The 115,343-nt window shown below is 67.7% G+C and carries 100 protein-coding genes, 2 tRNA genes, 1 pseudogene and 1 riboswitch (2 of these 104 running past the window's edge); of the genes and pseudogenes, 50 read left to right on the plus strand and 53 right to left on the minus strand.

Annotated elements, in window-relative coordinates; translation table 11 throughout:
* The 3 genes from NEF64_RS17385 to NEF64_RS17395 form a co-directional block, all read right to left on the minus strand.
* A protein-coding gene (locus tag NEF64_RS17385; RefSeq protein ID WP_252574359.1) for a Y-family DNA polymerase crosses the window boundary here: on the minus strand, positions 1-372 show its 5' portion. Its footprint begins 897 nt before the window's first position; 372 of the gene's 1,269 nt are visible here — the first part of the coding sequence; its start codon is at positions 370-372; the stop codon falls past the left edge of the window.
* Positions 369-794, minus strand: coding sequence for a LexA family protein (locus NEF64_RS17390; protein WP_252574360.1), 426 nt, complete (start codon positions 792-794; stop codon positions 369-371). The genes NEF64_RS17385 and NEF64_RS17390 overlap by 4 nt, the downstream gene beginning before the upstream one ends.
* Positions 795-1,170: 376 nt before the next feature.
* Positions 1,171-1,246 (minus strand) — tRNA-Thr (locus NEF64_RS17395).
* A gap of 143 nt (positions 1,247-1,389) precedes the next feature.
* On the opposite strand from NEF64_RS17395, the pseudogene NEF64_RS17400 reads away from it, so the two are divergent.
* From NEF64_RS17400 to NEF64_RS17440, 9 genes and pseudogenes are all read left to right on the plus strand, one after another.
* Positions 1,390-2,202, plus strand: a pseudogene (locus tag NEF64_RS17400) (PAS domain-containing protein); the annotation flags it as partial.
* A 286-nt stretch (positions 2,203-2,488) separates the two neighbouring features.
* Positions 2,489-7,153 carry an NAD-glutamate dehydrogenase domain-containing protein gene (locus NEF64_RS17405; protein WP_056408962.1) on the plus strand — a complete coding sequence of 1,555 codons (4,665 nt, stop codon included), beginning with the start codon at positions 2,489-2,491 and terminating at the stop codon, positions 7,151-7,153.
* A gap of 153 nt (positions 7,154-7,306) precedes the next feature.
* Entirely contained in the window at positions 7,307-8,311 is a 1,005-nt protein-coding gene (gene cobS, locus NEF64_RS17410) for a cobaltochelatase subunit CobS (RefSeq protein WP_031393922.1), read from the plus strand.
* A 4-nt stretch (positions 8,312-8,315) separates the two neighbouring features.
* A complete protein-coding gene (cobT, locus tag NEF64_RS17415) occupies positions 8,316-10,139 on the plus strand; it encodes a cobaltochelatase subunit CobT (protein WP_031393923.1) in 1,824 nt (607 codons plus the stop codon).
* 22 nt (positions 10,140-10,161) lie between these two features.
* Positions 10,162-10,404 (plus strand): ribbon-helix-helix domain-containing protein, encoded by a 243-nt coding sequence (locus NEF64_RS17420; protein ID WP_056408960.1) that lies wholly within the window; start codon positions 10,162-10,164, stop codon positions 10,402-10,404.
* Positions 10,405-10,478: 74 nt separating this feature from the next.
* Positions 10,479-12,986, plus strand: coding sequence for a TonB-dependent receptor (locus NEF64_RS17425; protein ID WP_056408957.1), 2,508 nt, complete (start codon positions 10,479-10,481; stop codon positions 12,984-12,986).
* Between the two features lie 8 nt (positions 12,987-12,994).
* Complete coding sequence (locus NEF64_RS17430; protein WP_056408955.1) at positions 12,995-13,741, plus strand: tetratricopeptide repeat protein; 747 nt, start codon at positions 12,995-12,997, stop codon at positions 13,739-13,741.
* The gene (locus NEF64_RS17435) at positions 13,735-14,418 is read left to right on the plus strand and encodes a Fe2+-dependent dioxygenase (RefSeq protein WP_056408953.1); all 684 of its coding nucleotides are present in this window, start codon (positions 13,735-13,737) and stop codon (positions 14,416-14,418) included. The genes NEF64_RS17430 and NEF64_RS17435 overlap by 7 nt, the downstream gene beginning before the upstream one ends.
* Entirely contained in the window at positions 14,411-14,998 is a 588-nt protein-coding gene (locus tag NEF64_RS17440) for a DUF922 domain-containing protein (protein ID WP_056408951.1), read from the plus strand. Before NEF64_RS17435 ends, NEF64_RS17440 begins: the two co-directional genes overlap by 8 nt.
* A 4-nt stretch (positions 14,999-15,002) precedes the next feature.
* Here NEF64_RS17440 and NEF64_RS17445 read toward each other — a convergent pair whose 3' ends face one another.
* A complete protein-coding gene (locus tag NEF64_RS17445; protein ID WP_081877806.1) occupies positions 15,003-15,527 on the minus strand; it encodes a J domain-containing protein in 525 nt (174 codons plus the stop codon).
* 122 nt (positions 15,528-15,649) lie between these two features.
* On the opposite strand from NEF64_RS17445, the gene NEF64_RS17450 reads away from it, so the two are divergent.
* The 21 genes from NEF64_RS17450 (at position 15,650) to NEF64_RS17550 (ending at position 36,747) form a co-directional block, all read left to right on the plus strand.
* Positions 15,650-15,937 (plus strand): BolA family protein, encoded by a 288-nt coding sequence (locus NEF64_RS17450; protein WP_031396501.1) that lies wholly within the window; start codon positions 15,650-15,652, stop codon positions 15,935-15,937.
* Positions 15,937-16,644: a glutathione S-transferase gene (locus NEF64_RS17455; protein ID WP_031396500.1), complete on the plus strand. Its 708-nt coding sequence runs from the start codon at positions 15,937-15,939 to the stop codon at positions 16,642-16,644. The genes NEF64_RS17450 and NEF64_RS17455 overlap by 1 nt, the downstream gene beginning before the upstream one ends.
* Positions 16,641-17,087, plus strand: coding sequence for an NUDIX hydrolase (locus NEF64_RS17460; RefSeq protein WP_056408949.1), 447 nt, complete (start codon positions 16,641-16,643; stop codon positions 17,085-17,087). Before NEF64_RS17455 ends, NEF64_RS17460 begins: the two co-directional genes overlap by 4 nt.
* On the plus strand, positions 17,077-17,976 hold the full coding sequence (locus tag NEF64_RS17465) for a pirin family protein (protein ID WP_037530851.1): 900 nt from the start codon (positions 17,077-17,079) through the stop codon (positions 17,974-17,976). The genes NEF64_RS17460 and NEF64_RS17465 overlap by 11 nt, the downstream gene beginning before the upstream one ends.
* Positions 17,977-18,123: 147 nt before the next feature.
* Positions 18,124-18,999, plus strand: coding sequence for an alpha/beta fold hydrolase (locus tag NEF64_RS17470; RefSeq protein ID WP_056408948.1), 876 nt, complete (start codon positions 18,124-18,126; stop codon positions 18,997-18,999).
* Between the two features lie 152 nt (positions 19,000-19,151).
* Positions 19,152-19,631, plus strand: a complete 480-nt coding sequence (locus NEF64_RS17475; protein WP_037530847.1) for an RcnB family protein — start codon at positions 19,152-19,154, stop codon at positions 19,629-19,631.
* Positions 19,632-19,729: 98 nt separating this feature from the next.
* Complete coding sequence (gene hisG, locus NEF64_RS17480) at positions 19,730-20,395, plus strand: ATP phosphoribosyltransferase (protein ID WP_037530845.1); 666 nt, start codon at positions 19,730-19,732, stop codon at positions 20,393-20,395.
* Positions 20,392-21,687 (plus strand): histidinol dehydrogenase, encoded by a 1,296-nt coding sequence (hisD, locus tag NEF64_RS17485; RefSeq protein WP_056408946.1) that lies wholly within the window; start codon positions 20,392-20,394, stop codon positions 21,685-21,687. Before hisG ends, hisD begins: the two co-directional genes overlap by 4 nt.
* A 215-nt stretch (positions 21,688-21,902) precedes the next feature.
* Positions 21,903-22,358, plus strand: a complete 456-nt coding sequence (nusB, locus tag NEF64_RS17490; protein ID WP_056408944.1) for a transcription antitermination factor NusB — start codon at positions 21,903-21,905, stop codon at positions 22,356-22,358.
* A 108-nt stretch (positions 22,359-22,466) separates the two neighbouring features.
* Positions 22,467-23,360 carry a thiamine-phosphate kinase gene (gene thiL / locus NEF64_RS17495; RefSeq protein ID WP_056408942.1) on the plus strand — a complete coding sequence of 298 codons (894 nt, stop codon included), beginning with the start codon at positions 22,467-22,469 and terminating at the stop codon, positions 23,358-23,360.
* Between the two features lie 91 nt (positions 23,361-23,451).
* Positions 23,452-25,608 carry a sodium-translocating pyrophosphatase gene (locus NEF64_RS17500; RefSeq protein ID WP_031394171.1) on the plus strand — a complete coding sequence of 719 codons (2,157 nt, stop codon included), beginning with the start codon at positions 23,452-23,454 and terminating at the stop codon, positions 25,606-25,608.
* A 176-nt stretch (positions 25,609-25,784) separates the two neighbouring features.
* Positions 25,785-27,257: a DNA methyltransferase gene (locus NEF64_RS17505; protein ID WP_107045078.1), complete on the plus strand. Its 1,473-nt coding sequence runs from the start codon at positions 25,785-25,787 to the stop codon at positions 27,255-27,257.
* A gap of 156 nt (positions 27,258-27,413) precedes the next feature.
* A complete protein-coding gene (gene infA, locus NEF64_RS17510) occupies positions 27,414-27,632 on the plus strand; it encodes a translation initiation factor IF-1 (RefSeq protein WP_031441079.1) in 219 nt (72 codons plus the stop codon).
* Between the two features lie 45 nt (positions 27,633-27,677).
* Entirely contained in the window at positions 27,678-28,247 is a 570-nt protein-coding gene (locus tag NEF64_RS17515; protein WP_056408940.1) for a Maf family protein, read from the plus strand.
* Positions 28,240-29,196 (plus strand): ribonuclease, encoded by a 957-nt coding sequence (locus NEF64_RS17520; protein ID WP_056408938.1) that lies wholly within the window; start codon positions 28,240-28,242, stop codon positions 29,194-29,196. The genes NEF64_RS17515 and NEF64_RS17520 overlap by 8 nt, the downstream gene beginning before the upstream one ends.
* Positions 29,196-29,369, plus strand: a complete 174-nt coding sequence (locus NEF64_RS17525; RefSeq protein WP_081877796.1) for a DNA gyrase inhibitor YacG — start codon at positions 29,196-29,198, stop codon at positions 29,367-29,369. Before NEF64_RS17520 ends, NEF64_RS17525 begins: the two co-directional genes overlap by 1 nt.
* Positions 29,370-29,422: 53 nt before the next feature.
* Positions 29,423-29,498: transfer RNA gene (locus tag NEF64_RS17530), tRNA-Phe, on the plus strand.
* A gap of 334 nt (positions 29,499-29,832) precedes the next feature.
* Positions 29,833-30,165, plus strand: coding sequence for a hypothetical protein (locus NEF64_RS17535; RefSeq protein WP_056408936.1), 333 nt, complete (start codon positions 29,833-29,835; stop codon positions 30,163-30,165).
* A gap of 23 nt (positions 30,166-30,188) precedes the next feature.
* Positions 30,189-32,132: a sialate O-acetylesterase gene (locus NEF64_RS17540; protein ID WP_056408934.1), complete on the plus strand. Its 1,944-nt coding sequence runs from the start codon at positions 30,189-30,191 to the stop codon at positions 32,130-32,132.
* 41 nt (positions 32,133-32,173) lie between these two features.
* Positions 32,174-34,846, plus strand: a complete 2,673-nt coding sequence (locus NEF64_RS17545) for a glycoside hydrolase family 3 C-terminal domain-containing protein (RefSeq protein ID WP_156360479.1) — start codon at positions 32,174-32,176, stop codon at positions 34,844-34,846.
* Positions 34,843-36,747, plus strand: coding sequence for an NPCBM/NEW2 domain-containing protein (locus NEF64_RS17550; protein ID WP_031395082.1), 1,905 nt, complete (start codon positions 34,843-34,845; stop codon positions 36,745-36,747). Before NEF64_RS17545 ends, NEF64_RS17550 begins: the two co-directional genes overlap by 4 nt.
* A gap of 18 nt (positions 36,748-36,765) precedes the next feature.
* Here NEF64_RS17550 and NEF64_RS17555 read toward each other — a convergent pair whose 3' ends face one another.
* The 5 genes from NEF64_RS17555 to NEF64_RS17575 form a co-directional block, all read right to left on the minus strand.
* On the minus strand, positions 36,766-38,331 hold the full coding sequence (locus NEF64_RS17555) for a glycoside hydrolase family 43 protein (RefSeq protein ID WP_056408932.1): 1,566 nt from the start codon (positions 38,329-38,331) through the stop codon (positions 36,766-36,768).
* Entirely contained in the window at positions 38,328-39,395 is a 1,068-nt protein-coding gene (locus tag NEF64_RS17560) for an alpha/beta hydrolase (protein ID WP_031440985.1), read from the minus strand. Before NEF64_RS17560 ends, NEF64_RS17555 begins: the two co-directional genes overlap by 4 nt.
* A gap of 51 nt (positions 39,396-39,446) precedes the next feature.
* Complete coding sequence (locus NEF64_RS17565) at positions 39,447-41,078, minus strand: alpha-N-arabinofuranosidase (protein ID WP_414711860.1); 1,632 nt, start codon at positions 41,076-41,078, stop codon at positions 39,447-39,449.
* Positions 41,079-41,182: 104 nt separating this feature from the next.
* The gene (locus tag NEF64_RS17570) at positions 41,183-42,622 is read right to left on the minus strand and encodes a family 43 glycosylhydrolase (protein WP_056408930.1); all 1,440 of its coding nucleotides are present in this window, start codon (positions 42,620-42,622) and stop codon (positions 41,183-41,185) included.
* Positions 42,623-42,665: 43 nt separating this feature from the next.
* Complete coding sequence (locus NEF64_RS17575; RefSeq protein ID WP_200912209.1) at positions 42,666-43,445, minus strand: acetylxylan esterase; 780 nt, start codon at positions 43,443-43,445, stop codon at positions 42,666-42,668.
* A 226-nt stretch (positions 43,446-43,671) separates the two neighbouring features.
* Here NEF64_RS17575 and NEF64_RS17580 point away from each other — a divergent pair, with 226 nt between their 5' ends.
* Positions 43,672-46,278: a glycoside hydrolase family 9 protein gene (locus NEF64_RS17580; protein ID WP_082447036.1), complete on the plus strand. Its 2,607-nt coding sequence runs from the start codon at positions 43,672-43,674 to the stop codon at positions 46,276-46,278.
* Positions 46,279-46,297: 19 nt separating this feature from the next.
* Here NEF64_RS17580 and NEF64_RS17585 read toward each other — a convergent pair whose 3' ends face one another.
* The 5 genes from NEF64_RS17585 to NEF64_RS17605 all read right to left on the minus strand — a co-directional run bounded on the left by NEF64_RS17585 (position 46,298) and on the right by NEF64_RS17605 (position 50,557).
* A complete protein-coding gene (locus tag NEF64_RS17585) occupies positions 46,298-47,365 on the minus strand; it encodes a 5-(carboxyamino)imidazole ribonucleotide synthase (protein ID WP_056408928.1) in 1,068 nt (355 codons plus the stop codon).
* Between the two features lie 11 nt (positions 47,366-47,376).
* Entirely contained in the window at positions 47,377-47,832 is a 456-nt protein-coding gene (purE, locus tag NEF64_RS17590) for a 5-(carboxyamino)imidazole ribonucleotide mutase (RefSeq protein ID WP_056408927.1), read from the minus strand.
* Between the two features lie 178 nt (positions 47,833-48,010).
* On the minus strand, positions 48,011-48,697 hold the full coding sequence (gpmA, locus tag NEF64_RS17595) for a 2,3-diphosphoglycerate-dependent phosphoglycerate mutase (RefSeq protein ID WP_056408925.1): 687 nt from the start codon (positions 48,695-48,697) through the stop codon (positions 48,011-48,013).
* Positions 48,698-48,788: 91 nt separating this feature from the next.
* Positions 48,789-49,946: a M14 family metallopeptidase gene (locus NEF64_RS17600; protein ID WP_235516498.1), complete on the minus strand. Its 1,158-nt coding sequence runs from the start codon at positions 49,944-49,946 to the stop codon at positions 48,789-48,791.
* On the minus strand, positions 49,943-50,557 hold the full coding sequence (locus NEF64_RS17605) for a hypothetical protein (protein WP_031395071.1): 615 nt from the start codon (positions 50,555-50,557) through the stop codon (positions 49,943-49,945). The genes NEF64_RS17600 and NEF64_RS17605 overlap by 4 nt, the downstream gene beginning before the upstream one ends.
* Positions 50,558-50,714: 157 nt before the next feature.
* On the opposite strand from NEF64_RS17605, the gene ykgO reads away from it, so the two are divergent.
* The 3 genes from ykgO (at position 50,715) to NEF64_RS17620 (ending at position 52,463) form a co-directional block, all read left to right on the plus strand.
* Positions 50,715-50,840 carry a type B 50S ribosomal protein L36 gene (gene ykgO, locus NEF64_RS17610; protein ID WP_003046794.1) on the plus strand — a complete coding sequence of 42 codons (126 nt, stop codon included), beginning with the start codon at positions 50,715-50,717 and terminating at the stop codon, positions 50,838-50,840.
* 4 nt (positions 50,841-50,844) lie between these two features.
* Positions 50,845-51,480 carry an HAD family hydrolase gene (locus NEF64_RS17615; RefSeq protein WP_031395070.1) on the plus strand — a complete coding sequence of 212 codons (636 nt, stop codon included), beginning with the start codon at positions 50,845-50,847 and terminating at the stop codon, positions 51,478-51,480.
* Positions 51,481-51,767: 287 nt separating this feature from the next.
* Positions 51,768-52,463: a murein L,D-transpeptidase catalytic domain family protein gene (locus NEF64_RS17620; RefSeq protein ID WP_031439528.1), complete on the plus strand. Its 696-nt coding sequence runs from the start codon at positions 51,768-51,770 to the stop codon at positions 52,461-52,463.
* On the opposite strand, the gene NEF64_RS17625 is transcribed toward NEF64_RS17620, so the two are convergent.
* From NEF64_RS17625 to NEF64_RS17650, 6 genes are all read right to left on the minus strand, one after another.
* Entirely contained in the window at positions 52,460-53,542 is a 1,083-nt protein-coding gene (locus NEF64_RS17625; RefSeq protein WP_252574361.1) for a glycosyltransferase family 2 protein, read from the minus strand. The two genes, NEF64_RS17620 and NEF64_RS17625, sit on opposite strands and share 4 nt — an antisense overlap.
* Before the next feature lie 97 nt (positions 53,543-53,639).
* A complete protein-coding gene (locus NEF64_RS17630) occupies positions 53,640-55,460 on the minus strand; it encodes a DUF885 domain-containing protein (RefSeq protein WP_056408920.1) in 1,821 nt (606 codons plus the stop codon).
* 80 nt (positions 55,461-55,540) lie between these two features.
* Positions 55,541-55,840 carry a hypothetical protein gene (locus tag NEF64_RS17635; RefSeq protein ID WP_031439525.1) on the minus strand — a complete coding sequence of 100 codons (300 nt, stop codon included), beginning with the start codon at positions 55,838-55,840 and terminating at the stop codon, positions 55,541-55,543.
* A 17-nt stretch (positions 55,841-55,857) separates the two neighbouring features.
* Entirely contained in the window at positions 55,858-58,707 is a 2,850-nt protein-coding gene (locus NEF64_RS17640) for a M16 family metallopeptidase (protein ID WP_056408918.1), read from the minus strand.
* Positions 58,708-58,865: 158 nt separating this feature from the next.
* Positions 58,866-59,981, minus strand: coding sequence for an extracellular catalytic domain type 1 short-chain-length polyhydroxyalkanoate depolymerase (locus NEF64_RS17645; RefSeq protein WP_252574362.1), 1,116 nt, complete (start codon positions 59,979-59,981; stop codon positions 58,866-58,868).
* A 113-nt stretch (positions 59,982-60,094) separates the two neighbouring features.
* Positions 60,095-60,943, minus strand: a complete 849-nt coding sequence (locus NEF64_RS17650) for a shikimate 5-dehydrogenase (RefSeq protein WP_056409242.1) — start codon at positions 60,941-60,943, stop codon at positions 60,095-60,097.
* A gap of 83 nt (positions 60,944-61,026) precedes the next feature.
* Between NEF64_RS17650 and NEF64_RS17655 the strand changes: the two genes are divergently transcribed.
* A complete protein-coding gene (locus NEF64_RS17655; RefSeq protein ID WP_056408914.1) occupies positions 61,027-62,427 on the plus strand; it encodes a UdgX family uracil-DNA binding protein in 1,401 nt (466 codons plus the stop codon).
* Positions 62,428-62,480: 53 nt separating this feature from the next.
* A complete protein-coding gene (locus NEF64_RS17660; RefSeq protein ID WP_031395680.1) occupies positions 62,481-63,113 on the plus strand; it encodes a DedA family protein in 633 nt (210 codons plus the stop codon).
* On the opposite strand, the gene NEF64_RS17665 is transcribed toward NEF64_RS17660, so the two are convergent.
* The 10 genes from NEF64_RS17665 to NEF64_RS17710 form a co-directional block, all read right to left on the minus strand.
* Positions 63,104-63,796: a DJ-1/PfpI family protein gene (locus tag NEF64_RS17665; RefSeq protein ID WP_056408912.1), complete on the minus strand. Its 693-nt coding sequence runs from the start codon at positions 63,794-63,796 to the stop codon at positions 63,104-63,106. The two genes, NEF64_RS17660 and NEF64_RS17665, sit on opposite strands and share 10 nt — an antisense overlap.
* A gap of 18 nt (positions 63,797-63,814) precedes the next feature.
* Positions 63,815-63,892, minus strand: a riboswitch (ZMP/ZTP riboswitch).
* 77 nt (positions 63,893-63,969) lie between these two features.
* The gene (locus NEF64_RS17670; RefSeq protein WP_056408911.1) at positions 63,970-64,437 is read right to left on the minus strand and encodes a hypothetical protein; all 468 of its coding nucleotides are present in this window, start codon (positions 64,435-64,437) and stop codon (positions 63,970-63,972) included.
* Between the two features lie 113 nt (positions 64,438-64,550).
* Positions 64,551-65,123, minus strand: coding sequence for a demethoxyubiquinone hydroxylase family protein (locus NEF64_RS17675; protein ID WP_042466726.1), 573 nt, complete (start codon positions 65,121-65,123; stop codon positions 64,551-64,553).
* On the minus strand, positions 65,120-65,602 hold the full coding sequence (locus NEF64_RS17680; protein ID WP_031395676.1) for a disulfide bond formation protein B: 483 nt from the start codon (positions 65,600-65,602) through the stop codon (positions 65,120-65,122). Before NEF64_RS17680 ends, NEF64_RS17675 begins: the two co-directional genes overlap by 4 nt.
* A 20-nt stretch (positions 65,603-65,622) precedes the next feature.
* Positions 65,623-66,957, minus strand: a complete 1,335-nt coding sequence (locus NEF64_RS17685) for a S41 family peptidase (RefSeq protein WP_031439957.1) — start codon at positions 66,955-66,957, stop codon at positions 65,623-65,625.
* Between the two features lie 112 nt (positions 66,958-67,069).
* Complete coding sequence (locus tag NEF64_RS17690; protein ID WP_235516496.1) at positions 67,070-68,257, minus strand: murein hydrolase activator EnvC family protein; 1,188 nt, start codon at positions 68,255-68,257, stop codon at positions 67,070-67,072.
* A gap of 2 nt (positions 68,258-68,259) precedes the next feature.
* Entirely contained in the window at positions 68,260-68,682 is a 423-nt protein-coding gene (locus tag NEF64_RS17695) for a 23S rRNA (pseudouridine(1915)-N(3))-methyltransferase RlmH (RefSeq protein ID WP_031395979.1), read from the minus strand.
* A 16-nt stretch (positions 68,683-68,698) separates the two neighbouring features.
* Entirely contained in the window at positions 68,699-69,112 is a 414-nt protein-coding gene (gene rsfS / locus NEF64_RS17700) for a ribosome silencing factor (RefSeq protein WP_031395980.1), read from the minus strand.
* 13 nt (positions 69,113-69,125) lie between these two features.
* Complete coding sequence (locus NEF64_RS17705; protein ID WP_056408909.1) at positions 69,126-69,728, minus strand: nicotinate-nucleotide adenylyltransferase; 603 nt, start codon at positions 69,726-69,728, stop codon at positions 69,126-69,128.
* Between the two features lie 33 nt (positions 69,729-69,761).
* Positions 69,762-71,036, minus strand: a complete 1,275-nt coding sequence (locus NEF64_RS17710) for a glutamate-5-semialdehyde dehydrogenase (RefSeq protein WP_252574364.1) — start codon at positions 71,034-71,036, stop codon at positions 69,762-69,764.
* 74 nt (positions 71,037-71,110) lie between these two features.
* Here NEF64_RS17710 and NEF64_RS17715 point away from each other — a divergent pair, with 74 nt between their 5' ends.
* On the plus strand, positions 71,111-72,184 hold the full coding sequence (locus NEF64_RS17715; RefSeq protein WP_234387259.1) for a DUF3667 domain-containing protein: 1,074 nt from the start codon (positions 71,111-71,113) through the stop codon (positions 72,182-72,184).
* Positions 72,185-72,249: 65 nt separating this feature from the next.
* Here the strand turns inward: NEF64_RS17715 and NEF64_RS17720 are convergent, their stop codons facing one another.
* The 8 genes from NEF64_RS17720 to NEF64_RS17755 all read right to left on the minus strand — a co-directional run bounded on the left by NEF64_RS17720 (position 72,250) and on the right by NEF64_RS17755 (position 82,316).
* A complete protein-coding gene (locus tag NEF64_RS17720) occupies positions 72,250-72,627 on the minus strand; it encodes a hypothetical protein (RefSeq protein ID WP_234387258.1) in 378 nt (125 codons plus the stop codon).
* Positions 72,628-72,691: 64 nt separating this feature from the next.
* Positions 72,692-74,671 carry an ATP-dependent zinc metalloprotease FtsH gene (gene ftsH, locus NEF64_RS17725; RefSeq protein WP_031396187.1) on the minus strand — a complete coding sequence of 660 codons (1,980 nt, stop codon included), beginning with the start codon at positions 74,669-74,671 and terminating at the stop codon, positions 72,692-72,694.
* Positions 74,672-74,775: 104 nt separating this feature from the next.
* A complete protein-coding gene (tilS, locus tag NEF64_RS17730) occupies positions 74,776-75,795 on the minus strand; it encodes a tRNA lysidine(34) synthetase TilS (RefSeq protein ID WP_056408903.1) in 1,020 nt (339 codons plus the stop codon).
* Positions 75,796-75,826: 31 nt separating this feature from the next.
* Entirely contained in the window at positions 75,827-76,744 is a 918-nt protein-coding gene (locus tag NEF64_RS17735; protein WP_031440315.1) for a tol-pal system YbgF family protein, read from the minus strand.
* Positions 76,745-76,812: 68 nt separating this feature from the next.
* Positions 76,813-77,682 carry a helix-turn-helix domain-containing protein gene (locus NEF64_RS17740; RefSeq protein ID WP_252574366.1) on the minus strand — a complete coding sequence of 290 codons (870 nt, stop codon included), beginning with the start codon at positions 77,680-77,682 and terminating at the stop codon, positions 76,813-76,815.
* 102 nt (positions 77,683-77,784) lie between these two features.
* Positions 77,785-80,058 (minus strand): phosphoenolpyruvate--protein phosphotransferase, encoded by a 2,274-nt coding sequence (ptsP, locus tag NEF64_RS17745; protein ID WP_031396191.1) that lies wholly within the window; start codon positions 80,056-80,058, stop codon positions 77,785-77,787.
* 94 nt (positions 80,059-80,152) lie between these two features.
* Positions 80,153-81,178, minus strand: coding sequence for a Holliday junction branch migration DNA helicase RuvB (gene ruvB, locus NEF64_RS17750; RefSeq protein WP_031440317.1), 1,026 nt, complete (start codon positions 81,176-81,178; stop codon positions 80,153-80,155).
* 76 nt (positions 81,179-81,254) lie between these two features.
* The gene (locus tag NEF64_RS17755) at positions 81,255-82,316 is read right to left on the minus strand and encodes an SDR family oxidoreductase (protein ID WP_056409239.1); all 1,062 of its coding nucleotides are present in this window, start codon (positions 82,314-82,316) and stop codon (positions 81,255-81,257) included.
* Positions 82,317-82,433: 117 nt separating this feature from the next.
* Here NEF64_RS17755 and NEF64_RS17760 point away from each other — a divergent pair, with 117 nt between their 5' ends.
* Positions 82,434-82,853: a winged helix-turn-helix transcriptional regulator gene (locus NEF64_RS17760; protein WP_056408901.1), complete on the plus strand. Its 420-nt coding sequence runs from the start codon at positions 82,434-82,436 to the stop codon at positions 82,851-82,853.
* Between the two features lie 2 nt (positions 82,854-82,855).
* Here the strand turns inward: NEF64_RS17760 and ruvA are convergent, their stop codons facing one another.
* From ruvA to NEF64_RS17780, 4 genes are all read right to left on the minus strand, one after another.
* On the minus strand, positions 82,856-83,455 hold the full coding sequence (gene ruvA, locus NEF64_RS17765) for a Holliday junction branch migration protein RuvA (RefSeq protein WP_031440320.1): 600 nt from the start codon (positions 83,453-83,455) through the stop codon (positions 82,856-82,858).
* The gene (gene ruvC / locus NEF64_RS17770) at positions 83,452-83,958 is read right to left on the minus strand and encodes a crossover junction endodeoxyribonuclease RuvC (RefSeq protein WP_031395213.1); all 507 of its coding nucleotides are present in this window, start codon (positions 83,956-83,958) and stop codon (positions 83,452-83,454) included. The genes ruvA and ruvC overlap by 4 nt, the downstream gene beginning before the upstream one ends.
* A gap of 206 nt (positions 83,959-84,164) precedes the next feature.
* Complete coding sequence (locus NEF64_RS17775) at positions 84,165-84,908, minus strand: YebC/PmpR family DNA-binding transcriptional regulator (protein ID WP_031395214.1); 744 nt, start codon at positions 84,906-84,908, stop codon at positions 84,165-84,167.
* A 28-nt stretch (positions 84,909-84,936) separates the two neighbouring features.
* Positions 84,937-85,479 carry a DUF1003 domain-containing protein gene (locus tag NEF64_RS17780; RefSeq protein ID WP_056408897.1) on the minus strand — a complete coding sequence of 181 codons (543 nt, stop codon included), beginning with the start codon at positions 85,477-85,479 and terminating at the stop codon, positions 84,937-84,939.
* Positions 85,480-85,592: 113 nt separating this feature from the next.
* Between NEF64_RS17780 and NEF64_RS17785 the strand changes: the two genes are divergently transcribed.
* A complete protein-coding gene (locus NEF64_RS17785) occupies positions 85,593-87,056 on the plus strand; it encodes a helicase HerA domain-containing protein (RefSeq protein WP_056408895.1) in 1,464 nt (487 codons plus the stop codon).
* Here NEF64_RS17785 and NEF64_RS17790 read toward each other — a convergent pair whose 3' ends face one another.
* The 3 genes from NEF64_RS17790 to NEF64_RS17800 form a co-directional block, all read right to left on the minus strand.
* Positions 87,057-87,341, minus strand: a complete 285-nt coding sequence (locus NEF64_RS17790; protein WP_056408893.1) for a DUF1294 domain-containing protein — start codon at positions 87,339-87,341, stop codon at positions 87,057-87,059.
* Positions 87,342-87,430: 89 nt separating this feature from the next.
* Positions 87,431-87,673, minus strand: a complete 243-nt coding sequence (locus tag NEF64_RS17795; RefSeq protein WP_197975315.1) for a DUF2312 domain-containing protein — start codon at positions 87,671-87,673, stop codon at positions 87,431-87,433.
* 160 nt (positions 87,674-87,833) lie between these two features.
* Positions 87,834-88,142, minus strand: coding sequence for a DUF1244 domain-containing protein (locus NEF64_RS17800; RefSeq protein WP_031440324.1), 309 nt, complete (start codon positions 88,140-88,142; stop codon positions 87,834-87,836).
* A gap of 80 nt (positions 88,143-88,222) precedes the next feature.
* Here NEF64_RS17800 and pyk point away from each other — a divergent pair, with 80 nt between their 5' ends.
* The 4 genes from pyk to NEF64_RS17820 all read left to right on the plus strand — a co-directional run bounded on the left by pyk (position 88,223) and on the right by NEF64_RS17820 (position 92,542).
* The gene (pyk, locus tag NEF64_RS17805; protein ID WP_056408891.1) at positions 88,223-89,686 is read left to right on the plus strand and encodes a pyruvate kinase; all 1,464 of its coding nucleotides are present in this window, start codon (positions 88,223-88,225) and stop codon (positions 89,684-89,686) included.
* A 74-nt stretch (positions 89,687-89,760) separates the two neighbouring features.
* Positions 89,761-91,815 (plus strand): carbon starvation CstA family protein, encoded by a 2,055-nt coding sequence (locus NEF64_RS17810; protein ID WP_043157585.1) that lies wholly within the window; start codon positions 89,761-89,763, stop codon positions 91,813-91,815.
* Entirely contained in the window at positions 91,812-92,009 is a 198-nt protein-coding gene (locus NEF64_RS17815) for a YbdD/YjiX family protein (protein ID WP_031395223.1), read from the plus strand. Before NEF64_RS17810 ends, NEF64_RS17815 begins: the two co-directional genes overlap by 4 nt.
* Complete coding sequence (locus NEF64_RS17820; RefSeq protein WP_056408889.1) at positions 92,000-92,542, plus strand: biliverdin-producing heme oxygenase; 543 nt, start codon at positions 92,000-92,002, stop codon at positions 92,540-92,542. The genes NEF64_RS17815 and NEF64_RS17820 overlap by 10 nt, the downstream gene beginning before the upstream one ends.
* 3 nt (positions 92,543-92,545) lie before the next feature.
* On the opposite strand, the gene NEF64_RS17825 is transcribed toward NEF64_RS17820, so the two are convergent.
* The 3 genes from NEF64_RS17825 to NEF64_RS17835 form a co-directional block, all read right to left on the minus strand.
* A complete protein-coding gene (locus tag NEF64_RS17825) occupies positions 92,546-94,672 on the minus strand; it encodes a histidine kinase dimerization/phosphoacceptor domain -containing protein (protein WP_252574368.1) in 2,127 nt (708 codons plus the stop codon).
* A gap of 71 nt (positions 94,673-94,743) precedes the next feature.
* Positions 94,744-95,736, minus strand: coding sequence for a bile acid:sodium symporter family protein (locus NEF64_RS17830; protein ID WP_414711864.1), 993 nt, complete (start codon positions 95,734-95,736; stop codon positions 94,744-94,746).
* Entirely contained in the window at positions 95,736-96,746 is a 1,011-nt protein-coding gene (locus tag NEF64_RS17835) for an adenosine deaminase (protein ID WP_056409237.1), read from the minus strand. The genes NEF64_RS17830 and NEF64_RS17835 overlap by 1 nt, the downstream gene beginning before the upstream one ends.
* A gap of 149 nt (positions 96,747-96,895) precedes the next feature.
* Here NEF64_RS17835 and NEF64_RS17840 point away from each other — a divergent pair, with 149 nt between their 5' ends.
* A complete protein-coding gene (locus tag NEF64_RS17840; RefSeq protein ID WP_031395057.1) occupies positions 96,896-97,831 on the plus strand; it encodes a DUF808 domain-containing protein in 936 nt (311 codons plus the stop codon).
* Between the two features lie 112 nt (positions 97,832-97,943).
* Here the strand turns inward: NEF64_RS17840 and NEF64_RS17845 are convergent, their stop codons facing one another.
* On the minus strand, positions 97,944-100,010 hold the full coding sequence (locus NEF64_RS17845; protein ID WP_056409235.1) for a S9 family peptidase: 2,067 nt from the start codon (positions 100,008-100,010) through the stop codon (positions 97,944-97,946).
* Between the two features lie 57 nt (positions 100,011-100,067).
* On the opposite strand from NEF64_RS17845, the gene NEF64_RS17850 reads away from it, so the two are divergent.
* Entirely contained in the window at positions 100,068-100,568 is a 501-nt protein-coding gene (locus tag NEF64_RS17850; protein ID WP_056409233.1) for a DNA-deoxyinosine glycosylase, read from the plus strand.
* Here NEF64_RS17850 and NEF64_RS17855 read toward each other — a convergent pair.
* Entirely contained in the window at positions 100,565-101,725 is a 1,161-nt protein-coding gene (locus NEF64_RS17855) for an alpha-hydroxy-acid oxidizing protein (RefSeq protein ID WP_056408884.1), read from the minus strand. The two genes, NEF64_RS17850 and NEF64_RS17855, sit on opposite strands and share 4 nt — an antisense overlap.
* Positions 101,726-101,777: 52 nt before the next feature.
* Positions 101,778-103,316, minus strand: a complete 1,539-nt coding sequence (locus tag NEF64_RS17860; protein ID WP_056408882.1) for a cryptochrome/photolyase family protein — start codon at positions 103,314-103,316, stop codon at positions 101,778-101,780.
* Positions 103,317-103,336: 20 nt separating this feature from the next.
* Here NEF64_RS17860 and queF point away from each other — a divergent pair, with 20 nt between their 5' ends.
* The 3 genes from queF (at position 103,337) to NEF64_RS17875 (ending at position 107,554) form a co-directional block, all read left to right on the plus strand.
* A complete protein-coding gene (gene queF, locus NEF64_RS17865) occupies positions 103,337-103,795 on the plus strand; it encodes a preQ(1) synthase (protein ID WP_037527914.1) in 459 nt (152 codons plus the stop codon).
* A 152-nt stretch (positions 103,796-103,947) separates the two neighbouring features.
* The gene (locus NEF64_RS17870; RefSeq protein WP_056408880.1) at positions 103,948-106,218 is read left to right on the plus strand and encodes a glycosyltransferase family 4 protein; all 2,271 of its coding nucleotides are present in this window, start codon (positions 103,948-103,950) and stop codon (positions 106,216-106,218) included.
* A 52-nt stretch (positions 106,219-106,270) separates the two neighbouring features.
* Positions 106,271-107,554 carry a glycoside hydrolase family 130 protein gene (locus tag NEF64_RS17875; protein ID WP_031440075.1) on the plus strand — a complete coding sequence of 428 codons (1,284 nt, stop codon included), beginning with the start codon at positions 106,271-106,273 and terminating at the stop codon, positions 107,552-107,554.
* A gap of 204 nt (positions 107,555-107,758) precedes the next feature.
* On the opposite strand, the gene NEF64_RS17880 is transcribed toward NEF64_RS17875, so the two are convergent.
* Complete coding sequence (locus NEF64_RS17880) at positions 107,759-109,732, minus strand: OPT family oligopeptide transporter (RefSeq protein WP_252574370.1); 1,974 nt, start codon at positions 109,730-109,732, stop codon at positions 107,759-107,761.
* Positions 109,733-109,869: 137 nt separating this feature from the next.
* Positions 109,870-111,111: an N-acetylmuramoyl-L-alanine amidase family protein gene (locus NEF64_RS17885; protein WP_056408876.1), complete on the minus strand. Its 1,242-nt coding sequence runs from the start codon at positions 111,109-111,111 to the stop codon at positions 109,870-109,872.
* A 567-nt stretch (positions 111,112-111,678) separates the two neighbouring features.
* Here NEF64_RS17885 and NEF64_RS17890 point away from each other — a divergent pair.
* A complete protein-coding gene (locus NEF64_RS17890) occupies positions 111,679-114,627 on the plus strand; it encodes an Rne/Rng family ribonuclease (protein WP_056408874.1) in 2,949 nt (982 codons plus the stop codon).
* A gap of 191 nt (positions 114,628-114,818) precedes the next feature.
* A protein-coding gene (locus NEF64_RS17895) for a M48 family metalloprotease (protein WP_031394473.1) crosses the window boundary here: on the plus strand, positions 114,819-115,343 show its start. It continues 831 nt past the right edge of the window; the window shows 525 of its 1,356 coding nt (coding positions 1-525); it begins with the start codon at positions 114,819-114,821; its stop codon lies off the right edge, out of view.

The raw sequence follows: 115,343 nt of genomic DNA on the forward strand, positions 1-115,343 counted from the left end.
CGCATGCGCGTGGTCGACGAGGTCCCTGCCCTCGAAGCCTGCAAGATCCAGAAAGGTCTCGTCGATCGAATAGATCTCGAAGTCACGCGCGAAGGGTTCACAGGCGGCGATGACGCGGCGCTGCATGTCACCATACAGCGTGTAGTTCGAGGAGAGGACGCGGATACCGTGCCGGCGGACGACATCGCGCAAATGGTGGATCGGATCGCCCATCTTGATGCCGAGCGCCTTTGCTTCGGCCGAGCGGGCAATCGCGCACCCGTCATTGTTCGACAGGACGATGACCGGCACCCCAACGAGGCTGCTATCAAACGCCCGTTCGCAGCTGACGTAGTAGTTGTTGCAGTCGATCAGCGCGATGGGCGCGCTCATGGCACCTTGCGCGCCACGCCGACGACGACGCCCCAGATCTCGACATATTCGTCGACAAGGATGTGCGGGAAGCCCTCAGCCTCGGGCACGAGCCAGTGCCGCCCATCCATATGCCGAAGCCGTTTCAACGTCCGCTCGCCGTGCACCAAGGCGACGACGATCGCACCGGCTTTGGGTTGCTTTGCGCGATTGACGACTATCAGGTCACCGTCGTTGATGCCAGCGCCCGCCATCGATCGCCCTTCGACCCGCATGATGTAGCTCGCAGCGGGGTGCTCGACGAGCCAGGCACCGAGATCGATCGGCTCCTCCATGTCATCCTGCGCCGGTGACGGGAATCCGGCCGGCGTGTGACACAGGAAGAACGGGACCTCGCGCGGCACTAACGCGAACGGTATTTCGTGGAGCCTCAAGATGCTCATGGGACGATTCCTTTTCCGGCCAGCCCTTTAGAGCGCAAGAACAGAAAGTGAACAACGATTCGTGTGACGACGCTGTCGTAGGGCAAGCGCGCAAGCCGAAAGCGGGCGTTTGCGAAGGCATCGAAAAGGTAGGCGTCCGGCCCGACGTGTGTTGTGGCGCGGCACTGCTGCGCGAGGCAGTCGGCTCACGGGGGTGGCCGCGTTGCGAATCATACGATGCCGGGGGGACGTGAAAGGACAGCCGTCCAACCTGGCGGCGGCGGACTAGTCGACCGGAACGTGGGCTTGCGATACCACCGCGATACCAAACCGCAGATCTCTCGAAGCTTTAGGCGACAAGTCGCCAATAAAGTTCAAGCATTTCACTGATTTAAGGTGGTGCCGCTTACAGGACTCGAACCTGTGACCCCCGCATTACGAATGCGATGCTCTACCAGCTGAGCTAAAGCGGCCCGACGACGGATATCTCCGGTCGAGGGGGCGGCGCTTAACAGGGGAAATTTGCCGTGACAAGCGCTAACCCACATTTACGTGCCGTTTACCAAGCAGCGTGCACAAGCAGCCGTAAGTGAACGGGGAAGTTTTCGGTATGGGCATGCGACGCGAGCCGGACGGCGAATACGGCGAGATCGACGAGGCCGGGACGGGGCTTCCCGGCGGGGCGACCGACGCGGGCGTCAACGACGTGATGTTCGATCTGGGCGGGGACGAACGCCGGATGCATGTCCGCGCCTATAATCACTGGGTGTCGCTGCTGAGGGGACGCCCCTATCCGACGATTGCGGACCTCGATCCGGGCTCGATCGCCGATTTCGGACCGCACAGCGTGCTGCTCGACTTCCGCACCGATCCGGGCACGGGTGCGGATCGGGATGCCGCGGCGGTGATGACGATCGATGATCCGCGAATCGCCTATCTCGGCGCCAAGCTGCGTGAGGAATGCGGGCTGGTCGGGCCGATCACGTCGATCGCCGACGTGCCGAGCCGGTCGCTGCTGTCGCGGCTGACCGACCATTATCTGCAGATCATCGCGAATCGCGCGCCGATCGGGTTCGAGGCCGAATTCGTCAACAGCCGCGGGCGAACGACGCTGTACCGCGGCATCCTCATGCCGTTCTCGTCGAGCGACGAGGGCATCGATTTCCTGTACGGCGTGATCAACTGGAAGGAACTCGCCGACGACCGGATGCAGGCGACGCTCGCCGCCGAGCTCGAGGCGGCGGTTCGTGCGGCACCGGTGCCCGCGTCCGGGCTCACCGCCTATGCCCGCCACGCGCCGACGATGCCGGGTCTTGGTACGTCGCTGGCGTCGACCGGGCACGCGCCCGCCACCTCGCCGGGCGCGCCGATCTGGGCCGACGGGCCGAGCGCTGAATTCGCCGACCCCATAGCGGCGACCGGCCCGACCGATGGCCCGGCACCCGACACGCTCGCGCATGTCGTGCTCCGGACCGATGCGGAGCCCGGCGCGATCGTCCTGCTCGTCGCCCGCGCGGGGGTGGATGGCGGGCTCGACATCATCGGCACGATCACCGACGACGCGGCCCTCACCGCGCAGGCGATGGCCGCGATCGGGTAGGCGAAAACCGTGTTCGCGCCGCGCCGACGCACATCCGAATGCTGCACCGCAACAGCGGTGTTCGCACCTGCCACAAGCCTTGAGGTCGTATCCTACCCGGCGCATAGGCGCGGTCATGGCTGATCTTTCCACGACGCTGACCGACGCGCTCGCCGCCCGGTTGACCGAACGCGCGCTTCCGGGCGAACTCAAGGACTTCGGCACGACGGAGGCGGCGCACGCCGCGGCTTTCGTCGTCGCCACGGCGCTTCGCCGCGACGATGGCGCGCCCGCCATCGCGCTCGAACCGATCAGCGCCGATGACACGCGCCGCCGCATGCGGCTGGCGATCGTCAACGACGACATGCCATTCCTGGTCGATTCGATTTCCGCGGCGATCGCCGCGCAGGACATCGCGATCGATCGCATCATCCATCCGGTCGTTCACACGACGCGCAGCCCGGACGGCGTGCTCCAGGCGATCGGCGACACCGGCCCCGCCGAATCGATGATCTATCTCGAGATGGAGCGCGCCGACGCCCGCGATCGGCGCGGGCTGATCGAGGAACTGACCGGCGTGCTCGCCGATGTGCGCGCGGCGGTGAAGGACTGGCGCGCGATGCAGGGCGCGATGGCGACCGATATCGCGCTGCTTCACAGCGACGGCCCCGATGCAGAAGGCGCGGCGCTGCTGCGCTGGTTCCTCGACGGGCATCTGACGTTGCTCGGGCATCAGGTCTGGCACCGCGACGGCAGCGGCGGCGCCGCGCTCGGCATCGCGCGCAATCCGCATGCCGTGCCGATCCTGGCGGAGGCCTCGCGCGCACTCGCGATCCAGTGGTTCGAGGCGGGCAATCTCGCACCGCTGCTGCTGAAGTCGAACCTGATCTCGACCGTCCACCGCGCCGTCCCGCTCGATCTGGTCGTGGTCCCGGTGATCGAGGGCGAGACGATCGCGGGGCTGTCGATCTACAGCGGTCTGTGGACCAGCGCGGCGCTGGCGACGATGCCGCGCGACGTGCCGATCCTGCGCACGCGACTTGCCGCGATGAAGGCGAAGTTCGGCTTCGATCCCCGCGGCCATGCGGGCAAGGCGCTGACCCACGCATTCACCGCCCTGCCCCATGATCTCGTCATCGCGTTCGCGCCCGACGCGCTCGAGGAACTCGCGCTGACCGCGATGAGCCTGGCCGACCGACCGCGTCCCGCGCTGGTTCTTGTCGCATCGCCGCTCGGCCGCCATCTGTTCGGCTTCGTCTGGCTGCCGCGCGACGACGTCACGACCGGCCGCCGCACCGCGATCGGCGAGATGCTCGCCGAGGCCGCGAATGCCACCGTGCTGAACTGGTCGATCGCGCTCGAGGACGGCGAGACCGCGATGCTGCGCTACACGCTCGACCTGCGCGGCGAAGGCCGCGTACCCGACGTCGCGCCGCTCGCGCTCAGGCTGCAGCGGATGGTCCGCGGCTGGGTGTCCGACGTCGAGGCCGCGCTGGTCGAGACATTGCCGTCGCCGCGCGCCGCCCGCCTCGCGCTGCGCTGGGCCGCCGCCTTCCCGCAAAACTACCGCAACCTCAGCAGCCCGGCCGAAGCCGCCGAGGACATCCAGCGGCTCGCCGCGCTCGACGGGTCGGGCTCGCGCGGCGTGCGCCTGATCTCCAGCGCGCCCGGCGAAGACCGCCAGCTCAAGATCTACAAGCTGGGCGGCGCGCTGCCGCTGTCCGATGCCGTGCCGGTGCTCGAGAATTTCGGCTTCCGCGTGATCGGCGAATTGCCGACCCGGCTGCAGGAGGACAGCGATCCCTTCGTGCACGACTTCGTGCTCGAGGCGAACGATGCGGTCGCGCAGGCCGACGCCGCGACGCTCGAGCGCGCGATCGCCGCGGTGCTCGAAGGCGCGGCCGAGAACGATGCGTTCAACCGGCTGATCGTCGAGGTCGGCATGAGCCCGCAGGCGGTCGTGCTGTTCCGCGCCTGGTTCCGCTATCTGCGCCAGGCGGGACTGCCCTACGGCCTGACGACGGTGGTCGACGCGCTGCGCCGCGCGCCGAGAGTCGCGACCGCGCTGATCGCGCGCTTCGCCGCCGCGCATGATCCGGCCGATGCCGGGCATCCCGCCGACGCCGATGCGACGATCGAAGCGGGACTCGATGCTGTGACCGCGATCGACGACGACCGCATCCTGCGCGCCTATCATAGCCTGGTCGGCGCGACGCTGCGCACCAACGCCTTCACGCCCGCCGCGGCCGAGGCGCTTGCGTTCAAGCTCGACAGCCACCTGATCCCCGGCCTCCCCGCGCCCGTGCCATGGCGCGAGATCTGGGTGTACAGCCCGCGGATCGAGGGCATCCATCTGCGCGCCGGCCCGGTCGCGCGCGGCGGGCTGCGCTGGTCCGACCGGCGCGACGACTTCCGCACCGAGATTCTCGGGCTGATGAAGGCGCAGCGCGTCAAGAACGCGGTGATCGTGCCGACCGGCGCAAAGGGCGGCTTCTATCCCAAACAGCTTCCCGCCCCGTCGAACCGCGACGCGTGGCTGGCGGAAGGGACCGAGAGCTACCGCATCTTCATCCGCACTTTGCTGTCGATCACCGACAACATCGTCGAGGGCAAGGTCGTCCATCCGAAGGGTGTCGCGATCCTCGACGGCGAGGATCCCTATTTCGTCGTCGCCGCGGACAAGGGCACCGCGACGTTCAGCGACGTCGCCAACGCGCTCGCGCTCGAGCGTGACTTCTGGCTGGGCGACGCGTTCGCGAGCGGCGGCTCGGTCGGCTATGACCACAAGGCGATGGGCATCACTGCCAAGGGCGCCTGGGTCTCGGTCCAGCGTCACTTCGCCGAGCGCGGCATCGACGTGCAGAACGATCCGATCACCGTCGTCGGCTGCGGCGACATGTCGGGCGACGTGTTCGGCAACGGCATGCTGCTGTCGAAGTCGCTCAAGATCGTCGCGGCGTTCGACCATCGCCACATCTTCATCGATCCGAACCCCGATCCCGCCGCAAGCTGGGACGAGCGCGCGCGCATGTTCGCGCTCCCCCGGTCGAGCTGGGCGGATTACGACACCGCGCTGATCTCCGAAGGCGGCGGCGTCTATCCGCGCACCGCCAAGGTCATCCGTCTCTCGCCCCAGGCGCAGGCCGTGCTCGGCATCGCGGTCGACGAGATCGAACCCGGCGCGCTGATCTCCGCGATCCTGAAGGCGCCCGCCGACCTGCTCTGGTTCGGCGGCATCGGCACCTATGTGAAGGCGGCATCCGAGAACAACGTCCAGGTCGGCGATCCTGCCAACGACCGGCTGCGCATCAATGCCGAGGATCTGCGCGTCACCGCGATCGGCGAAGGTGCCAATCTCGGTGTCACGCAGGCCGCCCGCATCGCGTTTTCCGAGCGCGGCGGGCGGATCAACACCGACTTCATCGACAATTCGGCGGGCGTCGACTGCTCGGATAACGAGGTCAACATCAAGATCGCGCTCAACCGCGAGATGATCGAGGGGCGTCTGGGCTATGAGGACCGCAACGCGCTGCTCGCCAGCATGACCGACGACGTCGCGCATCTCGTGCTCGAGGACAACCGGCTCCAGACGCTCGCATTGTCGATCGCCGAGGGCGCGGGCGCGCTGGCGGGCCCCGGCGGCCTTGGCGGCGCGACCGGCGGCGGCGGCGGGCCGGGCTCGATGCCGAGCTATGTCCGCGTCATCGAGATCTTCGAGGGCAGCGGACGGCTCGATCGCGCGGTCGAGGGGCTGGCCGCCAATGACGACCTGCTCCGCCGCGGGCTCGACGGCCATGGCCTGACGCGTCCGGAACTCGCGGTGCTGCTCGCCACCGCAAAGCTCGCGCTGCAGGATTCGATCGAGCATGCCGGGCTCGGCGACGACCCCGCGCTGAAACCCGATCTTCACGCCGCCTTCCCGGCCGCGATGCGCGAGCATTTCGCGCAGGCGATCGACGACCACCGGCTGCGCGGCCAGATCGTCGCGACCAAGCTCGCCAACCGCATCGTCAACCGGCTCGGCGTGCTCCACCCGTTCGAGCTGGCCGAGGAGGAAGGCGCGGCGATGGGCGATATCGCGGCGATGTTCGTCGTCGCCGAACGGCTGTTCGACCTGCCCTCGCTCTGGGCGGACATCGAATCACGACCGATGCCCGAGGCCGCACGCATCGCGCTGTTCGACGAGGTGGCGGTCGCCACGCGCTCGCAGATCGCGGATCTGCTGCGCGTGTCCGCCCCCGGCACGATGCCCGGTGCCGTGCTCGCGCGGCTCGCCAAGGGGATCACGCATCTCGATGGCCAGACCAAGGCGCTGCTGCTCGAGGAGGCGAGCGCGCAGAGCGACCGCATCGCCGCGCAGCTCGAAACCGCGGGTGCCCCGCACGACCTCGCGATCAAGGTGGTCCGGCTGTTCGAGCTCGACGGTGCGGTCGGGCTCGCCGATCTCGGCGAGCGCCTCGCGCTCGACGAGGCGGTGCTGACCCGCGCCTTCACGCATCTCGGACAGGCGCTCGGGCTCGACTGGGCACAGGCCAATGCCGCGCGGATCACGCCGTCGGATCCCTGGGAACGGCTGCTCATCGCCGGACTGGCGCGCGATTTCCAGCAGTTGCGGCTGGAGTTCCTCGCACGGTGCGGAGCCAGGGATCCGCAGGGCGCGGTCGACACGTGGCTGGCGAGCAATGCCACCCGCGTCGCGCAGTTCAAGGCGGTGATCGACCGCGCACGCCACGCCGCCGTCCCGAACGCCGCGATGCTCGCGCAGATCGCCAGCCAGGCGCGCGTCCTGCTCGGCCGATAGGCGCAAACCGAAGCCCTGCCCCGCCACATTCCCGGCGGGGCGGGAACCCATCGCGCGTCCGGCGGTTCGATGATGTCTTCCCGACAATCGCGTACGTCGCGGTTGAGTATTCACCCGCGCTTGGCCTAGAGCTACCGGGAACACGAGGCCAGCATGACCGATATCCCCAATACCCAACCCGACAGCCGCGAGACGACGATTCTCGACGCCCCCGACCGCATGGTGAAGGTGCGCGAGATGTTCGGGATCGATTCCGACATGGAGGTGCCCGCCTTCTCCGAGGCGGACGAGCGCGTCCCCGATCTCGACCCCGCCTATGTCTTCGACGCGGACACCACGCTCGCGGTCCTCGCGGGCTTTGCGCATAATCGCCGCGTGATGGTCCAGGGCTATCACGGCACCGGCAAGTCGACGCATATCGAACAGGTCGCGGCGCGCCTGAAATGGCCGTGCATCCGGATCAACCTCGATGCGCATATCAGCCGCATCGACCTGATCGGCCGCGACGCGATCGTCCTGAAGGACGGTCAGCAGATCACCGAGTTCCGCGAGGGCCTGCTCCCCTGGGCGCTGCAGACCCCGACCGCGCTCGTGTTCGACGAATATGACGCAGGGCGTCCCGACGTGATGTTCGTGATCCAGCGCGTGCTCGAGACCGAGGGCAAGCTGACGCTGCTCGACCAGAACCGCGTGATCCGCCCGAACCCCTGGTTCCGCCTGTTCGCGACCGCCAACACGGTCGGCCTCGGCGACACCAGCGGGCTGTATCACGGCACGCAGCAGATCAACCAGGGTCAGATGGACCGCTGGAACATCGTCGTCACGCTCAACTACCTCCCCGCCAAGGTCGAGGCGCAGATCGTGCTCGCCAAGTCGGGCGAATATGACAAGCCCGATGGCAAGAAGGTCGTCGAGAACATGGTCCGCGTCGCCGACATGACCCGCAAGGGCTTCGTCAACGGCGACATCTCGACCGTGATGAGCCCGCGTACCGTGATCACCTGGGCGCAGAACGCGCTGATCTTCGGCGACGTCGGCTTCGCGTTCCGCCTGTCGTTCCTCAACAAGTGCGACGAGGCAGAACGGTCGCTGGTCGCGGAATATTACCAGCGCGTGTTCGGCAAGGACCTGCCCGAGAGCGTGATGGGCAAGGCCTGAGGCCTTGGCGAACGAAACGCCCCTCGACCGGTTCAAGGCGGTTCTCGCCGGCACCGCGCGCGCGATCGCGGAGGAGCCCGAGGTCGAGCTCGCCTTCACCGCGGACGCGCCGGCGCAGTCGGGCAAGCACATCAAGGTGCCGATGCCCGCGCGCGCGCTGCCCCCCGAACAGGTCGCGGAAGCGCGCGGGTTCGCTGACGGCTTCGCGCTTCAGCTGAAGCATCACGACATTGCGCTGCATAACCGTGCCGCGCCGGTCGAGGCGGTCGCGCGTGCGGTGTTCGACGCGGTCGAGACCGCGCGCGTCGAGGCGCTGGGGTCGCGCGGCTATGCCGGGATCAGCGACAACCTCGCCATGGCGCTCGACGTCCGGCTGCGCGCCGACCCGATCACGCGCGCGCGCAACCGCGACGAGGTGCCGTTGTCGACCGCGCTCGGGCTGATGGTGCGCGAGCGGCTCACCGGGCAGGAATCGCCCGCGGTTGCTGCACCCGGTCTCGCGCTGGTGCGTGAGTGGATCGAGCAGAAGACCGATCTCGACGCGCTGGCCTATGCGATCGACGACCAGAAGACGTTCCAGGGCCTGGCGCGCAAGATGCTCGCCGAGCTCGAGCTCGTCCAGGCGGACCAGGTCCCCGAGGAGAGCGAAGAGGGCGGCTCCGAGGATGAGGGCACCGACGAGCAGCAGCAGGACGAGGGCGACGAAGGCGACGACCAGGGCGAGGACGGCCAGGGCGAAGTCGAGGCGCGCGGCGAACAGTCCGAGCAGCAGAACGAGGAAAGCGACGGCCAAGAGCAGAGCGACGAGTCGATGGACGACATCGACGGCGAGCCCGGCGATGACGGCGAGGAGGGCATGCAGCCCGTCCGTCCCAACCGGCCGATGGCGGACATGGGCACCGCGTTCGACTACAAGCCGTGGACGACGCAGTTCGACGAGGTGATCGCCGCGACCGAGCTGTGCGATGCCGAGGAACTGGCACGACTGCGCGGCTATCTCGACCAGCAGCTCGTCCATCTGCAATCCGCGGTCTCGAAACTCGCCAACCGCCTGCAACGCCGGCTGATGGCGCAGCAGTCGCGGTCCTGGGATTTCGATCAGGAGGAAGGTATCCTCGACGCGGCGCGCCTCGCCCGCGTGATCGTCAACCCCACGCTGTCGCTCAGCTACAAGGCCGAGCGCGAGACCGATTTCCGCGACACCGTCGTCACTTTGCTGATCGACAATTCGGGGTCGATGCGCGGACGCCCGATCTCGATCGCGGCGATCAGCGCGGACATCCTCGCGCGCACGCTCGAACGCTGCGGCGTGAAGACCGAGATCCTCGGCTTCACCACGCGCGCCTGGAAGGGCGGCCAGTCGCGCGAGACCTGGCTCGCGGCGGGTCGCCCGCCCCAGCCCGGCCGTCTCAACGACATCCGCCACATCGTCTACAAGCGTGCCGACGAACCGTGGCGGCGCGCCCGCAACTCGCTCGGGCTGATGATGCGCGAGGGGTTGCTGAAGGAGAATATCGACGGCGAGGCGCTGATGTGGGCGCATGCCCGGCTCGTCGCACGGCCCGAGGAACGCCGCATCCTGATGGTGATCAGCGACGGCGCGCCGGTCGATGATTCGACGCTCAGCGTGAATTCGGGATCCTATCTCGAACGCCATCTGCGTCAGGTGATCGGCTGGATCGAGACCAGGTCGCCGGTCGAGCTCGTCGCGATCGGCATCGGCCACGACGTGACGCGCTATTATGCACGCGCGGTCACGATCATGGACGTCGAACAGCTCGGCGGGACGATCATCGAACAGCTCGCATCGCTCTTCGACACCGAGTGACGGCCATTCGGCCACCGCGCGCGTGATCGCCCCCCCGCGCGGCGGGTTTGCAGGCCCCGTGAAGCGGTCGATCACGATAGCCGGTCACCAGACGTCGATCAGCCTCGAACCGATCTTCTGGCAGGCGCTGGAGCGCGAGGCGGTCCGGCTCGGCCTGCCGCTGTCCGCGCTGGTAGCCGAGATCGACGCGCTGCGCATCGTCGCGGACGCACCCCCGAACCTCGCCAGCGCCTTGCGGAGCTGGTTGTTCGACGAGTCGACTTGAGAACCAGTCGCATTAGCATTGACAGTGCGAACGACTCTCAATAGCGATACTCCAAGAGCAAAAGGGGTTTCACTATGTCGACTGTTTCGCCGCGGGGCGTCGCGCCGCGTCCTGCCACGATGCCCGCCTTCCTGGCCCTGTCCTGCATCGGTGCCTTCACGACCGCGCCGGCGCTCGCCGCCGATGCCGACCGGACGACGGCGACGCCCAAGGCCACCCCGATGGATACGGCCGACGTGCAGCACCGTGACGAGATCCTGGTCAACGGCCACCGCGAACGCGATGCCGGCCCGAAACAGGTCGCGCCGCTGGTCGATACCCCGCGCTCGATCATCGTCCTGCCCAAGGAGGTGATCGAACAGACCGGATCGAACAGCCTTGCGGATGCGCTGCGCACCGTGCCCGGCATCACCTTCGGCGCCGCGGAGGGCGGCAATCCGATCGGCGACCGCCCCTTCATCCGCGGGTTCGACAGCCAGGGCAGCATCTTCGTCGACGGTGTCCGCGACCTCGCCTCGCAGACGCGTGAGGTGTTCGCGGTCGAATCGGTCCAGATCGTCCGCGGGTCCGATTCGACGCTCGGCGGCCGCGGCTCGGCGGGCGGCACGATCAACATCCTGTCGCGCCTGCCCGTGCTCGACACGTTCGGATCGCTCAGCGGCAGCTATGGCGAGGCGGACTATAAGCGGGTCACCGGCGACCTGAACCTCAAGATCTCCGACACCGCGGCGTTCCGGGTCCAGGGCATGTGGCACGACCAGGATGTCGCGGGTCGCGATGCGATCTGGCAGAAGCGCTGGGGCGTGGCGCCCTCCGTCGCGATCGGGCTCGGCACGCCGACCCGGCTGACCGCGAGCTTCTATCACATGGAAAGCAGCGAACTGCCCGACAGCGGCATCCCCTATCTCTACACGATCAACAATCACCCCGGCACCGGCAGCGTCACGACACGGCCCGCGCTCGGTACCGTGACGACCGCGGGCGGGCAGACCGGCTTTGTCTCCCGGAAAAACTTCTACGGGCTGGCCGCGCGCGACTTCCGCGACGCCGACACCAACCAGGCGACGATCCGCGTCGAGCATGATTTCGGCGGCATCACGCTGCGCAACACCGCACGCTACACGCACAGCACGCAAAGCTTCATCTTCACCCTCCCCGACGACAGCCAGGGCAATGTCTATGGCACCACCGCGACCAATACGGGCGCTAACGTGACCAATGGCGGCTATGTCTGGACGCGCGGCAACACGCGCTACGGCTATAGCGAGAGCATCGTCGACCAGACCGACCTGTACGGCAAATTCAATACCGGCGGTATCGAGCACAGCTTCTCGCTCGGCACCGAGCTTTCGTGGGAAAAGACGCGGCGCGGCACGTTCGTGTCGGCCAACGGCTCGACGATCTCGCCACGCTGCAACACGGCGACGATCGCGCGCTCCTATTGCGTCAGCCTGTTCAATCCGGATCCCTATGCGCCCTGGGTCAATTACGCGAGCGACACGTCGACGACGCAGACCCCGATCGCACGGGGCGCGCTGTCCACGGAAACGCAGAACGACGCGAATACCAAGGCGGTCTACGCGTTCGATTCGATCACGCTGATCCCGGCGCTGATCCTCAACCTCGGCGCGCGCTACGACCGGTTCGAATCGACGATCACGCTGCCGGGCGCAACGCAGACGAAGCTCACGCGCGTCGACAACCTCTTCAACTGGCAGGCAGGGCTCGTCTTCAAGCCGACCCCCGAGACCAGCCTCTATGCGAGCTACGCGACCGCCGCGACGCCGCCCAACAGCCTGCTCGGCGAAGGCCGCGAGGATAACGCGATCACCGCCGCAGTGCTCGGGCTGTTGAAGCCGCAAAAGACCAAGTCGTACGAGGTCGGCGCCAAGGCCAGCCTGTTCGGCGAGAAGCTCCAGCTCGGCGCGGCGGTGTTCCAGACGGAGATTTCCAACGCGCGCGTGCTCGACGACACGAACACCGCATCGTTCATCGGCGAGACACGGATCCGCGGGTTCGAGTTCAACGTCAGCGGGACGATCCTGCCCGGCTGGACGGTGTTCGGCGGGTTCACGCATCTCGACCCGAAGATCATCGACGGCGGCTTCACGACGCTGACCGCCCCCGCGATCACGACGACCGCGAACGGGGTGACGACCGTCGTCCAGCCTGCGCGGACCACCGGCGTCGTGTCGGTCAACACCGGCAAGCAGGTGCCGCAGACTGCGAAGAACAGCTTCACCGCGACGACCAGTGTCGACGTGACGAAGCGGCTGCAGATCGGCGGCACCGCGCTGTACATGGACGAACAGATCGGCGGCTATGCGGACAATCGCAGCGCGCGACAGACTGCGGCGGGCGTCGTCACCGTAACCCCCGCGACCAAGGTCCTCACCCGCAGCACGCCCGGTTACTGGCGGTTCGATGCACGGGCCAGCTACAAGCTGACCGACATGATCGACCTCAGCGTCAACGCGCAGAACCTGACCAACAAGACCTATTTCTCGCAGACCTATGCCAGCCACTATGCCACGCTCGCTGCGGGCCGTACGGTGTTCGGCACGGTCAACCTGCGGTTCTGAGGGCCAGAGTGACGGCGCTAGACACACTTTCGCCCGACGCCATCGCCGCGCGCCTCTCCGGTAGTCCGGAAGAGCGCGCGGCGTTCGTGCGCGAGGCGGCAGACGCCGGCGTGGCGGAGGCACAGGCGGTCTACGGGCAGATGCTGCTCGACGGGACCGGCGTCGCGGCCGATCCGGCTGCTGCCCTGGCCTGGTTCATCAGGGCGGCGGCGCAGCATCACGTGATGGCGCTCAACATGGTCGGGCGCTGCTACGATCTCGGCTGGGGCACGCCGGTCGACAAGGCGCGCGCGGCCGAATGCTACCGGGTCGCGGCTGCGCGCGGGCTCGACTGGGCGATGTACAATTACGCGACGCTGCTGGCGCTGGGCGACGGCGTGCCCGAGGACAGGCCGGCCGCGCTCGCCCTGCTGGAGAAGGTTGCCGCGATGAACACAGGGCTTGCAAGCGCGAAGGCGATCAACTTCGTCGGCAGCTTCGCCGAGGATGGCTGGGCCTGCCCCCGCGACCTCGCGCGTGCCGCGGCCTGCTATGCGAGTGCGGCAGAGGGCGGCGATTTCCGCGGCTGTTTCAACCATGCGCGGATGCTCGGTGCGGCGGGCGAGATCGACGCCGCGCTCGGCTGGCTCGAACAGGCCGGCGCGCGGGGCAACGCCGCGTTCGTGACGAAGGCGCAGGCGTTTCTCGCGGCCAGCGACATCGCGGCGTTCCGCACGCGCGGCGTCGCGGCGTTGCGGGAGGGCGCACAGTGCTGATCGCGATTCCGGACGTGCTCGATTCCGCCGGCGTCGCGCGGGTCCGTACGCTGATCGACGCGGCCGAGTGGGTCGACGGCAACGCGACCTCGGGCACGCAAAGCGCGCTCGCCAAGCGCAACGAGCAATTGCCCGAGGAGTCCGCCGCGGCGAGGGACGCCGGCGGCATGATCCTCGACGCGCTGGGGCAGTCGGCGCTGTTCATCGCCGCCGCGCTGCCGCTGAAGGTCTTCCCGCCGCTGTTCAACCGCTATGCCGGCGGGCAGGATTTCGGGCTGCACGTCGACACCGCGATCCGTATCCGCCGCGGCAGCGATTTCCGGATCCGCAGCGACCTGTCGGCAACGCTCTTTCTCGAAGACCCCGCCGACTATGACGGCGGCGAACTGGTGATCGAGGATCAGTTCGGCCCGCAATCGGTCAAGCTGCCCGCCGGGCACATGGTGGTCTATCCCGCCTCCAGCCTGCACCGGGTGACGCCGGTGACGCGCGGCGTGCGGACCGCCTCGTTCTTCTGGCTGCAGTCGATGGTCCGCGACGACGGCGCGCGCCGCATCCTGTTCGATCTCGATCAGGGCGTACAGGCGGTCGCCGCGGCGCAAGGGATGGCCGACCCGGCGACGATCCGACTGACCGGCGTCTATCACAATCTGCTCCGTCGCTGGGCCGATGCGTGACCACGCCCTGCCGATCCGGCCCCTCGTCGCGCTGCTCGCGATCGCGGGGCTCACCAGCCAGTCGAGCGCGCAGGCTAACGCCGCGTTTGCCGGAATACCGGACGTGACGATCGACTATTACCCGGTCGATGGCGGCGATGCGATGGCGGTCCGCCGGGCGATCGACGCCGCCCGACCGACCGATGCGCATGACGGCCGCCGGGTCGATGCGCTGAGCAGCTGGGACCTGCGCTGGTCCTGGCCGCGAACCAGACACGGCGGCTGCGATCTTGCGGCGACGACGATCCGATACAAGGCAACGGTGCGCATGCCGCAACTCGCCGCGACCGCCCGGCTGACCGCCGCGGAGCGCGCGGATTGGGACCGCTACGTCGCGGCGCTCGCCCGGCACGAGGCGGGGCATGTCCGCTACACCTACCGCCACCGCGGCGATATCCTGGCCGCGATCCGGCGGGCAACCTGCCGGACCGCGGACGCTGCCGCACGGGCAGCACTGGCCGGGCTCGACGCCTATCATGTCGCCTATGACCGCGAGACGGCGCATGGCACCAAGGAGGGGGCAAGCTTCCCCGCCTCCTGACCCGTCAGGCGAACGCCGCGGCACCCTTCAGATGCTGATAGGCGGCGATGACCTTCTGCAGCTCCGATTCATGCGCCCGGTCCCCGCCGTTGCGATCGGGATGATAGCGCCGCACCAGTTCGCTATAGCGTTTGCGCAACGCGGTGCGGTCGGTGTCCGTCCCCAGCCCCAGCACGCGCAGCGACCGCCGCTCGCCATCGGACAGCACGCGACCATCCTTGCGCGCAGCCGCCATCCGCTCGCCGAACCGCGCGCCGATCGCGTCGATTGGGTCAGCAAAGTCTGCCCATTTGGGCGGCGTGTCGCCGCCGCCATGCGCAAAGGCCCGCGTCTCGCGTTCCCATCCCGCCATCGGCCGCTGCGCATGGTGGATCTCGTCCGCGGTCATCCCGTCGAAATAATTATAGCCTGCGTTGAACGCGCGGACATGCTCGAGGCAGAACCAGCGGAACTGCGGCGGCCCGCCATCGCTCGGCCCCTCGAGCGGCGGCGCGCGGAATTCGCCGGGTTCGGCACAGCCCGGCCACATGCACACACGCCCGCTGCCCTCCACGCGCCCGTGGAAACGGGGGCTGGGCCGGTCCTTGCGCTCTTTTCTCGCGTCTTGCGTCACCGGCTCCCCGTCTATCCAAAACGGGCTATATAGGTCGGATGACAGACCTCGCCACCGGCTCCGTACAGGACCAGATCACCGCGCGCCTCACCGCCGCGCTCGCCCCGACCCATCTGACCGTCGTCAACGAGAGCGCGCTGCATGCCGGACATATGGGGGACGACGGCACCGGCGAGACGCATTTTCGTGTCGAGGTGGAAGCACCGGCGTTCCAAGGGCTTAACCGCGTCGCCCGGCAGCGCCTCGTGAACCACGCGCTCGCCGAACTGCTCAGCACACAGATCCACGCGCTCGCGATAAAGGCGCGTGCGCCCGGAGAGGCATGATGGCCTATACGCTCTGGTACTGGCCCGGCCTTCAGGGCCGCGGCGAATTCGTCCGGCTTGCGCTCGAAGGCGGCGAGATTCCCTATACGGATGCGGCGCACGATCGCGGTGCCGAGGCGCTGATGGCCGATCTGAACGACCGCACCGGCCGCACGCCCTTCGCGCCGCCCTATCTCGAACTCAATGGTCTGGTGATCGCACAGGTCGCCAACATCCTGATGTATCTGGGCGAACGCCACGACCTCGCGCCGTCGAACATGGCCGATCGGCTGTGGCTCAACCAGCTCCAGCTGACGTTCGCCGATCTCGTCGCGGAGGTGCACAACGTCCACCACCCGGTCGCGATGATGGACTATTACGCCGACCAGAAGCCCGAGGCCGCGCGCGCCGCGAAGCAGTTCCGCGAGGAGCGGCTCCCCAAATTCCTCGGTCACTTCGACGATGCGGCACAGGCCAATCCGGGCGAATGGCTGATCGACCACCGCTGGACCTATGCCGACACCTCGCTGTTCCAGATCGTCGAGGGGCTGCGCTACATGTTCCCGCAGCGGATGCGCACGCTCGAACCCGATTATCCCAACCTGACCCGCATCCGCGACCAGGTCGCCGAGATCCCCGCGATCAGGGCCTATCTGAACAGCGACCGGCGGATCGCGTTCAACACCGACGGCATCTTCCGCCACTATCCCGAACTCGACGCCGCGTGAGAACCCCGCGCCCCGCCGCGCGCATCCTGCTCGTCGACGCGCAGGACCGCGTGCTGATGTTCCGCTTCACCCCCGACGATCGCCCGCCGCTCTGGTGCACGCCGGGCGGTGCGGTCGATCCGGGAGAAAGCTACGCCGCCGCCGCCCGTCGCGAGCTTTGGGAAGAGGTCGGGCTCGACATGGATTGCGGCCCCGAGGTCGCGCGCCGCGTCGTCGACTTCCGCACCTTCGAGGGCGTCGAGGTGACCGCCGACGAACGCTATTTCCGCGTCGACGTCGATACGTGCGACGTGGCGGCGGGCGGGCTCACCGATCAGGAGCGCAAGCTGCTCGTCGGTCACCGCTGGTTTTCCCGAAACGACATCGCGGGGCATGACGAAGTCCTCTATCCAGCGGACCTCGTCGAACTCCTCGACGCCACGGAGACACGCCATGCTGGATGATTTCGTCCTCCAGACCATCCTGCCCTCGACGCATGATCTGGGCGGCTTCAAGGTCCACCGCACCTTGCCGAACAAGGACCGGACGATGGTCGGCCCGTTCCTGTTCTTCGACCAGATGGGCCCCGCGCATCTCGAGGTCGGTACGGGCATCGACGTGCGCCCGCATCCGCACATTAACCTGTCGACCGTCACCTATCTGTTCGACGGCGCGATCGACCACCGCGACTCGCTCGGCACGAAGGCACGGATCGAGCCCGGCGCGGTCAATCTGATGACCGCGGGTCACGGCATCGTCCATTCCGAACGCTCGCCCGGTGACGAGCGCGCCGGCGGGCCGAACCTGTCGGGTATCCAGACCTGGCTGGCGCTGCCCGAGGCGGTCGAGGAGATCGATCCCGCGTTCGAACACGTCACCAAGGCGCAGCTGCCGGTGATCGAGGCGCATGGCGCGCGCTCGCGGATCATCATGGGGAGTCTCTGGGGCCAGAGCGCGCCGACCACGACCTATTCGGGCACGATCTACGCCGACATCGCGCTCGACCCGGGTGCGAGCGTGCCGATCGACGCGGCGGCGGAGGAGCGCGCGGTCTATCTCGCCATGGGCGAGGCGACGCTGGAGGGCGTGCCGCTCGAGCCGCAGGTGCTCTACGTCCTGCGCCCCGGCATCGCGGCGACGCTGCGATCGGCGAGCGGCGGGCGGGCGATGCTGTGCGGCGGCGATGCGTTCACGACGCCGCGCCACGTCTGGTGGAACTTCGTCAGCTCGAACCGCGACCGGATCGAACAGGCGAAACGCGACTGGAATGCGGGCAATTTCCCGCAGGTCCCGGGCGATGAGAAGGAACGGATCGAGATACCCGCGATACCCAAGACGGTCAGCTACCCCTGACCCTCAGGTAAATCCTCCCCCGCCAGGGGGAGGATCGCAAAATGGATCCGGCCCTTGTCCCGCCCTGCGCGGTACCGCACACTCCCCCTATCGGTGCAGACCATATCGACCCCCGGCCAGATCCGGGGCACCACGCGGGAGAGAGACATGACCGAGCTGCAGAGCCTCCGACTTTCCACCGGCGTCGACCTCGACGTCGCGATCAGCGGCGATCCGGCGCATCCGCCCGTCATCCTCCTCCACGGCTTTCCCGAATCGCACCGCACCTGGCGCCACATCGCCCCCGACCTCGCGCGCGACCATTATGTCATCGCCCCCGACCAGCGCGGCTATGCGCGCTCGTCGAAGCCCGAGGGCGTCGCCAATTACACCCCCGACAAGATCGTCGCCGACCTGCTCGCGCTCGCCGATCAGCTCAAGATCGACCGCTTCACGCTGGTCGGGCATGACTGGGGCGGCGCGGTCGCCTGGATGGCCGCGCTCCAGCATCCCGACCGGATCGAACGGCTGGTGATCGTCAACGCGCCCCACCCGCTCGTCTTCCAGCGGACGATCTTCGACGACCCCGAACAGCGCAAGGCGAGCCAGTATATCCGCCGGTTCCGCGACACGAGTATCGACCAGGGCCTCACCGGCACGGGCCTCGAGAAATTCCTCGGCTCGACCTTCGCGCATCACGTGACGCAGGCGATCGCGGGCAAGGACAAGGCCGCCTATCTCGACGAATGGTCGCAGCCCGGCGCGATGACCGCGATGCTCAACTGGTACCGCGCCAGCGCGATCGTCGTCCCCGCGATGGACGAGACCCCGCCCCGCCCCGCCTTTCTCGACGCGCCCTTCCCGCCGATGAAGATGCCGGTGCTGGTGATCTGGGGCATGCGCGACACCGCGCTGCTGCCAAGCCAGCTCGACCTCGCCGACTATGTCCCCGAGCTGACGATCGAGAAGGTCGATGCGGGCCATTTCGTCCCCTGGGAAAAACCCGACGCGGTGATCGCCGCGATGCGCCGCTGGGGGATCTGACCGCCCACTCCTCGTCATCCTGACGAAAGTGGTGGAAGGCGTAGATGCCACCTGTCTGAATCCTGACCACCGCATTCTGAAACCGTTCAGCGGCCGGGGAGCAAATCTCCTGTCATGCCGTTTGATACGGCGACGAAGACAGGAGAGCAGTCATGCGTAAGTTGATCCTCGCGGCCGTAGCCGCCGCCACCTTGGTTCCCACGTTCGCCACCGCGCAGAGCTATGGCGAAGTCCGCCGCAGCGACCGTGAAGTGCGTCAGAGCCAGCGCGAACTTCAGCAGGCGCGCCGTTTCGGCGACCGCGGCGACGTCCGCGATGCCCGCCGCGAGTTGCGCGAAGACCGTCAGGAGCGCCGCGAGGACTGGCGCGACTATCGCCGCAGCCACGCCAACGTCTATCGTCGTCCGGCCTATGTCGGCCCGCGCGGCTATCGTTATCGCCCGATCAACGTCGGCCACCGGTTCGCGCCGCAATATTATGGCCGCAACTACTGGATCAACGACTACCAGACCTATCGCCTGCCCCGCCCAGGCTTCGGCTATCAGCGCTGGGTCCGCTATGGCCGCGACGTCGTCCTGGTCGACACGCGCAACGGTCGCGTCGCACAGGTCAACAACGGCTTCTTCTACTAAGGCGCCACGACGGCCCGGGAGCGATCCCGGGCCGTATTGTTGTGGCGATCGGGGCGATCCGGTTGCACCCTCCCCAGCCCGATCGTAAAGCCCGGCGCGTGCCAGACTCCCAGATCATCATCGCCGTCCCGAAGGGACGTATCCTAGCCGAGGCTTTGCCGCTGCTCGCCCGCGCCGGCATCCATCCCGAAGCGGCGTTTTCGGACGAGGACAGCCGCGCGCTCCGCTTCGCGACCAACGACCCCGACATCTCGCTGATCCGCGTCCGCGCGTTCGATGTCGCGACCTTCGTCGCGCACGGCGCGGCGCAGCTCGGCATCGTCGGCTCGGACGTGATCGCCGAATTCGGCTATTCCGAACTCTATGCCCCGGTCGATCTCGGCATCGGCCATTGTCGCCTGTCGGTCGCCGAGCCGACCGCAATGGCGGCCAAGGACGATCCGCGCGGGTGGAGCCATGTCCGCGTCGCGACCAAATATCCGCACGTCACCGCCGCGCATTTCGCCGCCCGCGGCGTCCAGGCCGAATGCGTGAAGCTGAACGGCGCGATGGAGCTCGCCCCGACGCTCGGCCTCGCGCCGCGCATCGTCGACCTCGTCTCGTCGGGCCGCACGCTCAAGGAAAACGGCCTGGTCGAGGTCGAGCGGATCATGGACGTCACCAGCCGCCTGGTCGTCAACCGCGCCGCGATGAAGACGCGCGCACGCGTGGTGCCGCTGGTCGAGGCGTTCCGCCGTGCCGTCGAGCAGGAGCAGGCCGCATGATCCGCCTTTCCACCACCGACGCCGACTTCGCCGACCGCTTCACGGCGCTCGTCGAGGACCGCCGCGAATCGGACGCCGGCGTCACGCAGGACGTCGCCGCGATCATCGCGTCCGTCCGCCGCGACGGCGAGACCGCGCTGCGCGACCTGACGCAGAAGCACGACCGCCACGACCTCGAGACGACCGGCTGGCAGATCGACGCCGCCGACTGCAAGGCCGCGTTCGACGCGCTCGAGCCCGAGCTGCGCACCGCGCTCGAACTCGCCGCGACGCGGATCCGCGCCTATCACGAGAAACAGCGCCCGACCGACAGCGACTCGGTCGACTCGGCGGGTGTCCGGCTCGGCGCACGCTGGCTGCCGGTCGACGCTGCGGGCATCTACGTCCCCGGGGGCCGCGCCGCCTATCCCTCGTCGCTGCTGATGAACGCGATCCCCGCCAAGGTGGCAGGCGTCGGTCGTCTCGCGATGGTCACGCCGACCCCCGACGGCCAGATCAACCCGCTCGTCCTCGCCGCCGCGCATCTCGCGGGCGTCGACGAGGTCTGGCGTGTCGGTGGTGCGCAGGCCGTCGCCGCGCTCGCTTACGGCGCCGGCCGGATCGCGCCCGTCGACGTCATCACCGGCCCCGGCAACGCGTGGGTCGCCGAGGCCAAGCGCCAGGTTTACGGCGTCGTCGGCATCGACATGGTCGCAGGGCCCTCCGAAATCGTCGTCGTCGCGGATGCGCTCAACGACCCCGAATGGACCGCCGCCGACCTGCTCAGCCAGGCCGAGCACGACACCACGACGCAGTCGATCCTGTTCACCGACGACGCGGCGTTCGCCGACAAGGTCGCCGACGCGGTCGACCGCCAGCTCAGCGCGCTCGCCACCGAGGCGGTCGCGCGCGTCGCCTGGGATGCGAACGGCGCGATCATCGTCGTCGACACGCTGGCGGACGCGATCCCGCTGGTCGACCGGCTCGCCGCCGAGCACCTCCAGCTCGCCATCCCCGACCCGCAGGGCTTTTTCGACCACGTCCGCCACGCAGGCTCGGTGTTCCTCGGCCGCTACACCCCCGAGGCGATCGGCGATTACGTCGCCGGCCCGAACCACGTCCTGCCCACCGGCCGCCGCGCGCGATTCGCATCCGGCTTGTCGGTGCTCGACTTCATGAAGCGCACCAGCTTCCTCGCGCTCGACGAAGCCGCCTTGCGTGAACTCGGCCCCGCGACCGTCGCACTCGCCAACGCCGAGGGTTTGCCGGCCCACGCAAAATCGGTGGCGTTGCGGCTTCGCCTCAACCACTGATTTTTGTTCGCGCGGAGGCGCGGAGGCGCGGAGATGTTGTACGCGGCGCAGCCGCCCCGATCCTCACCAGCGGGTTATTGGAGGGCCGCTGCGCGGTAAGGTCGACACCTCCGCGCCTCCGCGCCTCCGCGCGAACCAATCTTCTTCACTCCCCCCACGCGTAAGAAACGCGAAGGGCTGACACGCAAGCCCCCCGCGCGTACAGGCAACCGCTTATGTCCAGAACCGCTCCCCGCACCAAGGCACGCGCCGCCGCGCGACTCGCCGCCGTCCAGGCGACCTACCAGCATGAGATGGAGGGTACCGCGATGCCCGTCCTGCTCAATGAATTCCATCAGCACCGGCTCGGCGCGACGATCGAAGACGTCGAATATGCCGAGGCGGACGTCGATTTCTTCGACGACCTCGTGACTGGCGCGAATGCCCGCAGCGGCGAGATCGACCTGCTGATCGAGGGCAAGCTCGCCAAGGGCTGGACGCTCGCCCGCCTCGACAAGCCGATGAAGGCGATCATCCGCGTCGGCACCTACGAGCTGCTGGCGCGCAGGGACGTGCCGGTCGCCGCGGTGATCAGCGAATATGTCGACGTCGCGCACGCCTTTTACGACAAGCGCGAATCGGGCTTCGTCAACGGCCTGCTCGACGGCATCGCGAAAGAGGTCCGGGCGTAATCTATCGTCATCCTGGGCTTGACCCAGGACCCAGAGTAACAGGACGGAGCGTTCGTTACTCTGGGTCCTGACTTTCGTCAGGATGACGCTGCTGTATTGGCGGAGGACATGACCGAAGCCGAGTTCATCGCCGCGCTGCGCCGCCTCCCGCTCCACCCCGCGGCGCGCGGCCTGAACGACGACACCGCGCTGCTCGATGCGGGGCCCCTCGTCGTCACCACCGACACGCTGGTCGAGGGCCTGCATTTCCTCCCCACCGACCCCGCGCAGGATGTCGCGTGGAAGCTCGTCGCGACCAACCTCTCCGATCTCGCCGCCAAGGGCGCGGTCCCCGAGGGCATCCTGCTCAATTACCCCCTCGGCGACGACGCATGGGACCGCGCGTTCCTCGAAGGCCTCGCCGACATCCTTACGGCCCATGACACGCGGCTGATCGGCGGCGACACGGTCACCCTCCCCCGAGGTGCGCCCCGCATCCTCACCGTCACCGCCTTCGGCAGCGACGCCGCCGCCCCCACCCGCGCCGGCGCGAAGGCGGGCGATGCGCTCTACGTCACCGGCACGATCGGCGACGCGGGCGCTGGCCTCGCCATCGCGCGCGGCAAGGATGGCCCCCCCGAACTGCTCGCCGCATACCGGCGCCCGCAGCCCCGCCTCGCCGACGGCCGCATCCTCGCGCCACACGTCCATGCGATGATGGACGTGTCCGACGGCCTCCTGATCGACGCCGGGCGAATGGCGCGTGCGAGCGGGCTCGCGGTGGCGATCGACCTCGCCAGCATTCCGCTGTCGCCCGCCTATCGCGCCTTTTCGGGCGATCGGATCGCGGCGGCGACCGCAGGCGACGATTATCAACTGCTGTTCGCCGCACCGAAAGACTTCGTGACCCACGCCACCCGGATCGGCAGTTTCGCGCCCGGCGCCGGACTGGCGCTCCACAACTCGGGCGAGCCGGTCGCGCTGCCCGCCAGCCTTGGCTACGAACACCGCCCCTCCGCATAACTTGCGCAATGTTCCCGCACTGATAGGCTCGACCAATCGGGACTCGGCAAAGCCGAGACCGGGGAGGAACTGAAAAAAGGGATAGTGCCGTATGACGACCGTCTATCTGGCCATGATCTGCGGCGTCATCGCCGTCCTATATGGCTTCGTCACCAGTCGGCAGGTGCTCGCCGCATCCCCCGGCAACGCGAAGATGCAGGACATCGCCGCCGCCATCCAGGAGGGCGCAAAGGCCTATCTCGGCCGCCAGTACACGACCATCGCGATCGTCGGCGTCATCGTCGCCGTCATCCTGCTCGCCACGCTCGGTGTCATCTCGACGATCGGCTTCGTCATCGGCGCGGTGCTGTCGGGCGTTGCGGGCTATGTCGGCATGAACATCTCGGTCCGCGCGAACGTCCGCACCGCAGAGGCCGCACGCACCTCGCTCCAGGCCGGGCTGACCATGGCGTTCCGCTCTGGCGCGGTCACCGGCATGCTCGTCGCAGGGCTCGGGCTGCTCGCGATCAGCGCCTTCTTCTGGTACCTGACCGGTCCCGCGGGTCACGCGCCCAACGACCGGATCATCGTCGAGGCACTGACCGCGCTCGCCTTCGGGGCCTCGCTGATCTCGATCTTCGCGCGGCTCGGCGGCGGCATCTTCACCAAGGCAGCCGACGTCGGCGCGGATCTGGTCGGCAAGGTCGAAGCGGGCATTCCCGAGGACGACCCCCGCAACCCCGCGGTCATCGCCGATAATGTCGGCGACAATGTCGGCGATTGCGCCGGCATGGCCGCCGACCTGTTCGAGACGTACGTCGTCACCCTGGGCGTCACGATGATCTCGATCGCGCTGCTGATCCAGGCGAGCGGCGCCGAGCTGATGCGTCTGATGACGCTCCCGCTGCTGGTCGGCGGCGTGTGCATCGTCACCTCGATCATCGGCACCTACATGGTCCGGCTCGGCGGCGGCAGCATCATGGGCGCGCTCTACAAGGGCTTCTTCACCTCGACGATCCTGTCGATTCCCGCCATCTACCTCGCCACGCAGTACGTGCTCGGCGACCTCCACCGCGTGATCGGCGGCGCGGGCTATCTCGATCCCGCGACCGACGACCTGACCACCCGGGCCGCGCCCTCGCTGACGCAGAGCTTCACCGGCATGGACCTGTTCTGGTCGATGATGATCGGGCTGGTCGTCACCGGGCTGATCGTGTGGATCACCGAATATTATACCGGCACCAACCACCGCCCGGTCCAGTCGATCGCCAAGGCATCCGAGACCGGCCACGGCACCAACGTCATCCAGGGCCTTGCGATCAGCCTCGAATCGACCGCGCTGCCCACCCTTGTCATCGTCGTCGCGGTGATCGTCGCCTACCAGCTCGCCGGGATCATCGGCATCGCCTTTGCCGCCACCGCGATGCTCGCCCAGGCGGGCATGGTCGTCGCGCTCGACGCGTACGGCCCGGTCACCGACAATGCCGGCGGGATCGCCGAGATGGCGGGCCTGCCCGACGACGTCCGACAAAAGACCGATGCGCTCGACGCGGTCGGCAACACCACCAAGGCGGTGACCAAGGGCTATGCGATCGGCTCGGCCGGGCTCGCCGCGCTCGTCCTGTTCGGCGCCTATACCACTGACCTCGCAACCTATTTCCCGCAGGTCACGGTCGATTTCAGCCTCAGCAATCCGTATGTCATCGTCGGGCTGCTGCTCGGCGCGCTGCTCCCCTATCTGTTCGGCGCGTTCGGGATGACCGCGGTCGGTCGCGCGGCGGGCGCGGTCGTCGAGGAGGTCCGCGCGCAGTTCCGCGACAATCCCGGCATCATGCTCGGCACCAGCCGCCCCAATTATGCGCGCACCGTCGATCTCGTGACGAAGGCGGCGATCCGCGAGATGATCGTGCCCTCGCTGCTGCCGGTGCTGTCGCCGATCGCGGTCTATTTCATCATCACCGCGGTCGCCGGCCAGGCCTCGGGCTTCGCCGCGCTCGGCGCGATGCTGCTCGGCGTGATCGTCTCGGGGCTGTTCGTCGCGATCTCGATGACGAGCGGCGGCGGCGCCTGGGACAATGCCAAGAAATATATCGAGGACGGCAATCACGGCGGCAAGGGATCCGAGGCGCACAAGGCCGCGGTGACCGGCGACACCGTCGGCGATCCCTACAAGGACACCGCGGGCCCCGCGGTGAACCCGATGATCAAGATCACCAACATCGTCGCGCTGCTGCTGCTCGCCGCGCTGGCCGGCGGCGGGGTGGGCTGACTCGACGATCCTCCCCCGCAAGGGGGAGGTGGCAGGCGCAGCCTGACGGAGGGGGCGGCAGGCGTTGCCCCCTCCGTAACATTCCCCCGCCGATACCGCCGTAACGGACCCGATAGACCGTCCCGCGGATGCATCTGGCTTGGACGGACCGGCTTGCGCCCCCGCATCCTGCCCCGATGCGCAACCGCCCCGAAAACCACCTCTTCTATGGCGACAATCTCGCCGTCCTCCGCAAGGAGATCGCCGACGAGAGCGTCGACCTGATCTATCTCGACCCGCCGTTCAATTCGAACGCGACCTACGGCATCCTGTTCAAGGAACCCGACGGCCGCGCCTCGAACGCGCAGATCGAGGCGTTCGAGGACAGCTGGCACTGGAATGACAGCGCCGAGGAGGCCTTCGACCAGGTCGCGCGCAGCGGCAACACCAAGGCGTTCGACCTGCTCAACGCGATGCGCGGGTTTCTCGGCGACAACGACATGATGGCGTATCTGGCGATGATGGCGGTCCGGCTGCTCGAACTGCACCGCGTCCTGAAACCGACCGGCAGCCTCTATCTCCACTGCGACCCGACCGCGAGCCACTATCTGAAACTTCTCGACGCGACGTTCGGCAAACGGCAGTTTCAGAACGAGATCATCTGGAGCTATCGGCGCTGGCCGACGGTCTCCCACCGCTTTCAACGGATGCACGACTGCCTGCTGTTCTACAGTAAGACCGAAACGGGCAATCTGTTCAACGTTCTGACGATGCCCCCGTCGGCGAGTTCGATCAAACGTTGGCGCGGGGCGATGCAGAAAGTGACCTTCGCTCCCGACGGAACCCGCAATCCCACGCAGGAAAGCGGCACGTCGCCAGGCGTCGCGATGAACGACGTATGGGACATTCCTATCATCGCCCCGGTGTCGCGGGAGCGTCTCGGCTATCCGACCCAGAAGCCGGTGGCCCTGCTCGAACGCATCATCGGCGCGTCGTCGAACGAAGGCGACGTGGTGCTCGATCCGTTCTGTGGCTGCGGCACGGCGGTCCATGCCGCGCAGAAAATGGGCCGGCAATGGATCGGGATCGACATCACGCATCTCGCCATTTCGCTGATCGAAAAACGCATGAAGGACGCGTTTCCCCGCGTCACCTTCACGATCGAAGGCACCCCCAAGGACCTCGCCTCCGCACGCGATCTGGCGCTGCGCGACAAATACCAGTTTCAGTGGTGGGCGGTGTCGCTGGTCGATGCGCTCCCTTTTGGCGGCCGCAAGAAGGGCGCGGATGGCGGGATCGACGGGCTCATCTATTTCAACGATCACGATGTCGCTGCGGGGAAGATGGTCACGCACCGTGCGATCGTCTCGGTCAAGGGTGGGCTCAATCCCGATGTGACGATGGTCGAGACGCTCGCCGCGACGATCGCGCGCGAAAAGGCGCCGATCGGCGTGCTGATCATGAACGCCAGGCCCACGCGCGAGATGGAGCGCCGCGCCGCTGCGGTCGGCATCTATCGCGCGGGCGTCGACGAGACGTTCCCGCGACTTCAGATCCTGACGCTCGCCGACCTGTTCCAGGGCAAGCGGCCGCGGATCCCCAATGTCGACCGCGCCGCCTTCCGCCGCGCCGCGCGCGAAGCCACGGGCACACAGCCCGGGCTGCTGTGACGCGCCCTTGTTTCGGACGCGGCGAGCACCGACATCCAGGTCTGACGGGCGCGTATGGGCATAAGGGCCATGCGCGCCTTTCGGGCGTGCTTTCCTTTTTCGCGAACCTGCGGTAAGGGCGCTCGTCCCGAAATTCCCCCAATTCAGAGATTATATTTGGCCAAGGAAGAACTGCTCGAGATGCGCGGCCGCGTGGTGGAACTCCTCCCCAACGCGATGTTCCGGGTACAGCTCGAAAACGACCACGAGATTCTCGGTCACACCGCCGGCAAGATGCGCAAGAACCGCATCCGCGTGCTGGTCGGCGACGAGGTGCTGTGTGAGCTCACCCCGTATGATCTGACCAAGGGTCGCATCACCTACCGCTTCAAATAAGCGCTGGCCGCGGGTCGTCCGCGGTCGTGCAGCAAGATCGAGGCAATTGTGCTCGTCCTAGCCTCCTCCTCGCCCCGCCGCCGCGACCTGCTGGCGCGGCTCGGCGTCGTGCCGTCGCGCGTGGCGTCCCCCGATATCGACGAAAGCCCGCACCGGGCCGAAGTGCCGCGCGCTTATGCGCTGCGTCTCGCGGTCGAGAAGGCATGCGCGGTCGATCGCGTCGCGGGTGAGATCGTCATCGCCGGCGATACCACCATCGCGCTCGGCCGCCGCATCCTGCCGCCCGCCGATACGGCTGACATCCAGCGCGACCTGCTCGGCAAATTGTCCGGGCGACGTCATCGCTGCCTGTCCGCGGTTTGCGTGATCGACGCCGCCGGCACCGTCCGCACCCGCCTCGCCGACACGATCGTCGCGTTCAAGCCGCTGTCGAGCGACGAGATTGACGACTACATCGCGTGCGGCGAAGGGCTGGGCAAGGCGGGCGGCTATGCGATCCAGGGCCGCGCGGAGGCGTTCGTGCGCTTTCTCTCGGGCAGCCATTCGGGGGTTGTGGGGCTCCCGCTCTTCGAAACCCGCGCGCTGCTGAAGACCGCCGGCCTCGCGCTTGCCTGAACCCGGTCCCGTCTGGCTCTACGAAGCCGGCATCGGCGAAGACCGCGCCGCGCTGGTCGAGAATGACCAGATCGTCGAGGCACTGATCGAGCGCGACGACGTGGCGCTGCGCGTCGGCCATGTCGCACGCGCACGTCTCGTCGAGGCGCTGGGCGGCGGGCGCGGCCGCGTTGTGCTCGACGGCGGCGAGGCGCTGGTCAGCCATCTGCCGCCCGGCATCACGCAGGGCGCCAGCCTGACCGTCGAGATCGTCCGCGAGGCCCTGCCCGAGGCCGGCCGCGCCAAGCTCGCCAAGGCGAACGCCACCGATCGTCCGCCCTGCGCCGCGCCGACGCTGTACGACCGTCTCGTCGCAACCGGCCTGCCGATCCACGCCCCGCGCGCGCACGAGCCCGACGCGCTGGAGGCCGCGGGCTGGTCCGAACTGCTCGACGAGGCGATGAGCGGCGAGATCGTCTTCCCGCTCGGTGCGCTTCGGCTGTCCCCGACGCCTGCGATGACGCTGTTCGATGTCGACGGCGCCCCCCCGCTCGACCCGCTGGCGGTCGCCGCCGCGCACGCCATCGCGCGCGCGATCCGCCGCCACGGGATCGGCGGCTCGATCGGCGTCGACTTCCCCACCATCGCCGGCAAGGCGCAGCGCAACGCCGTCGCCGCCGCGATCGACGCGACGCTGCCGCCCCCGTTCGAGCGCACCGCGGTCAACGGCTTCGGCTTCCTGCAGATCATCCGCCCGCGCGCCCGCGCCTCGATCCCCGAGATCCTCCGCGCCGATCCCGTCGGCGCCGCCGCCCGCGCCGCGTTGCGCACGCTCGAGCGCACCCCGCCGACCGCCCCGCGGCGCCATGCGCTGCCCGCCGCGGTCCATGCCCGCCTCATGGCGCACCCCGACTGGCTGGCGACGCTCGCCCGTCGTACGGGCGTCGTCCACGATCTGGAGAGCCGCTGATGCCCGCCGTGAAATGCCCGATCTGCGGCCAGCCCGCGGTCCCCGACTACGCCCCCTTTTGCTCGAGCCGGCACCGCGACCGCGACCTGTTGCAATGGCTCGGCGAAGGCTATCGCATCCCCGGCCGCGCAATATCGCAAACGGGGCTAGACAGCGGTGAAGAGCCCGACTAAACGCGCCCTTCCGATCGCACGATCGGCCCTTCATCCGATCCCGATCGGACGATGCCCGGATAGCTCAGTTGGTAGAGCATGCGACTGAAAATCGCAGTGTCGGCGGTTCGACCCCGTCTCCGGGCACCATTTTTCCTCTGATATTGCAACGCCGAACCGTATGTTGCGGCAGGCGCCCACGCGCGTTCAGCCGCCGCATCATGCCGTTCATGGTCCAGCCTCGCCCGGGCGGCCATTCAGCCCATAGGCTTGTCAATCATGCTCCAGATCGCATGGCGCTCCGGCATTTGTGAGCCGTTTTGACTTCACTCGGACAAATACTTGCAAAGCCCGACATCCGGGCTAGTGTGAGCGCTATCGCAGATGCTAAATTGCACATCTCCTTCTGAAGTCGGAGACATGCAATTCGGTCGCCCATGCCTCACGCACGATGAGGCAATGCGACCCATGAGGGGAGGCAAGGATGGGCTCGACGACGTCTGCTGCTTCCACCGTTGCGGCCCGAAACCCGACGCTCGCCCGCCGTGGCCCTGCAATCGCGCACGTGATCAGCGTTGCCGCGCTGACCTGCGCGCTGCCCGCCTTCGCGCAAGACATTGCCATTCAGAGCAACACGCTACCCCTGCCCGCAATAGACGGGGCGGGTAACGACATAGTCGTCAGCCTCTGCGCACGCACGGCGGTGATGCCCGGCTCGATCGAAAACGACGCCCCGACACACCGTCTGGTGGCCAGCCCGCCTCACCACCGCGATCGTATCCACCGTTTCGTTCGCTCCGGGCTCCAGCCCGTCTGACCTGCCAGAGGATCCATCGAATCATGCAACGCCTGCCCGTGCGTCTCGCCTTCGCCGTCCTTCTCGCCAGCAGCGCGTCCGCCGCGCTGGCCGCCCCGCGCCTCGACGGCGTGCTGACCGATCACGCGGTGATCCAGCGGGGTCAGCCGATCGCGCTGTCCGGCGACGCCGCGGCGGGGGAGACGGTGATGATTACGCTCGCGGGGCGTTCGGTCACGGCAAAGGCGGACCGGGCCGGCCGCTTCGCCGCGGAGCTGCCCGCGCTCGACGCCGGCGGTCCCTATGATCTGACGATCGCGGCGCAGAGCGGTGCGGCGGTGCTGCACGATGTGTTGATCGGCGATGTCTATCTCTGCTCCGGCCAGAGCAACATGGAACTGGCGGTCAGCGAGGCGCAGGACCTGATCCCCGACGCGCATGCACCCGTCGACCCCAGCCTGCGCCTGCTGACCATCCCGAAGCGCGCCGCCGCGACGCCCGTCGCGCGGCTCGACGATGCGGTGCGCTGGACCGTCGCCGGCCCGACGAGCCAGCCCGCCTTCTCCGCGGCCTGCTTCTATATGGCGCAGGCGCTCCGGCGGAGCGCGGCCGTACCGATCGGCGCGATCCATTCGAGCTGGGGCGGGTCGCGGATCAGCGCGTGGATGAGCGATCCCGCGCTGCGGCAGGCGGGGCTCGGCGACCAGGCGGATCTGCTGGCGCTCTATGCGCGCGATTTCGCGGCGGCGAACCGGCGTGCGATGACGCTGTGGGAGACATGGTGGCGGACCGGATCGGGCGACGCCGTCGGCCGCGAGCCGTGGCGGCCCGGCGCAGCGCTCGACTGGCAGGCGGTGCCCGCGATGACCAATTTCGAGACCTGGGGCATCGCCGACCTCGCCAGCTACAACGGCATGCTGTGGTATCAGCGCAGCGTCGAGATCACCGCCGAACAGGCGCGCGGTCCCGCCACGCTCGTGCTGGGGACGATCGACGATGCCGACCGGACCTGGGTGAACGGAGTCGGTGTCGGTGGCAGCAGCCTCGCCGCACAATCGCGCGTCTATGCGCTGCCCGTCGGCACGCTGAAGGCCGGGCGCAACGTCATCACCGTCAACGACGACGACGTCTATGCCTATGGCGGGATGACCGGTCCTGCGGACACGATGCGGATCACCTTCGGGGACGGGAGCAGCGTGCCGCTCGGCGACGGCTGGCGCTATGCGAAGGCACAGCGGATCGCGGGTTCCGCCCCCCGGGTGCCGTGGGACGACATCAACGGCGCCGGGACGCTCTACAATGCGATGATCGCGCCGCTCGGTCGGACGCGCGTCGCCGGGATCGCCTGGTATCAGGGCGAGTCCGACACCGGCATACCGGGCTATGATCAGCGTCTCACCGCGCTGATCGCCGACTGGCGCACGCGTCTCGGCAGCCCGCAGGCCGGCTTCGCCATCGCCCAGCTCGCTGGCTACGGCGCACCGTCCTTTGCGCCAGGCGAGAGCGGCTGGGCCACCGTGCGCGATGCACAACGTCGCGTCGCCGCCGCGGATCGCCACGCCGGCGTCGCGGTCACGCTCGACATCGGCGATGCGCTCGACATCCATCCGGGTGAAAAACATGCGGTGGGGCAACGCCTTGCCCAGGTCATGCGGGCGACGGTCTATGGCGAACGGATCGCACCCTCGGGCCCGGCCCTCGCCCGTGCGCAGCGTGCCGCCGGTGGTGGCGTCGCGCTCGACTTTTCCGGCGTGACCGGCGCGCTGCACGCAAAGAGCGCACGCGAGGCGATCGGGTTCGAGCTGTGCGGTGCCGCCGCCGCAAGCTGTCGCTACGCATCCGGCACGGTCGTCGGCTCGCAGGTGACGCTGCCCGGCGACGGCCAGCCCGTCACGCGGGTCCGCTATGCCTGGTCGGACGCGCCCGCGATCAACCTGGTCGACGATGCGGGGCTGCCCGTTGGCCCGTTCGAAACACCGATATCGTGATGCGACCGCTGCGGCATCCTGCGACCATGGGGAATACGATGATGCGCACGACTATGATGCCCACCCGGCGCGCGGCGATCGGCCCGTCGCTTGCGCTTGCAATCGCGCTCGTCGCGGCCCCGGTCGCTGCGCAGACCAGCCCGACCGCGCCCGACCAGGCCACGGTCATGGCAACCGCGCTCGTCGCGCAGCTGCGCGCGGACGAGAAGCTGCCGCAACTGCTCAACGTCGCGCCCGCAATCCCGCGGCTCGACATTCCGGCCTATAACTGGTGGACGGAATCGCTCCACGGCGCGCTGGGGCCGATCGCGACGACCAATTTTCCCGAGCCGATCGGTCTGGCCGCCAGCTTCGATGCGCCGCTCGTCCAGGCGGTGGCAGGCGCAATCAGCACCGAGGTCCGCGGGCTCCACACGCTGGCGCGCGAAACCGGGCGGGTCGGGCATATCGGCACCGGGCTCGACAGCTGGTCCCCCAACATCAACATCTTCCGCGATCCGCGCTGGGGGCGCGGCCAGGAAACCTATGGCGAGGATCCAGTCCTGACCGCCGCGATGGGCGTCGCCTTCGTCCGTGGCCTGCAGGGCCCCGATCCCGAGCGCCCGCACGTCATCGCCACGCCGAAGCATTTCGCCGTCCACAGCGGGCCGGAAGCCACGCGACACCAAGCCAATGTCTATGTCTCCGCGCACGACCTTGAGGATACGTTCCTGCCGGCGTTCCGCGCGGCAATCGTCGACGGACAGGCGGGGTCGGTCATGTGCGCCTATAACCGCATCGATGGCCAGCCCGCCTGTGCCAGTGACCCGCTGCTCAAGACGCATCTGCGCGGCGCCTGGGGGTTTTCGGGCTATGTCGTGTCCGATTGCGACGCGGTGAAGGACATTGCCGACAACCACAAATATGCCCCTGACGGCGCGGCCGCGGTCGCCGCGGCGCTGCGCGCGGGTGTCGACAATGAATGCAGCGGCGATACGCTGAGCGACACGGCGGGGCTCGACGCCCGCTATCGCACCGCGTTGCAGCACGACCTCGTCACCCAGGCCGATATCGATCGCAGCCTCGTCCGCCTGTTCGCGGCGCGCTACCGCACTGGCGATCTGCCCGGTCTGGCCGGCGCGCCCGCGGCGGTACCGGTCGACGCGGTCGGAGCCGCCGAACATCGCCGGCTCGCGCTGACTGCAGCCGAACGGTCGATGGTATTGCTGAAGAATGACGGCGTCCTGCCGCTGCGCGCCGGGACGAAGGTCGCGGTGATCGGGCCGCTGGGCGACGCGACACGCGTGTTGCGCGGCAATTACGCATCGCCCTTGTCGGGACCGCCGGTCTCGATCCTCGAAGGTCTGCGCACGACGCTCGGCGCCGAGCGGATCACGCTGGTCCCGTTCGGCGAATCAGTCACCGACGGCGACCGCGTTCCGACCACCGCGCTGCAGACCCCCGACGGCAAGCCGGGCGTGCTCGCGCGCTATTACAACCCGGTCACTCCGCTGCCGATCGCTTTTGCCCCCGGCACGCGCGACGCGATCGTCGCGGCGGTGCGCTATCGGGACACCCCCGTCGTGACCCGGATCGAACCCGATGTCGGCGACCGTCAGCTCGCGCTGGCCGGGGTCGCCGAAGTGCACCGTACAATCCGGACCGGATTCCTCATCCCCCCCGAAACCGGCAGCTATCGCCTCGGCCTGTCGGGCGCGGGCGGCGTGCTGGAAGTCGACGGGGTGGTCGTGTCGGACCGTCGCAAGGCCCGCTGGAACGATCTGCCCGGAATGAAGACGCTCACGCTCACCGCCGGGCGACGCTACCGCATCGAGATCGACGGCGGTGGCGGCGATCTCGTCTGGAAACGCGTATCGGACGATCCGACCGCCGCGCTGAAACGCGCCGCTGCGGCCGCCGACATCGTCGTCGCGGTCGTCGGCCTCACATCCGATCTCGAAGCCGAGGAAACCGGCGTCAGCGTTCCGGGCTTTGCCGGCGGCGACAAGACCACGCTCGACCTTCCCGCCGACCAGATCGCGATGCTCGAACAGGCACGCGCCGCGGGCAAGCCGATCGTGCTGGTCGCGATGAACGGCAGCCCGATCAATCTCGCCTGGGCCAGGGATCATGCCGCCGCCATCCTCGAGGCCTGGTATCCGGGCGAACAGGGCGGGCTCGCCGCGGCGAATATCCTGACCGGCCGGACCAATCCGTCGGGCCGGCTGCCGCTGACCTTCTACCGCAGCGTCGCGGATCTGCCGCCGTTCGGCGACTATGCGATGGCCGGACGTACCTATCGCTATTTCACCGGCACGCCGGTCTATCCGTTCGGGGCGGGGCTCAGCTACACGCGCTTCGCCTATGACGCGATCCGGGTCGAACCTGCGCCGGGCGGCGCGGAGACCGGCATCCGTGTCACCGCGCGGCTCCGCAATATCGGCAAGCGCGCAGGCGCCGAAGTCGCGCAGCTCTACCTCGATTTCCCCGACCGGCCCGGCACGCCGCGGATCGCACTGCGCGGATTTCGCCGCGTCGACCTCAACCCCGGAGAAGCCCGCATGCTCAGCTTCGACCTGTCGCCGCGCGACCTGAGTTCGGTCGCGCTCGACGGCACGCGATCAGTCGCTGCCGGCACGTACCGCGTGACGCTGGGGTCGGGCCAGCCCGGCACCGGCGTTCCGGGCGCGACGACAAGCTTCACCACGCGCGCCTCCGCGGCGTTGCCACTATGATCGCCCGCTCGGCCCTGCTGCTCGGCACCGCGCTCGCATTCGCCGGTGCCCCCGCCTCGCCCGCCTACGCCGCCCCGCGCGATCCGCTTGCGGCGACCGGCCGGTGGAGCGCGAACGCGGATGGCCACGCCCCCGTCCCGCCGATGGGCTGGAATTCGTGGAACGCGTTCAACAGCGATGTCGACGAGGAGAAGGTGCTCGCCTCCGCGCAGGCGCTGGTCGACACGAAGCTGGCAACACTCGGCTATCGCTACGTCAATATCGACGATGGCTGGTGGCTGAAGCGCCGCCAGCCCGACGGGCGGATGATCATCCGCACCAGCCATTTCCCGTCTGCGGCGACCGGCGCCGACACCAGCTTCCGCCCGCTCACCGACCGGCTCCACGCGATGGGGCTGAAGGCCGGGATCTATTCGGACATCGGCCGCAACAGCTGCGGCCAGATCTACACCCCGGATTTCAAGAACCAGCCCGAAGGCAGCGTCGCCGAACGCGAAGTCGGGCTCTACGGCCATGTCGATCAGGACATGAAGACCTATTTCCGCGACTGGAATTTCGATTTCATCAAGGTCGATGCCTGCGGTATCCGGGGGCTGCCCGCGGACGCGCCGCGCGTGCGATCGGGCATGTATCGCGCGCTGCCGCCGCTGGTCGACATGCAGTCGCTTGGTCAGTCCGACGTCGCGGGTATCCGCCGTCTCTACGAAGATGTCGGGGCGGCGATCCGCGCCGAGGCGGCGGGACGGCCCTATGTCTATTCGCTGTGTCTCTGGGGCGCGGGCGACGTGCGCGCCTGGGGCAAGGACGTCGGCAACACCTCGCGCACCAGCGACGACATCCAGCCGCTCTGGCCGCGCATGCTGACCAACATGGACACCGTGACGCACCGTGCGCTCTATGCGCATCCCGGGTCGTGGAACGACGCCGACATGCTGTTCGTCGGGTCGGGCGATTTCGATCGCAGCCATCTCGTCGAGGCGCGGGCGCATTTCACGCTCTGGGCGATGCTGACCTCGCCGCTGATCATCGGCTATGACCTGCGCAAGCTGACGCCCGATCTGCTCGCGATCTTCGGCAATGCCGACATCGTCGCGCTGAACCAGGACCCGGCCGGCAACCAGGCGGTGCTCGCCTATGACTCGGACGAGGTGCAGATCCTCGTCAAGACGCTGGCCGACGGCAGCAAGGGCGTCGCGGTCGTCAACCGGACCGCGCAGCCCGCCAAGGCAACGCTGACCGCCGAGCATCTCAAGCTGCGCCCCGATACCGATGTCCGGTTGCGCGACCTGTGGAGCAAGGCGGACAGCAGCTTCCGCAAGGATATGGCCCTGTCGCTGGCCCCGCACGAGACGCGCGTGTTCCGCGCCGCGGGCATACGGCGCCTTGCCGACGGGCTCTATCTTTCCGAGCAGACCGGACGCGTCAATCCGGCGGTCGACGGGGTGGCGTCGCCCCAGGCCGATCCAACCATCCACCATTCGATCACCCCCTGGATCGGCACGCACGGGCCTGGCGAGCATCCGCAATATGGCGGCTGGGGCGGGGCCGAGGCGGACCGGGCCCCCTATGGCAAGCTGCTGCGGATCGCCGGGACGGACTTCGACACGGGGCTCGGCGTGCTCGGCCAGTCGCGTCTCGAGGTGCGCAACGCCGGGTTCACGCGCTTCGCAACGAAGGTCGGCGTCAACGATTCTGGCACCCCCAAGGCAGGCACGATCACGTTCGAGGTCTGGGGCGACGGGCGCCTGCTCGCGACCTCCCCGGCGATGGCGTTCGGCATGGCCGCCGCGCCGCTGCGCGCGGACATCAAGGGCGTGCGGATCGTCGAACTCGTCGCCCGCGGCAGCACCTCGACCGCGACGCAGCCCGTCGCCTGGGCGGAGGCGGCGCTGCTGCGATAGGCTGCGACCGGCCTTCGCCTATCGTGGCGCGCCGCCCGACGGTGTCAGTCGCGAAAGGCGGAAGCTGTCGATGTCGATCCAGCCCTCGCTGCGGGCGGGCGCGTAGCAGAACAGCGCGAACTGCTCACCTTGGAACGTGCCCGTCTGCCATGCGAAGGCGAGCGGGAAGTCACCGCCGAGCCCGGTCCAGCGAACACCGTCCGCGCTATAGGCGACCCGGCCCCGGCTCGTCGTGAAATCCATGTCGGTGCGCAGCCACAGTGTATTACCCTGCGGCAGGTCGGTGGTGGCACGCGTTTCGGTCTGCGCGCCCTCGACCCGGTCGGTCGTCACTTCCATCGCGACCCGTGCCCGGCGGTTCGCGTCGCGCGTCACGGTCAGGTTCGCGCTGATCTGTCCCAGCGTGCCGAAACCGCAGCGATCGCCGGGCGCCAGATGGCCGATATCCAGCTTCACCTCGCCGCGGCTCGCGGGCCCCTGCCCCTTTTGCGTCAGCGTGTTGCGCGCGGACCAGAAGCGTTCCGCCACGGTCGGGCGCAATCGCAGCCAGCCGGGGCGTGCGGCAAGCGACCAGCGGTCCGGGTCGGGATTATGGTTCCACTGCCATTGCAGCCCGAGCCGCCGCCCGCCGAAATCGTCCGACGTCGCGGGCTCGGCAAAGCGATGGCCCGCGATCGGCTTGGCCGCCTGACGCGGCACGCGGCCTGGCACGGCGGGCGTCCCCCAGATCGGCCAGTCGTCGCGCCAGAAGACCGGGCTGATATTGGTCATCCGCCCGATCGCGCCGCTATCCTCCATCACGAACCCGAACCAGCGCCCGTCCGGCAGATCGACCAGCGCACCCTGATGCCCACCGGTCGTGTCGTCGATCTGGTCGCGGGTTTCCCACGGCCCGAACAGGCTGTGCGACCGCGATACGGAGAGCGCGAGCCGGGGCGGCAGCGCGTTGAACAGATAGTAATAATCGCCACGCCGCAGCAGCTTCGACCCTTCGGCCCCCTTGATATAATGGATCTTGCGTGATGCCGTGACGTGCGCGAGCGCACGGTCTAGCGTCAGTAGCGTGATCGTCCCGTCGGCGGTGCTCGCGGTGGCGAGATAGGCGCGGCCGTCGGGCTCGATGAACAGGCCGGGATCGAACGCCTGGCGATCGAGCTCATGGTAGCGCCACGGGCCGCGCACGTCGCTGGCATACCAGATTCGCGTATTCTGCCCGACCGGCGTGTTCGCCAGATAATAGGTGCCCGCGTGATAGCGCAGGCTCGAGGCATAGAGCCCCTTGCGATAGGCATTGCCGCCGACCAGGTCATATTGCGGCCGACCCTCGAGACGCGCCACCAGATGCGACGTGATCGTCCAGTTCACCAGGTCGCGACTGTGCAGGATCGTAATCCCCGGCGTGTTCGCAAAGGTCGTCGACGCGAAATAATAGTCGCGGCCGACGCGGATGATGTCGGGATCCGGATAGTCCGCATAGAGCACCGGGTTGCGGTAGCTGCCATCGCCCTGATCCGATCGCCAGACCTGCGCCGAGGCCGCGGTCGCGAAGAGCAGGGCTGCGGCGATTGCCGATCCCGCCTTCATTTGCCGAACGCCAGCGCGCGCGCGAAGAACGGCATCATCTGGTCCTGCACGCGTCCCGCGACGCCACTGGTATGATCGCCCGGATAGAGGGCGAAGCGGTTGGCGATGCCGTAGCGGTCGAGCGCCTCGTGGAATTTGACCGCGTCGTCCTTCAATCCGTCGCGGTCGCCCACGTCGATCCCGATCGCGGCATAGCGGCGCAGGTCGCCGGCATATTGGTCGAGCATGGCGAGCGGGGCGTTGGCGGCCCAGCGCGCGGTCACGTCGGGCTGGGGCTGGCCGTCCTTGACCGGCAGGTCGAGATAGAGCGGCGGGGCCTTGGGATTGGGCGACCAGGCGGCGGCGGTCGCGAGTTGCGCCCGTACGCCCCAGGGCAGCGTCGCGCCGTCCGCAGGCGACTTCAGCGCCCGGATCGTGGCCTCGATCGCCGCATCGGGGGTGCCCAGCGCGCGCGTCGACAGGCAGCAGGGGCTCATCATGTAAAGCGCGCCGAAAATATCGGCATGCTTCATCCCGATCCGTGCGGTGCCATAGCCGCCCATCGAATGCCCCGCGAGGCCGCGACTGCGCCGATCCGCGATCGTCCGGTAATGTGCGTCGACATAGGCCACCAGGTCGTGCGCGACGAAGCGCTCGAAATCGCCCACCGTCACTGACCGCGAATAGAAGGAGCCGTTGTGCACCGTCTTGCTGTCGGGCAGCACGACGATCATTTCGCGGACGCCCCTGGCGAACGCCCCCTCGATGGTCTGCGGCACATGGATCTCGCCGATCCATTGCTCCACGCCGATCGAATAGCCGTGCAGCGCATAGACCACGGGATAGCGTTTGCCCGGACTGGTCCGGTAGCCGGGCGGGAGGATGACGATGACCGCGCGGTCGGGACTATTCCCCTCCAGATTGCCGGTGATGGCGGGGGAATGGACGGTGATGCGCTCGACCGTGACGGCCTTCGCGCCTGCCACGACCGCGGGCGCCGGGGTCTTCACCTGCGCGCCCGTACTCCCGATCGATGCCAGCCCCAGCGCCGCACCCAACAGCCACGTTCCACCACGACTCCGCATCGCATCCCCCATCCATCGTCACTGCCGAACACGTCATGCCCGGCCGGCCGGTCAGCGCAGATCGAGCACCAGCACCGACTTTGCCGGGACGGTCACGCTGAGCGTCCCGCCCGCGATCCGGGCATCGGCAAAGGGCTGCGGGGTCACCGCATCCGGCGAATCGAAGCTGTTATGCGCGTCCATCGTCGGACCGGTGACGATCCGGCCGCTCGCCTGGGTCGCCTGCAACCCCGTCATCGCGACCGAGACCGGCATCGCCCGATTGGGGTCGAGGTTGACCAGCGCGACATGCACTTGCCCCGCCGCGTCACGCACCGCGGACGCGCTGACCGCGGGCACCGCCACCTCGTCCTTGTGATACCAAGGCGAGGTCAGCGTGATTGGCAACGACGTCGCGCCCTGCCACGGCTTGTACAGGTCGAACACCCAATAGGTCGGCGTCTTCACCATCCTGGCGCCGTCGGTCAGCAGCATCGCCTGCAGCACGTTCACCATCTGCGCGATCGCCGCCATCTTCACCCGGTCGGCATGGCGCGCGAAGATGTTGATGTTAAGCCCCGCGACGACCGCATCGCGCACCGAATTCTGTTGCTCGAGAAAGCCCGGATTGCTGCCCGGCGTCGGGTCATACCATGTCCCCCATTCGTCGACCGCGAGCATCACGCGCTTGGCGGGATCATATTTGTCCATGATCGCCGAATGCTTGGTGATGAACTCCTCCATCTGCAGCGTGTGCGCCATGGTGCTTGCCCATTCGCGCTCGGCAAAGCCCAGCGCTGGCCCCTTGTCGGCCCAGTTCTTGTCGCGCGGACGCGTGTAATAATGCAGCGCGAGCCCGTCGATATTCTTGCCGGCGATGCGCATCATCGCCTCGGTCCATTCATAGTTGGAATCGCTCGGGCCGCTCGCGATCTTGAGCATCGGGCCGTTGGCGGACTTGGCGAACTGGGCATAGCGGTTGGTCAGATCGGCGGCATATTCCGCACGCATGTTGCCGCCGCAGCCCCATAGTTCGTTGCCGATGCCGAGATACTGGATCTTCCACGGCGCGGCGTGACCGTTGCGCTCGCGCTCCTTGGCCAGCACCGTGGTACCCTGCGGCGCGGTCATGTATTCGACCCATTGCGCGGTCTCGGCAGGCGGCGCGCTGCCGACATTGGCCGAGACATAGGTGCTGCCGCCCAGCCGGTCCATCAGCCCGAAATATTCGTGCGTGCCGAAGCTGTTATCCTCGTTGACGCCGCCCCAGTTGGTATTGACCTTGGTCGGCCGCGCCTTGGTCGCGCCGATCCCGTCACGCCAGTGATATTCGTCGGCAAAACAGCCACCGGGCCAGCGCACCATCGGCACGTTGATCGCCTTCATCGCCGCGAGCACGTCGCGCCGATAGCCGCCGTCATTGGGAATTCGCGAGTTCTTGCCGACCCAGATGCCGCCATAGATGCCATGACCGAGATGCTCGGCAAACTGCCCGAACACGTCGCGGTGGATCTGTGGGCCGGGCTTGTCGGCCTGCAATGTCGCACTGGCCGTCTCCGCCGACAGGGTCTGCGCTGCGGCGCCGCCGGAGAGCGCCGTGCCGGCAAGGATCAGCGGCGCGAGCAGCGACGCGGCGGTGATGCGTCCCACGCGACGAGGGCGGATGGCGCACGACCGTGCGAGGCGAGGACTGATCCGGTTCATGCTCTCCCTTTCGGCCCCTTGGCGAGGCCCCGTCTTTTGAAGTTAATAGTAGGAGTAGTCGACTCTACGCATCCGTCAACTCCGCTCGGCGACCGACGGCCGTGTCAGGGGCGCTTGAACGTCCACCGTCCCGCCGGGCTTGCCGGATCGAATGCCGCAAGCGTCGGCGTGCTCGCACCGATCGCGACCAGCGCCAGATCGCGCTCGTCGCCCGGCACGGCTTTCGGTTTGATCCGGTAACTGCCGTCGGTGAGCTGATCGATCTGCCATATGGGCTCGGCGCCTGCGGTGGCGGCGGTGATCGTCTCGACCTCCCCGTTCGGGGTGGCGGCGAGCATGCGCGACGTGCCTGCGATCGCGATCCGGTAATAGGGGGCGCCGAAATAGCCCCCCGCCGCGGGCACCGGCGTAATCGTCCACAACTGATGCGGCCGCACCAGATAGTCCGCCAGATCCACCCGGATCCGCCCGCGTGGCCAGTCGGCAGCATCCTGTGCCAGCGTCTGGTCGGGGATCGGCCCGACCGGATCGGTCGCGGCGGCCATGAAACTGCGGCGGACGTCGAACGGAATGCGGACGATATCGGTCGCCAGACTCAGGGCATAGCCGCTGCGCTCGGAGGCGATCTCATAGGTGCCTGGCGCCACCGTCTCGCCCACGACCGGCCAGCCGTCCGTCCACCGCAGGGGTTCGATCGCAAGGACGCTCCGACCGCTGCGATCCATGTCGGCTTCATAATGCAGCGACAGTTTCTCGACCCCGCCGGCGAGCGCGATCCGTCCGAAATGCCCCGGTCCGATGCGGCGGCCGCGCGCGCTGACGACCATCTTGCCGCCGCCCCGCAACAGCGGGATCCCCATATGATCGACATACGGGCCAAGCGGGCTGCGGGAGCGGCCTACGCGGATATGATAGGTCGAATTGGGCCCGTCGCAGCACGTGCCATGCGTGCCCAGCAGATAATAATAGCCGTCGCGATACAGCATCGCGGTGGCCTCCATGTCGATCGCCACGTCGACGGGCACGTTGCCCGCCATGCGCAGTCCCGTCTTCGGGTCGAGTTCGATCATCCGGATCGGGCCGAAATAGGTGCCGTAGGTCAGCCACAGCCGGCCCTTGGCGTAGAGAAACGCAGGATCGATCGCATCCGCGGTCTCGACCCCGTCGCTCGACGCGACGACGCCGATGTCGTGGAACTTGAAGCGCGGCGATGCGGGATCGAGCGACAGCGTCCACATCATCTTGACCTGGCTGGCGTGGCCGCCCCCCATGCCCCCGCCGCCGACCGCATAGGCGACGTAATAGCGGTCGCCGATCTGGATGACGTCGGGCGCCACCCCGCCGCCCGGCCGCTCGGGGCCGCCACGCCAGGTCCAGCCGTCGTCGGACACCAGCCCGCCGCCGCGGGTGCCGAACGTGTAATATTTCCCGTCCGACAGCGTGACGGTCGAGGGATCGTGAATGAAGGGTTCGCCCGCCAGTTGCGCGGCGGCGGGCGCTGCGCCCGCAAACCCCAGGCACACCGCGATCAGTCCACACCGCATCCGGGTCCCTCCCTGTTGCCGATCCGCGGTAGCGCGACGGGGGCTATCGAACATGGGTCGTCAGATCGGTGATCGGACGGCCGGCTTCGTCGACGAAGCGGACGCAGAAGCTGCTCAGCCCGGGGCCGTTGATCACCGCGCCGCGGATGACGTTGCGTCCCTTGCGCAGCGTCAGGCGATCCGACAGCACGTCGTCCATCACCATGCGACGGTCGTTGAACAGCCCGACCGCCTCGGTGCCGTTCAGCCACCAGATCGATGCCGCATTCGAACCGACCGCCAGGCGGACGTCGCGCTGCTCGCGGGGGCTGTCGACGATCGTCACCGCCCAGAATATCACGCCATAGGTCGGCGCCCCCAGTGCCTTGGCGAAGTCGAACAGCTTGACGTCGAACCCCTTTGAACCAAGTGCATGCCAGCGCAGTGGAGCGGCGGCCTTTTCGACCTGCCCGTCCCTCGGGATTGCGGCCGGCGACCCTGGCAAAGATGCGGTCAAGGCCTGCCGGACATAGGTGGCGGTAAAGCCGGTGTTCGTGCGATTGGGTTTCGCGATCGGTTCGAGCAATAACCAGCGGCGCAGAAAGCCGTCGCGGTCGGGCGTCGTCGCCGCGTTCGACACCGCCGTGAAATATGGCGCCAGCGCGGGTGGTATCGGTCTGGCCGCAGTCTGGGGATCCGCCACGGCGGTGATTGCGTTCGAACCCGGCGTCGCCAAGGGCTCCGCCGCCGTGCCGGGCGACAGGCCTGCCAGCAACGGCACGCATGCCCAGTGCACAAGCGATCCCCGCGATGCGCGACTTCGATCGGTGATGAGCCCCGTCATCTCTCTCCCTCCGCCACGGCATCGGGTCGATCCACCGGCGCCTTCGCCCGATGCCTGCCCTGCTCGTAAGGCGGGAACGTAAGTCGATACCGCTATCATGTCCAGCCGCGTATCGGCTGGCTTTCCAAGGCCTGATGACATGGTAGCGCCGTCGAAAGTTAGCGCTATAGTCTGAGTAAGAATGACCGGTCAGCGACCGGCGACATTGGGACGTGGGAGAGGGTATATGACGGGAACAGCTTGGTTTTGCCTGCTGGGGACACTGGTTTCGACCGCAACGCCCGACGTGGCGCGTGCACTAGCACGCGACGCCGCAGCCCCACAGGATGCCACCGCACGACCACGCATAGCCGCTGCCCGCACAGGTCGGGCCGCGCGCCCGGATCCGGCCGCACCGACGCTTGGCGAGGCGGGCTATTACGAGGCGCCGGCCGTCAACGTGCTGGTCTTCTCGAACTGGTATGACGGGCTGTTCGCCGATTCGAAGATCAGCGGCGTCGAGATCATCCAGCAGGGCGAACGGATCGCAACCAATGGCGATGTGCGCCTGTCCGCCACGCCGGGGCAATGGGATGCAACCGCCCGTTTTGTCGACCGGCAGGTCGATCGCGCTGCCGGCACCGTCACCGTCACGCTCGAATATCCCGATTATAACTGGCGATACCGGATCCGCTCCTCGACCAAGGGCGCGGCCGTCGCGCTGGCGGTGATCCTCGACGCGCCGGTCCCCGCAGCGCTCGCGGGCAAGGCGGGATTCAACCTCGAATTCCTCCCCGCCGCCTATTTCCACCACGGCTATATCGCCGACGATCGCAGCGGCGTCTTCCCGCTGCACCCCGCCGACACGATGACCGCGACGCCACAGCGCAATGCGGCGAGCGGTCGCGCCGAGGGGCCTGGCGCAGAGCCGAACGCCATCGCGCAGGGCACCCGCTTCGTCCTCGCGCCGGAGGATCCCGCCCGCCGCGTGACGATCCGGTCGAGCGCGCCGGTGCAGCTGTTCGACGGTCGTACTCAGGCGCAGAATGGCTGGTTCGTGCTCCGCTCGCTCCTCCCCGCCGGGCGGACCGGCACCGTGCTCGAATGGGAGGTCCAGCCGAACAGCGTCCCGGGCTGGCTACGCGCGCCCGTGATCGCGCATTCGCAGCTCGGCTATGCCCCCGGCGCACGCAAGGTCGCGACGATCGAGCTCGATCGCAACGATCGCACGACGGCACCGGCGCGCCTGCTGCGGGTCGGCGCCGATGGCAGCACGACCACGGTCAAGACCGCACCGGCGACCCGCTGGGGCGACTATCTGCGCTACAGCTACCGGCAGCTCGATTTCAGCGACGTCCGCCAGCCCGGGCTCTACATGCTCGAATATGGCGCGACGCGCACCGCGCCGTTCCGCATCGCCGACGACGTCTATGCAGGCGCATGGCATCCGACCCTCGACGTCTACTTCCCCGTCGCGATGGATCACATGTACGTGAACGAGGGCTATCGCGTGTGGCATGGCGACGCGCATCGTGACGATGCGCGCCAGGCGCCGCTGAACCACGAGCATATCGACCTGTACGCGCAGGGGCCGACCACCGATACGAAGTACAAGCCGGGGGAGCACATCCCCGGTCTCGCGGTCGGCGGCTGGTTCGACGCGGGCGATTTCGACATCCGTACCCAGTCGCAATATCAGGTCGTCCGGTCGCTGGTCGACACCTGGGAACGGTGGCGCCCGACGCGCGACACGACCGCGGTCGACTGGACCCGCCGCCGGACCGAGATCCACGTCCCCGACGGCACGCCCGATCTGCTCCAGCAGATCCGCCATGGCACGCTCCAGCTGGTTGCCCAGTTCGATGCGGTCGGCCATGCGATCCACGGCATCGTCGAGCCCGACGTCGCGCAATATACGCATCTCGGCGACGCATCGACCAAGACCGACGGGCTGATCCATGATCCGGCGCTGAAGCTCGGCGAGGAACGCGGTGGCCGCAGCGGGACGCCCGACGATCGCTGGGCCTTCACGACCAAGGCGTCGGCGCTCAACTATGGCTCGATCGCCGCGCTTGCCGCCGCATCGCGCTCTCTTGGCGAAGCCGATCCGACGCTGGCCAAGACGGCGCTGGGAATCGCGACGCGCATCTGGGCGGAGGAGCAGACGCATGCCCCCGACCTGTACCAGCATGGCAACACCACCGGTGGCCCGCTCGACTCGGAGCGGTTTGCCGCCGCTGTCGAGTTGCTGCGCACGACCCGCGACCCGCGCTATGCCACCGCGGTCCAGACGCTATGGCCGGCGATGGAGCGGCGCTTCGCGTTCAACCTGCGCGACGCCGTCGCCGCGATCCCGCTCATGCCGCAAAGCTATCGCGAGGGCATGATCCCCGCGGTCCGCGCCTATGCGGCGGCGACGGTCAAGGCGGCCGCGGCAAACCCGTTCGGCGTGCCGATCACGACGGGCGGTTGGGCCGGAAGCGGCACGGTGATCGCGGGTGCGCTAAACGCCTATGCGCTGCACAAGGCGTTTCCCGAGATCATGCCCGCCGATCCGGTGTTCCGCGGTGCGGAGTTCCTGCTGGGGCATCACCCCGGTTCGGACATCTCGTTCGTGTCGGGCGTCGGGACACGATCCAAGGAGGTCGCCTACGGCAACAACCGCGCTGACTTCTCGTTCATCGCCGGCGGCGTGGTACCGGGCGTCCTGATCGTGAAGCCCGATTTCCCCGAAAATCACGAGGACTGGCCGTTCTTCTGGGGCGAGAATGAATATGTCATCCCCGAAGGCGCGATGTGGATCGAACTGGCGCACGCAATGCAGGATCTTGCGGGCAAGCCCCCGGCGAAGTGACGCGCAGCGGGTGCCGCGCCTAGCGCCGCACCCGCGTGACGTGACCCATCTTGCGGCCGGGCCGCGCCGTCCCCTTGCCGTAGAGGTGGAGATGCGCGCCCGGTTCGGCGAGCAGATCCCGCCAGCGATCCACGTCGCTGCCGATCAGGTTCTCCATCGTCGCCTCGCGCCCGGTCAGCGTCGGCGCGCCGAGCGGCAGGCCGCAGATCGCGCGGATATGGTTCTCGAACTGCGAGCATTCGGCGCCCTCGATCGTCCAGTGCCCCGAATTATGCACGCGCGGCGCCATCTCGTTGAACACCGGGCCGTCCGCGCCGACGAAGAATTCGCACGCCAGCACGCCGACATAGTCGAGCTCGGTCGCGATCCGCTCGGCGAGCGCCGCCGCCTCGTCCGTCTGCGCCAGCACGGCGGCGGGCGCGGGCACGGTAGAGTACCGCAGGATCGCATCGCGGTGGAGGTTGAGCGGCGGCGCGTAGCGGACGATGCTGCCATCCAGCCCGCGCGCGATCAAGATCGAGAATTCATGCTCGAACGGCACGAACGCCTCGAGCACCGCGGGGCCGCCGATTGCATCCCAGGCGTCCTGCGCACCCTCGGGCGCGTCAATCTTCACCTGCCCCTTGCCGTCATAGCCGAACCGCGCCGTCTTGAGCACCGCGGGCGTTCCGACCCGCGCCAGCCCCTCATGCAGGCTCGCGAGACTGTCGACCGCCGCCCATTTCGCGGGCCGTCCGCCAACGCTCTCGACGAAGCGCTTCTCACCGATCCGCTCCTGCGCCACGCGCAAGGCGCGCGGGCTCGGATGCACGGGCACGCGGTCGGCGAGCCATTCGACCGGCTCGACCGCGATATTCTCGAATTCATAGGTCACCACGTCGCAGGCGTCGGCGAAATCGGCGAGCACGATCCGGTTGTGATAATCGGCGCGCGTCATCGTCGAGGCGGACTGCGCGGCGACGCTTTCCTGGTCGGGGGCGAGCACATGCGTGTGATAGCCGAGCTGCGCCGCGGCGGTGGCAAGCATCCGGCCGAGCTGACCTCCGCCAAGGATGCCGATGGTCGATCCGGGGGGAAGCGGCGTCATGTCGGCGTCTTTCAGGCTGGGTCGGTGGCGACGGAGTCGGTCTGCGCGGCGCGCCAGGCTTTCAGCCGCTCGGCCAACGCGTCGTCGGCGGTCGCGAGGATCGCCGCGGCGAGCAGCCCCGCGTTGATCGCACCCGGCTTGCCGATCGCCAGCGTGCCGACCGGGATGCCGCCGGGCATCTGGACGATCGACAGCAGGCTATCCATGCCCTTCAGCGCCTTGGATTCGACCGGCACGCCGAGCACCGGCAGGTGCGTCATCGAGGCCGCCATGCCGGGCAGATGCGCCGCGCCGCCCGCGCCCGCGATCACGACCTTCAGGCCCCGATCGGCGGCGGTGGTCGCATAGTCGTAAAGCCGCTGCGGCGTACGATGCGCGGACACGACCCTGGTCTCGTACGCGACACCGAGCGCATCGAGCGTCTCGGCGGTGTGGCGCATCGTCTCCCAGTCGGAGGTGCTGCCCATGATGATGCCGACTAATGCCACGGTGGCCCCCAGATCCAAGGAGCGCCGTGCCTAGCGATGGGCACGGGCTAGGGCAACTCCCCGTCATCCTGGGCTAGACCCAGGATCCAGAGCCACGAGCACGCGGCCCTTTGGGCTCTGGATCCTGACTTTCGTCAGGATGACGGCTTTGCGTGCCTCAGCGCTCGCTCAGATAATAACGATCGGTCGCGTTCAGGTCCGCGTCCAGTTCGTACACGATCGGCTGGCCGGTCGGGATCTCGAGGCTCGTGATCTCGTCGTCCGGGATGTTGGACAGGTGCTTGACCAGCGCACGCAGCGAATTGCCGTGTGCCGAGATCAGCACGCGCTGCCCATCCTTCAGCGCCGGCGCGATCCGCGCGTCCCAATAGGGCAGCACGCGATCGATCGTGTCCTTCAGGCTTTCGGCCTTCGGAATAGTGATGCCGTCATACCGCCGGTCCTTCGACAGGTCGAACTCGCTGCCATCCTCGAGCGGGGGCGGCGGCACGTCGAAGCTGCGGCGCCAGATATGCACCTGCGCGTCGCCGTGCTTGGCCGCGGTCTCGGCCTTGTCGAGCCCGGTGAGCCCGCCATAATGCCGCTCGTTCAGCCGCCAGTCCTTCTCGACCGGCAGCCACAGCCGCCCCATCGCCTCGAGCGCGATGTTCAGCGTCTTGATCGCGCGCGTCTGCAGGCTGACGAAGGTCTGGTCGAAATCGAGCCCCTTGGCCGCCATCAGCTCGCCGGCGGCCTTGGCCTCGGCCTCGCCCTTGGCGGTCATGTCGACGTCCCACCAGCCGGTGAAACGGTTTTCGAGGTTCCAGCTGGACTGGCCGTGGCGGATCAGGACGAGTTTGGGCATGCGGGCTCCTGCAATGGCGAGGGACGAAATGGAAATGCGGCGATCGCCCCCTAACCGTCATACTGATGAAAGTCAGGCTGACGGTTAGGGATCAGATCGCGTCGATTACATCCGCGAGCGTCTCGAGCATGGCATGCGCAAGCTGCTTCGACCGCTCCGGCGACCAGCCATATTCGGCATCGGGATTCGCGTCGTGATCCTTGAACGGCATCTCGAGCGTCATCGACACCGCGCCGAAGCGCTCGGCAAGCTGGTTGGTCGACATCGACAGGTTGGCGGTGCCGGGCGCGGATTTGGGATAGCCCTTCTCGGTCTGGAAATCGGGCGTATGCGCCGCGAGACGGCGGCCATAATCGTAGAATTTCTCGCCATGCGCATCGGTCCAGGACGGAATGCCCTCATAGCCCGCAATGAAGTTTGCCGGGATCGCCTCGTCGCCATGAATGTCCATCGCGAGGTCGACGCCGGTCACGTCCATCGCGTTGCGAACGCACAAGACTTCGGGGCTCTTTTCCGCGCTCGGCGTCGCCCATTCGCGGTTGAGGTTCACCCCCGCTGCATTGGTGCGCAGATGCCCGCGGTACGTGCCGTCGGGGTTCATGTTCGGCACGACGTGGAACGTCGCCTTTTCCAGCAGCGTCGCGGTCACCGGGTCGGCCGAATCGGTCAGCCGCTCCAGCGCGCCTTCCATCCACCATTCGGTCATCGATTCGCCGGGATGCTGGCGGCCATAGATCCAGACCTGCTTGGGCCCGGTGCCGATCGTGAAGGCATCGATCGCCTGCCCGTCGAGCGACTGGCCAAGCTCGCGGTGCGTGACGCCCGGCAGCAGGGCGGTCCGCGCGACCAGCGCCGCATGCATCTCCATCGTGTACGGCGCGAAATAGGCGAACCAGGCGAGGTCGGTATCGGCGGTGAAATCGAATTCGAGCACGCCATCGGCGTAGCGCGTTTCGATCATCCGCCACGCCTGCCGATCGGTGCTCGCCCGCGCCTTGTAACCGGGCCAGCCGAACGGATAGGCCGAACTACCGGCATTCAGGATCCGGTAGGTCAGCGTCCGGCCCGCCGCCCCCGCCACGCGGAAGGAGAACCACTGGAAATAGTCGGAGTCGCGGTCCTTGACGATTTCCAGGTCGATCCGGTCGCCATCGACCCGCACGAGGCGGATATTGCCGCCATCGAAGGCGGCGTTGATGGCAAGAGGCGTGGCGGCGGCGGCGGCGGCGGTCATCGGGCGATCGTTCATTTCACCTGGATAGTGCGACCGGACTCGCCGGGGAACCCCGCGAACAGCGCGCTGGCGAGCTTTTCGGCCTGGATCTGGCTCGTCGCATCGGGCTTCCTCGCGTCGGCGAAGGTCTGCGCGCGCCCCTCCCAGACCGGCGACTGGTCGAGCGACCGCTTGATCGTCACCGCCATTTCGGTGACCAGGATCGCGTCGCGGCCGCCCCCACCAATCGGGAAGCCGACCCCGCCGCCAAGCCCCACACCGCCGCCGCCCCGGCCGCCGCTGAAGCCACCGCCGCCGATCCCGACGCTGAACGGCGACCGCTTGGGCGGCCCTGCCTGCGTGGTGCGCGTAAAGGCGACGGTCGCGATCAGCATCGGCTTGGCACCCGGCGCGGGCGGGTTGTACCCGACCTTGATCAGCTGGCCCTGCACGGCGGCGGCATAGCTCTTGAACTCGAGGCTCGCAGGCGCGCCCGCGGTCAACGGCTGGACCGCGATCGTGCCGCGGTCGAGTGGCTCGCCGAGGTGATAGCGCAAGACCTCGGTCGGCGGCAGCGACGGACCGGTCGCGCAGGCTGTGAGGGATGCGCCCGCCAGCGCGAGAACCATGATCGAACGAACCGCCATCGGGACTTCCTTAGAATGTTGCGCTACAGTAACGCTTGGACCAGCCGGGAGGGTTCCCGGCCGGAACGAGTGCGTCTGTTGCTTGACTTGGACACACCCCGCCATTAGGCGATCCCGTCTTTCCGCACACCTAGATTTGAAAAGAAGCGAATCGATCATGAAGATCCGCAATTCCCTGAAGTCGCTCAAGGATCGTCACCGCGATAACCGCGTGATCCGTCGTCGTGGCCGTACCTACGTCATCAACAAGACCAACCGTCGCTTCAAGGCACGCCAGGGCTAAACCCCTGAAGACCAGCGTCATTTTTGACGTCGGTCGTGTCCTGTACGATTGGGATCCCCGGATCCTGTACGAGCGCCTGATCGATGACGATCGGGCGCTCGACGCGTTCCTGCGCGATGTCGTCACGATCGACTGGCATTTCCAGCATGATGCTGGCCGCGACTTCGCCGACACCTCGGCGGAGCTGGCCGCGTTGCATCCGCAGCATGCCGACCTGATCGCCGTCTGGGGCCCGCGCTTCAACGAGAGTATCGGCCCGGCGATTTCGGGGATGCACGAACTCGTCCGCGATCTCGACGCAGCCGACGTACCGCTGTTCGCGATCACGAATTTCAGCCACGAATTCTGGCCGCCGTTTCGCGCGCGCGAATCGGCGATGTTCGACCGCTTCCGCGACATCGTCGTGTCGGGCGACGAGAAGATCGTGAAGCCCGACCCCGCCATCTATCGGCTCGCGCTCGATCGATTCGGTGTGCGTGCGGACGAGACGGTGTTCGTCGACGACAATTCGGCCAATATCGCCGCCGCACGCGCGCTCGGGATCGAATCGGTGCTCTTTACCGATGCCGCCAGCTTCCGCTCGCGACTCGTCGAACTCGGCCTGCCAATTGCCGCTACGGGCGAAACGCCCCCGCGCTGAACCGTGCGCGCACGACGATGCGCGCCCGTACTTCCCATAGAAGCGCCCGAAGACCGCGCATCGGATGTGCCACGTCAGGACCGATCGTGTCGCCTGATATGGCAACCCGCTCCGACGCCGCTGGCCAGCCGGAGAGTCACCTCGCCTCGCACACGCCTACGACGAACCGCCTCCTTCCCGGGGCGGACAGAAGGAACATCACGACAACTGGTGGAAATGGTTGAGGAATGTTCATCATTTCTACGCTATAGAGAGGGTCACGGGATTGGGGTTTTTCGGGAATTTCGATGTACGATGAACAGGGCGCACGGCGAGATCGTCGTGCCATTCTAAAGAACGGTCTTGTATTGGCCGGTGCACTTGCAGTTCCGAGTGCGGTATCTGCAACGCAACGTCTTACGGCACGCGATTTGAAGCCGATGACTCAGCCACCATTGCCGCGTTCGCCGGCGATGCCGATTTCGTCGTCGCGCGTCGTGCGCCCTGAATTGCTGCGCCAGGCGATGGCCGCGCTGGGTCGCAACGGCAGCCGGATCCCGCATCATGACCGGATCGCGATCGCCGACTTCACCGCCTCGTCGTCGCAGCCGCGGTTCCACTTCGTCGACCTTGCCAGCGGCCGCAGCACGTCGCTGCTCGTGTCGCACGGCAGCGGTTCGGACCCGGCGCATACCGGCTATCTCGAGCGTTTCTCGAACGCGTTCGGCTCGAATGCGTCGTCGGAAGGCGCCTTCGTGACCGACGATTATTATGTCGGCAAACATGGTCGGTCGCAGCGGCTGATCGGGCTCGATCGCACCAACAACAACGCACTCGGTCGGGCGATCGTCGTCCATTCGGCCTGGTATGCGAACAAGGACATGATCGCGTCGCACGGCATGCTCGGCCGCAGCCAGGGCTGCTTCGCGGTCGGCGAGAAGGATCTCGATCAGGTGTTTGCACGCCTGGGTCAGGGCCGGATGATCTTCGCCGCGAAGGTCTAAGGCGCGCGCGCCGGTTGGCGAATCGCGCGGCGTACGCCGCCGATCGCCCCGGACCATAACAGCGCGGGCAGCCCGGCATAGCCAAGCCCGAGATGCGCCGGCCGTGCGGCAAGAAGGTCGGCGACCCCCAAAGTCCCCGCGCGCAGGCCGGCCCGCCCGACACCGCGCCAGCGCCGCGCGGTTTCCCACCGGATCAGCCGGCGATCAGCCCCGGAACAGCGATGCCGCGCGAGAAACTCGGCCTGGATCGCCCCCAATGCGGAGCCTAGCGCCGTCAACGCCGCGAGATCAGGCACCGGGCGCCGTGCCAGGATGTGCGCCACGATCAGCGCTGCGATCCGGTCCACCTGTTCGCCGAACAGATCCGCATGCCGCTCGGCCAGAATCGCCGCGGCCACGGTCTCCATCCGCTCGGTAAACCGTTTCGAGACCCCGCCCGCGTGCACGCGGTACACCATCAGCGGCTCGTCGAGGCGTGCGATCGCGCCAAACCGGCGGATCCGCTGATACAGGTCGAAATCCTCCGCATAGAGCCGCTCGGGCCGCATGAACGGATCGAGCCGCCGCGCCGCGTCGGCCCGGATCATGACCGATGACCAGATCAGCGGGTTCTCGATTCCTGTCAGCCAGTCGATGAGCATGGGCGTGGTGATCGCGGCATGGTCGGAAGGCCTGATGTCGCCGTCGATCAGCAGGTCCGCCGCCGTCCCGAGCAGCACGGTCGCAGGGTTCGCCTCCAGATACGCGACCTGGCGGGCGAAGCGGTCGGGGCGACAGAGATCATCGGCATCAAGCGCGGCGATATAGCGGCCTCGCGCTGCAGCGACCCCGGCGTTGCGCGCCAGCACGGGGCCGCCATTGACCGGCATCGCCACCAGCCTGACGCGCGGATCGGACCAGCCCGCAACGCAGGCGCGGGTCGCGTCGGTCGAGCAGTCGTCGACGACGATCACCTCGAAATCGGTGAAAGACTGCGCGGCGAGGCTGTCGAGCGTGGCGGGCAACAAGGCTGCGCCATTATACACCGGCATGACGACGCTGATGACCGGATCGGGCCTGGGGCGGACGGCACGCGTCATCGAGGGGGAGCACTCGGCATCCCCCTCCCCTTGCACGGTCAGGCTTTAACGGGCGATTACGTAGAGTTACGCGGCCCCCGCTCAGCGCGCCCTTCGCTCAGCCCTTCGCGATCCAGGCATCGCCGATCTCGCGCAGCATATCGAGCGGCACGCGACCATAAGCGAGCACCGCCGCATGATAGGCCTTGAGGTCGAACGCATTGCCCATCTTCGCCTTGGCGCGCTCGCGGATATCGACGAACACCGAATGGCCAAGCTTGTAGCTCGCCGCCTGCCCGGGATTGACGCAATAGCGCTCGACCTCGCGCGTCGCGAAGCCCTCCGCCTCGCCTTCCGCGTCGATGAAATGGCGGATCGCCTGTTCGCGGGTCCAGCGCAGATGATGGATGCCGGTATCGACGACGCAGCGGTTCGCGCGGAACAGCTGGAACTTCAGATAGCCAAGCCGCCCGAGCGGATCGTCGTCATACATACCGATCTCGTCCGCGAGCTGTTCGGCATAGAGCGCCCACCCCTCGCCATAGCCCGAAAAGCTCGTCATCTTGCGGATCAGCGGCAGCCGCGTGTTCGACAGCGCAAGCCCGCTCTCCATCTGATGCCCCGGCAGTCCCTCATGATAGACCGTCGTCGCGAGGCAGAATTTGGGCCAGTCGGCGCTGTCCTTCAGGTTGAAATAGACCAGCCCCGGCCGCGAGCCGTCGATCGCCGGTGGCTGTGCGAACGCCGCGGCGGCACCGGCCTCGGTCTGCGCAGGCACGCGCCGCACCTCGAACCCGTAAGGCGGCATCCGCTCGAACACGCTGGGCAATTTCGCGCGGATCGCCGTAAGCCGGTCGTTGCAATAGGCGATCGCCTCGCGCTTGCCCGCATCGGTGTTCGGATAGAGCTGGTCGGGATTCTTGTAGAGCGCGGCCATCCGCGCGCCGATGCTGCCCTTGCTGTACCCCTGTTTGCGCAACAGCGTATCGAGCTGCGCCGACAGCATCTTCGCCTGGTCGAGCCCGAACCTGTGCACCTCGTCGGGCGACAAATTGGTCGTCGTCGTTGCGTGCAATGCGGCGGGATAGAAGGCGGCACCCTCCTTCAGCTTCCACACGCCCGCATCGTGAGTCGCGGTCCGGCGGAGGTCGCGGGTCGCGGCAATCTGCCGGTCGAGCGCGGGCAGCACCGCCGCGTCATAGATTCGCGCGGCATCGCGGCCATAGCTTTCGCCCAGCCCCTTGGCCGCCGCGCGCCGGACGAGACTCTGCACGACCAGCGCCTCGCTCGCGGGCTGGCGCGTCTTGCTCATCTGGTCGAGCGCGAGGTCGAGGATGAAGTCGGGGGCGACAACGCCGACGCCCGCGTCATGCCGCATGCGCGCGGTGTTCGCGTCGATCTGTCCGGCAAACGCCTGGAGCCGTTGCAGATAGGCGTCGGCATCGCCCTTCGTCTCGATCCGGTGCTTGGTGTCGAGGAAATCGGGCACCGACTGATACGCACCCGACAGCTGCGACACGACATAGGGGCTGGGGCCATAGGACGTGCCACCGAAATCGAACGCCTGCACCGCCGCCGCCGACCGCCGCGTATAGACCACGCAGTCGAGGTCGATCCGCTCCGCCGGCGACAGCCCGGCGCGGTCGATCGCTGCAAGCTGCGCCAGCTCGGCCCTGGTCTGTGCCTTCGCCGCGGCGATCCCCGCCGCCGACGGATCCGACAGCTTCGCGCGCAGATCGGCATTGGCGCCGGTGTCGAGCCCGAGCGAGGTCGCACTCTCGGGACTGCGCCGCAACTGCGCCTGGACGAGCTGGTCGAACAGTCGCGACAGCCACGTCGCGGGCGTGTCGGCCGCCTGCGCGAGCGCCGGCAACAGCGATGCCGCGCCGCCCAGCATCGTGCCCGCAAGCACCGCACGGCGATGGATCTTCAAACTCATCCCACTCTCCGAAATGCAAACGGCCCGCCTTCCACCGGGAAGACGGGCCGTTTTTCGTCACGTCATGATGCCAGAGGCGATCAAGCGGTGCGCGTTCCCGACAGCGGGAAGCTGCCAAAGGCGCCCGCACCGACGGTGCCGGTCATCGTGTCGCCATCGACGGTCGCCTTGCAGTCGAGCGTCATCGGCATCGGCACGGTCATCGCCTGCTTCCAGCTCAGCGTGTCGCCATCGACCTCGCCAGTCACATCCATGCCGCCCATCGCACCCGACACCGCGCCCGAAAAGCTGGTGTCCGCGCTGTTCACGGTCAGCGTCATCTTCTGATCGCCCAGTGGCGACTTCACGACGCAATCCCAGCTGCCATCGACATTTGCCATGCTATTCTCTCCTTCGATTACTTGGCCTTGGCCGCAAGCGGCGTCACCGGAACCACCGGCAGCCCCGCGACCGAAGCCGCGCTCACGACCTCGACCGGCAACCCCAGGCTGTCAAGCTGCGGCTTGACCGTCTTGGCATCGCCGACGACTACCCAGGTGAATTTCTTCACGTCGATCACGCCCGCGATTGCGGTGTTCAGCTGCGGCAGGGTCAGCGCGCCGTAGCGTCGCGTGATCGTCGCGTAATAATCGTCGGGGCGCTTCAACAAATCATTCTGCTGCATCGCGCCGAGCACCGCGCCCGACGTCTCGAAGCTGCCGGGCAGCGCGCGAATCCCGCCGTCGATCGCCAGCCCGAATTCGGTCTTCGTCATCGGCTTGGTCGTCACGAACTGCGTCACGTCCTGCTGCAGCGCGGTGATCGACGGGCCGGTCTTGTCCGCCTGCACCCCGGCCGAAATGCCATAGGGCGCATCGAACGCGGCCGTCTGGAACCGCCCGCCTGCGCCATAGGACCAGTGCTTCTCCTCGCGCAGGTCCATGTTGATCCGGCTGAGGAAGCTACCGCCCAGCGCATCGTTCGCGGTGTTGAACACGAGCATGTCGTCGCTGCCCTTCAACCCGGTCCGCTGGCCCGCGAGAATCAACGACTGCGGGCTGTTGGGCCGGTCGACCAGCACGATCTTCGGTGTCAGCGGCGTACGCGTCGTCGGGAAGCTCTTGACCCCCGCCGGCCCCTGCGCCGTCCAGTCGCCGAAGCCGCGGTCGAGCACCGCCCTGACCTCGGCGAGCGGGCGGTCGCTGACGACGAAGATCTTCGCCTTGTCGGGGCGCAGCCACGCCTGCTGGAACGCGATCAGGTCGGCGCGCGTCAACGCGGCGACCGCCTTCGGATCACCGCCACCCTGCGCCTTGCCGTAAGGGGTATCGCCGTTGATCAGCTTGCCGATCACGCGGTTGCCCAGCCCTTGAGGGCTGGTCAGTTCCTGCTGGATGCCGGCCAGCTGCTGGTTGCGGACCCGGCCGACCTCCTCGTCCGCAAAGGCCGGATTGCGTGCGATATCCGCGAACAGCGCGACCGCGGGCGTCAGGTTCGCGCTCGGCACGCTCATCGACAGCGTCGTCCGGTCGAGCGAGGTGCCCGTCCCGATCGACGCGCCCAGCCGCTCGCGCGCCTCGGCCAGCGCGATCCCGTCGAGCGTCCGCGTCCCCTCGTCCATCACGCTCAGCGTCAGCTGCTGCGTGCCGAGCTTGTCCGCGACATCGGCGGCATAGCCCGCGTCGAAGCTCAGCACCGCCTGCGTGATCGGCACCGCGTCGCGACGCGCATAGACGAGCTCGATCCCGTTCGACAGCCGCGCGCGCTCGACCGCGGGGAAAGCAAGCCCGGTCAGCGTGCCGACCGCGGGGATACCGCCGGCGCGCGTGCCCTTGACCGGCGTCTCGGCCGCGGGCTTCACCGCGACCGCAGGCGGTACGACCGCCTCTTCATATTTGTCGCGCTCGCCGTCGACCACGGTCAGCGTATAGGCGGGGCGCGTCAGCCAGCGCGTCGCGGCGGCCTTGACGCTCGCCGGCGTTTGCGCCGCGATCGCCGCCAGCTCCTTCTTGTAGTGGCCCGGGTCGTTCGCATAGAGCGCGCCGCCCGCCAGCGCGACCGCCTTGCCGCCGAACCCGCCGACCGATTCATAGCCGCGGATACGGCCCGCAACCGCCTGTGTCTGGACGCGCTGGATCTCGTCCGCGGTCGGTCCGGTCTTCAGGAAGTCGGCAAGGATCTCGTCGAGCCGCTTCGACACGACCGCGGGATCGACGCCCGGCCGCACGATCGCGCGGATCGTGAACATGCCGATCTGCGCCATGTCGCTATAGCCGGCCGACACGTTGACCGCGAGTTTCTCCTTGCGGACCAGCGCATTGTCTAGCCGCGACGAGGCGAGCCCGCCCAAGACCGTACCACCGACGTCGAGCGCCGCGGCATCGGGATCAAGCATCCCCGGTACCGCCCAGTTCTTGGTGATCATCACCGCGGCGACGCGGTCCTTCATCACCTCGTTCACCGGCGCGGCGAGCGTGGGCACGGTAACGGTCGGCAGGACCGACTTGGGGCCCGTCTTGATATCGCCGAAATATTTCTCGACCAGCGGCCGCGCGGTCGCGGCATCGACGTCGCCCGCGAGCACCAGCACCGCATTGTTGGGCCCGTAATGCGAGCGGAACCAGTCCTTCACATCGGCAAGGCTGGCGCGGTCGAGATCCGCCATCGACCCGATCGGGGTGTGGCCATAGGGCGTGTCCGCGGGGAAGAGCCCGCCGAACAGCTTGTACTGGACGAGGCCGTATGGCTGGTTGTCGCCCTGGCGCTTCTCGTTCTGGACGACGCCGCGCTGCTCGTCGAGCACGCCCTGCGTGATCGCGCCGGTCAGATGCCCCATCCGGTCGCTCTCGAGGAACAGCGCGCGCTCGAGCGCGGCGGCGGGAACGGTCTCGAAATAATTGGTCCGGTCGAACGAGGTCGTGCCGTTGAAGTCGGTCGCCCCGACCTCCTTCAGCGGCGCGAAGAAATCGCCCGGCGCATTCTCGCTGCCGTTGAACATCAGATGCTCGAAAAGATGCGCAAAGCCCGTGCGGCCCTGCGGCTCGTGCTTCGACCCGACATCATACCAGACCGACACCGCCACGACCGGCGCCTTGCGATCGGTGTGCACGATTACGCGCAACCCGTTCTTCAGCGTGAACTGCTGATAGGGAATATCGACCGAGGTGACGAGCGTGGCGACCGGCGCCGGCTTTGCGACCTGCGCGCCAACCGGCGCGACAAGCGCGGCGGTGGCGACGCCAGCTAGGGCCAAGAGCTTCAACGACATGGATTTTTCCCCGGAATACGACGACTGTTATACCAAGGTATAACAGTGGATTGCCGCCCCGCAAGCTGCCGCCTTCGCGGTTGGCGCGGATCTCGATCGATCCTTGGCGCCACGACCTGCGCCGGCCGCCCGCACCATCGCCGGATCCGCTCCCGTGGCTAGCGCAGCAGCCCCGCAGCGCGGAGCGCACCGTTGATCATGTCGCCGACCTGCGATCGGCCCGGACTGTGACTCCATGGATGCGGACGGGGCGATGCGGGCTTCGGCTTCGCGCGGGTTGCCGCCGCGCGCGCCGATGGGCGCTCGATCAGCCCGAAGAACGCGGCGCTGTGCAACGTCGACGAGATCCCCGCCTCCAGCATGTGCGGACCCGGCTGGCCGAGACCGTCGGCGCCCGTCGTGGCCAGCGGTGTGCCGTGACCCAGCCCGCGGATCCGATACTCCTCGACCGCGGCACGGCCCTGTGCGTCACGCCAGAGGCGATGGGCATGGCCTTCGACCTGTTCGACCTCGTCGGGTGCGTAGGCGAGCCCGTGCACGCCGCGCCACTGTGCGACGATCGCATCGGCATTGGCGGGCACCACGGTCGCATCGACATCGCCGTGCCAGACCGAGACGCGCGGCACGCGTCCGCCGGCCGGCGCCGCGCCGTCGACCAGTGCGGCCAGCGCGGAATCGGCGGGCAGGCCCCGCCCGCGCATCCGGTCGAACGCCTGCGACATCGAAGTCGCGGTGCCATAGGGAAGACCTGCGATGATCGCCCCGGCAGCGAACAGCTCGGGATAGGTGGCGAGCATCACGCCAGCCATCGCGCCGCCGGCCGACAATCCCGTCACATAGATGCGGTCGGGATCGATCGCGACGTCACGAACCATCGTGGCGATCATCGACCGGATCGACTGCGCCTCACCGCCACCGCGGCGAATGTCCTCGGCGTCGAACCAGTTGAAGCACAGATTGCCGTTATTCGCGCGCTGCTGCTCGGGATAGAGCACGGCGAACCCGTGCCGGTCGGCAAGATCGGACCAGCCTGCCCCCCGGTCATACCCCGTGGCGGTTTGCGTGCAGCCATGGAGAACGACGATCAGCGGCATCCGCCGGTCGGACGTCGCGTCGGGGACATAGGTCAACGCGCGCAACGCGCCGGGATTCGCGCCGAATGATTCGAGCGGGCGCAGGCGCGAGTCCTCGCCCTCCGGCTGCTCGGCGAAGCGCGCCGCCGCGGCGCGTTGCGCCTGCGCCAGTTGCGCGAGTGTTTCCGAAAGCCTGGCCATCGATCGTCCCGTCATGCGCGCCCGACGCCTTGACGCCCGGCCCCGTGAATGGTGCAGTGCAGCATATCTCGTGCCGCCCCTGCCCGATCACAAGGGTAAATCGCCGCCGGAGCTCAGCCGTGCGCCCGCGCGAAGGCGGCGGCGTCGGCGACCTGCGCGTCGGTCGGGCGGACGCCGGTGTAGAGCACGAACTGCTCGAGCGCCTGAAGGATCGCGACCTCGGTGCCGGTGATGCAGCGTTTCCCCGCCGCTGCTGCGGCGCGCAGGAACGGCGTTTCCGGGGGATATTGCACGACGTCGAACGCAATGGCGCTTGTCGTGATCATCGCCGGCGGAAAGGCGAGCGCATCCGCATCGGTACCGGTCATCCCCATCGGCGTGACGTTGATCAGCAGGTCCGCCTGCTCTTCGGTGTGAAGATCCGCGGCCCATGCGAAGCCATAGAGATCGGCGAGCGCACGCCCGGCGGGTTCGTTGCGCGCGACGATCACGCCGTCGCGAAAGCCCGTGTCGCGCAACGCCGCGGCGACCGCCTTCGCCATCCCGCCCGACCCGCGCAGCACGAACCGCGTTGCCGGGTCGATATCCGCGATCAGCGCGGCGACCGCGGCATAATCCGTGTTGTGCCCGGTCAGCACGCCATCGTCGTTCACGATCGTGTTGACGCTGTCGATCGCCGCAGCCGAGGGCGCGAGTCCATCGAGCAGCGCGATCACCGCCTCCTTGAACGGCATCGAGATCGCGCAGCCGCGGATGTCGAGCGCCCGGATACCGCGTACCGCGCCCTCCAGGTCGCGGGTCGAGAACGCCTTGTAGACATAGTCGAGCCCGGTCAGCGCATAGAGCCGATTATGGAACCGGGTCCCGAAATTGCCCGGTCGCGCGGACAAGGACATGCACAGGCGTGTATCGCGCCCGATCAGCGGACGAGCGGGTTCCGGGGCTGAGGTCTGTTGGGTCATCACCATAAAATAGGACGGCGATCCGCCGGGGTCGAGATACAAGCGCGGCGGAACAAGCGCCGCTACCCGGCGTAGAACCGGCGATGCGCGTCGCAACCCTTGCCGAACCGGACGATTTCGATGGCTGGCGCGATGCAGCGCGCGGCCTGATGGCCGGTGACGTGCCACCCGACGATGTCGTGTGGCAGGTCGGCAGTGCCCCCGCCGACCTGTTCGGGACGGTGCCACCGGATCCTCCTGCAGCATCCGCGCCGCGGGCTGCCTCCGCGACCGTCTCGGTCCCGCGCGCGTTCCTTGATCTTGCCCGCAGCGTCATCCTCGGCAGCGATCCGGAGCGGTTCGCGTTGCTCTACACGCTGCTCCACCGCCTGCGCCGCGAACCCAAGCTGATCGAGGATCGGGCCGATCCTCTCGTGCGACGGCTTGACCGGATTGCGAAGGACGTCCGCCGCGACATCCACAAGATGCGCGCGTTCCTGCGCTTCCGCGAGGTCGAGGAGGAGGGCGAAACCCGGTTCGTCGCCTGGTTCGAACCCGATCACCACATCGTCCGCGCCAACGCCGCCTTCTTCGTCAATCGCTTCGCGAGCATGCGCTGGTCGATCCTGACCCCCGAGGTCGCGATCCACTGGGACGGGACGATGCTCAGCGAAGGGCCAGGCGCCAAGAAAACCGACGCACCCGAGGGCGATCCGACCGAAGAGGTCTGGAAGACCTATTACGCCAGCACCTTCAACCCCGCGCGCGTCAAGATCGGCGCGATGTTGAAGGAAATGCCCCGCAAATATTGGAAGAACATGCCCGAAACCGATCTCGTCCCCGGCATGATCGCCACCGCACAGGCGCGCGAGAGCGGCATGATCGAGCGCGCCCGCGACGTCGTCGGTGGCAACAGCATGATCGCCTGGGAGGCGCTGCGTGACGAGGCCGCGGGCTGTACCCGCTGCCCGCTCTACAAGCCCGCGACCCAGACCGTGTTCGGCGAGGGGCCGATCGACGCGCCGCTGATGTTCGTCGGCGAACAGCCGGGCGACCAGGAGGATCTTGCCGGGCGGCCGTTCGTCGGCCCCGCCGGTCAGATGTTCGACCGCGCGATGGCGGAGGCGGGACTCGACCGCAGCCGCGCCTATGTCACCAACGCGGTCAAGCACTTCAAGTTCGAACAGCGCGGCAAGCGGCGCATCCACGCCAAGCCCGGCGCCGGGGAGATCGAGGCCTGCCGGTGGTGGATCGAGCAAGAGCAGATGCTCGTCGCGCCCAAGGTGACGGTCGCGCTCGGCGCCACCGCAGCGCGATCACTGTTCGGCAAGGTGATGACGATCGGCAAGGAACGCGGCCGCGCGCTGCAGCTTCCCGGCGGCGGCGAGGCATGGATCACCGTCCATCCCAGTTACCTGCTGCGCCTGCCGGACAAGGTTCAGGCCGACGAGGAATATGCGCGATTCGTCGAGGATCTGCGGATGGCCGGCGCGCGGCTGGCCTAGGCGAACCGATTGGCCCTTCCCTTCGCGCGCCGCATCGCGCAAATCCCCGCGCCATGTTCGAAAAGATTCTGGCCGTGCTGGCCACCTTCACGATCTGGGTGATCTCGTCCGGCGGCTATGTCGGAATCGCGATCCTCATGGCGATCGAAAGCGCGTGTATTCCGCTTCCATCCGAGATCATCATGCCGTTCGCCGGCTATCTGGTGTCGACCGGCCGGTTCGACCTGTACCTCGCCGCCACCGCGGGCGCGATCGGGTGCAATCTCGGCTCGATCGTCGCCTATGAGGTCGGCAAGCGTGGCGGTCGACCGATGGCCGAGCGCTGGGGTCGCTATGTCCTGATCGGCCCGGGCGAGCTCGATGCAGCAGACCGGTTCTTCGCGCGCTGGGGCAGCATGGCGGTGCTGATCGGGCGCCTGCTCCCCGTCATCCGCTCGTTCATCGCCTTTCCGGCGGGTGTCGCGCGGATGAAGCTCGTGCCCTTCCACCTCTACACCTTCATCGGCTCCTGGCCGTGGTGCTTCGGGCTTGCATGGGTCGGCATGAAGCTCGGCGACAAATGGGACAGCGACCCGCGCGTGAAGGCCGCCTTCCACAGCGCGGACCTGCTGATCGGCATCGTCCTGATCGCGCTGGTCGGCTTCTATATCTGGCACCGTGTCCGCGGGCTGAAGCGTCACCCGTAACCACGACGCCGGGCAAGCGCGCGCAGGTCTTCGTCACGCGTCGGTGCCAACGCCTGCACACGGCGCTGGTACGCGGCGACGATCTCCGGACCGGCCTGTGCGGGTGAGCCGCTGTCAAACGGTGGCTGGGGATCATATTCGAGCGCCAATTGCACCATGCGTGCATGCGCCTCGCCGCGGATCAGCGCGATCAGCGTCAGCGCAAAGTCGATGCCCGCCGTCACACCGCCGCCGGTGACTCGGTTCCGATCGACCACGGTGCGCGCGTCGACGGGGATCGCACCGAAGAGCGGCAACATGTCACGCTGAGCCCAGTGGCACCCCGCGCGGTACCCGTCGAGCAATCCCGCGGCACCGAGGATCAACGAGCCGGTGCAGACACTGGTGACCCATGTCGCGCCTGCCCCGACGGCCCCCACCCATGCCATCGCTTCGTCGTCGGCGATGACGTCGTTGAGTCCGAAGCCTCCCGGGACGCAAAGGATGTCCGCGTACGGCACCTCGGCAAAGATCGCGGTCGGAAGGATCGAAAACCCGGCGTCGGTTGGCACCGGATCGCGCGTCTTCCAGACAAGATCGACCTGCGCCTCGCCAAGCCGCGACAGGATCTGGGCAGGACCGGTGAGGTCGAGCTGGGTGACGTTGGGAAACAGCAGGAAGGCGATACGAAGAGGGTCGCGCATGGCACAGGCTCCGTCCAGAGGGGCTGCCCAGGCGCGCGGCGGAACCGTCCGCGCTTCCCCGTGGTGATCCACTCGGCGCCAGTCACGCGGACGCGCCGACGCTATGCGGTTGTCTTTGACGACGCAACAGCATCGACGGGTTCGCGCCCTGCACGCAAACCGGTCGCGGCAGCCTAGGGGAGGACGGGCACCTCGGCTGCACGCTCCTTGTTTTCCCGGCGCGCTTCGCGAACGCGCTGGCCGAAGCATCCGGTTGCGCCGCCAGGGCCGACGGTCGAGCAGCTGCCGATGCTGTTCGCACCGACACCGGTGCCAAGCGTGCCCTGCGCCTTGGCCGCCCAACTCTCATTTTCGGGCGTCACGGCGAATTCGCGCAACTCCTTGGGGACGCGATATTGCTCCTGCGCGCTGCGACGCACGCAGATGACGATTTCCTCGCCCTGTGCATTGGTCGGACAGCGCTCGTTGCCGAACAGCGTGAGCACGCCGTTGACCGGCGCGCTGCGCGACACCTCACCCGGCGCGGACGCTGGCTTGGCTGCGGGGGCACCGGGCTTGGCCGGGATGGCCGCACCCGACGTCACCGTCTGCGCCGCCACCGGACCGGCGACCAGCAAGGCCGCCGCCATCATCATCCTCATACGCACCACTCCCATAATCCGTATCTGTTGGCCGACAGGATCGGCGATCGTCGGTGGCCCTAGGCTGAACGCCGCAACGCCACGCGTTTCAGTCCCAACGGCCGGCGCCGCGGTCAGATCCGTTTCGCGGTCGCGATCGCGACCTTGCAGCCCAGCCGGATCAGCGCGCTCATCACCGGATAGCCGGGGGTTTCCTCCGCCCCGGCAGCGATCGCGGTCGCCTTGTGCTCCAGCTCCTCGGCCTGGAAATCGAGGATCGCCGCGCTCAGTTCGGGATCGCTGTCGCCCAGTGCGACGAGCTGTTCGGCATAATGCTTGTCGATCTCGGTCTCGACCGCCGCGGTGCAGGCCATCGCGGCACGCGGGCTGATCGCGGCAGTGACCGCGCCAAGCGCGAAACCCGCGACCTTCCAGATCGGCTGCAGCACAGTCGGCCGCACACGCCGCTCAACAATCATCCGGTCGAAGAACGCGCGGTGACGCTCCTCCTGCTGCGCCATGTGATGGATCAGGCGCGACGACGGGTGCCGGTCGCCCAGCACCGCGAGCTGCCCCGCATAGATGCGGATCGCGCCATATTCGCCGGCCTGGTCGACGCGGACCATCGCCTCGCTCGGGTGCTTGCGATCGCCCGGCTTCCAGCCGGTGCCGCGCGGGACGGTCGGGATCGGGGTCGCGGTGGTCATCGTGTCTTCCTCATCAGCACGAAGATGGTGATCGCGCCGCCCAGGGAAAAGATCGCGTTGAACCCGGCGAGCGAAATCCCCGCCAGCGACCACTGCGCCGAATCACAGCGCACCATCGGCGCGTTCATGATCGCGGCGAGCCGTTCGGCCGGCGTCGTGCCCGCCATCGACACCGTCGTGGTGCAGGCGGTGATGCCGTTCCACCAGTGATATTCGACCCCGGCATGGAACAGCCCGATCGCGCCGCTGATCCCGATCAGCAATGCCGCGACGAGCACCAGCGAGGCGCGCAGCGAGCGCTGCGGCACCACGAACGTCGCCGCCGCGAGCAACACCGCCGAATAATGCGGCCAGCGCTGCCAGTGGCACATCTCGCACGGATAAAGCCCGCCCAGATATTGCGACCCGAGCGCCCCCAGCAACAGCAGCAGCGGCAGCACGAGCGCGATCGACCGGGCGATCTCCTCGTTCTTGGTCATCCCCAGCCCGCGGCGTACGCTCACTTGACGGGTGCCTTGGTCGCGGCGGCGACCTGCGCGGCGCCGCCGAGCCGGGCGACCGTCTTCAGCGCATAATAAAGCTGGAAGTCCTCGACCCCCTGCTTCTTCAGCGCCTCGGGCGTCGCCGAGAAGCGCGGATCGTCCTTGGTATCTTCCTCGAGCACGGCATTGTCGGCCTTCACCTCGTTGATCAGGTGACGACGCAGGTCGGCCTCGCGGAACACCGGGCGCGCCTTGTGATCGGGATCGCTGATCTGCGGCACGCGGATATCGGGTTCGATCCCGCCCTCCTGGACCGACCGGCCCGACGGCGTGAAGTAGCGCGCGGTCGTCAGGCGCAACGCGGTCTCGGGGCCGAGCTGGAGCACGGTCTGGACCGAGCCCTTTCCGAAGGTGCGTTCGCCCATGATCAGCGCGCGGTGGTGATCCTGCAGCGCACCGGCGACGATCTCGGAGGCCGAAGCGGTCCCCGGATCGGTCAGCACGACAACCGGCAGGCCATGCGCGTCGTCGCCGGGCTTGGCGTAGTAGCGCTCGATATCCGTCTTCTCGCGGCCGCGCTGCGACACGATCTCGCCGTGATCGAGGAACGCGTCGCTGACCGCGATCGCCTGGGTCAGCAGCCCCCCGCCATTCTGACGCAGATCGACGACATAGCCGAGCGGACGGTGCCCCAGCGACTTGTCGATCGCCATGATCGCCGCGCGCGTGTCCGCGCCGGTATTCTCGCTGAAGGTGTTGATGTTGATATAACCGACATCGCCGCGGACTTCCCATTTCACCGGCTTCTGAACGATGATCTCGCGCAGCATCGACACGTCGAGCGGCTTGTCGCGGCCCGGCCGGACGAGCCCCAGCGTGATCTTGCTGCCGGGCTTGCCGCGCATCTGCGCGACCGCCTCGTCGAGCGAATCGCCGTAGATCAGCTTGCCGTTGATATGCGTAATGTAATCGCCCGACTTGACGCCCGCGCGCGCGGCGGGCGAGTCTTCCTGCGGGGTGACGACCTTGATCGCGCCGTCCTCCATCTGCACCGTCAGGCCGAGGCCGCCATAATTGCCCTCGGTCATGATCCGCAAATTCTCGTAATCCAGCGCATCGACATAGCTCGAATGCGGGTCGAGGCTTGCGAGCATGCCCTGGATCGCGCCCTTGATCAGCGTCTTGTCATCGACCTTGTCGACATATTCCGCCTTCACGCGGTTGAAGACGTCGAGAAACTGGTCGAACTCGCGATACGTGTCGGTATCGACCGCCGCCATCGCCGAGGTGGCCAGCGGCACGAGGGTCAGCGCGCCGAGGATGGCGGTAGCGGTAAGGATCGGACGTGGCATCTAAGGTCCTGAAACCGGGGGAAGGCACAGCGTAGCGGTATAGTGCGCGCGGAGCAAAGCCGCGACGGTCTTCGCGGTCTGGCGAATGGACGCTGGACCGGTTCGTCGTTGATTAGCCGATCAACGCGGCCGCGTCGACGGGTCGCCCGCGCCGCCGAAGCTCGACCGTGATCAGCGGATCCTCGCCCCCCGGCGCGGTCCCGATCCGCGATCCGGCGGCGACCCGCGCGCCCGGTCTCACCCCGGTTTCGGCAAGCCCGGTCAACAGCGTCGTCCAGCCATCGCCATGATCGAGGATCACGATCCGGCCGTAGCCGCGAAACGCCCGCGCGTAACGGACGATGCCCGCCGCCGGCGCGACCACGCGCGCGTCCGGCGCGACTGCGAAGGTCAGGCCGCGCGATCGCACGCCCACATCGGACACCGCGTCGAAGCCCGTGACGAGCCGGCCGCGTACGGGCAGGCGATAGGCACCGCGGACACGGGCGGCGGGAATGCTGCCGGGGGCAAGCGGGCGCGGCACCGGCCCCGCCAGCGCCGCCAAGTCGAGCGCGGTAGCCTCCGCGCTACCCGACTCGGCGAGGCTGTCGACCAGGTCGCGCGCGCGCTCGCCCAGCGCGATCGCGCGATCGGATTCGCCGATCGCGCCGCGCCCCAGTGCCTGGCTGCGACGGCGATGCGTCGCTTCGAGTTTGGCGAGCGCGACGCGTTGTGCCTCGAGCCGGATCCGTCCGTCGCGCAGCGCGCGTGCCGCCTGCGCTGCGCCCGTCTGCAGGCGCCGGGTCCGCTGGAGCGCGGTGCGCACAGCGTCGGCCCGCAGCCGGACCGCAGGCAGGGCGGTGCCCAGAACCGCACGGACATGGACGAGATCGTCGACCGATCCGGGCTGCGCGACCGCGACGATCGTCGGCCGCCGCGCGAGCGATTGCAGCGCCGCCAGCAACCGCGCGATCGGGGACTGGACGACGCCCAGGGCCGCGCGCTGTTCGGTGAGCAGCTGTTCGAGGATCGCGAGGCGGATTCGCGCGGCGGCGATATCGGCGCGGGTCGCGTCGATCCTTGCGGCCATCGCGCGCGCTTCGGCCTTGGCGCGCTCGGCGGCGTCGCGCTCCTGCGACGCGGCGGCGGCCAGACGTTCGGCACGTATCGCCGCGATCCGCGCGCCGCGTCTTGCCTCGATCAGTCGCTGCTGCGGTGTCGCTGCCGCACTCGCGCGCGGGGTGGCGGCAAGACCAAGCGCGACTGCCGCGAACAGCAACAGCACCGCCGATGACAGGCGCGATGACGCGGTGATCCGCACGATCAGCCTTCGCGGTGATACGGGTGGTTGGCCAGGATGCTCGTCGCACGGAAGAGCTGTTCGGCGAGCATCGCCCGCGCGAGCAGATGCGGCCAGGTCGCGCGGCCGAAGGAGACCAGCAGGTCGGCCTCGTCGCGCGCGGCGTCGTCGAAGCCGTCGGCCGCACCGATCATGAACCGGGCCTCGCGCACGCCGTCGTCACGCCACCGCTCGAGCACGCGCGCGAACGCCATCGACGACAGCACGTCGCCCTTTTCATCGAGCAGGATCCGCCGGGTCTGGTCGCCGACCGGGGGAATCCGCCCGCCCGTGTCGGGAAGCTCGGATACCTTGGTCGGCCATGCGATCCGCTTCAGATAGCGATCGACGAGTTCGGCTTCGGGCGATCGCCCGATCCGGCCGCGGGCGACGATATGCAGCAGCATCGCCCGCGCACCCGGATCAGTCTTGGTCGGACAGGTCGGCGAACGGAGCAGTCGGCGGCGTCGGCGCATCGCCGAACGCCCACATCCGCTCGAGATTGTAGAAGCTGCGGACTTCGGGGCGGAACAGGTGGACGATGATGTCCGTGGCGTCGATCAGGACCCAGTCCGCGGTCGGCAGCCCCTCGATCTTCACCGGACGCTTGAACTCGGCCTTGATACGCTCGGCCAGCTTCTGTGCCATCGAGGCGACCTGGCGGGTCGAACGGCCGCTGGCGATCACCATGTAATCGGCGATGCTCGTCTTGCCCGCGAGCGGGATCGAGATGGTCTCGACCGCCTGGTCGTCGTCGAGCGACGCGAGGATCAGGCGATGCAGCGCCTCAACCTCTTCGGGGTCGGTCGCGCGAGGGGCAGTAGGGGAAGTGGCCAAGTCAGCTCCTGGGTCAGGTTACCGGCCCGGCAACATGCTGGAACCAGTCGGGATTTTCGGCGCGCAGGCCGGTTGCGGAGGTCGGGTCGGGTCGGAAGCGCAACAGCACAAGGGCCGGCAATCTCCACGTCGTCCAGCTCTTCGCATGGTCTGTGCGCCGTTGGAAGCGCCGCAGCCAACCCATCGCGGGGGCCGCGAGGGCGCGCCCGTCATATCCCGGCCGAGCGATTACCGCAATCGGAACCTCGCGGGCGATCGCGCGCCAGTTCTTCCACCGGTGGAAGTCGGCGAGATTGTCCGCACCCATCAGCCAGATGAAGCGGATCTTCGGATGACGCCGCCTGAGCTTGCGGATCGTGTCGAGCGTGTAGCGGGTGTGGAGCCGGGTCTCGATATCGGTGGCGCGGATCGGGGCGCGCCGCGCCATTTGTCGCGCCGAGGCGAGCCGCGCCGCCAGCGGCGCCATGTCGCGCGCCGCCTCCTTGAGCGGATTGCCCGGCGAGACGAGCCACCACGCCTCGTCGAGCGCGAGCGCCTCGATCGCCGACAGCGTGATCGCGCGGTGCCCCCGATGCGCCGGGTTGAACGAACCGCCGAGAATACCGACGCGGGTCATGGCGTCACGCGCGACGCCGATCGGCCCGACACCTCACCCGCGCACCTGCCCCGTGCCGCGCCCGATCCACTTGTAGGTCGTCAGCCCCTCCAGTGCGACGGGCCCGCGCGCGTGGAGCCGCCCGGTGGCGATGCCGATCTCCGCGCCCAGCCCGAATTCGCCGCCATCGGCAAACTGGGTCGAGGCGTTCCACAGCACGATCGCGCTGTCGACCTGCGCGAGAAACCGCTCGGCGACGTCCGCATCGGCCGCGACGATCGCATCGGTATGGTGCGACCCGTGCCGCGCGATATGCGCGACCGCGCCGTCCAGCCCGTCGACGATCGCGACCGAGGCGATTGCATCGAGATATTCGGTATCCCAGTCCGCCGCGTCCGCCGCCGCGATTTCGGGCACCAGCGCGATCGCAGCCGCATCGCCCCGCACGACACAGCCTGTATCGGCCAGATGGCGGATCAACGACGCCGCGCCATCATAGCCGCGGTCGATCAGCAGCGTCTCCATCGCGCCGCAAATGCCGGTCCGGCGCATCTTCGCATCGACCACCACCGCCGCCGCCATCGCGGGATCGGCGGATGCATCGACATAGACATGATTGATCCCGTCGAGATGCGCGAGCACCGGCACGCGCGCCTCGGCCTGGACGCGCGCGACCAGGCTCTTGCCGCCGCGCGGGATGATCAGGTCGATCGCGCCGTCCGCCGTGAGCATCGCCCCCACCGCCGCGCGGTCGGTGGTCGGGACCAGCTGCACCGCGTCTGCGGGGACCCCGCCCACGGCGAGGCCCTCGATCAACGCGGCGTGAATCGCGCGATTGCTTGCGACGGCTTCCGATCCGCCGCGCAGGATCGCGGCATTGCCTGCCATCACGCACAACGCGGCAGCGTCAGCGGTCACGTTGGGCCGGCTTTCATAGATGATCCCGATCACGCCGATCGGTACGCGGACCCGGCTGAGGACGAGGCCATTGGGACGCGCGCGCGAATCCATGATCTGGCCGACCGGATCGGCCAGCGCGGCGACCGCGGCGACGCCGTCCGCCATCGCCGCGATCCGCCCGGGATCGAGCCGCAACCGATCGAGCAGCGCCCCCGACAACCCCGCGGCGGCCGCGCGCGCCATATCCTCGCGGTTCGCCGCCTCGATCGTCGCCGCCGCGTCGCGTAGTGCCGCCGCCGCAGACACCAGGCCTGCGGCCTTGCGCGGAGTCGGCAGCGCCGCGAGAACGCCTGATGCGACACGCGCGCGCGCGCCCATGTCGGCGATCAGGGTTTCAGGGTGCGTCTCGGCGTCGGGAAGGTCGGTCATGCCATCCGACTATCACGCCAAACCGACTCGCGCCAACGCCCGGGCTGCGTTACGCTTGCGTTATGAACGGGGACATGGGGGCAACGGCGGACATCGCCACGGGGGCATTGGTCGGACGCGCGTTCGAACCATGTGCTGGCGAATCGACCGCAATCGGCAGGACGCATGCAACGGGCGCGCTCTGTCTCAATTGCGGCACCGCGCTGATCGGCGCGCACTGCCATGCCTGTGGTCAGGCCGCGCATGTCCACCGGTCGCTCGGCGCGATCGGGCATGAGATTGCGCATGGCGTGTTCCATTTCGAGGGCAAGATCTGGCGCACGCTGCCGCTGCTCGTCCTGCATCCCGGCACACTCACCCGGCGCTACGTCAACGGCGAGCGCGCGCGGTTCGTCTCGCCGCTCGCGCTGTTCCTGTTCACCGTCTTCCTGATGTTCGCGACGATCGGTGTGGTCGGTGGCGAGATAACCGAGCAGATCGCCGCCCCCACGACGCGCGACCGCGCCGAACTCGCACGCGGGCTGGACGAGGCCCGTGGCGACCTTGCCCGCATCGAGCGGGACCGCGCGATCGCGGTGCGCACAGGTCAGTCGACCGCCGATCTCGATACGCAGGCACTCGTCCTGCGCGGCAGCATCCGCGCGCTGACGAGCGCAAGCGGCACGGCCAGACGCGACACGGACGACTTCACCTTCACCGACGTGAAGAAGACCGGCTGGCCACTGCTCGACCGCGGCATCGCCAAGGCGAACGCGAATCCCGGGCTGATGATCTACAAGCTCCAGTCGAGCGCGTATAAATATAGCTGGGGGCTGATCCCGCTGTCGGTGCCGTTCATGGCGCTGCTGTTCCTGTGGCGCCGCAAGCACCATCTCTACGACCACGCGATCTTCGTGACCTATTCGCTGGCGTTCATGATGCTGCTGGTGATCGCGCTGATGCTCGGCGGCATGGCGGGGCTGGCAAGCGGGTGGATCGTCATGGCGGCGTTGCTCGTCCCGCCGGCCCACATGTTCGCGCAGCTTCGCGGCGCCTATACGCTCGGCAAGGTTTCTGCGGGCTGGCGTACCATCGCGCTGCTCACCTTCGCGTTCACCGTGCTGATCGCGTTCGTCGTGCTGATCCTGCTGCGCGGTCTGACGGAGTAGACCTGGCCGCCAGCGGTTGCTCGGCTTCGCCTCGATGAGCCCCTCCCCGCGTCCGGCTCACTCGCTCACCGACACGGGTATAAGTTTGCCAGCACGCGCGCATAGCCGTCCTTCAACGGCCGCTTCTGATAACTCGCCGGCAAATCCGACAGGCCGTCGAGCATGTCCATGATTCCCACCGACTCGCCCTCGGGGACGCAGGCGATCGGCGGCTTGCCTGCCGCCGCACGTGCCGCCCCCTCGGCCTTCAACTGCGTCGTCGCGGCCTTCGCCTCCGCCTTCAGTGCCGGGAAGTCGGGCGACATCAATGCCATTGGCCCCTGGTCGCGGAGCGCATTGGCGCGGGCGAGAAACGTCCCCACGGTCATCGCCGCGGACGCGGGCACCGCCATCCCACCCACGAGTATCGCCGCGATCACGGCCTTGGGAAGCACATACGACATGGGCGGCCTTTCCGAAGAAAAGACCGCCCATGGAGGCATTTAGCTGACTAGCCGCTGAACCGGATCAGGCGCCTAGCGGGGTCGGCGTTCCGAACGGCCCATTGGGTCGCCGGGTCTTGGGGATCGACGTCCCCGCCTTTGGTACGAGGCTAGCCTTCGCACCCGGATCCGGCCGGTCGAGATCTTCGCCCGCGATCAGCTGCTTGATCTCGTCACCCGTCAGCGTCTCATATTCGAGCAGCGCGCCCGCAACCGTGTGGAGCTGGTCGACATGATCGCTCAGCACCTGCTTGGCGCGGTCGAGACCGCCTTCGACGATCCGCTTGATCTCGTCGTCGATCAGCTGCGCGGTCTGGTTCGACATGCGCGACGGACGGCTCGACGAGTAACCGAGGAACGATTCACCCTCGGGCTCGCCATATTCGAGCGGCCCGACCTTGTCCGACATGCCCCAGCGCGTGACCATGTCGCGCGCCAAACCCGTGGCGTACTGGATGTCGCCGCTCGCGCCCGACGAGACCTTGTCGTAGCCGAAGATGACTTCCTCGGCGACGCGGCCGCCCATCGATACCGCAAGGTTCGCATACATCTTGTCGCGGTGATAGCTGTAGCTGTCACGCTCGGGCAGACGCATGACCATGCCCAGCGCACGACCGCGCGGAATGATCGTCGCCTTGTGGATCGGATCCGACGCGGCCTCGTGCATCGCGACGACGGCATGGCCGGCCTCGTGATAGGCGGTCATCCGCTTCTCGTCGTCGGTCATGACCATGGAGCGACGCTCAGCGCCCATCATGACCTTGTCCTTGGCCTCCTCGAACTCGGCCATCGCCACCAGGCGCTTGCCCTTGCGCGCCGCATGCAGCGCCGCCTCGTTGACGAGGTTGGCGAGATCCGCGCCCGAGAAGCCCGGCGTACCGCGCGCAATGACGCGGGCATCGACGTCCGGTGCCAGCGGCACCTTCTTCATGTGCACTTCGAGGATCTTGATCCGGCCCTCGATATCCGGGCGGGGCACGACGACCTGACGATCGAAGCGGCCCGGACGCAGCAGTGCGGGATCGAGCACATCGGGACGGTTGGTCGCGGCGATGATGATGATGCCTTCGTTCGCCTCGAAGCCGTCCATCTCGACCAACAACTGGTTCAGCGTCTGCTCGCGCTCGTCATTGCCGTTACCGAGACCGGCGCCACGATGACGACCGACCGCATCGATCTCGTCGATGAAGACGATGCACGGCGCGGACTTCTTGGCCTGCTCGAACATGTCGCGCACGCGGCTCGCGCCGACGCCGACGAACATCTCGACGAAATCGGAACCCGAGATCGTGAAGAACGGCACACCCGCCTCGCCAGCGATCGCGCGGGCGAGCAGCGTCTTGCCGGTACCCGGCGAGCCGACCAGCAATGCGCCCTTGGGGATCTTGCCGCCGAGGCGGGCGAACTTGGTCGGATCCTTCAGGAACTCGACGATCTCTTCCAGTTCCTCACGCGCCTCGTCGATGCCCGCGACGTCGGCAAAGGTGACCTTGCCTTCCTTCTGCGTCAGCATCTTCGCGCGGCTCTTGCCGAAGCCCATCGCGCCAGAGCCGGAATTCTTCTGCATCTGCTTCAGGACGAAAAACGCGATGCCGAGGAACAGCAGGAACGGCAGCGACTGATAGAGGAGCAGCGCCAGCATCGACGGCCCTTCCTCAGGCTTCGCGCTGATCGCCACGCCCTTTTCGCGCAGCTTGGGAACCAGCGTCGCGTCCTGGATCGGATAGGCCTTGAACTTCTCGCCGCTCGACAACGTACCCGAGATGATGTCGCGCGAGATGTTCACGTCCTTGACGGTGCCCTCGTCGACCTTGTCGAGGAACGCCGAATAGGCGATCGTGTTGCCGCTCGAGGTCGCGGTGCGGCCATCGAACATGGTCACGAACAGCGCCAGCGCGACGAGAATGCCGACCCATATGAGCAGGCTCTTCATCCACGGGCTGCCATTTTCGGGGCCCTGTGGCTTGTTGCCGCGGTTGTCCCCTCGATTGTCATTGTCGTTCATGGGTGCCGGATACCTTTCGAACCTACAAGATAAGCGCGCGCAGGTTAATGGCAATGGAACAAGCCGCGACTTGGCAGCAATCAATGTGTCCGCGCGGGACGAATCTACCCCGAGCGACGCGGCGGCGCGGGGCGGAAGCGCCAGACGCCCGCGCGGGGCGATGCGATCACCCCCGCCTGAGTCGCGCGCTTGCCCGCGATCAGCGCATCGAGCAGCCGTTCGATATTGACCGCCGCGCTCCAGTCGCCCTCGATCGTGGCGGCCGCGTCCTGCCCGGCACCGTCGCGGGCGGCGTCCGTGACCGCATCGCGCACCACGCCAATCGCGCGCCGGACCATGCGACGCAACAACTCGCGCGGCACGTCGCCGACGGTCAGCCGGACCTCGCCCGCCGCGACCTTCGCGCGGTCGGCCCAGAGCCATTCGACCGCCGCGCGGACATCGGCATCCGCCTCCGCCAGTGCCGCAGCCGCGCGCGCCAGATTGGGCGTGCCTAGCCATTCGTTCGCGCCGAGCAGCCGACGAAACCGCGTGCGGTCATGCCGATCGTCGTGGTTCGACGGATCGTCGAAGAACGGCACCTCGGCGCGGCGGACGATCGCGCGAAGCTCCGCCCGGCGCCAGTCGAGCAGCGGCCGGATGACGGGGATGCCCGCGACCTCGGTCCGGGCGCGCACGCCCGCCAGCCCCGCCAGTCCCGATCCGCGCGCGGCGCGCATCAGGAACGTCTCGGCCTGGTCGTCGGCATGGTGCGCGGTGAGCACGCATCCCGCACCGATCGCGCGCGCATGGTCCGCGAGCAGCGCATAGCGGACGGTGCGCGCCTGCGCCTGAATGCTCGCCCCGGTGATCGGCTCGGTCGGTGCCAGCGTCGCGTGGCGGATGCCGAACGTCGCGCAATGCGCCGCCACCATCGCCGATTCGCCCGCGGCTTCGGGGCGCAGACGATGGTCGACGCTGGCCACGGTGAAACCAGTCCCGAGCGATTCCTGCGCGAGCGTCAGCATCGCCATGCTGTCGGGTCCGCCCGACACCGCGAGCACGGGCGATGTCAGCCCCGCGCCAAGCCTTGCAACCTCCGCTGCAAAACGCTGGGCCTCCTCGGTGAGGACAGGATCGCTCATCCTGCCGGCCACCACACGCCGCGATCTGCGCTCACTTGCACTTGGCGGTGGCTCGTCCGGCAGCGACCTTGGCGGTCATGTCGCGTGAGAGCTTGGCGCCATAGACGTCGTTGAGCTCGTCATACACCTTGCACGCATCGGCGGACTTGTTCAGCTTGGTCAGCGACTGGCCGAGATAATAGAGGCTTTCGGACGCCCGCTCACCATCGGGCATCTTCTTGTAATTGTCGTAGAATGCCATCGACGCGAGGCTCGGCTTGCCCTCGTCGAGATAGGCGCGGCCGAGCAGATTCTGTGCATAGCTCGCGCGCCGGTCCTTCGGATAGGTCGCGACCACCTTCTTCAGCTGCGTCTGCGCCTCGGCATAGCTCTTGGCCGCCCACAGCCGATAGCCGTAGAGATACTCGTCCTCGGCCGGATTGCCGGTCGACGGCTTCTCGACTGCGTTTGCTGGCCGCGCGGCGGCGGTGGCCCCCGATGGCCGCGCCGGCGGCCCGGCGTCCTCGTCCGGCCCCCCCGTGCCCTCGACGGCCGTTCCGGCGGCACCGGGCGCGCTGTTCGTCCGGGCGGCCTCGATCAGCTTCATCCGGTCGTCGGTTGCACGCCGATACGCGTCGAACTGCTCCTGCAGCTGGCGGATCTTGTACTCGGTCTGCTCGACCTGCCCGGTCATCGACGCAATCTGCTGTTCGAGCGAGGTCACGCGCTGCGCCAGATCGGCGACCGCGCTGGTGGCGGGCGTGCCAGGACCGGGGCCTGCGGTCGTCTGCGGACCCGTCACCTCGGGCTGCAGCAGCTGCCCTGCCCCGCCCGGGAACACCTTGCGCTGGACCGCGCGCATCTCGCTTTCGAGCTTGCCGACACGACCTTCGACGTTCGACTGTGCGGATGCCGCGACGGGCAGCGATGCACCGGCAAGCAGAATGCCGACGATGATGGACTTATGCATGGGCTATACCCCCCGGGGCACTGGATAAGACGAGCGATATAGCTGCAACATCATTCCTGTCGCCAGCCTTAAGGCGTTCCCGATGCATTGCCCGGTACCCCCTCGGCGACGGCATCGCCACCGCTCGCGGCAGGCGCGCCGTTCAGCCGTGCGGCAATCGCCGGGGCGCCGACGCGGACGTCCTTGATCGCGCGTTCGCCGGTTCCCAGCGGCGGCACGTTCGAGCCGTTGAGCGTGACCGTCAGCTTGTCCGGGCGACCGACGTTGATCATCGGATCCTTCGCGTCGCGCGGCACGTCGAACCGGTCGCCGGCCTTCATCGTCCCCAGATACAGCGTCTTGTTGTCGGCATCATAGACGCGCATCCACACCTCGTCGGTCGCGGCAAGCGTGACCTGCCCGGTCTCCAGCGCCGGCGCCGCGGGCGTCGCTGCGGGGGAGGCCGGCGTCGGGCTGGGCACTTCGGCGACCGTCGCCACCGATCCCGCCGCAGACCCGGACGTGGTCGCGCCGCCACGGAACAGGTCGGTCCCGTACCAGATGCCGACCAGGATCAGCACGGCCAGCGCGATGCCGAGCGCGATCACCGCCACGCCGCGCGACGGTACCCGCGACGGATCGGACATTTCATAGGGTTCGTATTCGGGCGTGCGGCGCACGATCTTGCCAAGCTCGGCGCGCACGAGATTGGCCACCCGGACCTCGTCCGCGCCGACCGCGCGCGCATAGGCCTTGGCGAACCCGACCGCATAGGTCGACGACGGCAAAGTCGCGTAATCAGACGCCTCGATCGCCTCGAGATGCCGCAGCGGCACGCGCGTCCGGCCCCCGACATCGGCGATCGTCAGCCCCTGTGCCTCGCGCGTTGCACGCAGGATATCGCCGGCCCGTTCGGGCGAGGCGGGCGGAGGGATCTGCCCGGTTGCGACGTCGTCCATTCTTGTCTCCGATTATGGGCTGTAGCGCGCGCCCATCAAGGCGGGTCATGTTCCAGAGCCAATAACCCATGTCAACGCGAAGGCCCTAGCGAAACCCGCGCGTCAGGCGAGCTCGACGCCGTTTTCCGTTGCCCAGTCGGTCAGCACGGCACGCATGTCGCGCGGTGGATCGGCGAGCAAGGCCGTCATCTTCGCGGTGATCGCCGCCAGATCGAGCGAGCGCGCCATCGCCTTGATCGGCCCGACCGCCGCCGGGGTGATCGACAGCCGGTCGATCCCGATCCCCGCCAGCGCCATCGCCTCGAGCGGCCGCCCGCCCATCTCGCCGCACACGCCGAGATCGACACCGGCGGCACGCGCGGGCTCGACAAGCCGGGCGAGGAACCGCAGGATCGACGGGCTCAGCCAGTCATAGCGCTCGGCGAGCTTGGGATTGGCGCGGTCGGCGGCAAACAGGAACTGTGTCAGGTCGTTGGTACCGACCGACAGGAACTGGATCTTGGGCAGCAGGATGTCGAGCATCTCGGCAAGCGCTGGCACCTCGAGCATCGCGCCATAGCGGATCGTCGTCGGCAGCTTGCGCCCGCGCCCCGCCAGCCAGCTCCGCTGCGCCTCGAACAGCGCCTTGGCCTCGTCGAACTCCCAGGGTTCGCTGACCATCGGGAACATGACGTTGAGCGTCCGCCCCGCCGCCGCTTCCAGCAGCGCGCGCGCCTGCACCTTCATCAGCCCGTCGCGTTCGAGCCCCAGCCGCAGCGCGCGCCAGCCCATCGCCGGATTTTCCTCATCCGCGGCGGCCTTGTTGAGATAGGGCAGCGCCTTGTCGCCACCGATATCGACGGTCCGGAAGATCACCGGCCGATCGCCCGCCACCTCCAGCACCTCGCGGTACAGCCGCTGCTGGCGCTCGCGCTGCGGCAGCGTCGCGGATACGAGAAACTGGAATTCGGTCCTGAACAGGCCGATCCCGTCCGCGCCGGTGATGTCGAGCGCGGCCGCATCGTCGCGCAGCCCGGCATTGACCATCAGCGTCAGCCGGTGGCCATCCTTCGTGATCGGCGGCACGTCGCGCAACGCCGCGAACGCCGCCCTGCGCTTCTGCCGCAGCGCAAGCCGCGCCTCGAACGCCTCCTCCATCGCCGCGGAGGGCCGCGCGAAGACATTGGCGTCGGCGCTGTCGAGCAGCAGCAGGTCGCCCTCGGCGATCAGCCGCCGGACGTCGCGAACACGGCCGAGCACCGGCACGCCCATTGCCCGCGCGACGATCGTCACGTGCGCGGTCAGCGATCCCTCCTCGAGGATCACGCCCTTCAACCGGCGCTTGTCATATTCGAGCAGCTCGGCTGGCCCCAAATTGCGCGCGATCAGGATCGTGTCCTGCCTAAGCCCCATCTGCGCGGCGGTGCCCATCTGGCCCGACACGATCCGCAGCAGGCGGTTCGCCAGATCCTCCAGATCGTGCATCCGGTCGGCGAGCAGCGGATCGTCGATCTGCCGCATCCGCTGGCGGGTGCGCTGCTGGACGCGCTCGATCGCCGCCTCGGCGGTCAGCCCGGAATCGATCGCCTCGTTGATCCGCCGTGCCCAGCCCTCGTCATAGGCGAACATCTTGTAGGTCTCGAGGACCTCCTCATGCTCGCCGCCGACGCCGAACTCGGCCTCGCGCGTCATCCGCTCGATGCCTTCGCGCATCTTGTCGAACGCGGCATAGACCCGGTGCCGCTCGGCATCGGTGTCCTCGGCGACGGTATGCTCGATATGGATGCGCGGCTGGTGGAACACGGCAAAGCCCGCGCCCATCCCGTCGACCAGCTTCTGCCCCGGGATCCGCATGGCCGCGGTCGATTGCGGGCGATCCGACCCGCCGCCCGCAGTGTCGATCAGCCCGGCATTGGCGATCAGCTCGCTCAGCACCATCGCGACGGTCTGCAGCGCCTCGATCTCGACGTCCTGATATTTGCGCGTTTCGGCATGCTGCACCGCAAGAACGCCGACCGCGCGTTCGCGCCGGATGATCGGAACCCCGGCAAAGCTGTGATAGCGCTCCTCGCCGGTCTCGGGCTTGTAGGCGAAATCGGGATGGCTCGCCGCCTCGTCGAGATTGAGCACCTCGACCTGCTGCGCGATCGTGCCGACCAGCCCCTCGCCCAGCGCCAGCTTGGTGACGTGCACCGCCTCCTGCGCAAGGCCGCGCGTCGCGAAGAGCTCGAGCACGCCTTCGCGCAGGAGGTAGATCGAACAGACCTCGCTATCGATCGCCGCGGCGATGATGCCGACGACCGAATTGAGCTTGGCTTGCGCAGTCGTGCGCGCGGCCATCACGTCGTGAAGGCTGGTGAGGATCTCGCGGGCGGAGGCGGCGGCCGAAACGGGCATGGGGAGGAGCTACCAGATCAAGCGCTTGGGTGCCACGCAACAAAAGTATTCTTCTGCGCAAGCCCGGTCGATCGTCATTGCTGCATGCCCCGCCTCAAACGTCGAACAGCCCGTCCTGGCTCCCAACCGGCGGGTTGAGTCCGAGATGCTTCCAGCCGCCCGCGTTCATGCACCGCCCGCGCGCGGTCCGTGCAACGAGGCCGAGCTGGATCAGATAGGGCTCGATCACCTCTTCGATGGTGTCGCGCGGTTCGCTGAGGCCCGCTGCCAGCGTCTCGACCCCGACCGGACCGCCGCGATAAATGTCGGCGATCATCATCAGATAGCGCCGGTCCATCGCGTCGAGCCCCAGCGCATCGACCTCGAGCCGGTTGAGCGCGGCGTCGGCGGTGCGCGCATCGACGATCTCGGCGCCCGCGACGTCGGCAAAGTCGCGAACCCGGCGGAGCAGGCGCCCGGCGATCCGCGGCGTGCCGCGTGCGCGCCGCGCCACCTCCATCGCCCCGTCCTTCGAAATCGCGAGCCCGAGCAGTCCGGCCGCACGCGTCACCACGCGTTCGAGCTCATCGACAGTATAGAATTGCAGCCGCACCGGGATGCCGAAGCGATCGCGCAGCGGCGTCGTCAGCAGGCCCTGTCGCGTCGTCGCGCCGACCAAAGTAAAGCGCGGCAGGTCGATCCGCACACTGCGCGCGGATGGCCCCTCGCCGATCATCAGGTCGAGCGCGCGGTCCTCCATCGCCGGATACAGCACCTCCTCGACCGCGGGCTGCAGCCGGTGGATCTCGTCGATGAACAGCACGTCGCCATCCTCGAGATTAGTCAGCAGCGCGGCAAGGTCGCCCGACTTGGCGATCACCGGGCCCGAGGTGGCGCGGAACCCCACCCCCATCTCGCGCGCGACGATCTGCGCAAGCGTGGTCTTGCCGAGCCCCGGCGGCCCGAAGAACAGCACATGGTCGAGCGCATCGCCGCGTGCCTTGGCCGCCTGGATGAAGATCCGCAGATTCTCGCGCGCGGCCTTCTGCCCGACGAATTCGTCGAGATTCTTGGGGCGCAGCGCCGCATCCACGTCCTCGGGGCGGCGGGCTGGCGTGAGCAGGCGTTCGGCATCGGTCATCAAGCCCGTTCCCTACCCGTTCACGCCCGCCCCTGTCACCCCGTCGCGCGCGTCCCGCCCGACCGGTCTATCAGATTCACGGGATCAGCCGGTCCGCGCGGAGCTGCGCGAACAGGTCGAAGAACGCGTCGTCGGTCGGCTGATAGCGCGTAAAGCCCATCCGCCGGCTCTTGCCCATGTCGGTGACGACCTCGATCGGCCGACCAAGATCGGCATCGGTGTGCCACGGCGATGCGAGGCGCGTGAGATCGGCCTCGACCAGCCCCTCGCGCTCGGCGATCCGCTGCCACACGACCGCGTCATCGGCCATCTGCTCCTCGAGCGGGACGATCGTGCCGTCGAACGGCGCCGCCTCGATCCCGAACCATTCTGCGATCCGCGACCACATCCAGCTCCAGCGGAATACGTCGCCATTGACGATGTTGAAGTCCTGGTTCGCCGCCTCGGGCGTCGTCGTCGCCCAGACGAGCTGCGCCGCGAGCTGACGCGCATCGGTCATGTCGGTCAGCCCGTTCCACTGCGCCGCCGATCCCGGAAAGCGGAACGGCCGCCCGGTCTCGCGGCACAGGGTCGCATAGGCCGCCAGCGTCGTCCCCATGTTCATCGCATTGCCGACCGCCTTGCCGATCACCGTGTGCGGACGGTGCACGCTCCAGCTGAAGCCGTCGCGTTCGGCCGCGGCGAACACCTCGTCCTCCTGCGCATAATAGAAATTCTCGACCTCGAGCCGTCCCTGCTCCTCGCGGAACGGCGTCTGCGGCAGCACGCCCTTACCATATGCCTCGAACGGCCCGAGATAATGCTTCAGGCCCGTCACCAGCGCGACATGCCGCACCGACTTGGCGGGACGCAGGCCGTCGAGCAGGTTGCGGACCATCGCGCCGTTGACGCGGATATTCTCCGCCTCGGTCGCCTGGCGCGACCAGGTCGAGACGAACACCGCGTCGGGCGCCAGATCCTTCAGCGCGGCGGCGGTGCCCGCAGCGTCGGTCAGGTCGGCGGCGACCGGGTGCACGCCGGGCTGGTCGGACGGACGCCGCGCGAGGCCATGGACCGTCCATCCCTGTTCGATCAGCAGCGCCGCCGTCGCGCTGCCGACAATACCGCTCGTGCCAACCACCAATGCCGTCCGGGCCATCGTCATTCTCCGTTTCGCTTGAACGCAGTAGCTAGGCATCGCCCGCGACGCGTTCTAGACGGCACCATTCGGGGCCCCGGGCACCTTCCGGGACCCAGCGACGTTCAGGAACCCAGCATGACAACGCCCCCCGATCACGATCCCGCCCCCGTGGCCGACGACTGGCGCGAGGATTGCGCACCGCGCCGGGTGCTCGACCTGTTCGCGACCAAATGGACGAGTATGGTCCTCCACACGCTCGACGCGCGGCACGAGGGCGGCGCGCGTACTGGCGTCCTCCACCGCAGCCTGCCCGGCATCTCGAAGAAGATGCTGACGCAGACGCTGCGCGACATGGAAGGCAGCGGGCTGATCCTGCGCGACGTACTCGCGACGATGCCCCCCGCGGTCGAATATAGTCTGACGCCGCTCGGCAGGCGGTTCGTCGAGCCGGTCAACCTGCTCTACGACTGGGGCCGCACCAATGCCGACGCGCTCGACGCGTTCGGCCCCGGCCCCGCGCCCCGCCGGTCCGCGAAACGGCCGAAGACCGACTGAGACTAGGGCTTCGACGCCTTGCGCAGCGCCAGCCGGACGAGCGCGTCGAGCGTCGCGCCCGGCCCCAGTTCCTCGTCCGCCGCCGCCACCGCGACGCTCGCCTCGGCAGGCCGGAACCCCAGGTTGAGCATCGCCGACACCGCATCCGCCGACGCGCCCGGCGCCGCATTGACCACCGCGGGCCCGAGCCCGAGCGCGATCCCGCCGACCTTGTCCTTCAATTCCATGACGATGCGCTGGGCGAGCTTCGGCCCGACGCCGTTCGCGCGCGCGACCATCGCCTTGTCGCCGCTGGCGATCGCGCGCGACAGGTCGACGGGTTCGAGCGCGGACAGGATCGCGAGCGCAACCCGCGCGCCGACGCCCTGCACCGCGGTCAGCAACCGGAACCAGTCGCGCTCGTCCGCACTCGAAAATCCGACGAGCCGCTGGAAATCCTCGCCCACCAGCAGTTCGGTGAAGACGGTGCAGGCCTCGCCGATCGGCCCGAGTGCCGACAGCGTGCGCGCCGACGCGCCGACCAGATAGCCGACCCCGCCGACATCGATCACCGCATGGTCGATCCCGGTCGAATCGAGCCGGCCCTTCAGATGGACGATCATGCGCCTACTCCCGTGCGTCGCGACAGCGCCGCCGCGCTCGCGACATGATGCGCGTGCGTAATCGCCACCGCCAGCGCGTCGGCGGCATCGGGGCCGGCGAGTTTCGCGCCGGGCAGCAACACCGCCATCATCGCCTGGATCTGTTTCTTGTCCGCGCCGCCGGTGCCGACGACGCCTTTCTTGACGGTCGAGGGGTGATATTCGCCGATATGCAGCCCCGCCCCCGCCGCCGCGAGCAGCACCACGCCGCGCGCCTGCCCCAGCTTCAGCGTCGACTGCGCATTGGTGTTGCCGAGCACTTCTTCGACCGCGGCGCCATCGGGCCGCTCGGCGCGGATCACGTCGAGCAAGGCCGAATACAACGCCGTCAGCCGCCGCGGCAGTGCCATCGAGGGATCGGTCCTGATCTGGCCATTGGCGATATGGCTCAGCCGGTTACCGTCCGCACGGATGACGCCCCAGCCCGTGGTGCCGAGGCCGGGGTCGAGTCCTAGAATAATCATAGGGAATAAGGTGGGTTCACGCGGAGGCGCGGAGACGCGGAGGGGGTGCGCATTTTGCGACCGTCGCGCGTCAGCGCGACCTTCACGCCGTCGGGCTGGCCGATCGGCGATAGGCCGCTGACGCGGAAAACGAACCCGCGCAGGGCAACTCTCCGCGCCTCCGCGTCTCCGCGTGAAAACACCTTCTTCATCTCAGCCCCAACGAATCAACCCAGCGTCTCCATGATCTCATCCGAGATCTCGTAATTGCCCCACACCGTCTGCACGTCGTCGTCATCGTCGAGCGCGTCGATCAGCTTGAACAACGTCGCCGCATCGTCCGCATCGACCGCGACCATGGTCTGCGGCCGCCAGGCGAGCTTCGCGCCCTCGGCCTCGCCGAGCTTCGCCTCGAGCGCCTTGGCGACTTCGTGCAGATCGCCCTGCGCGGTCCAGACCTCGTGCCCGTCCTCGCTCGACGTCACGTCCTCGGCCCCCGCCTCGAGTGCAGCCTCGAACACCGTGTCGGCATCGCCCGCGCTCGCCGGATAGGAAATGAGCCCGACGCGGTCGAACGCATGGCTCACCGACCCGCCGGCACCCAGGTTACCGCCATTCTTGCCGACCGCGACGCGCACGTTGGTTGCGGTACGGTTGCGGTTGTCGGTCAACGCCTCAATGATCAGCGACACGCCGCCCGGGCCGAAACCCTCATAGCGGATCTCTTCGTAATTCTCGGCATCGCCGCGGCTCGCCTTGTCGATCGAGCGCTGGATGTTCTCCTTGGGCAGCGACGCCGCCTTGGCCGCGTTCACCGCCGCGCGCAGGCGCGGGTTCATGTCGACATCGGGCAGGCCCATCTTGGCCGCAACCGTGATTTCCCGGCTGAGCTTGCTGAACGCCGACGAGCGCTTCTTGTCCTGCGCACCCTTGCGATGCATGATGTTCTTATATTTGGAATGGCCTGCCATCTGTGCCTCTATAGCTGATGCGCCGCTCTTAGGCTCCGGCACCCGATTTCGCCAGAGCATCGATTTTCGCCTCAATCGCGTCGAGCCGCGCGAGCACCAGATGGTCGATCTTGTGATGCACGCGCAAAATGTCCAGCTCGGCGCGCAGATTGGTCTCGTAATCGAGGCTCGCGGCGAGCCGGTCCTTCGCCGATTGCCGGTTCTGGCTCATCATGATGATCGGCGCCTGGATCGCCGCGACCGTCGACAGCAGCAGGTTGAGGAAGATGTAGGGATAGGGATCGAACGCCGCGTTGAAATGCGTGAGGATGTCCGAATTGAGGATCATCCAGCCGAGCAGCACCGCAGTGAACGCGATGATGAACCCCCACGACCCGCCGACCGCCGCAACCCGGTCCGAGAGCCGCTCGCCGAACGTCGCGCGTTCGTCGGCCAGGTCGGCGGCGTCGCGACTGACCGTGGTCCCCGCCTCGATCCCCGCGAGCACGCGGCGCTGCTCGTCGTTGAGCTCGCCGGGGGACTTGCCGAGCAGGCGGTGCGAGAGATCGTCGAGCGGAGAGGATGTAGCCATGGCGAAAGGCGTAACCGCGATTGCGGATTAAGCCAGCGCGCAAAACCGCGCTTGCGACGAGACCCGCGAAAGACTCCTTGCCCCGATGCGCCCGCACCTGCCAAACGCGCGGCATGACGGTTAGCGTGAATATGGGCACCGACGGCAATGGTACGGCCGTCGGCGTCGACCTGGAGGAACTTCTCGCCACGCGCCTGCTGGTGCAGGGCAATTCGGGATCGGGAAAATCGCATCTGCTGCGCCGCCTGCTCGAACGGTCGGCGGGGCATGTCCAGCAGATCGTGATCGATCCCGAGGGCGATTTCGTGACGCTCGCGGGCCCGCATGGCCATGTCGTGATCGAGGCGGGCGATTATAGCGAACGCGAGATCGCGCGCATCGCCACGCGGTTGCGCGAACACCGGACGTCCGCGGTGCTCAGCCTCGAGGGACTCGAGGTCGAGGGGCAGATGCGCTGTGCCGCGTCGTTCCTCTCTGCGCTGTTCGATGCGCCGCGCGAGCATTGGTATCCGGTGCTCGTGGTCGTCGACGAGGCGCAGATGTTCGCGCCCGTCACCGGCGGCGAGGTGTCCGAAGAGGTCCGCCGTGCCTCGCTCGCGGCGATGACCAACCTGATGTGTCGCGGCCGCAAGCGTGGTCTCGCCGGCGTGATCGCGACGCAGCGTCTGGCGAAGCTCGCGAAGAACGTTGCGGCGGAGGCCTCGAACTTCCTGATGGGCCGCACCTTCCTCGACATCGACATGGCACGCGCCGCTGATCTGCTCGGCATGGAGCGGCGTCAGGCGGAGGCGATCCGCGACCTCCAGCGCGGCACGTTCATGGCGCTCGGCCCCGCGGTCTCGCGGCGGCCGATCACCGTGAAGATCGGCGACGTCGCGACCTCGGCACGCAGCGGCAGCCCCAAGCTCACCCCGCTGCCGAGTGCCGCGCCGATGGACCTGCAGGACCTGCTGTCCGAGCCGGTGGTCGACGCGCCCGAACTCGGCCTGCTCTTCGATTCGCGGCCGCGGCGCGTCCCGGCGGAAGAACTGCTCGACGGTATCGCCCGCCCGCCCGAGCCGCGCACCGCCGCTGCCCCGCCGCCCGAGAAGACCGATGACGAGGTCGAGGCGGTCTATGCCGACGTGTTCCGCGCGATCGTCGAGGATCCCGAATCGACGCTGCGCCCGCCCTCGGTGCTGTTCCAGGATTTCCAGGTGCGATGCCGGATGGGCGGCCTCGCCAAGCCCCCGCTCGATCTGCCGGGCTTCGTCCGCCGGCTGAGTTGCGCACGCGCCGGGATCTTCGACATGACCGACGAGGCGTGGACCGCCGCGCTCGACGTCGCGAGCGGGCTGCCCGACGACATGCTCGGCGCGTTCCTGCTGGTCGCGCGCGCCGCGCGTGAGGGCGAACCCTGCCCCTCAGACGCGCGCATCGCCGCAACCTACGGCACCAGCTCGCTCGGCCGCGTGAAGCGCCTGATCGGCTATATCGAAAGCCGCAACCTGATCGTCTGCCGCACCGACCTGGCGGGCAAGCGCTCGATCACGATCCCGGGACTCGGCTGGACGACACTGCCGGCAGAGGCGGCTTAACTAGAACGCGAAAGCGAAGATCAGTCCGGCGACCACGCCAATCTGCACGATCGCGATCATCTGCAGCCGGCCGACGAACGGCTGCTTGCGGGTCTTGTGGCGAAAACGACGGCGCGCCCAGAAGGCGCCGGGGCTGCCACCGAACGCTGCGAACCAGAGCAAACGGGATTCGGGGATGCGCCATGCGCCGCCGCGCGATCGGCGCTTGTCCAGCGCGAACGCGGCGACCGTGACCGCGTTGATCACCAGAAACAGAAATGACGCCGCAGCGATCGATCCGGGCATGGCTCACCGGTACCGCGTCGACGTTGACGCGGCGTCCACCCCGGCGTCGATGACGCATCGCGAGGAAGACACCGCGCAGAGACCGATCGTCAGATCATCCCCAGAGCCTGAAGGTACACCTCGAGGATCGCCTCCTCCTCCTGATATTCTTCCTTCTTCTTCTTGCGGATCGACAGGATCTTGCGGATCGCCTTGGGGTCGTAGCCACGGCCCTTGGCCTCGGCCATCACGTCCTTGATGTCGTCCGCGATACCCTTCTTCTCTTCTTCGAGACGCTCGGCGCGCTCGATCAGCAGGCGCAGTTCGTCCGCTGCGACCGCGCCGCCGCCCATGCCATGTTGGCGTTCGTCCGTCATGATACTCGTCCCCATTCGCTCGAAACACAGACCCGCATGCGGCGTCCGGGGTCCCAAGGACCGCCGATGAATCGCGCCGCTGCAAGTGCGGCGCCGCGTCTAGGCGGTAACCGTTCGCGGCTCAAGCGACCCCGGGTCAGACGACCGCATTCTTGGCGACGCTGGCCTTCATCCGCTCGAGCTGCTCGGGCGTGGCGTCGCCCTGATGCTGCGCCTTCCACTGCGAATAGGGCATGCCGTACACCGCCTCGCGCGCCGCATCCTTGTCGAGACCACCGGCCTCCTCGACCCAGTCGGACAGGCAGTTGCGGCAGAATCCCGCCAGACCCATCAGGTCGATATTCTGCGCATCGTCGCGGTGGCGCAGGTGGCGGATCAGCCGGCGAAAGGCCTGCGCCGCTACGGCATCGTCGAGTGTGTCCAGCGTGTCGCTATCGTGGTTCATTCGTATGCTCCGTAGTTGATCCCACCGAGATAGGGTTTAAGGCCCGTGGCGGCAAAGACCTCCCCCAGGAAACGCAACGCATGACCATGGCCATCGCACCCCGCTCGCGCAAAGTCCGCATCCTCGCGACGCTAGGCCCTGCCAGCAGCACGCCCGAGATGATCGCGACGCTGTTCCGCACCGGCGCCGACGCGTTCCGCATCAACATGAGCCACGGCGACCAGCAGTCGAAGATCGCGGTGATCCAGGCGATTCGCGCGCTGGAGAAGCAATATCGTCGTCCCTCGACGATCCTCGCCGATCTCCAGGGTCCCAAGCTGCGCGTCGGCAAGTTCGACGGCGGCCGCACCGTGCTCGAAACCGGCTCGACCTTCGTGCTCGACCGCGACACGACGCCGGGCGATGCGACCCGCGTCGAGCTACCGCATGATGAGATCTTCGCCGCGATCGAGCCGGGCGCGCGCCTGCTGCTCGACGACGGCAAGCTCGTCCTGCGCGTCGTGTCGCACAGCCCGCGCGAGATCACGACGCGCGTCGAGGTCGGCGGTGCGCTGTCGAACAACAAGGGGCTGAACGTCCCCGACGTCGTGCTGCCTATGGCCGCGCTGACCGAGAAGGACCGCAGCGATCTCGACTTCGCGGTCGACCAGGGCGTCGACTGGATCGCGCTGTCGTTCGTCCAGCGTCCCGAGGATCTGTGGGAGGCGCGCAAGCTGATCGGCGGCAAGGCCGCGCTGCTCGCAAAGATCGAGAAGCCCGCCGCGATCGAGCGGCTCGAGGAGATCGTCGAGGCGTGCGACGGCGTGATGGTCGCGCGCGGCGATCTCGGCGTTGAAATGCCCCCGCAGGCGGTGCCGCCGCTGCAGAAGCGCATCGTCGAGGTGTCGCGTCGCATGGGCCGCCCGGTCGTGGTCGCGACTCAGATGCTCGAATCGATGATCACCTCGCCCTCGCCGACGCGCGCCGAGGTCTCGGACGTCGCGACCGCGGTCTATGACGGTGCCGATGCGATCATGCTCTCGGCGGAAAGCGCCGCGGGTGCATGGCCGGTCGAATCGGTCGCGATGATGGACGCGATCGGCGTGTCGGTCGAGGCGGACCCGGAGCACGGCGACCGCATGCACTTCACCGTGATGAAGCCCGATCCGACGACGGCCGACGCGCTGGCCGAGGCGGCGAAGAACATCGCCGCGACGGTGTCCGCGGTCGCGATCATCTGCTTCACCACCTCGGGCTCGACCGCGCGTCGGATCGCGCGCGAGCGGCCCTCGGTGCCGCTGCTGGTGCTGACGCCGAGCCAGGACACCGCGCGCCGTCTCGGCCTGTTGTGGGGCACGCATGCGGTCCACACCCGCGACGTCGAATCGTTCGAGGACATGGTCGCCAAGTCGAAGCGCATGGCGCTGCGCCACGGCATGGCGAAGGCGGGCGACCGCGTGATCGTGCTCGCGGGCGTGCCGTTCCGGACGCCGGGCTCGACCAACGTGCTGCATGTCGTGCGGATCGTCGGCGACGAGTTGAAGGGCCACCACTCGCAGGTCTGAGGTGCGCCTCCCCCTAGCGCTCCCCTGCCAAATCCGCGATGGCTGGTAGAAGGACCGGACGGGGGAGCAACCGCATGACGTTACGCGAAAAGATCGGCTGGGGCGCGATGAGCCTGCTCGGGGCGTGCGCGCTCGCGGTGGTCGCGTTCCAGCGCGGCGAGCATGTCAACGCGCTGTGGATCGTCGCCGCATCGGTCTCGGTCAACCTGATCGCCTATCGCTTCTACGCCCGCTATATCGCGCGCAACGTCATGCAGCTCGATGCGACGCGGCCGACCCCCGCAATCCGCCGCGCGGACGGGCTCGATTATGTCGCGACCGACCGCAACGTCCTGTTCGGCCACCATTTCGCCGCGATCGCCGGAGCCGGACCGCTGGTCGGGCCGGTGCTCGCCGCGCAGATGGGCTATCTCCCCGGCACGCTCTGGATCCTCGCCGGCGTCGTGCTGGCGGGCGCGGTGCAGGACTTCATGATCCTGTTCATCTCGATGCGCCGCGACGGGCGGTCGCTCGGCGAACTGATCCGCATGGAAATGGGTGCGGTCGCGGGCACGATCGCGCTGATCGGTGCCTTTGCGATCATGGTCATCATCCTCGCGGTGCTCGCGCTGATCGTCGTCCGCGCGCTCGCGGGCAGTCCCTGGGGGCTGTTCACCGTCGCCGCGACGATCCCGCTCGCCTTCGCGATGGGGATCTACACGCGCTGGATCCGTCCGGGCCGCATCGGCGAGGTCTCGATCCTCGGCGTCATCGGGCTGCTGCTCGCGATCGTCTATGGCGGCCAGGTCGCCGAGTCCGCCTTCTGGGGCCCGGTCTTCACGCTGACCCCGGTCCAGCTGTGCATCCTGATGGTCGGCTACGGCGCGGTCGCGTCGGTGCTGCCGGTCTGGCTGCTGCTCGCGCCGCGGGATTACCTGTCGACCTTCCTGAAGATCGGCGCGATCGTCGCGCTGGCGATCGGTATCGCGGTCGTCGCACCGCCGCTGCGCATGCCCGCGCTCACCAAGTTCATCGACGGCAGCGGTCCGGTCTGGTCGGGCGGGCTGTTCCCGTTCCTCTTCATCACGATCGCCTGTGGTGCAGTCTCTGGCTTCCACGCGCTGATCGCCAGCGGCACCACCCCCAAGCTGATCGCCAGCGAGGGTGACGCGCCCTTTATCGGCTATGGTGCGATGCTGATGGAAAGCTTTGTCGCGATCATGGCGCTGGTCGGCGCGACGATCCTCGATCCCGGCATCTATTTCGCGATGAACAGCCCCGCTGCGGTGCTCGGTACGGACGCAGCGTCGGCGGCGGCCGCGGTCACCAATATGGGCTTTGCAATCACGCCAGAAGCGCTGGCGCAGGCCGCGCGCGACGTCGGCGAGACGACCATCATCAGCCGCACCGGCGGTGCGCCGACGCTGGCGGTCGCGATGGCGGAGATTTTCAGTAACCTGATCGGTGGTCAGGCGATGAAGGCGTTCTGGTACCACTTCGCGATCCTGTTCGAGGCGCTGTTCATCCTGACCGCGGTTGATGCCGGCACCCGCGCCGGCCGCTTCATGCTGCAGGACCTGATCGGGCTCGCGGTGCCGTCGTTCCGCAATGCCTCGGCGATCGGCCCGGGCATCGTCGCGACCGCGCTGTGCGTGACCGCCTGGGGCTTCTTCCTCTACCAAGGCGTCACCGATCCACTCGGCGGGGTGAACACCTTATGGCCGCTGTTCGGCATCTCGAACCAGATGCTCGCCGCGGTCGCGCTGATCCTCGCCACGGTTGTGCTGTTCCGGATGAAGCGCCAGCGTTATGCCTGGGTGACGATCCTGCCCGCCGCGTGGTTGTGCCTATGCACGATCACCGCGGGGCTGCTGAAGCTGTTCTCGAGCGATCCGAAGGTCGGCTTCCTCGCGCATGCGTCCAAGTTCGCGGACGCTGCGGCGCGCGGCGAGATCCTCGCGCCTGCCAAGACGATGGCAGAGATGCAGCGGATCATCTTCAACGACCGGATCGACGCGGCGCTGATCGCGCTGTTCCTCGGCGTCGTCGTGTCGATCCTCGCCTTCGGCATCCGCAGCTGCCGCGCGGCGCTGAAGGTCGATCGCCCGACCGTGACCGAGGTTCCGCCCATGCTGGTCCCGGCGGAATGACGCCGCGCATCCGCCACCTGCTGGCACGCGCGCGGGAGACCGCGCTGATGATGGTCGGCCAGCCCTCCTACGCCGCCTATCTGCGCCATATGGCCGAGCATCACCCCGGCCATGCGGCGATGGATCCCGCGGCGTTCTTCCGTGACCGCGAACAGGCGCGCTACGGCGGCAAGGGCGGTGGCCGATGCTGCTGAACGACCCGCCACGCTCGATCGTCGCCGCGCTGCGCAGCGCGACCGGCGGCGATCACGACCGCGTCGACGCCGCCTATGGCGACTTCGACCTCGCCGCGCCCGACAGCTACCGCGCCTTCCTCCATGCGCACGCGCGCGCACTTCCCGCAGCGGAGGACGCGCTGGCAGCCGTCCCGGGCCTGCCGCACTTCCGCCCCCGCACGCCCCTCCTCGCCGCCGACCTCGGGGCGCTGGACGAGGCGATGCCGCCACCGCTGCCCTTCGCGCTGCCCGCGGGCGACGCGGCGGCCTGGGGCGCGCTCTATGTCGTGGAGGGATCACGGCTCGGCGGCATCATGCTCGCGCGTACCGTGCCCGACGGGCTGCCGACCGCCTATCTCGGTGCGCGCCATCTGTCGGGCGAATGGCGCGAGCTGCTCGGTGCACTCGACCGCGCCGCGACGCTTGTTGGAACAGACAGGTGGATCGACCAGGCCATCACCGGCGCGCGTGCGACCTTCGACCTGTACCGCCGCGCCGCCGCCGCACGCTGAGCCTCAATCCTCGATCGGGGCGGTCATGATCACGCGCAGCCCAGGCATGTTGTCATGCTGCGCGATCGATCCCGACAGCCGCCCGACCACCGCGTTCATCATCCGGCTGCCGAACCCGACGCGCGTGCCGGTCTGACCAACGCCCTTGTCCGCGACGATCAGCCGGATCTGGTTGCGATATTGCTCTAGCGCGATCAGGATCGGCCCCGGCTGCCCGCCATAGGCATATTTGCTCGCGTTGATGACGAGCTCGGTCAGGATCAGCCCGACATTGACCGCGCGGTCGGTCGGCATCAGCACCGGTGCCAGGTCGAGCCGCATCTGCGCGCCCCAGTCCTGCCCCAGCGTCCCCTTCATGTCGCCCGCCAGTTCCTCGAGATAGCGTGCTAGGTCGACCGACTGGACCTGATCGTCGCGGTACAGCCGCCGGTGCACCAGCGCGACCGCAGACAGCCGTGCCTGCGCCTCGGCAAGATGCGCGGTGACATTGGCGTCGCCTGCCGCCTTGGCCTGCAGTGCGAGAAACGCGGAGACCATCTGCAGGCTGTTCTGCACACGGTGATTGACCTCCTTCATCAGGACGTCCTTCTGCTCGATCAGCACGTCCTTTTCGGCCAGCGTCCGCTGCAATTCGCGGTTGAGCGCGCGCATCCGGTTGCTCGCATAGCTGTCGTGGAACATCCGACGCAGGCGATAGCCGGCCTCGATCTCCTCGAGCGACCAGCGCCGCGATTCGCCACGCACCTCTTCGGTCCATGACGCGAACGACGTGCGCGGCGTCAGCTGTTCGGCGGGATCGCCCGACGTCGCCTTATGCGGATTGCCTGCCCATTCGATCTCGGTGATCCGCTCGGCGCGGAACCACAACAGCACCGCGCCCTCGTCGATCAGCGGCATGGCAAGCAGCCCGCTCGCCTTTGACCGATAGCGTTCCGCAGGCGGGTAGAGCGTCGACAGCGCATGCGTTGCAACGATGTCGCCTGTCCCGCGGCTGCGGATCCACTCGACCAGGTCCAGTACGTCTCTGTCGTCCGGACACTGGCCGTCGCGCTGCACCGCGCCGTGCTGGACGAGCGCGAAGCCGTCGCTCGCCAGCATCCGGCGCAGGTCGTCGCCGACCGCCGCCGCGGTCCGCTGCGCGCTGCCCTCGGTGGCCATCTTGAGCACGACGACGTCTTCCACCGACCGCAGCCGCAGGCGTTCGCGGTATCCCTCGGCCTCCTCCTTCGCGCGGATCTGTCGGGCGAGGCTACTCGCCAGCGTGCTCGCGGTCGCGCGAACATCGGGCGCCAGCGTCCGCGGCGTCATGCTGTGGCAGGCGATCATCCCCCACAACAGCCCGTCCTTGACGATCGAGATCGACGCGGACGCCGCGACGCCCATGTTGGTCATGTAGCGCAGATGGATCGGCGACACGCTGCGCAGCGCGACGTCGCTCAGGTCGAGCCTCTCGAACCCAGCAGGGCGCAGGATCGCGGGTGTATAGACCGCATGCGGGATCGCGCGCGTCCGGTTACGGACATACAGCGCGCGCGCCTGTTTCGGGATGTCGGTCGCAGGAAAATGATGGTTGAGAAAACTGTGCAGCGCAGGGTCGCGATCCTCGGCCATCACGCGTCCGGATTCATCGTCGAGAAAGCGATAGACCATGACGCGGTCGAACCCGGTCAGCGTCCGGAACGCGACCGCCGCCTGTTCGCACAGCGCCTGGAAACTGCCCGACCGCTCGAACGCGGTCGCCATCGAATCAAGCCAGCCGAGCACAGTCGCGGCGCTCGACGGCGCCGTCGTGGCGGGCTCGAGCTCGACGAGGACGTATTCCTCGCTCGCATGCAGGACCATGTGGAACTGCTCGCTGGTACCCGCGACCAGCGTGCCGACCGCGGCGCCGATCATGCTGCCGCGCCCCGACCGCTCCGCCAGCAGCGCGGCGACGTCCTGCCCGATCAGCGTCGCGAGGTCCGCGCCCAGCCAGTCGGGGGTCAGCCGCGTTTCGATATCGCCCGCGCCCGCAACGACGCGCAGGCTCGCCGCATCGGCGACGAGCAACAGCCCGTGCGGCTGGATCGCGCCGGGAATGTGTATGGGCTCCCGATCGCAGGCCGTAAGGTCCAACGCGGTATCAGTCACAGATGCTGGGCCTTTCCCTCAAGCCGCGACCATGTCGTTTCGCGCGCGGAAAAGCAAATCAACCAAGGCAGTTACGCCACCGGTGCCATCGCCTCCACGCGCGCATCCGCCCGGTCTGCATAGCGGCGCGCGATCACCGCACAGGCGATCAGCTGGATCTGGTGGAACAGCATCAGCGGCAACAGGATCACACCGACCTGCGCCGCAGGGAACAGCACGCCGGCCATCGGCACCCCCGACGCCAGGCTCTTCTTCGAACCACAGAACAGCAACACGATCGCATCCTCGCGCGGCAACCGCATCAGCCGCGCGATCGTCAGCGTCAGCGCCAGCACGATGGCCAGCAGGGCACAGGAGAGCAGCCCGATCAGGAGCAGATCGCCGAGCGACACCCGGCTCCACAGGCCCTCGACCACCGCCGCCCCGAACGCGCCATAGACGACGAGCAGGATTGACCCGCGATCGACGATCGTCAGCATCGCCTTGCGCCGCGTCACCCATGCGCCGATCCAGGGCCGCAGCACATGCCCCGCCACGAACGGCACGAGCAGCTGGACGATGATCGTCTCGACGCTTTCGATCGACATCCCGCCGGCATTGCCTGCGTTCCGCATCAGCAGCGCGACCAGCGCGGGGGTGATCAGTATGCCGAGCAGGTTGGAAAAGGATGCGCTGCAAACCGCGGCCGCGACATTGCCGCGCGCGATCGCGGTAAAGGCGATCGACGACTGGACCGTCGAGGGCAGCAGCGTCAGGAACAGCACGCCCGTCGCCATCCGCGCGTCGACGAAGGGCAGCGCAGTCAGCCCGAGCCCGAGCGCAGGGAAGGCAACAAACGTCACCCCCAGCACGGCGAGGTGAAGCGGCCAGTTGCGCAACCCGTCCCAGATCGCCGCGCGCGACAGTTTCGCGCCGTGCAGGAAGAACAGCAGGAAGATTGCGACGTCGGCGACATAGCCGACGATCGTCGCCGCCTGTCCCCGCGCCGGCACCAGGCTCGCCAGCACGACGGTGCCGAGCAGCATCAGGATGAACGGCTCGAAGATCGATAGAAAGCGCCGGATCACGGATGCGCGGTCACATAGGCCTCGAGGGTCGCCAGATGCCCGGCGATCGCCTCGTCATCGAGGAAGCTGCCGAGGAAGCTGTTGCGCGCCAGCGTCACGATCTGCCCGCGCGACAAATTGCGCGCGCGCGCAGTCTGGCGGTAATTTTCGCCGATATAGCCGCCGAAATAGGCGGGATCGTCCGAATGGATCGTCGCGCGCAGGCCAAGGTCGAGCATCCGGTCGATCGGATGGTCCTCGATCCGGTCGACGTTGCGCAGCGCGACGTTCGACAGCGGGCACACGGTCAGCGTCATCGCCTCGCGCGCGAGCCGCGCGACCAGCACCGGATCCTCGAGCGCACGGTTGCCGTGATCGATCCGGTCGACGCGCAGGATGTCGAGCGCCTCGTGGATATAGGCGGGCGGGCCCTCCTCGCCGGCATGCGCGCACAGCAGCAGCCCGGCTTCCGCCGATGCTTCGAACACGCGCGCGAACTTCGACGGCGGATGCCCCATCTCGGACGAATCGAGCCCGACGCCGATCATCTGGTCGAGCCAGGGCTCGGCCTGTTCGAACGTCCTGAACGCATCCTCCTCGTCGAGATGCCGCAGATAGCTCATGATCAGCCCGATGCTCATCCCGTGCTTCGCTCGCGCGGCATCGATCCCGGCGAACAGGCCGTTGGCGACGACGTCGAACGGGATACCGCGATGCGTATGCGTCTGCGGATCGAAGAAGATCTCGGCATGGACCACGCCGTCCTGGGCGACCCGGTCGAAATAGGCGAGCGCCAGATCGTGGAAATCCTCCTCGGTCTTCAGCACGGCCGCGCCCGCATAATAGATGTCGAGAAAGGTCTGAAGGTTGGTGAAGCTGTAGGCCGCGCGCACGTCCTCGACGCTCTTGAACGGGATCGCGACCTTGTTGCGTTCGGCAAGCGCGAACATCAGCTCGGGCTCGAGGCTGCCCTCGATATGCAGATGCAGTTCGGCCTTGGGCAGGTTGGTGATGAAGTCGTCTGTCATGCTCGATCCCGTCGTGATGTGCGTCACCGCGCAACCATTCCGCGCGTCACGCACTTTGCGCAAGGTCGAAACCCGTTGCATGACATCGCTGTCACGTTACCGCGGACCGGCTATTGCCGCCTCTTACCGATCACGCGAAGGACCCATCGATGCCCACAGGACTGGTCGCACTGCTCGACGACATTGCCGGGATCACCAAGCTCGCCGCGGCCAGCCTCGACGATATCGGTGCTGCGACCGGCAAGGCGGGCAGCAAGGCGATCGGCGTGGTGGTCGACGATGCCGCGGTCACGCCGCGCTACATGGTCGGGTTCTCGCCCAAGCGCGAATTGCCGATGATCGGCAAGATCGCGCTCGGCTCGTTCCGCAACAAGCTGCTCTTCATCCTCCCCGCAGCACTCGCGCTCAGTGCGTTCGCGCCTTGGGCGCTGACCCCGTTGCTGATGATCGGCGGGACCTATCTCTGCTTCGAGGGTGCGGAAAAGATCCTCGAAGCGCTCGGCGGCGGCCATGCCGAAGCCGAAGCCACCGCCCCGATCGATCCGAAGACGCTCGAGGACCAGAAGGTCTCTGGCGCGATCCGCACCGACTTCATCCTGTCGGCGGAGATCATGGTGATCGCGCTGTCGGACGTCGCCGCCGAACCGATCTGGGAACAGGCGATCGTGCTTGCGCTGGTCGGCGTCGCGATCACGATCCTCGTCTACGGCGTCGTCGCGCTGATCGTGAAGATGGACGATATCGGCCTGCATCTGACCGAGCGGAAAAGCCCCGCGGTCCAGGCGTTCGGACGCGGCCTGGTCAAGGGCATGCCGGTCGTCATGTCGGTGCTGTCGGTCGTCGGCACCGCGGCGATGGTCTGGGTCGGCGGGCAGATCATCGTCCACGGGATCGAGGATTTCGGACTGACGACGATCCCGCACTTCATCCACGATGCCGCCGCGGGCGCCGCCGCCGCGGTGCCGGTCGCCAAGGGCGTGGTGAACTGGGTGGTCAACGCCGCATTGTCGGGCGTAGTTGGCCTGATCCTCGGCGGCGCGATAGCACTTGGCCTCCACGCGGTGAAGAAGCCCAAGGCGCACTGAGCCACCCCCACCCGTCATCCTGACGAAAGTCAGGACCTAGGGTAACGGGCGCTGACGTTCGTGGCTCTGGGTCCTGACTTTCGTCAGGATGACGGATAGGGTCAGCGCATCCTTATTTCGCCGTCCACTTGTCCATCCAGCCGATCACCTCGCCATACCATTGCAGGCTGTTCTTCGGCTTCAGCACCCAGTGATTCTCGTTCGGGTTGACCAGCAACCGTGACGGAATCCCCCGCCGCTGCAACGCGGTGAAGCTCGCGAGCCCCTGCGTATAGGGGATGCGGAAATCTTTCTCGCCGGTGATCACCAGCATCGGCGTCTTCCAGTTGGCGACGAAGTTGACCGGGTTCCATTTCTCGAACGCGGCGGGATCCTCGTAATAGGTCTTGCCGCCATGCTCCCACTCGTCGAACCACAGCTCCTCGGTCTCGTACGCCATCGCGCGCGCATCGAAGACGCCGTCATGCTGGACGATGCACTTGAACCGGTCGGGCCACTTCCCCTCGATCCAGTTCATCATATAGCCGCCGTACGACGCGCCGAGCGCACAGGCGCGGTCACCATCGAGCCAGCCGAACTTGGCGGTCGCCGCCGCCAGCCCCTTTTGCAGATCCTCGAGCGGCCAGCCGCCCCAATTGTTGCTGATCGCGTCGGTGAAGGCCTGGCCGTACCCCGTCGACCCGTGGAAATCGACCGCGACCAGCCCGTAGCCCGCGCCCGCGAACACCGCCGGGTTCCAGCGATAGGACCAGCTGTTGTTGCTCGACCCCTGCGGCCCGCCGTGCACCATATAGGCGACCGGGACCTTGCCATTCTGGGTCGAGGCCGGGCTGCCATACGGCTTCACCGCATAGCCCCAGACGATGTCGTCGTTCGCGCCCTTGAAGTTGAACCGCGTGACAGTCGGCATGTCGATGCCCGCGAGCTTTGCCGCGTTGACCGAGGTCAGCCGCTCCGGCTTCGGCATCCGCTTGCCCTTCACCGCCAGCGCATAGAAATCATCGGGCGCGGTCAGGCTGCTGATCGCGACGACGACGCCCTTGGGCGTCGGCACGACCGCGCCGACATGGCCCTCCTGCGTCAGTCGCGTCACTGCGCCCGTGGCAGGGTCGACCGCGAACACCGGAGTCTCCTGCGTGTCGTCCGCGGTGACGTAGATCCGCTTGCTGTCGGGGCTCCACGCGATCGACGCGACCGAGCGATCCCAGCCCTGCGTCACCGCGCGGACCTGACCGCTCGCCAGGTCGCGCGTCATCAGCACCTGCCGATCCGCTTCGAACCCGGCGCGCGCCATTGCGAACCAGGCGAGCGTGCGGCCGTCAGGCGACACCGTCGGCAGATTGTCCATGCCGGAGTTCGCCGCCGTCAGGTTGACCGGTGCCGCGGAGCCGTCCGCGGGGACCGAGAAGATGTCGAGATTGGTCGAAATTGCCTCGATCCGCCCCGCCTCGCGCAGTGCGAAATACAGCGTTCTGCCGTCCGCGCTCCACGACACTTCCTCGCCACCGCCGAACGGCTTTGACGGCGCATCGCCGATCAGGCCGCCCGTCACCGCGACGCCGTCGCCGGCTGCGCCCGTGGCCGTCAGCGGCAGCACGAACAGCTGCGACCGGTCGCCGTTCGACCATGTGTCCCAGTGCCGCACGAACAGCTGGTCATAGGTCCGCCCCGCCCCGGCATTCGGGTCCTTCTTGACGATCGCGGGTGCAAGGCTCGGCGCGCCGGGCTTGCGGTCGGCCCAGATCACCAGCTTGTCGCCGGTCGGTGCGACCTTGAACCCGCCGAAGCCGCCCTCGAAGTTCGTCAGCTTGCGCGGCGTGCCGCCGGCGATCCCGATCGACCAGACCGCGTCGCTGCCGCCCTTGTCCGACTGGTAATAGACGGTCGCGCCATCGGCGGAGAATTGCGCGCCGGTCTCGTTCACATCGGCTTCGGCGATCAGCGGCTCGGGTTTCGCACCCTTGCGCGTCAGGTCGAGCCGCCACAGGTCGAACCGGCCGCGATCGGCGGCGAGATCGGTCTCGCGCTGTTCCCACACCAGCCAGCGGCCGTCCTTCGACACGGCGGGCGAGGACACGCGCGACAGCATGACGACATCGTCGATGGTCAGCTGGCGGGCGGTGGCGGGGGCGCTTGCAAGAGCGAGCACGGCGAGGCTTGCGGACAGCAGGATCTTCATGCGCGTCTGCATAGAATGCTTGCACGATCGCGCGCAATCGCCACGTCGTCGGGCACGATGACGCGCAAATCCTCCTTCCCGCCCGTGGCCGCCAACGATGCGCGGCTGCTCGTCCTGGGCAGCCTGCCCGGCGACCGTTCGCTTGCCGAAGCTCGCTATTATGCGCATCCGCAGAACCAGTTCTGGGCGCTGATGTCGGGCGTGGTGGCGCGCGATCTGGTCGCGCTGGCCTATGACGAGCGGCTGGTCGCGTTGCGCGATGCGCGCGTCGCGCTGTGGGACGTGATCGGGTCGGCGCAGCGCGTCGGCAGCACCGACGCCGCGATCCTCGATGCGCAGGACAACGCGGTCGCCGAGCTGGTCGCGCGCCTGCCCGATCTCCGCGCGATCGCGTTCAACGGCGCCACCGCGTTGAAGCTCGGCCTCAGACAGGGGCTTGGCACGCTCGGCCCGCAGATCGTCGCGCTGCCCTCGAGCAGCCCGCTCCACACGATCGGCCGCGCCGCCAAGCAGCCCGCCTGGGATGCGCTCGCGCCGTTCCTCGCCGTACCGCGCTAGATCCGCACCGCGCCCGCCGCGCGCACATCGGCGATCGTCGGCCAGCCATTCACCGCCATCAGCAGGTCCGCCTCCGCCAGCAGGCACCGCAGCACGTGCGCCGCCCCCGCCGCGCCATCGAGCGCGAGGCCATACGCATAGGGCCGCCCGACGCCCACGGCACGCGCGCCGAGCGCGATCGCCTTCACCACGTCGCTGCCCGACCGGATCCCTGAATCGAACAGCACGGGCACGTCGCCCGCTGCGGCGACCACATCCGGCAGCATGTCGATCGCCGCGATCCCGCCATTGGCCTGGCGCCCGCCATGGTTCGAACAATAGATCGCATCCGCTCCTGCATCGATCGCGCGGCGTGCGTCGTCGGGATGGCAGATCCCCTTCAGGATCAGCGGCAGCGTAGTGAGCGAGCGCAGCCACGCCATGTCGTCCCAGGTCAGCACCTTGCCGAACACGCCGGCCCATTGCCGCACTGCCGCTGCGCCATCCTCCTCGGGCGGCCTGGCGAGCATCGCGCGAAAGACCGGATCGGAGAAATAGTTCATCAGTACCGCGCCGCGCAGCTGCGGGAAGTTCGCGACGTTCAGGTCGCGCGGCCGCCATCCCGTCACCCAGGTGTCGAGCGTGACGACGATCCCCTTATACCCCGCCGCCTCGGCGCGGCGCACCAGGCTCTCGGCCAGCGCCTTGTCCTTGGGTGTGTAGAGCTGGAAGAACCCCGGCGTCTCGCCCAGCGCCCCCGCCACGCTTTCGAGAGGATCGTTCGACAGCGTCGACGCCATCAGCGGCACCCCCGTCTCGGCCGAGGCGCGCGCGGCGGCGAGGTCGCCGTGACCGTCCTGCGTGCAGATCCCGATCACCCCGACCGGCGCCATGAAGATCGGGCTCGGCAGCCGCATCCCGAACAGGTCGATCGACAGGTCGCGCCTGCTGCAATCGACCATCATCCGCGGCGTCATGCCCCAGTGGTGGAACGCATGTGCATTGTTGTCCTGCGTAAATTCGTCGCCGCAGCCGCCCTGGACATAGCCCAGCACCGATGGCGGCATCGCCGCGCTCGCGCGCTGTTCGAGCGTCGCGTAATCGACCGGCAGCTTCGGGATCACGCCGCTCAGACCGGCGTTGTAGATCGCGTTCTGGTAATCGCCGAAATGCGGCATCCGCCTGCTCCTATCGACGGCGTTACACCCGTCCTGACGGCGAATGTAGCGCTCAGCCGTCGAGCCGCGCCAGAAATTCCTTTGCCTGTGTAAGCGTCGCGTCTTGGTCCGCCGGTTTCATCTTAGCCCAGTTGCGATACGGCATCGCCAGTCGCGGGTTGCGATCAAGCTTCTCCGCGTTGCGCACCAGGAAATCCCAGTAGAGCGCGTTGAACGGGCAGGCGTCGGGGCCGACGCGCTGTTTCACGTCATAGCGGCAATGCACGCAATAATCCGACATCCGGTTGATATACGCCCCCGACGCCGCATAGGGCTTCGACCCGAGCAACCCGCCATCCGCGAACTGGCTCATCCCCAGCGTATTGGGCAGCTCGACCCATTCATACGCATCGGCATAGACCTCCAGATACCATTCATGGACCTGCTTGGGGTCCGCGCCGATCAGCAGCGCGAAATTGCCCGTCACCATCAGCCGCTGGATGTGATGCGCATAGGCATGGTCGAGCGTCTGCCCGATCGCCTGCGACAGGCAGTGCATGTCGGTCTCGCCAGTCCAGTAGAAGCCGGGCAGGTCTCGCCTCGCATCCAGGAAGTTGCGCTCGACATAATCCGGCCCCTCGCGCCAGTAGATGCCGCGCATATATTCGCGCCAGCCGATGATCTGGCGGATGAACCCCTCGGCACAGTTGAGCGGCACACGCCCGGCGGCATATTCCGCCTCGACCGCACGGCACAGATCGACCGGATCGAGCAGCCCCGAATTGATATAGGGCGACAGCACCGCGTGCCACAGGAACGGCTGGTCGGTCAGCATCGCATCCTGATAATCCCCGAACCGCGGCAGCGCGTGCTTGAGAAAATGCCGCTGCTGCTTGAGCGCGTCCTCACGCGTCGTCGCGAAGTCGAACGCATCGAGGCTGCCTGGATGCTCGCCGAACCGCGCCGCGACCATCGCGAGCACCGCGGTCGTGATCGCATCGGGGGCAAAGGAGAGCGGGCGCGGCATCAGCAGGTCGGCCTTGGCGGGCTTGCGGTTCTCCGCATCGTAATTCCACTCGCCCCCCTCGGGCTTGTCGCCATCCATCAGCAACCCGGTGCGGCGGCGCATCTCGCGGTAGAAATACTCCATCCGCAACTGCTTGCGCCCCTCCGCCCAGGCCTCGAACTCGGCATGGCTGGCGAGGAAGCGGTCGTCGGCGCGGATTTCGACCGGCAGGCCGAACAGCGTTTCCCACGCGTCCAGCATGCCTGCAACGCGCCACTCGCCCGCTTCGGTGACGATGATTCGCGCCGGATGATGCCGCCCGATCGCGCGCGCGACCTCGCCGGTGAAGCTGCCGGTCGACTCCGGATCGTCGAGCGTGACGTAGTCGACGGTCCAGCCCGCCTCGCGCAGTGCCTCGGCGTGATGCCGCATCGCCGACAGAATATAGGCGATTTTCCGGCGATGATGGCGGACATAGGTCGTCTCGTCGGCGACCTCCATCATCAGCACGATCGTCGCCGCCGGGTCGGCCCCGTTCAGAGAAGCGATCTGCAGCGAGAGCTGGTCGCCGAGGATCGGCACGAGCGTGGTTTTCTTGGAGCGCATCGCATCCTACATGGCGGACCATGACCGCTCCTACAAACCCGTTATATCTGGGCCAGAACAGCGCCCTCCCCGCCTCGCCCGAAGAGGCCGTGCTCGATTACGTGCCCAACCCGCGCGTCGGCCGGACCTATCTGGTGCGGTTCGCGGTGCCCGAATTCACCTCGCTCTGCCCGGTCACCGGCCAGCCTGATTTCGCGCATCTCGTCATCGATTACGTCCCCGGCGAGACGATCGTCGAATCCAAGTCGCTCAAGCTGTTCCTGGGCAGCTTTCGCAACCATGCCGGCTTCCACGAGGACTGCACGGTCGGCATCGGCGAGCGGCTGTTCGACGAAATGAAGCCGGTCTGGCTGCGGATCGGGGGCTATTGGTATCCGCGCGGCGGGATCCCGATCGACGTCTTCTGGCAGTCGTCGGCGCCCCCTGCCGATCTCTGGCTGCCCGATCAGGGCGTCGCCCCGTATCGCGGGCGTGGCTGACGCCGTCACCGCATGCAGCAAGATTGATAAAGTTTAACATCAAAGCGTGTGTTGCAGTGCAATATTAATGCAACTTTCATACCTTGTCAGCCGTTGGGGGTGAGCGCGATGCCGGGTTAGCCTGTTATGCGCGCTCAGACAAAGGACAGGGTATGGCGTTACCGGCGGACGGGACCAAGATCACGCGGCTGGCACTCATTGGCAATTTTTTGCCGAGGCGGTGCGGTATCGCGACATATACGACGGATGTGTTCACCGCGATGCGGGCGCGCTTTCCCGAGGTCGCGGTCGACGTCTATGCGATGGATGATCATCCTGGCCTGTACGAGTATCCGCCGGAAGTCGTTGGAACGATCCCCGAAACTGACCTGACCGCCTATCTGGATGCCGCGCGCAAGATTGATGCGAGCGGCGCCCAGGCAATCTGGGTTCAGCACGAATACGGCATCTACGGTGGCCCGGCCGGGGACTATCTGCTCGCGCTGCTCGACCGCACGACGCTGCCGGTCGTCGTTGCGTTGCACACGATCCTCGAACGTCCCAATCCCGACGAACGCCGCGTCATGGAGGGCCTGTTGCGCCGTGCCGCGCGCGTCATCGTGATGGCGGAGCGTGGCCGCGACATCCTCCAGCGCGTTTATGGCGCCAGCCCGCGGCAGATCGTGATGATCCCGCACGGCGTGCCCGATCGCGACCTCGTCGAACCCGACACGCTGAAGGCGCAATTCGGCTGGGAAGGCCGCAAGGTCGTGCTGACCTTCGGGCTCCTCGCACCGAACAAGGGTATCGAAACAGTGATCGAGGCGCTGCCCGCGGTCATCGAACGTCATCCCAATCTTCTTTACGTCGTGCTCGGCGCGACGCACCCCAATCTCGTCGCGCATCAGGGCGAGGCGTATCGTGATCGTCTCAAGGCGCTGACCGAAGCCCGTGGCGTGGCGGGCAATGTCGCCTTCATCGACGCGTTCGTCGAACATGACGAGTTGCTGAGCTATCTGCAGGCGGCAGATATCTATGTGACGCCCTACACCAACCCGGCGCAGATCACCTCGGGCACGCTCAGCTACGCCATCGGCGTCGGCAAGCCTGTCATCTCGACCCCGTACGTCCATGCGACCGAGATCCTCGCCGATGGGCATGGCGTCCTTGTCCCGTTCGGTGATGTCGCTGCCTTTGCGCGCGAAATCGACATGCTGCTGTCGAGCGATCGTGACCGTCATCGCCTGGCGGAACGCGCCTATGCGCGTGGTCGTACGATGATCTGGCCACAGCTTGCCGAAACATCGATGGCAGAGATCCGCGCGGTGGTCGCGGCACGCCCTTTTCGTCTGGCCAAGCCTTCGCCCCCGTTGAAGCCGCTTGCGCCTGACTTCGCGGCCGTCGAACGGATGAGTGATTCGACGGGCATGCTCCAGCATTCGATCTACTCAATCCCCGATCGCCGGCATGGCTATTGCATCGACGACAATTGCCGTGCGCTCATGCTGATGAGTGCGATGCCGGACATGGATGAGGTCCAGCGTGACAAGTGGACGACGATCTATGCGTCGTTCGTACAATATGCCTGGAACCCCGACGAGCGTCGCTTCCGCAACTTCATGAGCTTCGACCGAACTTGGTGCGAGGATGTCGGGTCCGAGGATTCGAACGGTCGCACCGTCTGGGCGCTCGGCATCACCGCACGCGATGCACAGCTGGCCAAGCATCGCGACTGGGCGACGGCGATGTATGACTCGACCGCATCCTGTGCACTCGAGCTCGGCAGCCTGCGCGCTCAGGCCTTTGCGATGCTCGGCGCGGCGGCGATGCTCGAGGCCAGCCCCGGGCATCAGCTCTCGCTGTCGATCCTGGCAAAGTTCCCCGATGTCCATCTGGCACTGCTCGAGAAGACGCGGCGTCCCGAGTGGCAGTGGTTCGAGATCGTCCTCGCCTATGACAATGCGCGCCTGCCACAGGCGCTCATCCGTGCGGGCCAGGCGCTCGGCCGCCAGGACCTGATCGATTGCGGTCTGGCGACACTCGAATGGATCGTCGCCAAGCAGACCTCGCCCGAGGGTCGCTTCCGTGCGGTTGGCACGGAAAGCTTCGGACGCTCCTATGAGGATCCGCTGCAGTTCGACCAACAGCCGCTGGAGGCACAGGCCACCGTCGATGCCTGCATGGCGGCGTTCGAGGCGACGGGCGACCTGCGCTGGCGTGACGAAGCCGAACGCGCCTATCGCTGGTTCCTGGGCGGGAATGACCTCAATCTGCCGCTCGCAAGCATCGCCGATGGCGGCTGTTTCGATGGATTGATGCCGACGGGATTGAACCGCAACCAGGGTGCAGAGTCGATTTTGGCGCTGCAATTGGCCAATTGTGCGATTTCGGGGGTATCAAACGCAGCCCAAAGCGTGGCAGGAGCCTCGCGCGTCGTCGCATAGCCTCGCTAGCGTCGGCGTCCCAAGGTGGAACGGCACGCGAGGCATAAGCACGATGGACCTGTTTACCCACCAGCTGCGGTTGCACGCCGACCCGTCACGGGTCGTCGTCCGGCCCTTTCATATCGCCTGGGCCGGCAATGCCGGCGCACCCAGTCGTACCGAGCGACTGGTCGGCGAAGTCCTCGAGATGACGAGCGCTGAGGCGCGGATCCAGCTCGAGGTGGTGCTGAAGGATTTCGAGGCGCGGCACTGGCAGACGCGGCGCGTCTTCATGACGCGCTACGACCAGATCGAGGACATGCTCGGGCTTAACGGCGCGGATATCGGCGACGAGAAGCGCCAGCTGATCGGCGCCTATTTCTGTCATGAATACAGTTATGCCGCTGCCGCGCTGATGAACCCCAGCGCGGTGCCGCATTTCGACCAGTCGGGCATGCCGCCGGGCAGCCTACGCATCCTGATGTCGATGCGCGCGGTCGGCGAGGGTCACATCTCGTCGGTCGCGTTCCGCGAAGGCATCATCACCGACCAGAACCTGATGAAGCTCGCGCCCGAGCCGCCCTTCGCCACCGCGACCGACGCGGTCGGCAGCGGCGAGGACGAGATGCCGCAGGGCCCCGTCACCGTCTATCGTCACCGCGACAGCACGCTCAGCGGCACTGTGATCTTCCCGATCACCCAGGCGCAGTCGAAGGGGCTGGAGGATCTGCGCATCGTCCGCTTCCAGCACGACAATGGCGACTATGAATGGATCGGCACCTACACCGCTTATAACGGTTCGGTCATCCAGTCCGAGCTGATGCGGACACGCGATTTCCGCGCGTTCGATCTCGTCCCGATGACTGGCCCCGCCGCGCGCAACAAGGGCATGGCGCTGTTCCCGCGCAAGGTGAACGGCCAGTATATGATGATCGGCCGGCAGGACGGCGAGAACCTGTTCCTGCTGAAGTCGGACACGCTGACCGACTGGGACGACGGCGAGAAGATCCTGACGCCGCTCTATCCGTGGGAGCTCGTCCAGATCGGCAATTGCGGCCCGCCGATCGAACTCGACGAGGGCTGGTTGCTGCTCACGCACGGCGTCGGCGCGATGCGCAAATATTCGATCGGTGCAGTGCTGCTCGACAAGGACGACCCGTCCAAGGTGATCGGCCGCACGCAGCAGCCGATCCTCGCCGCCAAGGATCAGGATCGCGAGGGCTATGTCCCCAACGTCGTCTACAGCTGCGGCGCGCTGCGCCACGGCGATGCGCTGTTCCTGCCTTACGGGATCGCCGACAGCTCGATCGGCTTCGCCTTCGTCAAGATCACGGACATGCTCGCCGCGATGAAGTGAGCCCCCCTACAACCCCGGCGAAGGCCGGGGCCCAGTTGGGATACGGAGATAATGACGGACCGCGCTCCGTAACGTCGACCTTCCCAACTGGGCCCCGGCCTTCGCCGGGGAAGTGCGCTCAACCACGCAGGCCGTTCCCCTCCCTGGCCTCCCGCAAAGGCGGGAGCCCAGCCTGGGTCCCCGCCTTCGCGGGGAACCGGCCTCCTACCGCGATGCCGCCATCGTCCGCCGGTACATCACCCAGGTCAGCAGCGCGAACAGCAGGGTCCCGCCGACCAGCGCGATGGGCACGAACCCCTCCCCGACCAGCGCCAGCGGCGTCTCCTGGTTGGTGAGATAGACGATCCCGGCGAACCCCACGCCCCATAGCGACTCGCCGACGATCATCCCCGTCGCGGTCAGCACGCCCATCCGCCTGGCAAGCTCGGGATCGCGCGCGCGGTCGGCCCAGCGGTCATAGGCATAGCCGACCACCGCGCCGATCGTGACCGGCAACGTCACCGCCATGGGCAGATACACGCCCAGCCCGACGCCCAGCGGCGGCAACCGCAGTTTGCCCGCCTTGCCCAGCAGTTCGTCGAGCGCGATCACCGCAACACCGGTCATCGCGCCATAGCCGATCATCGCCCAGTTGAGATTGCCCCCCAGCACGCCCTTGGCGAGCGCCGAGATCAGCGCCGCCTGCGGTGCCGCCAGCGCATTGGGCCCGGCCCCCGGCGCGCCGGCAAAGCCAAGCGTGCTGCCGAGCAGGTTGAGCACCGGCGGCACGACGATCGACCCGAACACCACGCCGATCAGCAGCGCGACCTGCTGCTTCCACGGCGTCGCACCGACCAGCTGCCCGGTCTTCAGATCCTGGAGATTGTCGTTCGAGATCGTCGCGATGCCGAACACCACGCCCGTCACGATCAGGCCGTAGGCGACCAGCGCCTGCGTCGTCCCCGGCTCGACCGCACGGCCGAACCACGACACCAGCAGGATCGATGCGGCGAGGATCGCGAGGATGCCGATGCCCGATACGGGTGAATTCGACGCGCCGATCAGCCCCGCCATATAGCCGCACACCGCCGCGATCACGAGGCCGATGACCAGGATGAACGCAAGACTCCCCGCGATCAGCCCGATCGCCGACGCCTCAAGTGGCCCGCCCTGGAGGACGGTCCACAGCAGGATCCCGATCGGCACGAGCATCGCCAGCGACGCGATCCCGACGATCCCGATCGGGATGTCGCGCTCCTCGAGTGCCAGCACTTCGCCGCCGCGCTTGGCTGCCGACGCCGCCAGCGCCGATCGTACGCCGCCGACCACGGGCCCTGCGATCTTGAGCAAGGTCCAGATCGCCGCGACGCCGATCACGCCTGCACCGAAGAACCGCACGTCCGAACGGAACACGGTCGTCGCGATCACTTCCGCGGTGCCGGTCACGCTCCCCGCCGAGGTCAGGATCGGCAGCAGGATCCACCAGCCGATCACCACGCCCGTAAACATTGCCATCCCGACCGAGATCCCGACCAGATGCCCCGCACCCAGCAGCGCGAACGACAGCCCGCCCGAAATTCCGGTCGCACCTGCGCCGACGCGGAACCACGTCGCGGCCTCGGCAGCGACCAGCTTGGTCTGCGTCAGGATCGCGAACCCGGCCGACACCAGCGCGTTGACGACGATGATACCGAGCCCACGCGCGCTCTCCTCGCCGCCCTCGCGGCTGCCCGCGCCGACTTTCAGCACTTCGGCGGCCGCGCGGCCCTCCGGATAGGGCAGCACCGTGTCGACGACGAGCGCACGGCGCAGCGGGACCGAGAACAGCACGCCGAGCACGCCGCCGAACATCGTGATCGCCGCGGTGGTGAAGAACGGAAACCCCTGCCACCACCCGATCATCACCAGGCCGGGCAGCACGAAGATGATCGCCGCCAGCGTACCCGCCGCGGACGCGATCGTCTGGACGATGTTGTTCTCGAGGATCGTCGAATCCTTGAACAGCCGCAGCACCGCCATCGAGATCACCGCAGCGGGGATCGACGTCGCGAAGGTCAGCCCGATCTTCAGTCCGAGATACACATTGGCTGCGGTAAACAGCAGCGTGATGATCGCGCCGAGCACGACCCCGCGAAAGGTAAGCTCGCGCATACTCGTCTCGGGCCCGGTCTCGGATACGCCCCGCGTCGCGTCGGTCATCAGATCGTCCTAACCAGAAACACGTGCCCCGGCGGAGGCCGAAGCCCAGTCGGAACGTCCTCCAACCCGGCCTCGGCCTCCGCCGGGGTCCTAGCCGTCAGGATGCCGCGCTCTTGCCGTGAGCGCAACCGGCCGGATCAGCGCGCCACCATCCGCCGCGCGAAATGCACCGTGACCGCGCGCGTCACGCTCTCCGCGATCCGCTGCCGCCCCTCGTCACTGTCGAGAAACGCCGCGTCCTGCGGGTTCGAGATATAGCCCGTCTCGAACAGGATCGAGGGCATGTCGGGCGCCTTGAGCACCATCAGCGACGCCATGCGGTGGAAGTTCGGCTTGAGCGGCATCAACGGCTTGGCCTCGCGTCCCAGCAACCGCGCGAACGTGGCGGACGCGTTCATCGTCTCGCGCTGCGTCAGGTCGATCAGGATCGACGACACGTCGGCAGGCGCCTCGCCGAGATTCACCCCGGAGATCACATCCGCCTTGTTCTCACGCGCGGCTAGCCGCGCCGCCTCCTTGTCGGACGCAACCTCTGACAGCGTATAGGCCGTCGCGCCGCTCGCGCCTTCGGATCCGGTACTGTCGCAGTGGACCGAGATGAACAGGTCCCCCTTCAACCGTCGTGCGACGCCGTACCGCTCGCGCAGCACGAGGAACCGGTCGTCGCTCCGCGTCAGCGCGACGCGCACCCGGCCCGAAGCGAGCAGCGCGTCACGGATCGCCTTGGCGACCTTGAGGGTCACGTCCTTCTCGCGCAGCCCGTCGGGGCCGATCGCGCCGGGATCGACACCGCCATGCCCGGCGTCGATCACCACCAGCGGACGCATGTCGTCGCCCTCGACCCGCGGCAGCGCGATCCCGCGCGCGCGGGCCGGCACCGGGATCGACACCTTGTACCGCGGCGCCGGCCGCGCGGCGAAATGGAACGGGAAGAAATTCAGCGGGCCGGCGATACTGGCCTGCGTAAAGGCCGCATCGTCGACGCGGCGCAAGGCCAGCGTCAGCTCGCGTCCCTGCGAATCGAACCCGCCATCGGCCACGATCACCGGCTCGGACAGGTCGAACAGCATTCTCAGCCCGGACCCATCATGCCGCCGCTGCGTGATGCGGGTCACGACGCCGCCCGGCTTCGCGGTTCCGCCGGGCGTCGCGTTCGCGATATCGACCGCGATCTGCCGTTGCCCGGTCAGGATCTGGCTCGCGCCGCTGCCGACCGGTGCATCGAAGCGGATCACGATCTGCGTTCTGCCGATCGCGATGCTCTGTACGGACGCCGCCAGCGCCGGAACGCCGGACAGCCAGCCGAGCAGCAGGGCGATGATCGCAACCATCCTGTGTCCATGCCGTGCGACCGCGCTGCCGGTCCAGCGAAAAGCCATTCTACACTCCCTGGATCGGTCGAGCCCGACCGAAACGAGACGCCTACGCTACGCCCCCGCAAGAGGATCTTGCGGAGCAGGGTTAATAGCCTGTTTGCCTTGGTTTTCCCATATCCGTGGCTGCCGGCGCGGCTGCCGGACAGATCGCCGCCCGGAAATTCAGCCTGTGAAAATGGCAGGTTTCAAGGCTTCGGACGGCCCCGCGCCGGGCCAGTTGCGGGATCTGCAATGCGGTGCTAGTCCTGCCGTGCACCCGTGCGTCGCTAGAGTTTGCCAGCGACGCGCCGGTCTCAACGCCCGCCTTCGGATCCTCGACGGCGCGGCAATTTCAGGTTGACGCTCGAATGACGCATTCCCCCCGCCCCGCTCACCGATCGGCCTTCGCCGACGGGATCGCGGTCGTGCGGGCGCCGCAGGGTGAGTTCCCGCGGCATGCGCGTCGAGCAGAGGCAGTTTCGCATACCTTCCGCGAGTCAGGGCGTCCGTGTCCGACCGCACCACCATCAAGCGCGCGACGGCTGCCATCAGGCCCGGCGCGCGCGCGGAGAATCTATTATGACAACGCGTATGCTGATCGACGCACGCCACCGGGAAGAAACCCGGATCGCCGTCGTCAAGGGTAACCGGATCGAGGAATTCGATTTCGAAAGCGCCGAGCGCAAGCAGCTCAAGGGCAACATCTACCTCGCCAAGGTCACGCGGGTCGAGCCGTCGCTCCAGGCGGCGTTCATCGATTACGGCGGCAATCGCCACGGCTTCCTCGCGTTCAGCGAGATCCATCCCGATTACTACCAGATCCCCAAGGAAGACCGCGACGCGCTGCTCCGCGAAGAGGCCGAGCATGCCGCCGAGGAGGCCGCCCTGCGCGCCGATTATGACTCGGACGACGAAGAGGGTGACGACGAGGACGATATCGAGCGCTTCGAGGACGATGGCGGGGTAGATCCCGACGTCGCCGAGGAGCTCGAAGGCGGCGAAGAGACCGGCGAGGCCCCGCGTCGCAAGCGCAAGCCGAACGGCGACGAGGCCGCGGTCGAGGATCTGCGCGAGCGTCGCATGAACCTGCGCCGCCGCTACAAGATCCAGGACGTGATCCATCGCCGCCAGGTGCTGCTCGTCCAGGTCGTCAAGGAAGAGCGCGGCAACAAGGGCGCAGCGCTGACCACGTACCTGTCGCTGGCGGGCCGCTACTGCGTGCTGATGCCCAATACCAGCCACGGCGGCGGCATCTCACGCAAGATCAGCAACGCGGGCGATCGCAAGCGCCTGAAGTCGATCATGGCCGACATGCAGCTGCCGCCGTCGATGGGCTGCATTGTCCGCACCGCGGGGCTGCAGCGCAGCAAGGTCGAGATCAAGCGCGACTTCGATTACCTCGCCCGTCTGTGGGACGGGATCCGCGAAGCGACGCTGAAGGCGTCGGCGCCCGCGCTCGTCTACGGCGACAGCGACCTGATCAAGCGCGCGATCCGCGACATCTACAACAAGGAAATCGAAGAGGTCATCGTCGAGGGCGAGGACGGCTATCGCCAGGCGCGCGAGTTCATGCGCCTGCTGATGCCGACGCACGCCCGGCGCATCAAGCATTACGCCGACCCCGTGCCGCTGTTCCAGCGCGCGGGCGTCGAGGACCAGCTGTCGGCGATGTACCATCCGGTCGTCCAGCTGAAGTCGGGCGGCTATCTGGTCATCAACCCGACCGAGGCGCTTGTTTCGATCGACATCAACTCGGGCCGCTCGACGCGCGAACACAGCATCGAGCAGACCGCGACCGCGACCAACCTCGAGGCCGCACAGGAAATCGGCCGCCAGCTGCGCCTGCGCGACATGGCCGGGCTCGTCGTCATCGACTTCATCGACATGGATAACAATTCCAATGTCCGTAAGGTCGAGAAGGCGATGAAGGAGGCGCTGAAGAACGATCGTGCGCGCATCCAGATCGGCCGCATCTCGTCGTTCGGCCTCATGGAAATGAGCCGCCAGCGGCTGCGCACCGGCGTGCTCGAAGCGTCGACGCGCGCCTGCCCGCATTGCGAGGGCACCGGCCTGGTCCGCACCGCCTCGTCTTCGGGCATCTCCGCGCTCCGCCTCATCGAGGACGAGGCCGCCCGCGGCCGTGGTTCGCTGCTGACGCTGCGCGCGAGCCAGGAAGCGGCTGTCTACATCCTGAACCGCAAGCGTGCCGACATCGCCGAGATCGAGGATCGCTACGGCGTGATCGTCGAGATCATCCCCGGCCAGGACGAGGAAGGCGCGCACATGACGGTCGAGGCCAGTGGCCCGCCGCCCGCGCATCCGCCGAAGTTCGTCCAGATCATCGAAGAGGACGAGGACGATCTTCCCGAGGAGATCGAGGACGAGATCGAGGAGGACGAGGTCGAAGAGGCCGAGGCCGAACAGCCGCGTCGTCGTGAGGGGGGCCGTGAAGGCGGTCGTGAGCAGACCGCGCCGCGTGAAGGCCGCGATGCCGATGGCGAGGGCGGCAAGAAGCGCCGTCGCCGCCGCGGTCGTCGGGGCCGGGCACGCCCGGGTGAGGACGGCGCCGTCGGTGGTACGAACGAGGATGGCACGTTCGAGGACGTCGACACCAATGTCGAGGAAATCGACGAGGGCGTCGGCGAGATCGTCGAAGTCGGCGGTGGCGAGGAGATCGAGGGTACGACTCCGGCCGAACAGGCCAATGGCGTCGAAGGCGAAGGCCGTCGTCGTCGCGGACGTCGCGGACGTCGCGGTGGTCGGCGCAACGAGCAGGGCGGCGAGCAGACCGGCACCGAGACGGGCGAGTCGATTGCCGTCAGCAGCATCGACACCGCGGCACTGATCGCCGAGGCGCCCGAGCCGGAGGCATTTGCGCCGGTCGAGACGTCCGAGGCCGAGCCGGTGTTCGAGGAGGCGCCGTCCGCGCCGGTCGCCGAGGCTCCCAAGATGCGTCGTCGCCCGCGCGCCCGCGCGGCCGCCGCGACGATCAACGCTGACCCGGTCGCCGAAACGGCGCCCAAGTCGCGTCGGGGTCGCAAGCCGCGTCCGGTCGAGACGGCCGACGAGACGACCATGGCACCAGAACCGGTCGTATCCGAAGTGCCCGTCACGCCCGAGCCGCAGGAACAGGCCGCTCCCGATCCGGTCGCGGCAGAGCCGGCGCGCAAGCCTGCACGGCGCCGTCGCGAGGCGGTTGCCGATGCGACGATGGACGAGGTCGGCGCTACGCCTGCCGAGACGCTGGAGGCGTCCGCGCCAAAGCCCAAGCGCGCGCGTCGCAAGGCGAGCGATACGGCGGTCGAGCCCGCAGCCGTCGAGGAGGCCCCTGCCAAGGTCGCCAAGCCGCGTGGTCGGCCGCGCAAGGCCGCGGTGATCGAGGCCGGCGATGCCGCCCCGACCAGCGAGGTGCTCGCCGCGCCGGTCGAGACCACGCCGCCGCAGGTCGAGGTCCAGCCGCAGGACGCCGACGCGCCGGGCACGAACGACGACCCCGATGGCGCGCCGCGCCGTGGCTGGTGGCAGCGCACCTTCGGCTGACGCCGGAGCATAGCCGATGAGACGGGCGCGATCGAAAGGTCGCGCCCGTTTTCATTTCGGCGCGCTCGGACCCGTTGCCCCGCGGTTCGCGGCTTGGGCCGGGTCCTGTGGTTTACCATCGGGCGTCGGCGCCGTGCACCTCGTCGTCCCCGCCATTGCTCCCCCGCCGCCGATCGACGATACTGCGCGATATGAAGCGCTTCGTCGCGGCCCTGACCGCCACCCTCCTGCTCTGGGCGCAACCCGCGCAGGCGCAGTCGATCCTCCGCGATGCGGAAACCGAAACGATGTTCGCCGAAATGTCCGGCCCGCTGATCACGGCGGCGGGCCTGTCGCCGCGCGACGTCAAGGTCGTGCTGATCAACGACGATTCGATCAATGCGTTCGTCGCGGGCGGCCAGACCGTCTATGTCCATTCGGGCCTGCTCCAGGCGGCGGACAATGCGAACGAAGTCCAGGGCGTGATCGCGCACGAACTCGGCCACATCGCAGACGGCCATGTCGTGCTCTCCGATCGCGGCACCAAACCCGCGATGGGCATGTACCTGCTCTCGATGGTGCTCGGCCTGGCGGCGATGGCGGCGGGCAGCGGCGAGGCGGGCGCGGGAATCATGGCGGCCGGACAACAGGCCGCGATGGGCAATTATCTGGCGTTCAGCCGCACGCAGGAATCCACCGCGGATGCGAGCGGCGCCAAATATCTGCGGGAGGCCAAC

Source organism: Sphingomonas aerolata (assembly GCF_023935825.1).
GTDB lineage: Bacteria > Pseudomonadota > Alphaproteobacteria > Sphingomonadales > Sphingomonadaceae > Sphingomonas > Sphingomonas aerolata.

Excerpts from the sequence above, each read along its gene's own strand:
- NEF64_RS17625 (WP_252574361.1), bottom strand. The coding sequence starts at position 53,542 with ATGACGCGTGCCGTCCGCCCCAGGCCCGATCCGGTCATCAGCGTCGTC.
- NEF64_RS17800 (WP_031440324.1), bottom strand. The coding sequence starts at position 88,142 with ATGAACCACGATAGCGACACGCTGGACACACTCGACGATGCCGTAGCG.
- cobS (WP_031393922.1), top strand. The coding sequence starts at position 7,307 with ATGACCGATATCCCCAATACCCAACCCGACAGCCGCGAGACGACGATT.
- NEF64_RS17760 (WP_056408901.1), top strand. The coding sequence starts at position 82,434 with ATGACAACGCCCCCCGATCACGATCCCGCCCCCGTGGCCGACGACTGG.
- NEF64_RS17710 (WP_252574364.1), bottom strand. The coding sequence starts at position 71,036 with ATGACCGACCTTCCCGACGCCGAGACGCACCCTGAAACCCTGATCGCC.
- NEF64_RS17685 (WP_031439957.1), bottom strand. The coding sequence starts at position 66,957 with ATGCCACGTCCGATCCTTACCGCTACCGCCATCCTCGGCGCGCTGACC.
- NEF64_RS17650 (WP_056409242.1), bottom strand. The coding sequence starts at position 60,943 with ATGACCCAACAGACCTCAGCCCCGGAACCCGCTCGTCCGCTGATCGGG.
- thiL (WP_056408942.1), top strand. The coding sequence starts at position 22,467 with ATGACCGAAGCCGAGTTCATCGCCGCGCTGCGCCGCCTCCCGCTCCAC.
- NEF64_RS17630 (WP_056408920.1), bottom strand. The coding sequence starts at position 55,460 with ATGAGTTTGAAGATCCATCGCCGTGCGGTGCTTGCGGGCACGATGCTG.
- NEF64_RS17585 (WP_056408928.1), bottom strand. The coding sequence starts at position 47,365 with ATGACGCCGCTTCCCCCCGGATCGACCATCGGCATCCTTGGCGGAGGT.
- NEF64_RS17890 (WP_056408874.1), top strand. The coding sequence starts at position 111,679 with ATGCTGATCGACGCACGCCACCGGGAAGAAACCCGGATCGCCGTCGTC.
- NEF64_RS17720 (WP_234387258.1), bottom strand. The coding sequence starts at position 72,627 with ATGTCGTATGTGCTTCCCAAGGCCGTGATCGCGGCGATACTCGTGGGT.
- NEF64_RS17445 (WP_081877806.1), bottom strand. The coding sequence starts at position 15,527 with ATGTGGCCGGGCTGTGCCGAACCCGGCGAATTCCGCGCGCCGCCGCTC.
- tilS (WP_056408903.1), bottom strand. The coding sequence starts at position 75,795 with ATGAGCGATCCTGTCCTCACCGAGGAGGCCCAGCGTTTTGCAGCGGAG.
- NEF64_RS17780 (WP_056408897.1), bottom strand. The coding sequence starts at position 85,479 with ATGGCTACATCCTCTCCGCTCGACGATCTCTCGCACCGCCTGCTCGGC.
- NEF64_RS17645 (WP_252574362.1), bottom strand. The coding sequence starts at position 59,981 with ATGGCCAGGCTTTCGGAAACACTCGCGCAACTGGCGCAGGCGCAACGC.
- ruvC (WP_031395213.1), bottom strand. The coding sequence starts at position 83,958 with ATGATTATTCTAGGACTCGACCCCGGCCTCGGCACCACGGGCTGGGGC.
- NEF64_RS17790 (WP_056408893.1), bottom strand. The coding sequence starts at position 87,341 with ATGCCCGGATCGATCGCTGCGGCGTCATTTCTGTTTCTGGTGATCAAC.
- NEF64_RS17670 (WP_056408911.1), bottom strand. The coding sequence starts at position 64,437 with ATGAGGATGATGATGGCGGCGGCCTTGCTGGTCGCCGGTCCGGTGGCG.
- NEF64_RS17535 (WP_056408936.1), top strand. The coding sequence starts at position 29,833 with ATGGGCTCGACGACGTCTGCTGCTTCCACCGTTGCGGCCCGAAACCCG.
- NEF64_RS17715 (WP_234387259.1), top strand. The coding sequence starts at position 71,111 with ATGGGGGCAACGGCGGACATCGCCACGGGGGCATTGGTCGGACGCGCG.
- NEF64_RS17390 (WP_252574360.1), bottom strand. The coding sequence starts at position 794 with ATGAGCATCTTGAGGCTCCACGAAATACCGTTCGCGTTAGTGCCGCGC.
- NEF64_RS17505 (WP_107045078.1), top strand. The coding sequence starts at position 25,785 with ATGCGCAACCGCCCCGAAAACCACCTCTTCTATGGCGACAATCTCGCC.
- NEF64_RS17545 (WP_156360479.1), top strand. The coding sequence starts at position 32,174 with ATGCGCACGACTATGATGCCCACCCGGCGCGCGGCGATCGGCCCGTCG.
- NEF64_RS17660 (WP_031395680.1), top strand. The coding sequence starts at position 62,481 with ATGTTCGAAAAGATTCTGGCCGTGCTGGCCACCTTCACGATCTGGGTG.
- NEF64_RS17740 (WP_252574366.1), bottom strand. The coding sequence starts at position 77,682 with ATGGACGACGTCGCAACCGGGCAGATCCCTCCGCCCGCCTCGCCCGAA.
- NEF64_RS17470 (WP_056408948.1), top strand. The coding sequence starts at position 18,124 with ATGACCGAGCTGCAGAGCCTCCGACTTTCCACCGGCGTCGACCTCGAC.
- ftsH (WP_031396187.1), bottom strand. The coding sequence starts at position 74,671 with ATGAACGACAATGACAATCGAGGGGACAACCGCGGCAACAAGCCACAG.
- ptsP (WP_031396191.1), bottom strand. The coding sequence starts at position 80,058 with ATGCCCGTTTCGGCCGCCGCCTCCGCCCGCGAGATCCTCACCAGCCTT.
- NEF64_RS17815 (WP_031395223.1), top strand. The coding sequence starts at position 91,812 with ATGACGCCGCGCATCCGCCACCTGCTGGCACGCGCGCGGGAGACCGCG.
- NEF64_RS17575 (WP_200912209.1), bottom strand. The coding sequence starts at position 43,445 with ATGACGGGGCTCATCACCGATCGAAGTCGCGCATCGCGGGGATCGCTT.
- NEF64_RS17695 (WP_031395979.1), bottom strand. The coding sequence starts at position 68,682 with ATGCTGCTGCATATCGTCGCCCGCGGCCGGATCGGGCGATCGCCCGAA.
- NEF64_RS17500 (WP_031394171.1), top strand. The coding sequence starts at position 23,452 with ATGACGACCGTCTATCTGGCCATGATCTGCGGCGTCATCGCCGTCCTA.
- NEF64_RS17440 (WP_056408951.1), top strand. The coding sequence starts at position 14,411 with ATGCGTGACCACGCCCTGCCGATCCGGCCCCTCGTCGCGCTGCTCGCG.
- ykgO (WP_003046794.1), top strand. The coding sequence starts at position 50,715 with ATGAAGATCCGCAATTCCCTGAAGTCGCTCAAGGATCGTCACCGCGAT.
- NEF64_RS17475 (WP_037530847.1), top strand. The coding sequence starts at position 19,152 with ATGCGTAAGTTGATCCTCGCGGCCGTAGCCGCCGCCACCTTGGTTCCC.
- NEF64_RS17855 (WP_056408884.1), bottom strand. The coding sequence starts at position 101,725 with ATGCCGCATTTCGGCGATTACCAGAACGCGATCTACAACGCCGGTCTG.
- NEF64_RS17755 (WP_056409239.1), bottom strand. The coding sequence starts at position 82,316 with ATGGCCCGGACGGCATTGGTGGTTGGCACGAGCGGTATTGTCGGCAGC.
- NEF64_RS17555 (WP_056408932.1), bottom strand. The coding sequence starts at position 38,331 with ATGAAGGCGGGATCGGCAATCGCCGCAGCCCTGCTCTTCGCGACCGCG.
- ruvA (WP_031440320.1), bottom strand. The coding sequence starts at position 83,455 with ATGATCGTCCATCTGAAGGGCCGGCTCGATTCGACCGGGATCGACCAT.
- NEF64_RS17680 (WP_031395676.1), bottom strand. The coding sequence starts at position 65,602 with ATGACCAAGAACGAGGAGATCGCCCGGTCGATCGCGCTCGTGCTGCCG.
- NEF64_RS17450 (WP_031396501.1), top strand. The coding sequence starts at position 15,650 with ATGACAGACCTCGCCACCGGCTCCGTACAGGACCAGATCACCGCGCGC.
- NEF64_RS17820 (WP_056408889.1), top strand. The coding sequence starts at position 92,000 with ATGCTGCTGAACGACCCGCCACGCTCGATCGTCGCCGCGCTGCGCAGC.
- NEF64_RS17425 (WP_056408957.1), top strand. The coding sequence starts at position 10,479 with ATGTCGACTGTTTCGCCGCGGGGCGTCGCGCCGCGTCCTGCCACGATG.
- NEF64_RS17580 (WP_082447036.1), top strand. The coding sequence starts at position 43,672 with ATGACGGGAACAGCTTGGTTTTGCCTGCTGGGGACACTGGTTTCGACC.
- NEF64_RS17665 (WP_056408912.1), bottom strand. The coding sequence starts at position 63,796 with ATGCGCGACCCTCTTCGTATCGCCTTCCTGCTGTTTCCCAACGTCACC.
- NEF64_RS17775 (WP_031395214.1), bottom strand. The coding sequence starts at position 84,908 with ATGGCAGGCCATTCCAAATATAAGAACATCATGCATCGCAAGGGTGCG.
- NEF64_RS17810 (WP_043157585.1), top strand. The coding sequence starts at position 89,761 with ATGACGTTACGCGAAAAGATCGGCTGGGGCGCGATGAGCCTGCTCGGG.
- NEF64_RS17870 (WP_056408880.1), top strand. The coding sequence starts at position 103,948 with ATGGCGTTACCGGCGGACGGGACCAAGATCACGCGGCTGGCACTCATT.
- NEF64_RS17455 (WP_031396500.1), top strand. The coding sequence starts at position 15,937 with ATGGCCTATACGCTCTGGTACTGGCCCGGCCTTCAGGGCCGCGGCGAA.
- NEF64_RS17840 (WP_031395057.1), top strand. The coding sequence starts at position 96,896 with ATGCCCACAGGACTGGTCGCACTGCTCGACGACATTGCCGGGATCACC.
- purE (WP_056408927.1), bottom strand. The coding sequence starts at position 47,832 with ATGGGCAGCACCTCCGACTGGGAGACGATGCGCCACACCGCCGAGACG.
- NEF64_RS17875 (WP_031440075.1), top strand. The coding sequence starts at position 106,271 with ATGGACCTGTTTACCCACCAGCTGCGGTTGCACGCCGACCCGTCACGG.
- NEF64_RS17835 (WP_056409237.1), bottom strand. The coding sequence starts at position 96,746 with ATGACAGACGACTTCATCACCAACCTGCCCAAGGCCGAACTGCATCTG.
- NEF64_RS17635 (WP_031439525.1), bottom strand. The coding sequence starts at position 55,840 with ATGGCAAATGTCGATGGCAGCTGGGATTGCGTCGTGAAGTCGCCACTG.
- NEF64_RS17620 (WP_031439528.1), top strand. The coding sequence starts at position 51,768 with ATGTACGATGAACAGGGCGCACGGCGAGATCGTCGTGCCATTCTAAAG.
- NEF64_RS17605 (WP_031395071.1), bottom strand. The coding sequence starts at position 50,557 with ATGGCGGTTCGTTCGATCATGGTTCTCGCGCTGGCGGGCGCATCCCTC.
- NEF64_RS17540 (WP_056408934.1), top strand. The coding sequence starts at position 30,189 with ATGCAACGCCTGCCCGTGCGTCTCGCCTTCGCCGTCCTTCTCGCCAGC.
- NEF64_RS17795 (WP_197975315.1), bottom strand. The coding sequence starts at position 87,673 with ATGGGCGGCGGCGCGGTCGCAGCGGACGAACTGCGCCTGCTGATCGAG.
- NEF64_RS17655 (WP_056408914.1), top strand. The coding sequence starts at position 61,027 with ATGCGCGTCGCAACCCTTGCCGAACCGGACGATTTCGATGGCTGGCGC.
- NEF64_RS17550 (WP_031395082.1), top strand. The coding sequence starts at position 34,843 with ATGATCGCCCGCTCGGCCCTGCTGCTCGGCACCGCGCTCGCATTCGCC.
- NEF64_RS17600 (WP_235516498.1), bottom strand. The coding sequence starts at position 49,946 with ATGAACGATCGCCCGATGACCGCCGCCGCCGCCGCCGCCACGCCTCTT.
- NEF64_RS17465 (WP_037530851.1), top strand. The coding sequence starts at position 17,077 with ATGCTGGATGATTTCGTCCTCCAGACCATCCTGCCCTCGACGCATGAT.
- NEF64_RS17880 (WP_252574370.1), bottom strand. The coding sequence starts at position 109,732 with ATGACCGACGCGACGCGGGGCGTATCCGAGACCGGGCCCGAGACGAGT.
- NEF64_RS17640 (WP_056408918.1), bottom strand. The coding sequence starts at position 58,707 with ATGTCGTTGAAGCTCTTGGCCCTAGCTGGCGTCGCCACCGCCGCGCTT.
- NEF64_RS17885 (WP_056408876.1), bottom strand. The coding sequence starts at position 111,111 with ATGGCTTTTCGCTGGACCGGCAGCGCGGTCGCACGGCATGGACACAGG.
- NEF64_RS17850 (WP_056409233.1), top strand. The coding sequence starts at position 100,068 with ATGACGCGCAAATCCTCCTTCCCGCCCGTGGCCGCCAACGATGCGCGG.
- NEF64_RS17560 (WP_031440985.1), bottom strand. The coding sequence starts at position 39,395 with ATGCGGAGTCGTGGTGGAACGTGGCTGTTGGGTGCGGCGCTGGGGCTG.
- NEF64_RS17405 (WP_056408962.1), top strand. The coding sequence starts at position 2,489 with ATGGCTGATCTTTCCACGACGCTGACCGACGCGCTCGCCGCCCGGTTG.
- NEF64_RS17845 (WP_056409235.1), bottom strand. The coding sequence starts at position 100,010 with ATGAAGATCCTGCTGTCCGCAAGCCTCGCCGTGCTCGCTCTTGCAAGC.
- NEF64_RS17705 (WP_056408909.1), bottom strand. The coding sequence starts at position 69,728 with ATGACCCGCGTCGGTATTCTCGGCGGTTCGTTCAACCCGGCGCATCGG.
- pyk (WP_056408891.1), top strand. The coding sequence starts at position 88,223 with ATGACCATGGCCATCGCACCCCGCTCGCGCAAAGTCCGCATCCTCGCG.
- NEF64_RS17570 (WP_056408930.1), bottom strand. The coding sequence starts at position 42,622 with ATGCGGTGTGGACTGATCGCGGTGTGCCTGGGGTTTGCGGGCGCAGCG.
- nusB (WP_056408944.1), top strand. The coding sequence starts at position 21,903 with ATGTCCAGAACCGCTCCCCGCACCAAGGCACGCGCCGCCGCGCGACTC.
- queF (WP_037527914.1), top strand. The coding sequence starts at position 103,337 with ATGACCGCTCCTACAAACCCGTTATATCTGGGCCAGAACAGCGCCCTC.
- NEF64_RS17860 (WP_056408882.1), bottom strand. The coding sequence starts at position 103,316 with ATGCGCTCCAAGAAAACCACGCTCGTGCCGATCCTCGGCGACCAGCTC.
- NEF64_RS17675 (WP_042466726.1), bottom strand. The coding sequence starts at position 65,123 with ATGACCACCGCGACCCCGATCCCGACCGTCCCGCGCGGCACCGGCTGG.
- NEF64_RS17525 (WP_081877796.1), top strand. The coding sequence starts at position 29,196 with ATGCCCGCCGTGAAATGCCCGATCTGCGGCCAGCCCGCGGTCCCCGAC.
- hisD (WP_056408946.1), top strand. The coding sequence starts at position 20,392 with ATGATCCGCCTTTCCACCACCGACGCCGACTTCGCCGACCGCTTCACG.
- gpmA (WP_056408925.1), bottom strand. The coding sequence starts at position 48,697 with ATGCCCAAACTCGTCCTGATCCGCCACGGCCAGTCCAGCTGGAACCTC.
- NEF64_RS17565 (WP_414711860.1), bottom strand. The coding sequence starts at position 41,078 with ATGAACCGGATCAGTCCTCGCCTCGCACGGTCGTGCGCCATCCGCCCT.
- NEF64_RS17735 (WP_031440315.1), bottom strand. The coding sequence starts at position 76,744 with ATGCATAAGTCCATCATCGTCGGCATTCTGCTTGCCGGTGCATCGCTG.
- NEF64_RS17785 (WP_056408895.1), top strand. The coding sequence starts at position 85,593 with ATGACGGTTAGCGTGAATATGGGCACCGACGGCAATGGTACGGCCGTC.
- ruvB (WP_031440317.1), bottom strand. The coding sequence starts at position 81,178 with ATGACCGATGCCGAACGCCTGCTCACGCCAGCCCGCCGCCCCGAGGAC.